Origin of the sequence: Actinomyces sp. oral taxon 175 str. F0384 (assembly GCF_000223355.1) — a bacterium.
Classification (GTDB): domain Bacteria; phylum Actinomycetota; class Actinomycetes; order Actinomycetales; family Actinomycetaceae; genus Actinomyces; species Actinomyces oris.
Window position 1 is genome coordinate 115343 of sequence record NZ_AFUR01000005.1, and the last position, 114923, is coordinate 230265.

Below are 114923 nucleotides of genomic sequence, written 5' to 3' on the forward strand. Positions count from 1 at the left end.
ACGGCCTCTCCCGAAGTGAGGACCTTGGTGACCGCCTCCTGGGCGACCTTGGTCAGCTCGGTCCGTCGATCGGCGCGGTAGCCGTTGATGTCGAGCATGAGCCGGGAGCGATTGCCGGTACGCGCCTGCACCGCGAGGCGAGTCAGCTCCTGAACGGCCTCGAGAACCTCGCCGTCGCGTCCAACGAGGTCGGCGAGCTCGCGCTCGTCACCCTCCTCGGAGGCGACCACGGCAATCGAGGCGCGCCCGTGATCGATGTCGATGTCGATATCACCGCCCAGGTCGGCGATGTCAAGGAGCTCCTCGAGGTAGTCGGCACCGATCTCGCCCTCCTCCTCGAGGCGCGAGACGGTGTTGCTCACGGGACTGCTCACGGCCTCATCCGCCGCCTGGTGGGAGGAGTCGTTACTGTGCTGCTCACTCATCATGTCATCCGTATCTGTGATGGGAACCGGGTTATCTGGCCGCTGAACACGTGTCAGCGGTTACGCTTCTTCTTGGCCTGGGCCTTCTTGCGTCGGGCCGCCGCCTCGCGCCGCTGACGGGCACGGCGCTCATAACGACGTCGAGCGATCTCCTCATCGCTGAGGCCACCACTCCTGGACGAGGTCGAGTCCTTGTCCTCATCGGCGTCCTCGAGCTGCTCGACATCGGAGTCGTCGGCGAAGGCCTCGCTGCGGGACTCGCCCTGACCGCCGGACTTCTTCTGCCGGTTCTTGCGCACCGGCTGCACCCGCTGGCCTCCGGTACGCCCCTCGGCCTCGGCCTTGGCGATCGCCTCGGCTCGCTCCTCCTCCTCCAGGGAGGGCAGTCCCTTCCGGGCCCGCTTGGCGTTGATGCGGGCGCGGTACTTCTTCTCGGCCTCGCTGCCGGGGGCGGGCATGTTGCGGATGGTGAAGAACTGCTGACCCATGGTCCACAGGTTGGAGACCACCCAGTAGACGAGCACACCGATCTGGAAGCTGACGCCGGAGACGGCGAAGATCACCGGCATCACGTACAGCATCATCCGCTGGGAACGGATCATGGGGTTGTCGGAGTTGAGGGAGTCCGTCGACATGTTCTTCATCGACAGCTGCGCCATGGTGTACCACTGCGTCACCGACATGATGACGATCATGACGATCGTGACGACCTTGACCCGCGTGTCGGAGCTGCCCAGGAAGTTGGAGGACAGGCTAGCGCCGAAGACGCTGGAGGCCTGGACCTGCTTGGCCAGCTCCATCGTGAGCGGACCGATCGAGGGACGCCCATAGTCGCCGGTAGCAACGGCACCCAGGGAGGCCAGAACCCGGAACAGGGCGAAGAAGATGGGCATCTGCACCAGGATCGGCAGGCAGGAGGCCAAGGGATTGGTCCCGTGCTTGCGATAGAGCGCCATCATCTCTTCGTTCATGCGCTGGCGCGACTCGGGATCCTTCTTGCCCTTGTACTTGGCCTGAAGGGCCTGCATCTCGGGCTGGAGGAGCTGCATCCCGCGGGAGGCTCGGATCTGCTTGACGAACAGCGGCATGATGAGCAGCCGCACCACGATCGTCAGACCGATGATGGACAGCACCCAGGCAACACCCGGTCCTTCGGGGAAGCCGATGAGGACCAGGGCCTTGTGGATCGTGACCATGACCCAGGCCACGGCCACCTTGAGCGGCCACAGCAACGTGTCCATCCGTACTCCTTGTATGAGGGTTCTCGTGCGAGAGGTATCAGTGTCAGCTCAGGGCTTGAGCCGGCGTCGTGTCCGCCGGTTCAGCGGCGTCGGTCAGGGGTCCTCGATCATGAACCGCGGAACGTCACGGGGATGGTGGTACCGCCACTGCCCCTTGTCCGGAACATGGTCGACTCCACCGCGGGTCAACGGGTTGCATCGCAGCAGACGCCACAGGGCCAGCAGCAGGCCCTTGATCGGACCATGCACCTTGAGCGCCGTGACGGCGTAGGCCGAGCACGTGGGGTAGTAGCGACAGGAGGCCGGCAGGGCGGGCGAGATGAAGCGCTGGTAGAAACGCACCGGAGCCACGAGGACTCGCGTCAGCCATCCGCTCATCGCTACGCCCGCAACCGGCCGGCTCACCGCCGGCGCCCTTCAGCTTGACGCTCCCGGCACCGGCTCAGAAGCCGATCCAGGTCCCGTCCCAGGGTGCTGCTGTCGGCGCCGTCGGCACCCGCCAGTCCGCGCACGACGACGCGAGCTCCCGGTTCCAGGGAACCGACCCGCTGCGCCATGAGGGCTCTGACCCGGCGCTTGACGCGGTTGCGGCGAGTGGCCAGCGGGACCTGCTTCTTGGGCACGACGACGCCGACGAGAGCCGGGGAGTCATCCCCTCTCCCGCCGGCGTGGTAGTGCACGACCAGCCTGCGGTTCCCGCAGCGCGTACCCCGACGAATCGCGGTAGTGAAGTCCTCACCCCGCGCTAGTCGGTGCGCCGCGCCGAGCACCTCAGGCGGCGAGGCGAACGCGGCCCTTGCGGCGCCGCGAAGCGAGGACGGCGCGGCCTGCGCGGGTGGACATGCGCTTACGGAAGCCGTGCACCTTGGCACGACGACGGTTGTTCGGCTGGTAGGTCCGCTTGCTCACGGGCTTAACTCCTGCTTGAGGTGATCGGAACAGTGCATCGCGAGGTTCGCGGCACTGTCGCTCGTGCGGCTGCCCCATGGATCGGGACCTGACTCCGCGCGAACGTCTGCAACAGCCTACGTTTGGCCCTCTTGCCGGTCAAACGAATGTGGCCGACTGTGACCACTGTGACCGGTGGCGTCATCCACACCCTCTCCACACTCCGTCCACAAGCGGGGTCGTCCGTGTCCACGGCTGTGGGAAGCAAGCCGTCCACACCCTTGCGGATATGTGGATAACTCCGTGACCTGTGCGTACCGTCTCGAAAGCCCCGTCAATGACAACACTTCTGTCATTCCGCGGGCTCGCAGCAGATCATACGGGCCATCGATACCTACTGTTTTCAGAGTTTATTCTGAACGTTATCTGTGAGCCATCGCTCGGTGTGTCCCCAGGTGTGGACAAGGCTGTGGAGAACCAGCATGATGGGACGCCTGGTCAAGACCTTCCGGTTCGCCAGTTCCACACAACCCTGTCATCATCGACACAGGGCCCCGGCCGGCGTCGGTCGGGCTGCAGTCACCGGGTTCACCAACCATGCCGATCAGGAGTCCGTCGTGCCCGACGCCGCCAATACCAAATGGCTCTCAGCCCTTGAGGTGCTCTCCAGCTCCGGAGAACTGGGCCAGGGCAAGATGTCCATGATCCGCATGACCCACCTCATCGACGTCGACGGCACGCTCGTCCTCGTCGTCGGCTCGGCCTTCGCCAAGGACATCGTCGAGCAGGCACGTGCCCCCATCAGCGCCGCCATCACCCAGGTCTGGGGCCGCCCCATGCCCATGGAGGTCACGGTCGACACCTCCTCGGAGGCCTCGCGCGCACCGATGACTCCCATGGCTCCCGAACCCGTCAACCTGGCGACCGTCGCCCCCGCACCGGCATCCTCCCCGTCCCCCTCGGTCCCGCCCCAACCCTCGGGGCCCTCCACCGTGCCGGCTGCGCCCGCTCCACCCACGGTGCCCGCCTACAGCGAGCAGCTCGCCGAGCCCTCGCCCTACTCGGCGACCGCCCCCTCACCGATGCCCTACTCCCAGGCCTCCGCCGCCTCGGCGCCGTCGACGATGTCGGGTTCCCTTCCCACGAGGTCAGCACATCCCGGCACCTACAGCCCCGGGGGCACCGGCCCCCAGAATCCCACCGGGCTGCTGACGCCCACCGCGGCCCACGACGTCTCCCAGCTCAATCCGAGATACACCTTCGACACCTACGTCACCGGCTCCTCCAACCGGTTCGCCCACGCCACCGCGCTGGCCGTGGCCGAGGCCCCGGCCCGTGCCTACAACCCCCTATTCATCTACGGCGGCTCCGGCCTGGGCAAGACGCACCTCCTGCACGCCATCGGCCACTACGCCCAGACCCTCAACCCGGGGATCCGCGTCAAGTACGTCAACTCCGAGGTCTTCGTCTCCGACTTCATCGCCTGCGTGCGCGACGGCAACCAGGACGACGGCCGCATGGAGGGCTTCAAGCGCCGCTACCGCGAGGTCGACATCCTCCTGGTCGACGACATCCAGTTCCTCCAGGGCAAGGAGTCGACCCTCGAGGAGTTCTTCCACACCTTCAACTCCCTGCACTCCTCGGGCAAGCAGGTGGTCCTCACCTCCGACCAGCCCCCCAAGGCCCTCGGTGGGCTCGACGAGCGCCTGCGCTCCCGCTTCGAGTGGGGCCTGCTGGCCGACGTCCAGCCCCCGGACCTGGAGACCCGCATCGCGATCCTCTCCCGCAAGGGCACCGCCGAGGGCCTCGACCTGCCCTTCGACGTCCTGGAGTACATCGCCTCACGCATCACCACCAACATCCGCGAGCTCGAGGGCGCCCTCATCCGGGTCACGGCCTTCGCCTCCCTCAACAAGCAGCCCGTCGACCAGACCCTGGCCGAGATGGTCCTCAAGGACATCATCTCCGACCCCGAGGGCCAGGAGATCACGACCTCCCTCATCATGGCGCAGACCGCCGACTACTTCGGCATCACCATCGACGACCTGTGCTCGGCCAACCGCTCACGCACCATGGTCTCGGCCCGCCACATCGCCATGTACCTGTGCCGCGAGCTCACCGACCTCTCCCTTCCCAAGATCGGGCGGGAGTTCGGCGGGCGCGACCACACCACCGTCATGAGCGCCGACAAGAAGATCCGCACCCTCATGGCCGAGCGGCGCTCGACCTTCAACCAGGTCACCGAGCTGACCAGCCGCATCAAGCAGGCCGCCCAGTCACCCGCCTGAGCCGACGACGCACCGTCGCCCGCAACGTCGTCGCACAAGCGGTCGGGGGCACGCGCTCTTGGCAACCATCCGCGCCGCTCGTCCCTCGCGGCGCTCCCGCCAGGCCCGTCCACGCCTTCGAGCGCCCGTCCCCGACCGCATCGACGACATCCAATGCAGCTGTGGACGGTGCTGAGGAGGGCACGTGGAGGAGCGAGCGTGTCGCTGTGGAGGTAGCGCACCCCCGCTGTGGAATGACATGGATGTCATTCGCTCTCTCCACCGGGACGTTGCCCGACCCACCAGAACCACCCACGTGTCATTCCCCAGCGTCACTGGCGTCATGACGGCGAAAAATCCTGTTATCCCCAGCATCCACATGTGCTACTACCCCTACAGATCTAGATGACAAGAAATCGCGAAGCACGATCGGCCAACGGGACCGGACCAGGCCCCGGGCGCTTGTCATTCGGAGAGGCTCATGGGATGAGCATGGGTGATCGCTGGTGACAGGGTGGCTCCCACGGACTACCGTCTACACTCTCGACCCAGGACTGCGTTCCCAGCGACGCCGTTCCCATGACGACTGTCCGCCGGCGACCTGCCGGCACCACGTATTTTTCTCGGCTCAGTAGTGCCACGACGCCTACCGGCCGACCGACCACGATTGACGGAGGCACCTACCGTGAAGCTCAGGGTTGACCGAGACATCCTCGCTGAAGCCGTCACCTGGACTGCACGATCCGTGCCCGCCCGCCCGCCGGTACCCGTGCTCGCCGGAGTCAGGCTGGAGGCCAAGGGCTCCAGCCTCGTCCTGGCCTCCTTCGACTATGAGGTCTCCGCCCACTGCGAGGTGGCCGCCGATGTCGAGGAGGACGGCGTCGTCCTCGTCTCTGGACGCCTCCTGGCCGATATCGCCAAGGCGCTGCCGAACAAGCCCGTCGACCTGGAGGTCGAGGGCAACAAGGTCGCCGTCTCCTGCGGATCGGCCCGCTTCTCCCTGGCGGCCATGGCCGCCGACGACTACCCGGCGCTGCCGGTCATGCCCGCCGTCGCCGGCACGATCGACGCCCACGACCTGGCCCGCGCCGTCGGCCAGGTCTCCATCGCCGCCTCCCGCGACGACACCCTGCCGCTGCTCACCAGTGTCCAGATCGAGGTCGAGGGCAGCTCGTTGGTCCTCATGGCCACCGACCGCTACCGCCTGGCCATGCGGGAGCTGACCTGGTCGCCGTCCAACACCGAGCTGTCCACCACGGCCCTGCTCAAGGCCCGCACTCTCTCCGACGTCGCCAAGTCCCTGACCTCTTCCGGAGACGTGACCGTGGCCCTCAGCAGCGAGTCGGCCGCCTCCAGCCTCATCGGCTTCGAGGCCGGCGGCCGGCGCACCACCTCCCTGCTCACCGACGGCGACTACCCGCCGGTGCGCCGCCTCTTCCCGGAGTCCACCTCGATCCACGCCACCGTGGGCACCGACGAGCTCATGGCCGCCGTGCGCCGCGTCAGTCTCGTCGCGGACCGCTCCACCCCCATCCACATGTCCTTCACCCAGGGCAACCTGGAGCTCGACGCCGGACAGGGCGACGACGCCCAGGCCACCGAGCAGCTCGTCGCCCACCTCGAGGGCGATGACATCTCCACCGCCTTCAACCCCGGCTACCTCCTCGACGGCCTGGGCGCCCTCAACCAGCCCTACGTCCGCCTCGACTTCACCCACGCCTCGAAGCCCGCGGTGCTCACCGGCATGGACTCCATCGGGGGCACCGAGGACTCCTCCTTCCGCTACCTGCTCATGCCGATCCGCTTCGGGGCCTGAGACCCGACGGGGCATGTACGTCTCTGACCTCTCCCTGGACGACTTCCGCTCCTACCGCAGCCTGGTGCTGTCCCTGGAGCCGGGCCCCAGCGCCTTCGTCGGCTCCAACGGGCAGGGCAAGACCAACCTGGTCGAGGCCATCGTCTACCTGGCGACCCTCTCCTCCCACCGGATCGGCGCGGACACCGCCCTCGTCCGACGGGCGGCACCGGGGCAGGCCCAGCCGGCCGGCGCCGTCGTGCGCGCCCGCGCCGTCCACGGGGAAAGACCCAGCGTCCTGGAGATCGAGATCATCGCCGGCAAGGCGAACCGGGCCCGCCTCAACCGGGGCGGCTGCCGGCCCCGCGACCTGCTCGGGGTGCTGCGCGCGGTCGTCTTCGCCCCCGAGGATCTCTCCCTGGTGCGCGCCGAGCCCGGGGTCCGCCGGGGCTTCCTCGACGACCTGGCGGTCACGCTGCGCCCGGGCCTGGCCGGGGTGCGCGCCGAGCACGACAAGATCCTCGCCCAGCGCGCCAGCCTCCTGAAGTCCGCGCGCGCGGCCCGCTCCTCGACCTCCTCCATGCTCTCCACCCTGGAGGTCTGGGATGCCCAGCTCGCCGCGGCGGCCGCCCGGCTCATCGCCGCCCGGGTCGACGTCGTGCGGCGCCTGCGCCCCTGGGTGGCCTCCGCCTACGAGACCGTCTCGGGGACCTCCGGGCAGCGTTCCCGCGCCCAGATCGCCTATCGCTCCAGCCTGCTGACTCACGAGGGAGTCCCGGAGCCCGACCCCCACGACGAGACGGCCTGGCTCGCCGGCGAGGAGATGCTCCTTGATGAGACCGCCCTGGCCGCGCGCCTGGAGAGCGCCATGGGTGAGCTCCACGCCCGCGAGATCGACCGCGGCGCCAACCTCGTCGGGGCGCACCGCGACGACCTGAGTCTGTTCCTCACCGGTCTGCCCGCCCGTGGATTCGCCTCCCACGGGGAGCAGTGGTCCTTGGCCCTGGCGCTGCGCCTGGCCTCCTATGACATGCTGCGCACCGACGTCGACGCCTATGGTGGGGACGGCGAGCCGGTCCTCATCCTCGACGACGTCTTCGCCTCCCTGGACGAGCAGCGCCGCCGCGCCCTGGCCCAGATGGTCGCCGGCGCCCAGCAGGTCCTGCTGACCGCCGCCGTCGACGACGACGTCCCCGCCGAGCTCGCCGGCGCCAGGTATCGCGTGGCCGACGGTGAGGTCACCCGTGGCTGAGCCCTCCGTGCCCACCGGCGACGGCCCGCTGCCCGACGTCCTGGCCCAGCGGGCCCTGACCCGCCAGCGCGCCCAGGCCTGGGAGAAGGGTGACAGCCGCGTGCCGGCCCGCCGGCTGCGCGAGCCGGCCGGCGGTTCCGGGGTCAAGGACGCACAGCCGGCGGCGCCCTGGGACCAGCGCCGCGAGCTGGCCCGGGCCCTGGGACAGAATCCCGACGACCCAGCCGACCGCGGCCCCGGACTGGCGCGGGGACGCGACCGGCCCGGCCCCACCCCCTTCGACCCCCGCACCGGACAGCGCGAGCTGCGCCGCATGGTGGCCGACAACGGCTGGGCGGGAAAGCTCGCGGTGGCCGGGGTCGTCGCCCGGTGGCGGGCCATCGTGGGCGATCAGGTCGCCGAGCACTGCACCATCGAGTCCTTCGACGCCGGTCGCATCACCCTGCGCGCCTCGTCCTCGAGCTGGGCCCAGCAGCTGCGGCTCCTCCAGCCCACCATCGAGGCCAGGATCGTCGAGGCCCTGCGCTCGGGTCCCGGCGGCCGCCAGGCCGGAGGGATCAGCACTGGCGACGGGGTGGAGCTGCGGATCCTGGGGCCGGCCGGCCCGACCTGGAAGCGCCGCGGAGTCGGCCTGCGCGGCACCCGTGGTCCGCGCGATACCTACGGATAGTGGCAGCGCAGGTATCATTGGCAACGTGCCGGCCGCAGCCGTCGTCGTCGCAAAGACACGGAGCGGGCGCCAGGCATCGGGCGATGCGGTGATCCAGGCGAGACAGAGGTGACCACGGGCACGCCCCCAGCTGCTCACGGTGCCGCGGTTCACGGGCCCATCTACGCTAGAATGCGGTGAAACCGCCCAAGGTGCGCCCAGGACCGTCCTGATGTACCCACCTACGTGTGCGCACGATCCTCCTCAGGATCGTCGTGTGAAGGGGCCGGACGGAGACATCGGACCACTGAGGTCCCGATGCGCACAGATTGAGGAGCAACTGACACGTGTCTGACCAGGACGCCACTGTGAATCACGATTACGGAGCCTCGGACATCACCGTCCTCGAAGGGCTCGAAGCGGTCCGGAAGCGCCCCGGCATGTACATCGGTTCCACCGGTGAGCGGGGCCTGCACCACCTCGTCTACGAGGTCGTCGACAACTCCGTCGACGAGGCCCTGGCCGGCTACTGCGACCACATCGAGGTCACCATCCTGGCCGACGGCGGCGTGCGCGTCAGCGACAACGGCCGCGGCATCCCGGTCGACGAGCACCCCACCGAGCACAAGCCCACCGTCGAGGTCGTCATGACGATCCTGCACGCCGGCGGCAAGTTCGGGGGCGGCGGCTACGCCGTCTCCGGCGGTCTGCACGGCGTGGGCATCTCCGTGGTCAACGCCCTGTCCACCCGGGTGGACACCGAGGTCCGCCGGCAGGGCTTCGTGTGGCGCATGTCCTTCGCCGACGGCGGCCGCCCCATCACCGAGCTCGTCAAGGGCGAGGCCACCGACTCCACCGGCACCACCCAGACCTTCTACCCGGACCCGACCATCTTCGAGACGGTCGACTTCGACTACGAGACGCTGCGCCGTCGCTTCCAGCAGATGGCTTTCCTCAACAAGGGCCTGCGCATCACCCTGACCGACGAGCGTCTCGGCGTCCAGGACGCCGGCGACGAGATCGCCGGGGACGACTCCGCCCCCGACGCCCCCGAGGTCGGCTTCCGCACCGACTCCTACTGCTATGAGCACGGCCTGCGCGACTACGTCGCCTTCCTCAACAAGTCCAAGAAGGCCGAGCTCATCCACCCCGAGATCATCGACTTCGAGGCCGAGCAGTCCCTGGGCGAGAACCACTCCATCAGCCTGGAGATCGCCATGCAGTGGACCAGCGCCTACTCGGAGTCGGTCCACACCTACGCCAATACGATCAACACCACCGAGGGCGGCACCCACGAGGAGGGCTTCCGCACGGCCCTGACCACCCTGGTCAACAAGTACGCCCGGGACAAGGGCCTGCTCAAGGAGCGCGACGACAACCTCACCGGTGACGACATCCGTGAGGGGCTGACCGCCGTCATCTCCGTCAAGCTCTCCGAGCCGCAGTTCGAGGGCCAGACCAAGACCAAGCTCGGCAACACCGAGGCGCGCACCTTTGTCCAGCAGACGGTTTACGCCCAGCTCGGCGACTGGCTGGACTCCCACCCCGGTGACGCCCGCGCCATCATCACCAAGGCCTCCCAGGCCGCCGCCGCGCGCCTGGCCGCCCGCAAGGCCCGCGAGGCCACCCGCCGCAAGGGCGTCCTGGAGTCGGCCTCCATGCCCGGCAAGCTGCGCGACTGCTCCTCGAAGAACGCCGCGGACTCCGAGATCTTCATCGTTGAGGGAGACTCCGCCGGTGGCTCCGCCGTCGGCGGCCGCGACCCCGAGCACCAGGCGATCATGCCGATCCGCGGCAAGATCCTCAACGTGGAGAAGGCGCGCCTGGACCGGGCCCTGTCCTCCGACACGATCCGCAGCCTCATCACCGCCTTCGGCACCGGAATCGGCGAGGACTTCGACATCGCCAAGCTGCGCTACGGCAAGATCGTCATCATGGCCGACGCCGACGTCGACGGCCAGCACATCGCCACCCTCCTGCTGACCCTCCTGTTCCGCTACATGCGGCCCCTCATCGAGCACGGCCACACCTACATCGCCATGCCGCCGCTCTACCGGCTCAAGTGGTCCAACGCCGAGCACGAGTTCGCCTACTCCGACGCCGAGCGCGACAAGCTCCTGGCCGCCGGACAGGAGAAGGGCCGCCGCCTCCCCAAGGACGGCGGAATCCAGCGCTACAAGGGTCTGGGCGAGATGAACGACCACGAGCTGTGGGAGACGACCATGGACCCCACCACCCGGATCCTCAAGCAGGTCACGCTCGATGAGGCGGCCGACGCCGACGAGACCTTCGCGATCCTCATGGGCGACGACGTCGAGCAGCGGCGCTCCTTCATCCAGCGCAACGCCTCCGACGTCCGCTTCCTGGACATCTGAGCGGTACCGAGCCACACGTGAAGCGCCGGCCCGCTGCCGGCGACCTCCTCTGAACACGAAGGAATCCTGTGAGCGACGAAGTTGAAGAGATCATCGGCGACGAGGGAGCGACGAACGCACCCGTCCCCGAGCGCATCCAGCCGGTCGACCTCCAGATGGAGATGCAGCGCTCCTACCTCGACTACGCGATGAGCGTCATCGTGGGCCGGGCCCTGCCCGACGTGCGCGACGGGCTCAAGCCGGTCCACCGCCGCGTCCTGTACGCCATGTACGACGGCGGCTACCGCCCCACCGCCTCCTTCTCCAAGTCCTCGCGCATCGTCGGCGACGTCATGGGGACCTACCACCCCCACGGCGACAGCGCCATCTACGACGCCCTGGCCCGCCTGGTCCAGTGGTGGTCGCTGCGCTACCCGCTGGTGGCCGGCCAGGGGAACTTCGGCACCCCCGGTAACCTGGGGCCCGCCGCTCCCCGGTACACCGAGTGCAAGATGGCGCCCCTGGCCATGGAGATGCTCCGGGACATCGATGAGGACAGCGTCGACTTCCAGGACAACTACGACGGACGCAACCAGGAGCCGGTCATCCTGCCGTCGAGGTTCCCCAACCTCCTGGTCAACGGCTCCGAGGGCATCGCCGTCGGCATGGCCACCCGCATCCCGCCGCACAACCTGCGCGAGGTCGCCCGCGGAGCCCAGTGGTACCTCGAGCACCCCGACGCCTCGCGCGAGGAGCTGCTCGACGCCCTCATCGAGCGGATCCCCGGACCCGACTTCCCCACCGGCGCCACGATCCTGGGCCGGCGGGGCATCGAGGACGCCTACCGTACCGGCCGCGGATCCATCACCCAGCGGGCCGTGGTCAACGTCGAGGAGATCCAGGGCCGCCAGTGCCTGGTGGTCACTGAGCTGCCCTACCAGGTCAACCCCGACAACCTGGCCGACAAGATCGCCCAGCTCGTGCGCGACGGCCAGGTCACCGGCATCGCCGACATCCGTGACGAGACCTCCGGGCGCACCGGTCAGCGACTGGTCATCGTCCTCAAGCGCGACGCCGTCGCCAAGGTGGTTCTCAACAACCTCTACAAGCGCACTCAGCTCCAAGACAACTTCCCGGCCAACATGCTCGCCCTGGTCGACGGGGTGCCGCGCACCCTGAGCCTGGACGGCTTCGTGCGCCACTGGGTCGCCCACCAGATCGATGTCATCGTGCGCCGCTCCCGCTTCCGCCTGCGCAAGGCCGAGGAGCGCCTCCACATCCTCGAGGGCCTGCTCAAGGCCATCGACGCCCTCGACGCCGTCATCGCCCTCATCCGGCGCTCGCCCACCACCGAGGAGGCCCGCACTGGCCTCATGGGCCTGCTGGACGTCGACGAGGCCCAGGCCGAGGCCATCCTCTCCCTCCAGCTGCGCCGTCTGGCCGCCCTGGAACGCCTCAAGATCCAGGAGGAGTCCGAGGAGCTGCGCGCCCGGGTCAAGGACCTGCGCGAGATCATCGCCTCCCCGGAGCGCCAGCGGGGCATCGTCTCCGACGAGCTGGCCGAGATCGTCGAGAAGTACGGCGACGAGCGCCGCACCCGGATCGTGCCCTTCGACGGCGAGATGAGCATGGAGGACCTCATCCCCGAGGAGGACGTGGTTGTCACCATCACCCGCTCCGGCTACGCCAAGCGCACCCGCACCGACTCCTACCGCTCCCAGCACCGCGGCGGCAAGGGCATCCGTGGGGCCACGCTGCGCGAGGACGACGTCGTCGACCACTTCTTCGTCACCACGACGCACCGCTGGCTGCTGTTCTTCACCAACTACGGCCGCGTCTACCGCGCCAAGGGCTACGAGCTGCCCGAGGGCGGGCGCGACTCCAAGGGCCAGCACGTGGCCAACCTCCTGGCCTTCCAGCCCGGCGAGGAGATCGCCCAGGTCATGGAGCTCCAGGACTACGACCAGGCCGACTACCTGGTCCTGGCCACCCGCCGCGGCCTGGTGAAGAAGACCCGCCTGAGCGAGTACAACTCCAACCGCTCCGGCGGCGTCATCGCCATCAACCTGCGCCAGGACGAGGAGGGCAACTACGACGAGCTCGTCTCCGCCCGCCTCCTGAGCAGCGGGCAGGACCTCCTGCTGGTCTCCCGCGCCGGCCAGTCGCTGCGCTTCCACGCCGATGACGACACCCTGCGGCCCACGGGCCGGGCCACCAGCGGCGTCACCGGTATGCGCTTCCGTGAGGATGACTACCTGCTGGCCATGGACGTCGTCGACCCCTCCTGGCAGGACGCGGATCTGTTCGTCGTCACCGAGGGCGGCTACGCCAAGCGCACCAACGTCGTCGACTACCCCGTCAAGGGCCGTGGCGGCCTGGGCGTCAAGGTCGCCAACCTCGTCGAGGCCCGAGGCAACCTCGTGGGCGCCCTGGTGACCGACTCCGGGGACGAGGTCCTGTGCATCATGGCCTCGGGCAAGGTAGTCCGCTCCGCCGTCGTCGAGGTCTCGCGCACTGGCCGGACCACGCAGGGCGTGACTTTCGCCAAGCCCGACGCCGGAGACCGCATCATCGCGGTGGCCCGCAACACTGAACGGGACATGGAGGAGGCGGTCGATGCCGCCGATAGCGCCCCGAGTGCCGACTCTGCGGACTCCACCGACCAGGCCCAGGCTCTCCAGGCCCCGGAAGGTGACACTGGCGACTCTCCTGCGGACTCAGCGGCGGACACGGTAGCGTTGGAAGACAACGAGAGTGAGGTCGAAGCATGAGCCAGCCGGTTTCCATGTCCCCTGACGGTAGGCAGTCCGCAGGTGCCGCATCCATTGTGGGTGGCGCGGATGCCTCCGGCAGCGCGTCGGGCGGCAAGAGCAAGAAGAGCAAGAAGACCATCGCCGGGCCGCGCCGCGTGCGTCTGGCCCTGACCCGAGTCGACCCCTGGTCAGTGATGAAGGCGAGCTTCCTGCTCAGCTTCGCCGCGGGCATCATGCTCATCGTCGCCACGGCGGTCGTGTGGTTCATGCTCGACGCCATGCATGTGTTCTCCACCATCGAGGAGCTCGTCAAGACGGTCGCCGGTGAGCGCTCCAACACGTTCTCCGCGATCGTGGCCTACCTCGAGCTGCCGCGGGCCCTGGCCGTCTCCACGATTGTCGCCGTGGTGGATATCGTGCTGATGACCGCCCTGACCACGCTGGGCGCCTTTCTCTACAACATCACCGCTACCCTCGTCGGTGGGATCCATCTCACGCTTGCGGACGAGTGATCGGATTTGGTCTGCGATAGCCGGACAGGTTAATCTTCTCCGGTCGCAAGGGCCTATAGCTCAGTTGGTTAGAGCGCATCCCTGATAAGGATGAGGTCGCTGGTTCGAGTCCAGCTAGGCCCACCGTCCGCGGTGAGACGATGAGGAGGTTTCATGAGGAACCGTGCAGTCGTATCAGCCGCGGTCTTTTCGTTCCTGGCCGCTGCGGGTTATGCCGCATGGCTCAGGTTCGAGGCGGCCCGTATGGAGCGGGCCGCGTGGGCCGAGGTCACCGACCCCGTTGACTAGCAGCTGACGGAACCGGTGAGCATCCTCCCCGAGGGGCCATGGCGCAATTGGTAGCGCACCTGCTTTGCAAGCAGGGGGTTACGGGTTCGAGTCCCGTTGGCTCCACCACTGATTTCTCATACTCCCCGCTCCCCGAGATGGGCCATGATGGTGGTCCGCCTCGGGGATTCTCTCGTCGGTACAATGTGTGCCGGAGGTGACCGTGATGGATCCGGTGTCACTGGCGACCGGAGGACTGTTCTTCTCATGGCTGGCGCATGACCTCGAGGAGCTGGCCACGATGCCCGGCTGGACACACCCGCTTTTCGACAAGGTTCCCTTCCTGCCCGAGGACATCCGACGTCACGGCTGCTCGCGTGAGCACGTCTACCTGGGGATCGGTCTCATGGGTGTCCTCATGGCTGTTGCCTCCATTGACGGCTACCGCACCCGTGGACGCTCGCCCGTCTACCAGGCCGCGCTCTACGGCTACGGCATGCACACCTTCAGCCACCTGGGCTCAGCGGCCATGGCCCGGCGCTACACCCCGGGGGTGGCGACGGCGCTGCCGGTCGTCCTGCCCTTCTGGATCTTCGCGAAGCGGACGCTGCGAGCTCATGGGGTCGAGGTGCGTTCCCACCGATGGCTGATCCCCGCCTTCCCGGTCATCGCCGGCACGGCCCTGGGCAGTGCCTACCTGATGACGACGGGGCGGTCGAGGGAACGTCGTCGAGATGGAAAGTAACCTTGACTCGAGGGTGAAGGTCTTTTTATCATGTGTGTTGTGGTCAGGATTGATCTGGTCGATCACCAGTAACTGAGCCGATTCTTTGTCTCCATTGACGGAAGGCAGCCATGACTATCGAGCGCAAGGTAGGTATCGCCTACTCCATCCGATTCACTGTCGGCGCCGTTCTTTACTCCGTCGGAGTTCTGGTCGGCCTGAGATGGGCGCGATCCATGGAAGGTGACCCATGGCGATTCGCCTTGGCACTGCTTCCCATGGTTGGTGTCCTCATCTGTGCGTGGGCGATGATGCGCTTAGTGCGCGAGGCGGATGAGATGCAGGCGCGCAAGGTGATGGAAGCGCTTGTTGTTTCCACAGCGGGGACAGTCATCACATCGATCGCCTACAGCTTGTTGGAAGAGGTAGGGGCTCCTCGCGTCAGTCTCATCTGGGTCGGCGGTGCGTGGGCTCTGTTCTTCGGTGTCGGGATGCTGTGGTCCACCTGGCGGTACCGGTGAGGAACGCACTTAAGGTCCTGCGCGCCCAGCGCAGCTGGACTCAGGCCAGGCTCGCCGAGGAGCTGGGGGTCTCCCGCCAGACGGTCAACGCTTTGGAAGCCGGGCGCTATGACCCCTCCCTACCCCTGGCCTTCACCATTGCTCGCGTCTTCGGCCTGACCATCGAGGAGATCTTCTTCCCCGATGATGAGGCCTCTTAGGATGAACGCCGTGAGCCGCTCCGTTGACATTCCGCCCCCGAGGCGAGGACGTCGCGAGCTCGTCGAGGACACCGGGGTGCGGCTCGGCCTGCACATCAAGTCGGCCGAGCAGGCCATGATGGCCGCCAAGACCGAGGCCCTCAGAGGCTTTGGCCTCACCGTGGCTCAGTACGCGGCCATGCTCTCCCTGTACTACGTGCCCGAGCAGTCCTCGGCCCAGCTGGCCAGGGCTGCCGCAGTCACTCCGCAGACGATGGCTACCGTCATCGCCAAGCTGGAGCAGAAACGACTCGTCATCCGTCACCCCTCCTCCGACCACGCCAAGGTCCTCATCGCCTCGCTCACGACCGAGGGTGAGGCCCTGCTACTGCGCGCCGACAAGGTTGCACGCCGCATCGAGCAGCGTATGGCCGAGTCCTTCACCGCCAAGGAGCGTCAGCAGCTCACCGATATGCTCAGGCGCGTCACCTCCCTCCTGCGCGACGACTTCATTGCCGAGTAGCGGCCGAGACATCGACGATCACTGCTGTCTCGGGCCCACGATCACCACTGGCTCAGCGAATCGCAACGGGGCTGCTCGGTGTCGTGTATCAGATATCTGATACTGTGTTGATGACTGATACAGGAAGGTGTTGCTCATGAAGGCCATGCAGATCGTCAGCTTCGCTGGCCCGGCGTCCGGGCTGCGGTACCAGGAGGCCCCCACTCCTGAGCCCGGACCGGGTCAGATCGCCGTGGATGTGGACCATGCCGGCGTCGGCTACGTCGAGGCGCTCTTCACAGAAGGACTCGTGCCTATCGACCTGCCCTGGACCCCCGGGCTGGAGGTGAGTGGCCGAGTCCGTGCTCTTGGAGATGGTGTGGATGGCTACCGGGTCGGGGATGCCGTCGTCGCGCTGACCATCACCGGGGGTGGTGGCTACGGGCAGGTCGCCGTAGCCCCCGCGGAGCTCGTCGTGCCACTCCCCGCGGGACTCGATCCGGTCCTGGCCGCCGCAGTTCCGGCCAACTCGACGACGGCGCTCGTCGCCCTGGAGGAGATCGCCCACCTGCGCCGCGGCGAGAGCGTGCTGGTCCATGCCGCCGCCGGTGGCCTCGGCTCGCAGATGGGCCAGGTGGCTCGACTGCTTGGCGCGGGCCGCGTCGTCGGCGTCACCCGCAGCGAGGCCAAGCGCCAGGAGATCCTGGACCTGGGCTATGACGAGGCCTGGTTGACTGAGGACCTCTCCGAGGCTGAACCCGCCCAGTTCGACGTCGTCGCCGACCCGGTGGCCGGCCCGGCCAGGCTGCGCAGCCTGGACCTGCTGCGTACGGGCGGACGGCTCCTGGCTCTGGGGGACGCTTCCCAGGCGGAGGACCAGCAGGTGAGTACCACGTCGCTGTGGCTGCGGGGCATTGGCGTCATCGGCTTCAACCTCGGGGCCTTCAGCCAGGCGAACCCGGCGCTCGTCGGAGGCCACCTGAGGCGCGCGGTGGAGCTCGTGGCCTCCGGAGAGCTCCGTGTCCACGTTACCGACCGGCTTCCGATTCAAGAGGCCGCGCAGGCCGTTGCCGCGGTGCGCGCGGGAACCACCACCGGCAAGATCGTCCTGACCCACTCGAAGGACTGACGACCCGTCCAGGTCCGCAAGATTCGTCAGTGAGCTCTGGGCGCCATACGGGCATTATGGAGCGCATGAGAGAAACGATCGGCTCCTTCGACGTTGTTGGCCTGCCTCTTCGGACGTCGAACCGAGAGGCGGCCCGAACCATTCCTCCTCACTGGCGGGCCGCTGCCGACGTCGGGCTCCTCGCACCCGAGAAGCCCGGGGTCGGCCCCGGTATCTATGCGGTCTACACCGACTACGAGACTCCCGGCGACGATGTCGACGGTGTCTACACCCTCGTCATCGGTAGGCGCATCGAGGCTGGAGGTTCGGTTCCCTCTGGCCAGGTGACTGTGACGGTCCCGGCCTCTACTCACGAGATCGTCACGCTGCCTGATGCTCGGCCGGAGAGTGTCTATGACGCGTGGGTGGATGTCTGGGCCCGCGAGGACCTGGCCCGTGACTATCGTGCCGACTACGAGTACTACGCTCCGGACGGCTCGATTCATCTGTCCATCGGGGTCCTTTCGGACACATGAGGGCTGAGCAGTACCAACGCCAGCTCGACGTTGTCACCGACTACATCTATACGCATCTTGACGACGACCTCAGCTTGGAGATCCTCGCTCACGTCTCCGGGTTCTCCCGCTATCACTGGCACCGCATCTACCGGGCGGTGCGCGGGGAGACGGCCGCTCAGACCGTACGCCGTCTCCGTCTGGAGCGGGCTGCCGCCATGCTCACTGAGACCTCGTGGCCGGTGGAACGGATCGCCTGGAAAGCCGGGTTCACCGGCACCGAAGTGTTCAGTCGAGCCTTTCTCCGCGCCTATAGGACGACTCCCAGCCGATTCCGCATCGGTGGACGCTCGGCATCGATCGACTCACCAGTGACGAGTTGTGGTTCGGGATCGACGTCGTCGGTGAGTCAGGACCCGGCGTGGGCGGTGCGCGTGGAGACTCGCCGCGGCTATCGACTTGCCGTATCCGAGCACCGTGGTTCCTATATGGATATCGGCCGGGCCTTCAGCCGAGTCAGAGACCGTGTGGGCTCCGGGAGTCTGATGGTTGCCATCTATGAGGACGATCCCGACGCCGTTCCCGCAGCTGATCTGCGCTCGGCGGCTGGAACCGTCGTCGACCCCGGTATGAAGATTCCCCACGGCCTTGCTGAGAGGATGGTGCCGGACGGACGGTACGCGATCATGCGTTACATCGGCCCGTACTCGTCGATGCATGCCGCCTACCGGTGGCTCTACGGTCAGTGGCTGCCGAGCTCGGGCGAGGAGCCGCGAGACCATCCGATCATCGAGGAGTACCTCACTGACCCGGCGACCACTCCACCTGTCGACGCCGTCACCGACATTCTCCTGCCACTCCTGTGAGGTATCTGAACTGATGGTTCACGCAGATGGGCGGCAGACACCGAGGTGTCTACCGCCCATCACGTGCGTCCCGATGGTTCGCTCAGGTCATGAGTCGGGTCAGGATTCCAGGGCCCGCCGGCGTCGGTAGGCCTGGACCATCATGGTCGGCGCCGTGATCCCCAGCACCGCCCCTCCGGCGATGAGGAAGGTGTCGGCCGCGCTCCCTCCGGTGAAGGGGATGGCGGGCACCGACGACTTGCGGTTGGAGATCTTGCCCAGCGCCACGACCTGTCCCTGGGAGGAGATGGTGATGGTGCGGGGGGTGGCGTCCAGGACGTAGCCGACCGGCGGTTTGGTCTCGACGAGCCGGTAGGAGCCGTAGCCCAGCTCCGCCAGCTTGAAGGCGCCGGGGTTCGCATCGGTGTCCAGGCCGCCCTGGGCGCAGGTGCCCACGCAGTCGGTGATGGTGCGGGCCTGGTCCGGCTGAGGCCGACCGTTGGAGTCAAGGGGAATCAGCGACCACTGGGCGCCCTTGATGGGGTTGCCCCGCTCATCGGTCTTGGTCCAGGTGGCCGACCCCTTGATCCGGGTGTTGGTGACCTGACCCAGGTCGAGGGTGGGGGTGTCGTCGTCGGTGCCCGCGGCCGGTGCCGATCCGTCCAGGGTCTTGGTCAGGGTGGTGGAGGACAGGTGGTAGCCGACCGGCGCCTGGGTCTCGGTGATGGAGTACTCGCCCCAGGTGAGCCCGGTGACCTTGAAGAACCCGGCACGAGGGTCTTGGTCCACCGAGCCGTTGGGGCACGTGGCCTTGCCGCCGGTGACGGCGCAGTCGGTCACCTCCTTCTGACCGCCGTTGAGCGCCGGGGAGGCCAGCGTGAACACGGTCCCCGCCAGCGGGTTGCCGGCGTCGTCGACCTTGCTCCAGATGACCTGACCGGGCTGAGCCGTGTTGACCATCGTGCACTGCATCCACTCACCGGTGGCCAGATCCAGGGTCTTGGAGGCGGAGTTGACCGTCGACGACGGAGTCCTGATATCCGAGTTCGGGTGCGGCACGCAGGAGACGGTGGCCTTGTACCCGGCCGCCTTGGGCGACGACGAGGACTCCGACAGCACCGTCTGGCCCTGGGGCAGGTAAGCGGAGTCGAAGCCGCCGGCGCCTGAGGCGGTCTTACCGCGCTTGGGGGTTGCCGTGAGCGTCCAGTCCTTGGCGGACAGACCCAGGGAGCCGGCCGCGGTGTTGTCCACCTGCTTGGCCAGGGACAGGTTGGGCAGCTGGACCTGCACCTGGTGGTCCTCGACCTCACCGTTGACAGCGATGCCAGTGGGCTGAGGGTCCTCGGCCGCCCGCCCGTTGGGCGGGGCACCGGTGATGCGCAGACGCATGAAGGTGGCCGCACCGTTGCCATTGATGGTGCTCCGCTTGGCGTCCTGGGGGACGGTCCAGGTCACAGTGGCCTTACCGGCGCTGGAGCAGGAGGTCACCGCGGAGCGCTCACCGGCGGAGAACACGCCGTCCCGGTTCCAGTCCACCCAGCCGGCAATCTTGGTGTTGCTGCCCGAGCAGGTGATCTCCTGGCTCCACTTCTTGCCGATATCGGTCCAGATGACGCGGTCCCAGTCGGCGGGCAGGGCGTCCTCATCATTGATATCCGTGATGTTGTCCCTCGAGGCGTCAGCGCTGTGGGCGATGTTGTCATCGTTGTCCGTCAGGGCACCCAGGCGTACGACGGCGGAGTTCGTGGTGGCCACGTTGCCCTGGTCCGTTGCCGCACTCAGGTTGTACCAGTCTCCGGCGTCGCCCTCATACGGTGCCTTGCCGCGGGCGATGTTGCGCTCTCCGCTGTCGGACAGCTCCCCACCGCTCCAGGCCGGCTGGAACGCGCTGCCGGCGACACCGTAGCTCTCAGGTGCGTCGCCGTAGTCCATGTAGGAGACGACACCGAAGGCGACGGCGCCTCGACCGCCCCCGTGGATCTCGACGTAGCCGGTGCGCATGTTGCTCAGCAGCATGACCGAGGAGGGGCCGTAGCCGTTGGGAACCTTGGCGCTGCACTCGGCGTCGTCCGGGCGCAGCTTGACGCCGGGGCGGTTGCCAACAGGGGTGGAGACGGAGACCTTGCCGATGACGGAGTTCGTGATGCATCCCGGTGTCCGGGCGCTCTCCAACAGGCGGTAGGTGACGTCTTTGGAGGCGACGTAGGGGATCGGGGAAACGGAGATGTACTCCTTCTGGCCGTTCGGTATGTGCCAGCTCGAGGCCTCAGCATCGGCGAAGACGATGCCCTCCATCGGAACCTCCACCTTGTTGGGGAAGCGCTCCAGCTGGCTCTTCGCGGGCTGGGAGGTGGAGGTCACCAGGTAGGCGCTGCACTCGATCTGGAACTGCTGCGTGGAGGAGTCCCTCAGGTTGGCAATGCCCAGAGGCAGGTTCGATGAGGTCGTATAGGGCTTCTTGGCGACCCCGGCGGTGTAGTTGGTGCCGTCATTGTAAAGGCGAGCCAGGCCGTCTCCCCTCCAGTTACCAGGATAGTATCCGACACTTAAGCCCCGGTCCGTGGGCAGCCCCGTCTCGTTCTTTCCCACGGCGGTGGTGCGCACATTGGACAGGGTGCATCGACTGGTGCGCCACATATCGCCGGAGATCCGTGAGGGAGTCGACCAGACCACGCCGGTGCTTCCGTCGGGAAGGATTCTCGTGCCTTTTCCGGGCAAGGTATTGGTCATCTCGGTCCAGTCGATCCAGTCGATCACCTGGGTGTATTTTCCCGATCCTCCGGCAGGATTACCATAAATGGCCTTGGCCGGGGGAGCCGGGAGCGTCGCTGTGCCCAGTGCGCCGGCAATCAGGGCAAATGTCGAGATGGCGGCACCGCTCCTCAGTCTCCGACGAGACTGGCGTGATGGTTGACGTGATGACGTCAGTTCCCGCCGGTGTGAGCGGACGAAAAGTCGGCGAAGCATGAAGCGCTACCTCGGTTTCAGGGGTACGGGCCTTGACACGGTAGCATTAAGGAATTCCACAGAGGATCACGGTGAGATTCCTGCAACTCAACAGCAATCAGTATCACGGTTGAGTGTCGGCAATGAATTGCGTCATCGGTCGGAAAGTGACGCATTAGTATTCTTCTGGTGCGCTCATTGTGCCGCGCTCATTGTGCGGGCAGCGGTGCTCGGGCAGTGGTGGCCGGTTCTGTCTGCGCTGACATGATGTCGTGAGGAGCCGCTGAGGCACTGGGACGAAGGGCTGCGCCGTCGGACAGGACTGCTTAGGATAGGTAAGGCTCAGTCACCGCCCGGTTGCAGAAGGATGAGGTCATGTCACAGCCCTGGGAGATCTACGACGCGCTTCTTGACGGACTGCCCGACGACGTCGTCGTGCGCACAGCGGGACAGGGGCCACGCTGGAGCCGCGTCCTCAACTCCGCCGGCGGCGTCGGCACGGCCTGGACCATGGATGTGCGCAGCCGGCCGGCCCTCAACGACGGGCCGCTCGAGGGACGGCCACTGCGCGACGTCGGCGCCCTGGCGAAGTCCTGGAACCTGGCTGAGGCCAGCATCGGCCAGGCCGCCATCAACTCCTGGTACTCGCGCGAGCAGACGGCTGCGGACAACGGTTTCGAACCCACCGGGGAGGGACTGACCTGGCGCCAGGTCTTCGACCCCTACCGGGAGATGATCGTCGGCAAGAGAGTCGCAGTCATCGGGCACTTCCCCTTCGCCGAGGCCGCCCTGGCCGGCGCCGGCGAGTACATCTGCCTCGAGCGCAACCTTCAGCCCGGCGACTGGCCGGACAGCGCCTGCGAGTACGTCCTGCCCGAGTGCGACCTCGTCTTCATCTCCTCATCGAGCTTCGTCAACAAGACCGCGCCGCGCCTCATCGAGCTCTCCCGCCAGGCGCACACCGTCCTGGTGGGGCCATCGACGCCACTCAACCCGGTGCTCCTCGAATACGGCGTGGACACCATCACCGGTTTCATCGCGGCGAGTTCACTGAGCGACCCCGCCTCTCTGGCCGAGATGGTCCCGGCCGGCGACATCGGCCCCGGATTCCGCGTCCACCGTCACCGGGCCTGATCGGCCGGCCCTCGCCACGGCGGCCGGCAGGAGTCGGTCGCTGCGGCAGTGCCATGGAAACTGCCATGGGATGAGAACTGGAACAACGACGGCGCCGCGCTGGGTCATGTCCAGCGCGGCGCCGTCGTGAATTCAGAGGGGGCGGTCAGGCCTGAGCGTCCTCGGGGCTGATGCCGTAGCCGGCCTCATCCTCGGTGGAGTCGGCCCAGTACTCCTCGGCCCACGGGTCCTCAACGGGCTGGCTACGACGCCACACGACATAGGCGCCGGCAGCGGCCGCGCCGGCGACGGCGAGCCAACCCAGGGTCTTGAGCACGCGGTGCTTCTTCTGCTTCTTCACGGGAACCTCCAATGCGGCGGACTTTGCGGCAACAGCCACGCGCTGGGCGCGCTCTGTCAGGGTACCGTCCGTACCTGCAGCAGCCTGGGCAGCCACGGCGGCGCGCTGCGCACGAGGGATGTAGTCCTCGACAACCCGGTAGCGGGCCTCGTGGACCACCGGCTCCAGACGCTCCTGTGCGTCCTTGGCGGCGCGGGCCACGCCCCCGGCGGCCTTGCTGACGTGCGGAGCAGCCCACAGGGCGGCCTTCTCAGCCTGGCCGACGACGGATCCGGCAAGGGATGCTGCCTCCTTGCGCAGATGAGTGGTGTCGAGCTTCTTATCGCAGCATGTCTTCGTCAGGCAGGACATGGTTGCCTCCCAGGTTGGAAACGGATACAGACGGTCGTTGTGCAACGTGCACCAATGGTCGCACCCCGGCGCGGCCTGGCCCACACGATGTCCAGCCGTTTTGCCTGGGGTGAACAGCACCGCACACCACTGAGGGGTTCATGCCGATGGGCCCGCGACCGTGCCACCATGTCACTCATGGAAGCGACTCTTCACACCAACCTCGGCGATATCCGCCTGGAGCTCTACCCCGAGCAGGCTCCTGAGACCGTCTCCAACTTCGTGGGGCTGGCCACCGGCCAGAAGGCGTGGACGGATCCACGCACCGGCGCGGAGTCCCACGCTCCGCTGTACGACAACGTCATCTTCCACCGTGTCATCCCTGGTTTCATGATCCAGGGCGGTGACCCGCTGGGTGACGGTACCGGAGGACCCGGCTACGTCTTCGACGACGAGATCGACGCCTCCCTGACCTTCGCCGCCCCCTACGTCCTGGCCATGGCCAACGCCGGCCGCCGCCTGGGCAAGGGCACCAACGGCTCGCAGTTCTTCATCACCACCGCCCCCACCGAGTGGCTCCAGGGCAAGCACACGATCTTCGGTGCCGTCACCGACGAGGCCTCCCGCGCCGTCGTCGACGCGATCTCGGCTGTGGAGACCGACCCGCGTGACCGCCCGGTGCAGGACGTCATCATCACCTCGGTGGACATCACCGAGTAGTTTCCACGAGGGCATGGGGTGGCCGCTCAGCAACGAGGGGTCACCCACCGCACCGCTACCGAAGCACCGGAATCAGGTGTGATTCGCCTCTGTGACGCCGCCGGGACCCGCGTCCCGGCGGCGTCGTCGTATCCGGTTCACCCGTCCCAACCCGCTCAAGCCCCGATCATCCGCATAGGAGCATCCGATGACCTCGACGAAGTCGTTTCCGCAGCAGGCACCGCCGGTGTGCCCGCGGCACCCGGGCACGGTGGCCTACGTGCGCTGCCAGCGCTGCGACCGACCCACCTGTCCCGCCTGCCAGGTGCCCAGCTCGGTGGGGGTCCACTGTGTGGACTGTGCTCGTCAGTCTCAGGCCGGCCGACGTCAGGCGCGCACGCTGCTGGGCGGGAACGTCACCTCCGGGGCCCTGGTCACCAAGATCCTCGTCGGCCTGTGCGTCGTCGTCTACGCGCTTCAAGTCCTCATCCCCGAGGTGACGATGCAGTCGCTGGAGCTCCGCCTGGGCTTCGTGCCGGCGCTGGCCGTCTACGAGCCCTGGCGGTTCCTGACCACCGCCTTCCTGCATGCGAACTACATGCATCTCGGCTTCAACATGTGGGCTCTGTGGGTGCTGGGCGGTGCTCTTGAACCGTTGCTCGGGCGGTGGCGCTTCACCTGCGTCTACCTGCTCAGCGCCCTGGGTGGCTCGACGATGATCTACTGGCTCTCCTGGCCGGACACGGAGTCCTGGCTCACGCTGACGGTGGGCGCCTCGGGAGCGGTCTTCGGCCTGTTCTCGGCCATGTTCATCGTGCAACGGCGCTTCGGGCGAGACACCTCGGGGATCGTGGCGCTGGTGGCGATCAATGCCGTCATCTCCTTCCTGGGGGCCAACATCTCCTGGCAGGGGCACCTCGGTGGGCTTGTCGTCGGAGGGATCGTCTCGGCGATTTACGCCTGGGCGCCACGGGGGAAGCGGCAGGCTGTGGGGATCGCTGGAACCGTTGCGGTCGCGGTGGCCCTGGTAGGGCTCGATCTGCTTCGGGCCCTCCTGCCATGAGACGCGCCGCCCCTGAGAAGCCCCGCGCCGCTCGTGCGGCCATGAATGACAAGCCTGAAAGAACACCTCTGTGGTTCATCCACATCTGTGGACACAGGTGTGGAAACACAAGCGTGTAGTTATCCACAGACCTGTCCACACATGGGGAAAGTCGACGTGGGTTGTGGGGAGTCAGTTGTCCACGGATCCACAGATGGCCTGGGGAGGAATCAGGAGCGGGCCGAGGCCATGTGTGCCGGGCTCCGGGGATGCAGCCCGGGCCCCGTCGTGGGGCTGCCCTCGGTGATGCGATCAACAAGCAGTCCTGTCGGCTCGCTCAACCGCTGTGTCAATCCGCTGTGCCGGGCGCCTGGAAAGCAGGACCGCACCGCTGACGACAAGGCCCCCGAGCCGATGCTCGGGGGCCTGTGCGGATGCCTGATCGTGTGAGTGTCTGAAACCTGCTACTTCCAGCGAAGCAGACCGAGGAAGCCCGACATCATGATGAGGAAGCCGATGTAGAGGTTGCCGTTGTACAGCCAGTCTCCGGCGTGGTGCTCGGCGAAGTAGGGCAGCGGGTACCTGCCCTGGAAGAGGTAAGTGGCGACAACCCACAGCAGCCCGATGACCAGGAGCGTCACCATGGTGGGGGCGTACCAGCGCGGAGAGGCGGTGTCCTTGATCTTCTTGGGCGTGCGCGAGACCCGGTTCGCCGCAGCGCGCGACTCCTCCTCGAGAGCCTTGGCCGCCTTGGCCGGGTTGCCGGAGCGCTCAGGGTGCTTCTTCTTCGACGACGAGCTCTTCTTCGAGCCCTTGGTCGTCTTGTCCTTCGTCTCCGTCTTCTCAGAGGCGGCAGAGCCCTTCTTCGAGCCCGTGCCCTTCTCAGCGCTCTTCGCGCTGTTCTTCTCTGAGCTCTTCTTCGAGACCTTCTCCGAGCTCTTGTCGGCGTCGTCCGCTGTGGACTTCTTCTCCAAGGCCACCCTGGGTCTCCTCACTGTCTGGGGATGGTGGCATGAGACCACCGCAATACATCCGGGCCTAGCCTAGGACATGCTGCGAAGCTTCCTCGCGGCGCATCCTGTGATGAGTCCACCACTCCTGGCTGGTCATGTGGGGGGTGTACCCCCTTAGACTGGCCGCTAGCCTGATGATGCCCTAGTTCTGAGGAGAGGCAATGACTGGAGGAGGTCTTGTGCGACACCGAGCACCCGGCCAGAGTCGTGCTGTCCGAATCTTCAACGGCACCTTGACCGGAATCGGTGAGCTGCTCATCACCGCCGGTCTGGTCGTCGCCCTCTTCCTGTGCTGGCAGCTGTGGTGGACCGGCATCGACGCCAACGCCAGTGCGAAGGCGGTGGCCACGCAGTTCCACGAGAAGCAGGTCGAGTCCCCCAGGAAGACAGGCCAGAAGCACTACGATGCTCCTCCCGTCATGGAGCAGGTCGGCTACGGCGAGACCATCGGGATGCTCGTCGTCCCCAAGTGGTACGGCGTCACCAACAACAACATGCCCATCATGGAGGGCACCGGATCCGACGTCCTGGACCAGGCCGCGGCGGGCCACTACACCAACACTCAGCAGCTCGGAGAGCTCGGGAACTTCGCGATCGCCGGGCACCGCCGCACCTACGGCAACTCCTTCCGTCGTATCGACCTGCTCCATGAGGGTGACGAGATCATCGTCTCCACGGCCAAGACCTGGTATGTGTTCAAGGTGCAGAGCCACGAGCTCGTCCAGCCCGAGCAGGTCGAGGTCATCGCTCCGGTCCCCGACCAGCCGGACGCCCAGCCCAAGGATCGCTACATCACGCTGACCACCTGCCACGGATCGACCGCCGGCGAGTTCGGCAATGACCAGCGCTGGATCGTCCACGCGAAGTTCGAGTACTGGATGGATCGCTCCGAGGGCCGTCCGGAGTCCGTGCTCAACGATCCGGGGGTCAACTGATGTACGGCTTCATCTGGCGACACCTACCGGGGCCCGCGTGGCTCAAGGCCATTGAGTCGCTCATCCTCATCGCTGGAGTCGTCTACGTGCTCATGCAGTACGTCTTCCCTTGGGCCAACGCCACCTGGCACCTGTCCGGCAACGCCGACGTCGGCTGACCGGCGCCCCGCCAAGCCTCGTCCATCGGAACGAAGAGGCAGTGTGAGGAACGGAGCGCGTGTGGGGAACAGGAATCCTGTTCCCCACACGCGCTCCGTCGTCGTCAGCGAGAGGGCGGGTGCGCGACCGGGCCCGCGGGAGTGCGGTGCAGGCCCGGCGCGACGTCTGCTCAGGCCAGTGAGGGCTGGAGGCCGAGCGTGCCCACGAGGTGCTCGCGGTAGGCCGGAGAGCTGACCTTGTCCAGCCAGGCACGGGCCTCGGCCAGGCGGCCCTCGATGCCCAGGCGCTCGACGACCTCCTCGTTGTTCTCCGCCGTGTAGAAGCGGGTGAGGTCCTCGATGGCCTGGTGGGCCAGGCGGGTGTCGCGGTCGACCTTGGCGTCCAGGCGCTCCGCGTACCACGACGAGCTCAGGATGTTCTCCCGCTCGAACAGGGCGCGGAACTCCGGGCTCGTCAGGTCCCAGCCCTCGCGGGAGGTGCCGTCGATCATGATCTCCAGCAGGGCCCGCAGCGGCGGCACGGCCCACTCGATGGAGCCGTCAGCCCGGTAGTGCTCGGCCACCACCTTGTGGGTGGTGACGATGATGTCCACCGAGTCGGCGAAGACCGCCTCATCCTGCAGCTCGGGACGCAGCATCTCCTCGGTGAAGACGACGTCGGGGTGCAGGAAGATCCGGCCGAAGAAGGTCGAGGTGAAGGCCTGGTTCATGCGGTAGCCCAGGCGCGAGGCCTGGACGGTGCGACCCTCGTACTCGAAGTCCTCGATGCGCTCGAGGTAGCCGCCCTCGACGAGGCGGTGGGCGTCGCGCTCCTCAGCGCTCATGCGCGAGAAGATCTCCGGGATGAGCAGCGAGATGTCGTGGGCCACTTGCACCTTCGGGCCGATGTAGCCGGCCGAGGACAGCCAGCCGTCGTAGCCGCTGAGGGCGTAGGACAGCAGGGCCGCGTTGAGGTCGTAGATGGCCGGCAGGGCGTTGAACGGGGCCTTGGTGAGGGCTCCCTCGCTGCCGGCGCCCGTCGTCGAGGGGGACTTGCCGGTCATGGAGGAGATGAACTCCATGAACAGCTCGGGCAGCTCCATGTAGTGCAGCGGGTTGTAGGCGCACAGGGGCGGAACCCCGTCCTCGGGCGGGTTGTTGCGGCGCCCGGCGGCGACGACGTCGACGCTGTGGCGCAGCGCCTCGTCCAGGGGAACGTCCCGGAAGAGGTGGTTGGTCAGGTCCGCCAGCGCCACGTCCTTCGGGTTGGCGATGTCGGGACGCACCTGGAGGTAGCGGGGGTTCTTGGTGGGGGCGCCGTTGACCAGGCGCGGGTCGGCCGTGGAGACCCAGTAGGTCTCCTCGGCGGGGTCCTCGGCCTCGGGCAGGGCGGCGGCGCGGGCCACCAGGTCCTGCATGGGCTGGGTGAAGCGGGACAGGCCGGGGGCGTCGGCGGCCATCGCCCGGGCGTCAGCGGGCGTCAGCGGCTGGAAGTTGGAGATGAACAGGTCCGCCTGCGGATCGGACATGTCCGACTCGGTCTGCTTGTCATAGCCGCGCACGATCGCGTCGTCGGGCCGCTGGAAGAGCAGGGACTCGCAGTTGGTGACGAACTTGCGCGACAGCTGCGAGTCCGGGGTGGAGACCAGGCCGCCGGGGGCCACGATCGAGGCGGTGATGTCGTCCTCGGTCTGGACCTTGGCCGCCGGCGAGAAGTCCGGGCGCAGAGACAGCAGGCGCCAGGCGCCGTCGTCCTCGAAGCCCACGCGCAGCATGTTGACCTTGATGACCTCGCCGTCCAGGCGCAGGGAGTTGCCCTTGCGGCCGTTGATGATGCCCACGGAGAAGTGGCTGCGCCAGTCCTGGCCCCAGCTGGGCTGGTAGAAGCGCTTGACGGTGAAGACGAGCTCCTTGATGTGGGCCGGGATCGACTCCAGGAAGGCGTTGTACTCATCGGTGTACATCGACGACGGCGTCAGCAGCTTGATGACGCTTCCCAGCGAGCGGCGCTCGGAGAGGATCGAGCGGTGGTTGCTGCTCTTGTTGGCCGGGTCCACGAAGCGGTCGGCGTAGTTGCCGTCGAGGATCGCCTGGACGGCGTCGAAGTCCTCGTCGACGTCGCCGACGTAGGCCTCACCGAAGACGAAGGCGTCCAGGAGGGACTTGGAGATCTCCGACTTGCCGCCGCCGGAGACGGTGGCCGGCTTGTGGGCCTGCGTGGACCAGGGGGCGGTGCCCACCAGGTGCCACTGGGTGGCGTCGCCCTCGCGGTGCTTGGCGTGGACCCGGTAGCCGTTGGGGGCCACGTAGGTGTTGCCCACGAGCAGCGGGATCGAGGCCTCCTGGCCGTCGGGTCCGGTCCAGGTGATCGTCTGGCTGCGCATCGAGTAGTGGGCGCCGGCGGGCACCAGCACCACGGTCGGGTCGTCCATGACGGCGGCGGACCCGTCCTGGCGCGCCTCGAAGCGGCCGGGGTTGCGCTCGATGACGTGCTCGAGGGTCAGGCCCTCGGGGGTGTGGATGTCGGTGTACTCCTGGCCCAGGTTGTAGCGCGGGTAGGCGACGGCGCCGCCGGCGTGCTCCTCCTCCACGCAGCCGAAGAGGTTGGCCGAGTACCCGATCTGGGTCTTGACCTCCTTCTTGCAGTAGCCGAAGTAGTTGTCCGCGATGACGGTGACGATGACGCCGCGCTCGTCGCGGGCCACGCACTTGAAGGCCTTGCCGCCGTTGTAGAGCTCGGCCTCGTCCTTCCAGCACTGGCCGTCGCGGCGCTGACGCTCGGTGGCCTCCTCCCAGGAGGGCAGGCCCAGCTCCTTCTTGGTCAGGGTGGTCAGGTGCGGGGCGAGAATGACGCAGCCGGTGTGGCCGGTCCAGGACTCCGGGGCCAGGGAGGAGTCGTTCTCCGGCAGGTAGGGATCGCCGCCGTTGCCGAAGATGCCCTCGACGAAGTCCAGGTTGGAGACCAGGCCACCGGGGGCGATGAAACGGATCTCCATGGAGCGCTCGGCGGAGAAGCCGGGGACCTCGGGCACGACGACGGGGCGCAGCAGCAGGGACACGAAGCAGCGGGCCGGGTCCTCCTGCCGGGAGGCCCACGGCAGGGTCAGCAGGTCCTCGGGGGCATCGACGGCGTGGGCCAGCAGACGGGCGAAGACATCGCGCGGAACGGCGATCTTGTCATCGGGAATCGGCAGGCCGCCCTCGGCGACGTGGAAGACGCCGGCAGTGGTGCGGCGGTCGTTGCGGGGGTTGTGCAGGACGCCGCCGAGCACTCGGTAGCTCTCGACGTAGTCGGAGGTGAAGCTGGTGGCGTCCTCAGGCAGGGACAGGGCCCGCGCCAGGCCCGGCTGGTCCAGGACGAAGGTGGAGCGGGGCAGCCTCGGGGTGACGGCCGCGCCCTCCAGGTAGGAGTCGAGGAAAGTCTGAATGCGATGGTCGGCGGCACAGGGGCGGTGAGCCAGCCGGCGGGAGAGCTCGCGCTGGCGAGCCAGAATCGGGGACATGAGACGGTCCGCCTCACTCTGCTTGACCGGTGCCGGAACGGGGAGTCCCAGCAGCTCCAAACGCAGGGCGATGGCGGAAGTGGTGGCCGCGTCTGTAGTTGTCATGGCACGAGCCTAGACGGACCAAACGACACGCTCCTGTTACGTTCTGCCCAGAAGGAGCGCTTCTCCAGCGTGTTCGACGTCACACTCGCCGGTCGGTCACCGTTCTCGGCGACCGACCGGTGCGACGTCGAGCGCTCAGGACAGGAGCATCTGGGACAGTGCCGTGCCCACGATGCAGGAGGTGAGCACTCCGATGAGCCCGGGCACCAGGAAGGAGTGGTTGATGACGTACTTGCCGATGTGGGTGGTGCCGGTGGGGTCGAAGCCGATCGCCGCCAGGTCCGAGGGGTAGGTGGGCAGGATGAAGTACCCGTAGGAGGCGCCGATGAACCCGACGACGACGACCGGGCTCACCCCGAGTGACAGGGCCATGGGGGCCACGATGAGCAGGCCGGCGGCCTGGGAGTTCACCAGCTTGCCGATGATGAACAGGACGATGGCGTACATCCACACGTGGTGGGACAGGACGCCCGAGAGGCTGTGCTCCAGGCTCTCCAGGTGGGCGTGGACGACCGTCTCGGTCATCCAGGCGACCCCGAAGATGGAGAACATGGCGGTGGCCCCCGCCTTGAACACGGCGGTGGAGGCGATCTTGCCGGCCTGCACCTTGCAGGTCAGCAGGATAAGCGCCCCGGCGGCGAGCATGACCATCTGGATGACCAGGTTCATGCTCAGGCGCTCCATGGCGCCGTCGTCGCCCGTGGGGAACTGGGGACGCAGTACCTCCAGGGCGCCCAGGACGACGACGACGGCGATGGCGCCCAGGAAGATCCAGGTGGCGCGGTAGGCCTGGGGTGGGAACACCTTGCCGATGAGGGTCTCGGAGCTGGAGTGGACGGTGGCGCGGAACTCCGGGTTCTCCAGGCGCTTCTGGTACTCCTCGTCCTCATCCAGGTCCTTGCCCCGGCGCATCGACCACAGGGCGGCCAGAAGGACCCCGCACAGCGACGCCGGGATGGAGATCGCCAGGATCTGGAGGACTGACCAGTGCCGATCGGTGTTCTTGGCGATGATTGAGACGATGGAGACCGTGGCCACCGACACCGGTGAGGCGGTGATGCCCATCTGGGCGGCGACAGACGAGGCGGCCATGGGGCGTTCGGGTCGGATGTTCTTCTTGATGGCGATGTCCGCGATGATGGGCAGCATCGTGTAGACGACGTGGCCGGTCCCGCACAGGACGGTGAGGAACCAGGTGACGCAGGGACCCAGGATGGTGATCTGCTCGGGATGTCGACGCAGGACCCGTTCGGCCACCTGCATCATGACATCCAGGCCGCCGGACTGCTGGAGGGTGGCGGCGCAACCGATGACGGCCAGGATGGTGAGGATGACGTCGACCGGGGCCTCCCCCGGCTCCAGGCGGAAACCGAAGACGAGGACCAGCAGGCCGATCCCGGCGATGAGACCGAGGGCGATCCCACCCTTCTTCGCCCCGACGATGAGGCAGGTGAGGATGATGGCGACTTGAAGGATGATGCTGAGGGTCTGAAGGGCTGTGCTGGCGTCCATGGAGGATCTCCCCGGTTGGGCGAACGGGTGAGGGAGCGCTCCTCGAGCAGGCAGCGAGGAGCCGATGCGCGAAACTGACCTGGTGGGAGGAATTGAGGTCAGTGTCTCACCAGCAGCCGGGGACCATTGTCCTGGTCGATACCGGCCGTTTTCGGACTGCTTCGTTGCTGTCTGGGCGCGAACTCACATTCTGGCTCCCGGTGCGCCGTCGTCGACCCTCAAAGCGCATGAGTGCGCTGTTCGGGGCGATTTAGGTGACAACCCGATAACGTGAGTCGGTCACGTCATGGCTGGTTCCCAGGTCCGTATCGCTACCATCACGGCCCGGTGTTCCTTCATACTGGACGCATGTCGGCGCCCGATGCGGCTTGTCCGCAGCGATCACTCCCGATCGCCGTCGGCGGTCCTGCTGGACGGTGACCGGCCTCCGAGTCGGCGCCAGCAGCCAACATCGGTCATGATGAGACCCTATGTCGCAACCGGAGCGTTATCCCCCGCGCCGTCGCGGCACCCAGTCACCTCCATGACATCAACCGAAACGAGGAGCGCGTGGCAGAAGGCACGAGTGGGAGCGGACCCAGCCGCCCCGTCGGCAACAAGCTGACCCAGGTGGCCGGCGCCGGTCGGCATACCCTGGGCAGGGTCTCGGGGGGCGGTAAGAAGCCCGGAAAGGGGCGCAAGCCGTCGAAGGCCGAGCGTTCCAAGGACGCCGCCTCGGGGCGCAAGCGCCGTTTCTTCAACTACCCCCGCGCCGGTAAGGGCAAGATCCACCGCTGGATCCCCAGCTGGCGGTTCGTCCTGGGCGTCTTCCTGCTGGGGGTGCTCAGCACTGTCGGCGCCTTCATGTGGGCCTACAACACCATCAAGGTGCCCAAGCCCAGCGAGTTTGCGCTGGCTCAGAGCAGCACGGTCTACTACGCCGACGGAACCACGGAGATGGGGAAGTTCGCGGAGATCAACCGGCAGTCCGTGGATGCCTCCACCCTGCCGGACTATGTGGGCAACGCGGTGGTGGCCTCTGAGGACCGCTCCTTCTACTCCAACAAGGGCGTCGACCCCAAGGGCATCGCGCGCGCGCTCGTCAACAACCTTCGCGGAGGCGACACCCAGGGTGCCTCGACCCTGACGCAGCAGTACGTGAAGAACTACTACGTCGACACCACCAGCTCCTACTCCGGCAAGTTCAAGCAGGCCATCATGGCCATCAAGATCGACCGGGAGAAGCCCAAGAAGGAGATCCTGGGCGACTACCTCAACACGGTCTACTACGGTCGTGGCGCCTACGGCATTGAGGCGGCCTCGCAGGCCTTCTTCGGCCATCCTGCCAAGGAAATGAAGCCCTCAGAGGCGGCGCTGCTGGCGGGGATCCTGCCGTCCCCCAGCGCCTGGGACCCGGCCGAGAACCCGGACAAGGCCAAGGAGCGGTGGGGACGAGTCCTGCAGTTCATGCTCGACGACGGCTACATCACCCAGGCCCAGTACAACGAGGCCAAGCAGAAGGGGATGCCGGACCTCAAGGAGTCCCAGACCAAGCAGGTCTACGCCGGCACCAACGGCTACCTGCTGCAGATGGTGCGCGCCGAGCTCGAGAACAAGGCCAAGATCTCCCCGGAGCAGATCGACACCGGTGGTTTCAAGATCGTCACCACGATCAACCAGAAGGACCAGGAGGCCGCCGTCAACGCGGTCAACTCCCTGCCCCCCGGCGCCTCGCCGAACCTGCGCAAGGCGCTGGTGTCCATCGACCCCAAGACGGGCGGTCTGCTGGCGCTCTACGGGGGTGACGACTACCTGACCAGTCAGGTCAACACCTCCACCGATGCCATCGCCCAGGCCGGCTCCACCTTCAAGCCCTTCGCGCTGGTGGCCGCCCTGGAGAACGGGTGGTCCTTGAACAGCGGTTATCCGGCCACCTCGCCGATGACCATCGAGGGCCATCAGTTCCAGAACTTCAAGAACGTCTCCCTGAAGTGGGCCAGCCTCACCCAGGCCACGGAGCAGTCGCTCAACACCCCCTACCTCCAGCTCAATCAGGAGCTCATGAATGCTGAGGACTTGGAGGAGGGGATCACGGCCAAGGTGGCGAACCGCGCCGGCTACCCGGAGAACACCCAGGGTCTGAAGACCCCGGAGCAGCGGACTCTTGTCCAGAACGTGCTCGGCTCGGCCTCCCCGCACACGATCGACATCGCGACGGCCTACTCCACCTTCGCCTCGCAGGGCATCCGGCACGACACCCACATCGTGGCCTCCCTCAAGAACCCCGATGGCACTGACCGCTACACGGCGGACACCAAGGGGCATCGTGAGTTCGATGAGGACGTCATGGCCGACACGACCTATGCCCTCCAGCAGGTCGTCTCCGGACCGAACGGCAGTGCGGACAAGGTGGCCGCCCAGATGGATCGCCCGGTCGCCGCGAAGACCGGATCGTCGTCGGACAACAAGTCCGCCCAGTTCGTGGGCTTCACTCCTCAGGTGGTCACCGCGGTGACCCTCTACCAGACGGGAACGGACGGCTCGGAGGAGTCGATCGAGCCCTGGGGCGAGTACGACGAGATCACCGGCTCGACCTACCCGGCGGACATCTTCATCAACTACATGAATGTCGCGCACGAGGGGCTGGAGATTGAGGACTTCCCGCCGCCGGCCGAGCTGCTGGCCACCCGTGGTGGAACGGTTCCGCAGACCGCCAAGCCCACCGGCGAGCCGGAGGAGGAGGCGACTACGACCCCCACCGCTCCGCCTGAGGCGACTGCGACCCCCACCCAGCAGCCCACCGCCGAGCCGACCCCGCAGGGCACCCCGCAGCCTGACGGGAAGCAGACCGAGCAACCGGACTCCAAGGACAAACCTGGAGACAGCCAGGGCGGTAATGGTGGAGACCAGAACGGCGGCAACAATGTTGGCGACCAGGGTGGCGACCAGGGCGGCGGCGGCAACCGCGGCAACCCCGGCGACCAAGGCGGCGGCAACCACGGCAACCCCGGCGACCAAGGCGGCGGCAACAATGGCGGCAACGGTGGAAACAACGGCGGCGGTAATAACGGCGGCAACCAGGGCGGCGTCCTCTAGCGCCTCGCTGTCCGCCGACTGATCCCGTCCGCCCGCGGAGGCCTGACGGTGGGCCGATGACGTGTTGCATGGCACGTCGTCGGCCCACCGTCTCGGCTTTCAGGGCCACCCGGTTGTCCGGTAATGTGGCGAACTGGCTGCGCCGTCGGGCGGATGGACCTCTGTTCACCGGATGGTGCGCCGCACGCATCACCCTCCTGTCACGGAAGGACCGTGACCGCCACAGACCAGAGGAGGTGGGTACCAAGCATGCGTCACTACGAGATCATGATCATCCTCGACCCCGAGACGGACGAGCGCACCGCCAACGCGACGCTCGAGAAGCTGCTGCAGGTCGTCCCCAGCAACGGGGGCACCGTGGACAAGGTCGACATCTGGGGCAAGCGCCGGCTGGCCTACGACATCAAGAAGAAGTCCGAGGGCTTCTACGCCGTCGTGGACATGACCACCACGCCCGAGATCGCCCAGGAGCTCGACCGCCAGCTCGGCCTCAACGAGACCGTTCTGCGCACCAAGCTGCTGCGTCCCGAGGCCTGAGCCTCTACCGGGAACGGAGACAACGCCATGGCCGGAGACACCATCATCACCATCATCGGGAACCTCACCGCGGACCCCGAGATGCGCTTCACGCCCTCCGGGGCAGCGGTGGCCTCCTTCACGGTCGCCTCCACGCCACGCACCTTCGACCGCCAGGCCGGCGAGTGGAAGGACGGGGAGACCCTGTTCATGCGCTGCTCGATCTGGCGCGACGCCGCGGAGAACGTGGCCGAGTCGCTGACCAAGGGCACGCGCGTCATCGTCCAGGGACGGCTGGTCCAGCGCTCCTACACCACCCGTGAGGGCGAGAACCGCACGGTGGTGGAGATGCAGGTCGATGAGATCGGCCCCTCCCTGCGCTACGCCAAGGCCCAGGTCACCCGCCAGCCGCGCGGCGGCGGCCAGGGTGGCTTCGGCGGCGGCCAGGGCGGCCCCCAGGGCGGCGGCTTCGGCGGCAACCAGGGCGGTCAGGGCGGATACAACCAGGGCGGCCCCCAGCAGGGCGGCTACAACGGCGGTGGCGGCTTCGGCGGCCAGGGCCAGTCCGGGTACAACGCCCCCGCCGGCGGCGCCGCGGACGACCCGTGGGCCACAGGCGGCTCCACCTCCTTCGGTGACGAGCCCCCGTTCTGAAGCCGCGACGTCGTCCTCCCGTTCCCTTACACACAACACTTTTCATCTCGTAGAGCGCTCAGGCGCTCAGACCAAGGAGTACCACCATGGCGAAGCCCCAACTTCGCAAGCCGAAGAAGAAGGTCAGCCCCGTCAAGGCCATCAAGGTCGGCACCATCGACTACAAGGACACCGCCACGCTGCGGAAGTTCATCTCCGACCGCGGCAAGATCCGCGCCCGTCGCGTCACCGGCGTCTCCGTCCAGGAGCAGCGCAAGATCGCCAAGGCCGTGAAGAACGCCCGCGAGATGGCTCTGCTGCCCTACTCGAGCTCGGCTCGCTGATCGGAGGCACGCGCAATGACCACCAAGCTCATCCTCACGCATGACGTCTCCCACCTCGGCTCCGCCGGCGAGGTCGTGGAGGTCAAGGACGGCTACGCCCGTAACTACCTCCTGCCCCGCAAGCTGGCCACCCCGTGGACCAAGGGCGCCCAGCGCCAGATCGACCAGATGGCCGAGGCGCGCCGCAAGCGCTCCATCGAGTCTCTCGAGCACGCCCAGACCGCTCGCGCCTGGCTGCAGGAGAACGTCGTGACCGTCTCCGCCACCGCCGGTGACAACGGCCGCCTCTTCGGCGCCATCACCACCGCGACCCTGGCTGACGCCGTCAAGGCCGCCGGCGGCCCCGCCGTCGACCGCCGCAAGATCCAGGTCGTGCCGCCGATCAAGTCGACCGGCCGTCACAGCGCCTCCGTGCGCCTGCACGCCGACGTCGTGGCCCCCCTCGAGGTCAACGTCGTCCCCGCGCGCTGAGCGCCGGGCATCCTTCCGCCGTCGGGCCGGGTCCTCCCCGTGGGGACTCCGGCCCGACGGCGTTGTCGTGGGTCGTGCTGGGTCGTACAGGGCCGTGCTGGCTGGCCGGATCGTAGGGTAGGTCGCGACGTCGTACCCTTAACCCTCGACTTCGAGGCATAAGGCACGACAGCGCGGTCGGGAGCCGGCGATCATCTCCACAGGTCTGCTACGGGACGCGCGCTTCGGGCGACGGTGGCGGGGAAGAGAGTCAGGAGCCGGGCGCGCAGCACGTCGAGGTGCGTGAAGTCCGCCCAGATGAAGCGCTCGATGCGCCAGCCCATGCGAGTCAGGGCGTCCTGGCGCTGCTTCTCCTGCCACAGGTCCTCCGGGTCCCTGTACTTGATCCGCCCGTCGAACTCCGCCACTACCCGGTACTCCGGCCAGGCCTCATCGGGGAAGTAGAGGCGGGAGTGGTGGACGTCCGTGATCGCCATCTGAATGCGCGGAGCCGGCAGGCCCAGAGCGCGCACCAACCAGTGCAGCAGCGACTCGCCCGGTGATTCGGTGAAGGCCGAGGCCATGGCGATGACGGCACGTGCGCGCCGCGCCCCGGCACGCGGGCCCTGCGCCGCAATGGTGGCTTGGAGCTGATGCCGGGCAGCCTCGACTCGGCGGCTCGACTGGGAGTACTGGTATCGCGATGGACGGGCGATAGCGCGGAGCGCCGACTCGACCACGCACACCGAGTCGTGGGCGGGAAGGTCGAAGACGCAGTCAACCGCGGTCCGTCCCAAGGTGCTCACAGGCAGGCCCGAGACGGTGGTGATGTCCTTCTGCGGCAGCGTCAGGTGTCGTCGTCGCAGGTAGGCGAGGCGTTGTGCTCCCGGCGGGAGGGGGAGCTTCTGGTGGGGATGGTGCGGACTTGAGGGGACGACGACGCTGACGTCCGGCTCACGTTCCCGCAACCACAGACCATGAACGAGTGCGGCCGACTCGTGGCTCAGGCAGCGCGCGGACGTGACCTGAAGGCAGGCGGCCGCGCAACGAGCCAGACTGAGACGCGCGCCGGCCTCCCAACGGGGCAGGTCCTGAGCGCCGATATCCCCATAGACACCACGAAGGAGCCTGACGGGGTTGCGCATGGCGGCCGGTGGGCCGGCGGACGCGACAACGGGAGGCAGTTGAGGTGGTTCGGGATAGGGCTCCATACGGCAAGCGTGATGGGCGGGTGGATGAGGTGGCTACTGCAGTGTCGGAGCCCTGTGGATGCAGCAGGGAACGGACAGCACTGTGGCCACGGGGTGACGGCCTCGTGCTGGCTGCCCGGATCGTAGGGTAGGTCGCGAGGTCGTACCCTTAACCCTCTGTGCTGTCTCCTCACTTCTGAGACATTTGGGTGTCATGACATCTGAGACACTCACTCAGGCGGGAACCCGGGGCAGGCTGGTAGCCCTGGAGGCGAGGGTGGCTTAGGGGCGAGGCATGACGGGGTGTGGGTGTCCATGGTGCTGACATCAACCCCGCTTCGGCGCCGCACGCCGAAAAAGAACCGCAGGATTTCAACGATCCCCGCTGGGAACATTGATGCCGGGCCCGTTAATGTCAGCACTGTGGACACCAGGCCGCGCAGGAGTGAGTCAGGGGTTCTTGTGGCAGAGCCCAGCGCTTCCGTCACGGGTCCTCCTGCACCGCTCCCTTGCCCGCCGTCTACGCAGGGTCCCAGTGGTCATGGTTGGACGCAGGTTCCGCTTTGAGTCTCGCCCCGAGTCGGCGCAAGTCGGTCTACTCCACGAGGGTCGGGATCCACTGGCCAGGGGTTGTGCGTACTGCACGAAGGCCCCACCCACCCGCAGTACCCCCAACCCTCCTCCAGTAGCACCCCACCCTCGTGCAGTGCATCCAGACAAGGCCGGCAGCCGCCACAGTGACCGGGTCAGCCCCTCCAGCAGACTGAAGCAGCAGCTCTCCCCATCCGGCAGACGCACCCAACCGGTGTCTCAGATGTCATGACATCCGAAACTCTCAGAAGTCATGAGACAACACAGTAGCCTTAACCCTCGACCTCGGGGCATAAGGCACGACCGCGCGGGGCGAGGGGCCGGAGGGGCCGGGCGGCGAGGGGGAGGTCAGTGGCGCCAGGCGGTGCCGCGCGAGCGCAGATAGGTAGTGGCGCCGCGGGCGGCCATGAAGACCCACGCGAAGGCGATCCACAGCAGCACCAGGCCCGACGTCGCCCCGCCAGCCCCTGGCAGCACGCCGCCCCCGATGAGCAGCGCGAGCGGCACATAGGGCACCAGCGTCACCAGACCCGCCCGGGCCAGGTAGCGGCCGTCGCCGGCGCCCATGAGCACGCCGTCGAGCAGGAAGACGACCCCGGCGAGTGGCTGCGCGCTCGCCGCGACCAGGAGCGTTGGAGTCGCGGCCGCGATGACGCCTGCGTCGGCGGTGAAGGCGCGGGGCAGCCAGGCGGCGCCCGCCGCCATGAGTACGCCGATAAGGGCCCCCGTCCCGGCGCCCCAGGCCAGCATCCGCTTCAGGAGCTCGTCAATGGACCAGCCGTCGGTCGCCGCAGCAGCCCCCGCCTCCTCCTCGGTGAGGGCCTCAGCCTCCGGTGCGGCCGAGTCCGCGTCCGCCCTCTGGGCCTGGCCCAGGGCGGTGCCGATGAGGGCCTGCGCCGCCACGGCCAGCGCATCCAGCGCGAAGGCCGCGAAGGTCCACAGGGCGTTGACCACCTGGTGGGCGGCCAGCGACACCTCCCCGAGCGCGGTCGCCGCCCACACGGTCACCAGGATCGCCGCTCGCAGGCTCAGTGAACGGATGAGCAGGGGCGTCCCACTGCCCAGGGAGGCCCGCAGGCCCTGGCGGTGGGGGAGCAGACCCACGCCGGCCACCCGGGCAGCCCGGGCGATCGGACCGGCCAGCGCCAGCGCCATGGCCGTCTGCGCGATCGCGGTGCCGGCACCCGAGCCCGCGATCCCCATCCCGACGCCGTAGAGCAGGATCGCGTTGACGACGACGTTGAAGACCGCCCCGGCCGTGGCCACGACGAAGGGCGTGCGCGTGTCCAGCAGGCCGCGCAGCACGCCGGTGGCAGCCAGGACAACGAACATCCCGGGCAGTCCCGGGCACGAGGCGCGCAGGTAGGACACGGCCGCCTGAGCCACCGCGCCGTCGGCGCCCATCGCAGCGGTCAGCCAGGGGGCGGTCAGGCCCAGGAAGGCGCCCGCACCCAGCCCCAGCAGGAGCGCCAGCCACATGCCGTCGACGCCGGCCCGCAGGCCCTCGGTGCGCCGGCCGGCCCCGAACAGCCGCGCCGTCGTCGCTGTGGTGGCGTAGGCCAGGAAGACGAACAGGCCCACCGTCGTCGTCAGGATCGTCGAGGCCAGGGATAGGCCCGCCAGGCTCACCGCGCCGAGGTGGCCGACCATGGCCGAGTCCGCCAGAACGAAGAGCGGCTCAGCGATGAGAGCTCCCAGAGCGGGGACGGCCAGGGACAGGACCTGACGGTTGAGGCCGGAGGAGTCGGGGTGACTGGTGTTGGGCACGGCCCCATTGTGGACCAGGGGTCCACGCCGGAGGATCAGCGCCTCGGCGGTCCCCGGGCGGTACCGCGCAGTGAGGAGCGCGTGGCCGCCACCGCGGAGCGCTCGAGGGTAGGGCCGGGTGCCGGCTCCGAGCACGGAGGGAGACTGGCCGGGGAGGTCCTCACGGCCAGGTTGAGGATGAGGTTGAGGTGAGGTCGTGGCGGTGGAGCCTGGGCGTGACCGAGGCTACGGATCGCCGGGATTGTCCTGGGGGATCACACAACTATTCGAGCTCCAGGAAAGTACTAGAAGGCTGAATATTTGCTGAGGATATGCCTGATGAAGCCGATGTTCGGCCGAGATGGCGGGGGTTGGGGATAACTGGAACGGACCACCCTGTAGGGGAGTCACAAACGGTGCGGACCTCAAGTCGAAGATGATGTTTGTCCACAGGTTTACCCACTTGTCCACAGATCACATTGTGATGTCGTGGGAAGAACCTATAGGAAGCCTGAACTCTAGGATTCCTGGTATACCAAGGAAAAGTCGCCTTCCTGCGGGGGAGTTGCCGCCAGTGCGCACATCTGTGTCCACAGCCTGCCCACCTCTGTCCCCAGGCTCTGGGGGTCTTCCCACAGCGGTCGTGCCGATATCCCCAAGGCCGGTGAACTTGAGAGTTTGCGGGGCCTGCCCGATGGCGTTATCGTCACGCGCGCGCTCCACGCGGGCGAGCGTCTTCCTGACGCCGCGGGCCGTCGTCGGGAGCAGTAGGACGAGCCGGGACCAACCGGCGTGACAGTGCGGGAGGTGGCCGATGGACAACGGCATGGGCGCTCAGGCCGGCTCGGGCGGCGCCGACGGCGGAAGCGTCCGCACCGACAGCTCCGCCTTCGACCGCCTCCCGCCCCAGGACCTCGAGGCCGAGATGGCCACGCTCGGCGGCATGCTCCTGAGCAAGGAGGCCATCACCGACGTCATCGATGTCCTGCGCGGCCCGGAGTTCTACCGCTCGGCTCACGAGTCGATCTTCGACGCGATCGTCGAGGTCTACAACCGCTCCGAGCCCGCCGACCCGCTCATCGTCGCCGACGAGCTCTCCAAGCGCGGCGAGCTCGAGCGCATCGGCGGCGCCCCCTACCTGGCCACCCTCATGGCCACTGTCCCCACCGCCGCCAACGCCGGTTATTACGCCCGCATCGTCAAGGACAAGGCGCTCATGCGCGGCCTGGTCCAGGCCGGCACCCGCATCACCCAGCTCGGATACTCCACCGACGCCGGCGACATCGCCGAGCTCGTCACGCTGGCCGAGGCCGAGGTCTACTCGGTGGCTCACCACGAGGGGGAGAAGGAGGACTACGTCGCCGTCTCCGAGCTGCTGGGCGAGGCCAACCTGGAGATCGAGGCCGCCCAGAACCGCGACAACGGGGCGCTGACCGGGGTGCCGACCGGCTTCATCGAGCTCGATGAGCTCACCGGCGGGCTCCACCCCGGCCAGATGATTATCGTGGCGGCGCGCCCCGCCATGGGGAAGTCCACACTCGCCGTGGACTTCTGCCGCTCGGCGTCGATCCACCACGGGATCACCAGCTGCTACTTCTCCCTGGAGATGGGGCGCATGGAGCTCATGATGCGCATCCTGGCCGCCGAGTCCAGCGTGGACATGAACAAGCTGCGCGGCTCGCGCCAGATGGAGGACCGCGACTGGACCGACGTCGCCGTGGCCTACAACCCCGTTTCCAACGCGCCGCTGTTCATCGACGACTCGCCCAACCTCACCATGCCGGAGATCCGCTCCAAGGCGCTGCGCATGAAGCAGCAGCACAACCTGGGGCTCATGGTCATCGACTACCTCCAGCTCATGAGCTCGGGCAAGCGTGTCGAGTCGCGTCAGCAGGAGGTCTCCGAGTTCTCCCGCTCCCTCAAGCTGCTTGCCAAGGAGCTGGAGATCCCGGTGATCGCCGTCGCCCAGCTCAACCGCGGTCCCGAGCAGCGCACCGGCAACAAGCCCCAGATGAGCGACCTGCGCGAGTCCGGGTCACTGGAGCAGGATGCGGACATCATCGTGCTGCTGCACCGTCCGGAGTACTACAACAACGAGGAGCGCCCCGGCGAGGCCGACATCATCGTGGCCAAGCACCGTAACGGGCAGACCCGCACCATCCCCGTGGCCTTCCAGGGGCACGTCTCGCGCTTCGCCAACATGGCGCGCGACGTCACCCCCGAGCCCGCCTACGAGTAGGCCGGCCCGGCAGGGGACGGGGCCGGGAGGCGGACCGTGCGCAGCCGCAGGACGCCCACGGCCCAGCTCGCCGTGGTCAGCAGGACGGTCATGGCGACGCCGTGCGCCAGCCCGCGGTGAAGGTAGTCGGCGGTCTCGGGCCCCAGGTTCTCTACGACGACGCTCGCGAGCTCCCGGGTCGACCACAGCGGCAGCACTCGGGTCCAGCCCTCGGAAGGATCCACCAGTACCTGCACCGCCATGACTGACAGCAGCAGGAGCGCGCCTTCGAGGTCCCGTGGAACCAGGGCGGCGGCCAGGGAACCCAGGGGAGTGGCGACAGTCGCGGTCAGCAGCAGCATGACCGGTACTGCGCCGGGGTGGGTGAGCTCGTCGCCGATTGTGGCCAGGACGAGGCCGCTGTAGAGGAGGCCGAGGATCCAGCCGAGCCCGAGCACCGCGAGGTACCGGCCCAGCAGCAGGCTTGCGGGCCGAGCCCCGCTCACGGCGAGGCGGCGGTCCACTGAGCGGGACGAGACCTGTGTGAACAGCGCCAGAGTCGCCGTCGCCCAGCCCAGACCGATCGACAGGAGCCGGATCGCGGTCCAGTGCGTCTCCAGGCGCACCAGGTAGAAGGTCAGCGGCAGGAGGGTCGCCAGCGCGAGGGCGCCGCGCCGTCGGGCGAGCTCCCGCAGGGTGACGAGCGCGACCAGGCCCGTGGTCGCAGCCATCGGCCGGAACCGGGTGCCCTCGGTGCGGCCCCACTCGGACTCCGGTTTGGACTGGTCAGGCGAGGTGCTCATGCCGACTCCTTTCGCTGTACCCGCCGGGGCATTCGGAGGACAGTCCGGCTTGCGTCCTCCTGCGGGGCCGGCAGCTCGACGACCCGGTCGACCAGGTCGACGTCGCGCAGCAGGTGGGTGACCAGCAGGACGCCCGCGCCCGAGGTGCGCCAGGCCGAGATGAGGGCCCACAGATCCTCGTAGGCCAGAGCGTCAAGGCCTTGGTAGGGCTCATCCAGGAGGAGCAGGTCGGGCGCGTCGAGCTGGGCGAGAGCGACGTTGAGCTTCTGCTGGGTCCCGCCCGAGAGCGTCCCGGCGGGCTGGTCTCCGCGGGCGGTCCAGCCCAGGCGGGTGAGGAGACGGCGGCCGGTCGAGATGGAGCGGCCTTGCCGGATCCCGCGTGCCGCCCCGAAGAGCCGGAGGTGCTCGTCGACCGTCAGCAGCGGCGCCAGGGAGTCGAGCTGAGGCGCGTAGCCGAAGTTCGGCGTCCTCTCGATGCTCCCACCGCTTGCGCGCAGCAGGCCCGCGCAGAGCTGAAGCAGGGTCGACTTGCCGGCGCCGTTGGCCCCGACGACGGCGACGACCTCGCCCCGGTGGATGGTGAGGTTGACCCCGGACAGGACTGTGCGCCTGCCGCGGCGTGCGGAGACGTCCGTCAGGCGCAGGACCACGGGGGTTGCGGGCAGAGTCTTGGCAGATGCGGTGGTGAGGTCGGTGGTGCTGAGGTCAGCAGTGGCGTGGGGTAACGAGCTGTGCGGGGCTGGGGTGGGTGCGTCGGCCTGGTAGTCCCGCAGTGCAGAGGCGACCTCCCGGGCGTAGAGGACTGCAGGTCCGTACAGGTCGCCGGGCGGAACCCCGGCCGCCTCGGCCTCCGCCCGGGTTGAGGCGGCCGTGCGCTCGACCTCGGAGGACGGCAGACCGCGGGAGGCGAGCTCCACGGCGAAGCTTCGGTACCACTCGGCCGTCGTGTCCACCGCCGGGTCCTTGGTCTCCTCGGGCCGGCTCATGAGGGGGCCTCCGTGTGCACCTTCCGGCCTTCGATGAGAGCGCCGACCGCCGTGGAGAAGGTTCGCCACTCGGCCCGTCGTGCGACGAGCTCGGTGTGTCCGGCGTCCGTCAGCTCGTAGTACTTGCGGGCGGGCCCGGAGGTGGAGGGGCGCCAAGAGACCGCGACGAGACCGCGCTTCTCCAGGCGCATGAGAGCCGGGTAGAGCGTGCCGCCGGGTACCTCGTCCAGGCCGCCGGCGGCGAGCCGCTGTGCCAGGGACAGCCCGTAGTCGGCGTGCTCGGCCAGCAGCGAGAGCAGGCAGGGTTCCAGGAATCCGCGCAGGAGGCGCGACGCTGAAGAGTCCATGGTTTATAGACTACCTAGTTACTAGGTTGTCTATCTACTGGATTGGTGTGCCGGTTATCAGGGGTCGATGTGTCACGGATGGCGACTTTTAGGTGGGTCGGTGTTGTGTCGCGCTGGTGGGCCAGGGGCATCTGTACAGGTCAGGCCGGTGCGGATGGGTTGGCGGCCGTAGCTGGCCGCTTGAAAAGTCGCCAGGAGTGACAGAAATGGGCGTAGAAGACGCACATCCGCCGCCGACGGGCTGACAACCGTCGGCGGCGGATGGTGAAGCGGGAAGATCGATGAGGAACCGAGGGGCGCCTCAGTGGTGCGGCTCAGTCCTGCCGGTACTCACCCTGGTAGACGTAGAGGAAGGGCATGTTGCCGCGCAGGCCGTGCCGGATGGAGGAGGAGACGACCTCCTTGGCGGTGACGGCGGCCTCAAGCGGGGAGGCGCCCTTGGCGAGCTCGGCGGTCACCGCGGCGGCCAGGGTGCAGCCGGCGCCGTGGACGCGCTCGGTGCCCACGGCCTCAACCTCGAGGACCTCCAGGGTGGTGCCGTCGTAGAAGACGTCCAGCGCGGTGCCGGTGCCCAGCGACGGGCCGGCCTTGGCCAGGACATTGGGGACGCCCTGGTCGTGGATGCGCTTGGCGGCGTCCTTGAGCTGCTCGACGGAGGTGATCTCCTCCATGCCCGCCAGCGTGGCGGCCTCGAAGAGGTTCGGGGTGGTCATCGTGGCGCGCGGCAGGATCTTGGTGCGCAGGGAGTTATCTACCTCGAGGGCGCCCCCGAACTCCTGGCCCTTGCAGATGAGGACCGGGTCGAGCACCACGGTGGGGAAGTCGTAGGTCTCCAGGGCCTGCTCAACGACGTCGATGGTGGGCGCCGTCCCCAACATGCCGATCTTGACGGCGTCGACGCGCGAGTGGACGGCGGCGCAGGTCTCGATCTGGTCGGCGATGACGCCGGGGTCCACGGGGACGAAGCGGTGGTTCCAACCGTCCTTGGGGTCCATGGAGACGATGCAGGTCAGAGCCGTGCAGCCGAAGACGCCGAGGGTGTGGAAGGTCTTGAGGTCGGTCTGGGCGCCGGCGCCGCCCGAGGCCTCGGAGCCGGCGATGGTCAGGGCGATGGCAGTCATGGGTCAAGCCTGCACCGGCCGGGGCGCACGAGCCAAGCCGGGCCGGTCGCATGGAACCGGCCCGGCTCGGCGGGCGTGCTGTCAGCGGCTGTGGGCTCAGGCGTTGGCGATGGTCCAGCGGTGGCCGCGGTGCGCGTCCTTCTCGGCTTCGTCCACCAGGGCGACGGCGAAGTCGGCCACGGAGATCTCACTGCCCGCGGGCTGGTCGCCGCCCTCGGTGTAGGTGCCGGTGCGCGGCTTGTCGGTGAACTCCGGGGCGGGGGAGAGCAGGGTCCAGGTCAGGGCGCTGCCGGCCTCGCGGTAGAGGTCGAGGACCTCGGTGAAGGCGAGGGCCTCGGGCTTGTACTCCTCGGGGAACCCGGGGGTGTCCACCAGGCGGGTGCCGTCGGGGGTGAGCAGGGAGCCGGCGCCGCCGACGACGATGAGCCGGCCGGTGGGGGCAGCCGCGATGAGGGCGCGGTGGGCGTCAATGACGGGCTGGGCGGGCTCTCCGCGGCCGGCGGAGACGGTGATGACGGTGGCGTCGGAGCCGTTGACGAGGTCGACGACGGCCTGCGTGTCTGCCAGGGTGAGGGTGACGTCCTGCGCGGCTCCCTCCGCGTGACGGCCCGAGCGCGAGGCGGAGACGACCTCGTGGCCGCGGCCGGCGGCCTCGGTGACGGTGGCCGAGCCGACCATGCCGGTTCCTCCGATGACGGCGAGCTTCATGACTTCCTCCAGGTAGGGGTGCTGGTTTGAGGCGAGTGCGTCGGGTGACGGCGGCCTCGCGATGACTCGATGGTATGCTTTAGATACTGAGTACCTCAAAGTAACTAAGGGAGTGTGTTGTGTCACGAGCTGAGGGGCTGATGGCTGAGAGGCGGAAGGCGGCACAAGGTGGCGTTAGCAGTGCGAGGAGTGCCGTCACCGCTCGCGGCATCGACACCTCGAGTGTGGAGGGCGCGATGGAACTGCCGTCAGGCGAGTCAGGAGACACTGTTCCTCGGGAGAGCGCCCCATGCTGCGAGGTTCCAGCCGCGGAGGGAACTCAGGCGCCGGTCTTCGACTTCGACATCCTCTCGCCCGCCTGCCCGTCGCGCACGGTGCTGCGCCACGTCGTCGACCGCTGGACCCCGCTGGTGGTCACGGTCCTGGCCGACGGGCCGAGCCGCTTCGGGGAGCTGCGTGCTCGCGTCGGCGGGGTGACGCCCAAAGTCCTCACCCAGACGCTGCGATCCATGGAGCGCGACGGCCTGGTGACGCGCACCCAGCTGCCGGGTGTGCCACCACGGGTCGACTACGAGCTGACCGACCTGGGCCGCAGCCTCCAGGCCCCCATCGACGCGCTGCGCACCTGGATCCACACCCACTCCGCCCAGATCCTGGCCCACCGCGAGTCCTACGACGCCGTCGAATCCTGACACTCCGGCGCACTCGGGACGTGAGCGCGCTTGTTTCCGCGGCTGTTTCTGCGGCCGGGGACATCCTGCGCGGTCGGGTGCCTTCCCGGTCAGCCGGGGACGTGTCGCGCGTCCGGGGACAGGAATCCGGTCCCCGACGGCGTCGAATGCCCCCGCACGGAATGACGCGCCCCCGGCCGCGTGCGATGTCCCCGTCGGTGGTGGGCCCGCGAGTTCAGGTGGCCGACGCCGTGGGGACAGAAGGTGGGGCGGAGCCTGCTGTTGGTTGTTGGTGCCCGTCGGGGTCGAATGTGCGGCCGACTGCGTGACTGACCGCGCTGTGGGCTCAGGATGTGGGGCCGCACCCGACCGCGCCCGGCGGCGCCTGTTGGTGCCCGGCGGGGGGCCGACTGTGCGGCCGATCGCGCACCCGACCGTGCCGTCGCCTCGCCGATGGTCTCCCCGGCCGACGGGACGATGAGGAAATCAGTACCGCGTCGCCGCCGAATCGGGGACCATAGATCTATGAGCGCCGCCACGTCCCTCCCGCCATCCCTCGACGACATCGTCTTCCACGTCCTGGACCCGCTTGAGGCCGTGGAGCGGGACATCTTCCTCACGCGCGCCGAGGCCTGGTACCCCGACCTCCTCGACGGGCTCACCACCCTCTACGGCGACGCCGCCGAGGAGGAGGCACTCAACCTACTGGCCCTGGCCGCCCGGGCCTACGCGGAGCGCGACTACGAGCTGCGCCGCCTGGACCTGGCCCGCACCCTCGACCCCGCCTGGGCCCAGCACCCGGGCCGCGTCGGCTACGCCGCCTACACCGAGCGCTTCGCCGGCACCCTGCGCGGCGTGGAGGACCGCATCGACTACCTGCGCGAGCTGGGCGTCACCTACCTCCACCTCATGCCCCTGCTCACCCCGCGCCCCGGTGACTCCGACGGCGGCTACGCGGTCGCCGACTACCGCACCGTGCGCCCGGACCTGGGCACCATGGAGGACCTCGAGCACCTGGCCGGCGAGCTGCGCGCCGAGGGCATCTCCCTCGTGGTGGACCTCGTCCTCAACCACGTGGCCGCCGAGCACGAGTGGGCGGTGCGGGCCCGCGCCGGCGAGCAGCGCTACCGCGACTACTTCCTCATCTTCCCCGACCGCACGGAGCCCGACGCCTACGAGCGCAGCCTGCCAGAGGTCTTCCCCGACTTCGCCCCCGGCAACTTCACCTGGGACGACGGCGTGGGCGGCTGGGTGTGGACCACCTTCAACTCCTTCCAGTGGGACCTCAACTGGCGCAACCCCCACGTCATGGCCGAGTTCGCCGGCATCGTCCTGAACCTGGCCAACCGCGGCGTCGAGGTGCTGCGCCTGGACGCCATCGCCTTCACCATCAAGCGCAAGGGCACCGACTGCCAGGGCCAGCCCGAGGTCCACGCCATCGCCGAGGTCCTGCGCGCCCTGACCCGCATCGCCTGCCCCGCCGTCGACCTCAAGGCCGAGGCGATCGTCGCCCCCACCGAGCTCCTCCAGTACCTGGGCCAGGGCAAGTACACCGGCAAGGTCTCCGACCTGGCCTACCACAACTCCCTCATGGTCCAGATCTGGTCCATGCTCGCCGCGCGCGACACGACGCTGGCCGTCGAGGCCCTCCAGAATCTGCCGGTCGAGCCCTCCACCGCCACCTGGATCACCTACCTGCGCTGCCACGACGACATCGGCTGGGCCATCGACGACGACGACGCGGCCGCCGTGGGCCTGAGCGGCTACGACCACCGGTCCTTCCTGTCCGACTGGTACAGCGGCGAGTACCCCACCTCCGACGCCGCGGGCCTGGTCTTCCAGCACAACCCGGCCACCGGGGACCGGCGCATCGCCGGGACGGCCGCCTCACTCATCGGGATCGAGGCCGCCACCGAGGCCTGGGAGGGCGTCACCGACGAGACCCCCGAGCACAAGGCCGAGGCGCTGTGGACCTGGCGCGAGGAGCGGATCCACGCCCTGCGCATGGCCCACGCCATCGTCTACGGCTGGGGCGGCATCCCCGTCCTGTGGAGCGGGGACGAGCTCGCCCAGCCCAACGACCCCAACTGGGACACCGAGCCGGGCCACGAGGCCGACTCGCGCTGGGCCGGTCGCCCCCGACTCGACGAGGGCCGGCTGGCCAACCGCCGCGACCGCTCCACCGTCGAGGGGCGCGTCTTCACCGACCTGGCGCACATGGCGCAGGTGCGCGCCGGCCTGCCCCAGCTCGACGCCGTTGTGCGCACCCAGGTCCAGGACGTCGACGATCCCGGGGTGCTGGTGACCTACCGCGACCACCCTCGGGGCAGCTTCGTGGGCGTGTACAACGTGACGCCGCAGTGGCGCTCGGTGGCCGCCGACCAGCTCGCCCGGCTCGGGGTCATGGGAGCCACCGACGTCCTGACCGACACGGTCCCCTTCGGCTCCACCACGCTGGACGGGGCGGGGGAGGGGCGCGTGCCCGTGCCGCCCTACGCCGCCTGGTGGCTGGTGCGCCCCACGGACTGAGACGGACCAAGGTCCCGGCACGGAGTTGGGCCCCGGGCGGCGGGCATGCATCATTAAGGACGTGACCCGCCGCAGCCTCTCCACCTCGTCAAACGCCCCCGATTCCGCAGCCGCTTCTGCGACGACGGCGGTCACTGAGCCATCCGACGTCGCCCGGGAGACCGCGCTCGTCTCCGCAGCACTGGACTCGGCCACGCCCGCCGCCCTGCTGGCCGGGGCGATCGACGTCGAGCAGGCGCCCCGCCCGCTGAGCGTCTTCGACCTCATGCGCATCGGCATCGGCCCCTCCTCCTCCCACACCGTGGGCCCCATGCGGGCCGGCCGCGCCTTCAGCCGGGAGCTGGCCGAGGCGGTCCGCCCAGGCGGCGCGGGGGCGTCCGACGGCGAGTGCGCCTCATCGGTCCCCGGCGCCGGCCTGCCGCAGCCCAGCCGCGTCACCGTCGAGCTCTACGGCTCGCTGGGTGCCACCGGCCGCGGGCACGCCACCGACCGCGCCGCCGTCATGGGCCTGGCCGGCTACGAGCCCGAGACCGTCCCCGCCGTCGTGTGCGAGTCCCTCATGGAGGAGGTCGAGGCCGCCGGCGAGCTGGTGGTCGACGGCGTCGGCCCCATTCCCTTCAGCCCGAGCGCCGACATCCACTTCCTGCCCGGGCGGGTCCTGCCCTACCACGTTAACGGCATGACCCTGACCGCCTACTGCGCCAGTGGCGCCGAAATCCTGCGCCGCACCTACTACTCCGTGGGCGGCGGCTTCGTCATGGAGGACGTCGGTACCCCCGGGTCGCCGTCGATTCAGGCCCTGGCGACCGCCTCCGCGACCCAGGCCCACGCCACCCCGGCGCCCTTCCCCTTCACTACCTCGGCCGCGATGCTGGCGATCTGCGAGCGCGAGGGCCTGAGCGTGTCCGACGTCGTCTTGGCCAACGAGCTCTCCGCCCGCAGCCGGGAGGAGGTCATCGCCTACCTGGACCGGCTGCGCGCCACGATGCGCGCCTGCATCGAGGCCGGCATGAACGCTGAGGGCATCCTGCCGGGCGGGCTCGGCGTGCGCCGACGTGCCAAGGCCCTCCATGAGCGGCTGTGCGCCCAGTCGACCGGTCCGGGTGCCGCCTTCACCATGGCTGATCCCCTGCGCGGCATGGACTGGGTGGACCTGTTCGCGCTCGCGGTCAACGAGGAGAACGCCGCCGGGCGCCGCGTCGTCACCGCCCCCACCAACGGTGCGGCTGGCATCGTCCCGGCGGTCCTGGCCTACTACGAGCGCTTCATTCCCGGGGCCGACGACGACGGCGCCCGCCGCTTCCTGCTGGCGGCGACGGCCGTGGGCGGGCTCATCAAGACCAACGCCTCCATCGCGGGAGCCGAGGTCGGCTGCCAGGGGGAGGTCGGCTCGGCCTCCTCGATGGCGGCCGCCGGCCTGGCCGAGGCCCTGGGCGGGACGCCCGCCCAGGTCGAGAACGCCGCCGAGATCGCCATGGAGCACAACCTGGGGCTCACCTGCGACCCGGTGGGCGGGCTGGTCCAGATCCCCTGCATCGAGCGCAACGCGGTGGCCGCCGTCAAGGCCATCAACGCCGCCCGCATGGCCCTGTGGGGCGAGGGCCGGCACGCCGTCAGCCTCGACACCGTCATCGAGACGATGCGCCAGACCGGCGAGGACATGCTCGCCAAGTACAAGGAGACCTCCCGCGGCGGCCTGGCCGTCAACGTCGTGGAGTGTTGAACCACCTCGACACTGGTCACTGAAAATGCGCACTCCAGGATGTGGACTTGAGTACTCTATACGAGTCCCGCGCGTTGGTGAGGTCACCTGCTTGATCTCAATCTTCCGTCGAGTCGCTTGACGATCAACGGCGATGCGAGGAAGATAACGGAGTGCTTACGGTGACGTAGGCTAACCCTGGACTATCCCCTACGGACGAGACTCACAACATGAACAGGTCCCAATCCTCTGACGCCGTATCCACGGTAGGTTCTGAGAACGTCACAGACTTCATGCTTGCCCCGGGGGAAACCTCGGTTTACGGCCAGCGATTCATTGTGTCGCTCCTCTTCCCCTTCCTTAAAGCGGAAATGATGTGCTCGAGCTCGAGGTTCGTGTACAAGGTGCCGAACACTCTTTTTGGCATCATTCCTATCGGGTCTGAAGAGAACACTTTCCCCATCAGTGCGATTTCAGCGGTGACGGCGTCCGGCCGATTCAAGTTCGGGCGCGCGTTCTTGGCTCTGGTATTCCTGATCTTCGGTTTTGCCTTCATGGATGGCTACCCTGTTCGCGGAGCTATTCTCCTTCTGCTTTCTGTTGTCTTTGCGTTGACGTCCTATTCGACGGCGCTTGTGGTGACCAACCATGCCGGGGGTTCCTTCGGCCTGGAGATCTCGTTCATCGAGTCCCGCAAGCTCCGGGCGTTCACGGTTGAGCTGCAGAATCGCGTGTTCGCGGACTGGGAGGCCACGCGTCACGGCGAGGCTCAGGAGATTCGTATGCAGACTCTCGCCATGCAGCAGATGCAGCTCGCTCAGATGCAGCAGGCTCAGATGCAGCAGCAGCTGCAGCCGCAACAGGGCGGGCAGCTGCCTCAGGGGCAGCCCCAGATGCTGCCGCAGCCCCAGCCCCAGCAGAGTGGGCAGCTGCCTCAGGGGCAGCCCCAGACGCAGTTCCTGCAGAGCCAGCCCGGCTACACGGAGCAGGTCCCGCAACAAGGGCAGATGCCTCCCGTTCCGCCGCCCAGTCCTGATCAGGGCCAGTGAGGATCCCTTCTTGCTGACACGAGGTGGGGGCCGCAGCGTTGCGCTGCGGCTCCCACCTCAGTGTCCAGTCCGGGTCAGCTGCTCTGGGCGGTACTGGACGTGCTGTTCGACTGACTGTTCTGGTTGCCGGACTGCTGCCCGCCACCGGACTGCTGGCCCTGGCCCCCGCCGCCCTGACCGCCCTGACCGCCCTGGCCTCCCTGACCACCGGCGCCACCACCCATGGGGCCGCCCATGCCGGCCGACAGCGCCGAGGCCGTCCCCGTGGCCGAGCCGCCCGATGACGTCGCCACCGTGTACTGCTGGCCCTCAGTGAGGCCCAGCACCGTGATCGCCTCAGCCGTGAAGTCCACCTTGAGCGAGGCCACCTGAGACCCGGAAGCATCCGTGACAGTCAGCGTGTCCCCCGCGCTCACCGACGGCGAGCCCGTGACCCCCACGAACTGGCTTTCACCGTTGGCGTCCACCGCGCCGTCCATCGCGCCGGCCTGTCCCGAGACCACTACGATCCCGCCCTTGACGTAGGCCGAGCCATTGGAGTCGATACCGTCGGAGGAGGCGTAGGAGACCTCCACCTCGCCGCCGCTGATCGTCAGCACCGAGCCGTCGTCGGACTCGGAATCGGCGTTCTCGTGCCCCTCGATGACGTGGTCGCCGTTGGAGGCGTTGATGCCGTCGTCGCCCGCCGCGATGGACAGCTCCCCTCCGGCCACGTTGATGAACGCCGCCTGCAGCCCCTCATCGGCCGCATTGACAGTGACCTTCCCGGAGTCCTGCGTGTAGCTCACCCCGGCGTTGATGCCCTTGGGTGAAGGCGTCGAGGAGTCCGCCGTCGACTCCTGCCCGGGCGGGGCCTGCTCCTCAACGGTGGCGTTCGCCTGGCCGCCGCCGGCCGTGATCGTCAGGGTCGTGTCCTTGACGGTGACGTCCGTGGTCGCCGAGATCGCGTCGTCGGTGGAGGTCAGCGTGATGCTCGCCTTGCCCAGGGAGATGAAGCCCTTCGTCTCATCGTCGCCCTCACTGGACTTCAGGGCGTCGCCCCCGGCCTCGACCGTCAGCGTCCCGGACTCCACCACCAGGTAGTCCTTGCCGCGCAGCCCGTCGTCGGCGGCCTTGACCTTGATGGTGGCGTTACCGGTGATGATGAGGCCGTTCTTGGAGGAGATGCCGTCCTTGTAGGAGCCGGTCACGTCCAGCTGGCCGGCCCCGGTGACGGTGAGCGTGTCGGAGGAGAACAGGGCGGCGGTGGCCTCCTGCCCCGAGGCGTAGCTCGCGCCGTCGGTCAGCGTGTTCTTGGAGTCCTTGGCCAGGACCACGATCGCGTTGCCGGCGTCCTGGATGTCGATGGCCGGCCCGTCCGAGCTCGTGATGCTCGCGCCCTTGAGGACTAGGCGCACGTCCGCCTTGGGGGCGTTGACGACGATCCGCCCGTTGCTGAGCTCGCCGCTGATGACGTAGGTGCCGCCGCCGCTGATGGTGACGGTGCCCCCATCGACCTTCACGTTGCTCGACGCCGACCCACTGGCCGAGGCCGACGATCCCGACAGCGTGATCGTGGTGGCCGACGACGTGTCCGGGGTCCCGGCGTCGTCCGCGGAGCTCGAGGCGTCCTCCACCGAGGCGTTCGCCCCCAGGATGTCGGAGACGCTTGCGCCGGTCGACGCCGTGGCCACCGACGAGGAGATCGTCGTCCACGTCGTATCCGACTCACTCGAGCTCGAGGCACTGGCATTGCCGGAGGCCGAGGAGGTCGAGCAGCCGGCCGCCAGGGCGATCGCGGCCAGGAACGCGACGGCTCCGGTCGCACGACGGCGGAGTCGGTGGAGGGGCGTGGTCGTCGTCTTGGTGGTCTTCATGGTGTCTGGGCCTCTTCTTCTCGGGTTCTTCTCGGGTCCGGTATCGGATCGTGGGTGGTCTAGGGGTGGTGCTCAGGCGGCGCTCAGGCGGCGCGGGTGGCGCCGATGCTCTCCAGGTTGGAGCGGTCGGTGCCGAACAGGTCGGCGAGCTCGTGGGTCAGGGTCCGGTACCACCGGTTGGCGGGCAGCTCGGGGTGGAGCAGCGCCATGCCGGTGGCGTACTTCGAGATGCGGGCGGGGCGGTGTCCGGCGTCCCACAGGGCCCGGTCCGCAGGTGAGGGCGTGGCCGGGTTCTTCGTCTCGACGACGGCGACGCCCGCTACCGCCACCGGCTCGCCGTCGACGATGGCCGCGGTCAGGTGGGCCGGGCGCAGGGCCTGCGGCGCCCCGGCGACTCCGGCGGTCCTCGTGCGGACCCCCGGTGTCAGGCGCCGCCAGGTCAGGGACGTGTCGATGGTGGCCCGGGCCTCGGCGCGCGGCAGGTGCAAGGTGGTGCGCTCATAGGTGGTGGCCAGCACCGGCCGCAGCACGGCGGCGACATCCCGGGCCGCAGCCGGCCCGGTGACCCCCGTGCTCGCCAGGCAGGCGGCCACAAAGGCACGACCCGAGCCGGTCAGGCGGGAGGCATCGTCGGGGTGGTATCCCATGCGCCGCTTGACGGTGGTGCCGCGCGCGCCGCGGGTCTTGACCTCCAGGAAGCACAGGCCGGAATCCAGGTAGGTGCGGGTGCGCACCTTGAAGCGTCGACGCCGCTTGCGGGCCGTGAGCATGAAGGCCTCCAGCCCCGGGGTGTCGAAGTAGGTCGAGGCGTAGGAGAAGCGGCGCCGCCCGTCGATATTCAGGACCCGGGCCTCCGAGCTGAGGCCACCCACGAGCTCCTGCGCACGCTCCAGCGGCACCAGGTACTTGCGGTCCACCCGGGTGAGCAGGCCCGCGGCGTCGTTGAGCTCGGCGAGACTGATCGGGGCCAGGTGGTCGGCGTTCAGGGAGCCCGACGTCGGAGCCAGAGGCCCCGCGAAGGAAGCTGCCGGGGAGGTGCTCACGGTTGCCGTTGAGATCGTCGTTGAGGTTGTCGTCGTGGTCATCATCGGGGTCCTTGTCTGTCCTTGTCTGGCCTGTCGGCTTCGTCCGGGTCAGCGGTCAGCGCGAGGCCACGGCGGCGGGCGAGGCCACCTGACTGCTGGAGCGGGTGACGTACTGGGCGGCCGGCGCCACGGTGAGGGACTGGGCCTCGACGGGCTCGGGGCGGGAGCCGGCCTGCGCGGCGTTCAGGCGCGTGCCGCTCCAGGGCTGGGCGGTCTGCGCCTCGCGGGCGACGAGGCCGGTCGGCTCGGCGGCCGGCTGCGTGGCGGGGGCGATGTCGTCGAAGGCCGTGGCGGTCTCGAGCTCAGCGGGGGTGTGACGCGGCACCCGGAAGCGGACGTCAACGGTGGTGGTGTCGTCGACCAGGTCGAGGCGCTGGACCTCCACCGAGCGGACCTGCCCGCCCAGGGTGCGCTCCAGGTGCGCGATGAGAGCGGTCTCGTTGGTGATGGCGTGGTCGAGGACGATCACCTGGTGACGGTTGCGGCGCATGAGCGCGGGGTGGTCGCCGATCCACAGGGCGGCGACGACGGTGCCCATGAGGGCCGCCACCATCCCGATCGGTGCGGTCTGGATCCCGCCGAGCAGGCCCAGGGCCAGGGCCGCGAAGAAGTAGGCGACCTCGTGCTGGGCCAGCTCGGTGGAGCGCAGGCGGATGATGGACAGGACGCCGAAGAGCCCCAGGCCCAGGCCGGCCGCGACGCTCGCTGTCGACAGCAGCAGGGTGACGGCCAGAACGCCCACGTTGACGCCGATGTAGGCGGCCATGAGGTCCTTGCGTGCGTGGCGGGGGGCGTAGAGGGCCCCGACCAGGACGGCGAGGGCGATCAGGTCGGCGGCGATGTAGGTCAGGGTGGTCAGGCTCATCGGGAGGCTCCTGTCGGGTCAATCGGACCGGTGACGGGGCCTGACCGCGGGGTGGGCAGCAGGGGAGCGCCCTCAGCGCGCCGCGGCGTTGTGCGGCTCCGTCCGGTGACAAACAGTCAACGGGCGCATTCCATGAGCGCGCTGTGAACAGGGCATGGGGGAGGCATGACTTGCCGCGCCGCGGCGTAAGGCGGCCAACAGCGCCCCCACAGACGGGCGGTGCCCGGGACCTGTGGAGGCGCTGGTTGGGGTGGGTTGGAAGCGTGAGGGCTGCTGCTCAGGCCGCGAGCTGGCGCGACTGGGCCTGACGCCAGTAGCGCCCCAGATCCCGCTTGATGGTGCGGTTCCACCGGTTGGTGGGCAGGTTCGCGTACAGCAGCGCCATACCGGTGGCGTACTTCGAGATGCGGGCCGGCCGGTGCCCCTGATGCCACAGGAGGCGGTCCGTGGGGGAGGCCGTGGAGGGGTTCTTCGTCTCGACGACGTTGAGGTGATCGACCATGACGCCCTGCCCCAGGCGCTTCCCGTCGGGGCCGAACAGGTCCCAAGTGAGCTGGGTGTCGAAGGTGGCGCGGGCCTCGTCGTGGGGCAGGTGCAGGGTGGTGCGGCTGTAGGTGGAGTCCATGACCGGGACGAGGGCATCGGCGATCGTGCGCGCCTCGTCCGAGGAGCAGGTGCCGGACTCCACGAGGCGCTCGATGACGAACAGGCGACCGTCGGGTGTGACGCGGTCGGCGTCGTCGGGATCGTACTTGAAGCGGTCCTTGACCGTGGCCTCGCGCGACCCGTTGGTCTTGACCTCCAGGAAGCACAGGCCGGAGTCCAGATAGGTGCGGGTGCGGATCTTGTAACGCCGACGGCGCTTGCGGGCCGCCAGGAAGTAGGCGTCCAGGCCGGGGGTGTCGAAGTAGGTCGAGGCGTAACGGAAGTGTCGCAGGCCGTCGATCTGGAGGACCTGCGCTCGCGGGGCCAGGTGGCTGATGACGTGCTGGGTGTCGCCCGGGGGAACCAGGTACTTGCGGTCCATGCGGGTCAGGAGACTCGCCTCGGAGTTGAGCTCGGCGAGGGAGATCGTGTTGATGTCGTCGGTGTTCAGCACGGTGCAGTCCTTTCCGGGATCGGGAGTCGCGAGGTGGGGGAACCGATGCTGCTGGGTGGCAGCGGTGGAGGAGGGGCGGCGGCAGTGGCTGCGTGGTGGGTGCGGTGGACGCTATGGGTGCGCGATGTCCTCGAGGCGACGATGCAGTCCCGATGCGGGGCACCGCCGGTGGGGGCGGGCCGGCGCGGTCAGTTGTAGCGGGGCTGGACCATGGACGGAGGGTTGTTCACCTGAGCGTGCTGCGGGGAGGCGGAGGCGTGTTGCTGGCGGTGACCGGTGATCCAGTCGTACCGAGGCGGGGCAGTGGCTGCTCTCGCGGCGCTGTCGGCCACGGGGGTCTCGGGCCAGAGCTGCTGACCGGCGGGCTGAACCTGAGCGGCGGCCTGAACGGGGGCCTGAGGCTGAGCCTCCCGGACCAGATGGGGCCCCTGCGGCGTCTCCTCCTGCTGCAGCTGGGCGGCCGGCGGCTGAGCCGGTGTGGCCGTACGGGACCGGGGACGCAGCCGGTAGTGGACCTCCACGATGGTGGTGTCGTTGACCAGGTCCAGGCTCTTGAGGTCCACGCTGCGCACCTGGGCGCCGAGCAGGTCCTCGAGTTCGGTGATGAGCTCGTTCTCGTTGCTGATGGCCCGGTCAAGGGTGACGACCTGGTTGCGGTTGCGGCGCAAGAGCGCCGGGTGGTCGCCCACCCACAGGGAGGCGAGGATGAGGAGCATGAGGATGGCGACGATGGTGAGGTGGCTGATGTGCTTGCCCTTGATGCCACCGAGCAGGCCCAGGGCCAGGGCCGCGAAGAAATAGGCCACCTCCCCCTGGGCCAGGGAGGAGGAGCGCAGGCGGATGATGGACAGGACGCCGAAGAGTCCCAGGCCCAGGCCGGCTCCGACGCTGTCGCTCGTTGACAGCAGCAGGGTGACGGCCAGGACGCCGACGTTGACGCCGATGTAGGCGGCTACGAGGTCGCGGCGGCCGTGACGTGGAATGTAGAGGGCTCCGACCAGGAGCGCGATGGCCACCAGATCGGAGCCGATGTAGGCCAGTGTCAATGGTAGATCTTGCAACACCTGCTGCATGAGGATGTCCTTGGGGGAGATGGGTTGGGAACCGTATTATTACGTTAACATAACGATAGGTTGGTTTGTATAAATCGCGCTAGTGCGCGAGCCCCTTGTGTGGTGTGAGGCTGCATACTCTCGGAGCAGCCTTCCTCGTTGTCACGGTTATCACCGGCCTGCTGAGTGCTGGCGGCGGGAAGTGTCGATCGAGGTGGTCGCTTTCGACGCCGTCGGATCCCGGTCATTTGCTGGATGTTCGCTGGGTGCGGCGACACGCCGAAGGGGTGTGTCCGAGAGGGCGAATTCTGCGTCTTCATCCCCAGGGCTGGGGGTAGAGAAGTGCCGACGACCGGCTGCGCCTGTGGTTAAGGGGGGCGAATAGATGTCGTACCCATGCAGGACCATCGTTGTGCGGATTGCGGGGACGGGCTCGAGGGCCTCCAACGAGGTGGCCACGGACTGTCTCCACCAGCCGTCCACAGTGAGACGAAGGTTTTCCACAGAGGGGAGGGGTGGTGTGCACAGGGCCACGTTAGACACAGCATCTTGGGGTGATGGACCCGGATCACCCCAAGGGGTAGTGTCTTGCTCCGCGGGGCCGTTCTGGCCTCCCGTGAATGACAAGCGTGTGGTGCCGCCGGCGCAGTCCCTGTTCGGGGACGGGCCGCAGTCACCGCCACCCGACCCTGAGGAAGAGACGGACATGGCGATCACCATCTACAGCAAGCCCAACTGCGTCCAGTGCACGGCCACCTACCGCGCCATGGACAAGGCCGGCCTGTCCTACGAGACGGTGGACATCTCCTTGGACGCTCAGGCCCTCGAGCAGGTCAAGTCCCTGGGGTACGCCCAGGCCCCCGTCGTCGTCGCCGGAGAGGACCACTGGTCCGGCTTCCGCCCGGACAAGATCAAGACCCTCGCCCTGGCCGTCGAGTCCGTCGCGGTCTGAGGCCGCGGGGGCGCGCCGTGAGTAGCGGGCCTCTGCTGGTCTACTTCTCCTCCACCTCGGAGAACACGCACCGATTCGTGGGCAAGCTCGGCTTCCCGACGGCGCGCATCCCCCTGAGGCGCACGGAGTCGCCGCTGACCGTGGACGAGGAGTACGTCCTGGTCGTGCCCACCTACGGTGGCGGCTCCGTCAAGGGGGCGGTGCCCAAGCAGGTCATCGCCTTCCTCAACAACCCGGACAACCGGGCCCTGTGCCGGGGCGTCATCGCCTCGGGCAACACCAACTTCGGCCAGGCCTACTGCCTGGCGGGTGACATCATCGCCAGCAAGTTGGGAGTGCCGTTCCTGTACCGCTACGAGCTGCTCGGCACCCCCACGGACGTCGCACGCGTCAAAGAAGGATTGGAAGACTTTTGGCAGACACGCTGACGGACACCGGCTCAGAGACCGTGTCCTCCCCGGAGCTGGACTACCACGCGCTCAACGCGAAGCTGAACCTCTACGACGCGGACGGCAGGATCCAGTTCGATGCCGACCACGAGGCGGCCCGGCAGTACTTCCTCCAGCACGTCAACCAGAACACGGTCTTCTTCCACGACCTGGAGGAGAAGCTCGAGTACCTGGTCGAGGAGGGCTACTACGAGGGCCACATCCTGGACAAGTACTCCCCGGAGTTCGTCAAGTCCGCCTTCAAGGCCGCCTACGCCCACAAGTTCCGCTTCGAGACCTTCCTGGGTGCCTTCAAGTACTACACGTCCTACACGCTCAAGACCTTCGACGGGAAGCGCTACCTGGAGCGCTTCGAGGACCGCGTCACCATGGTGGCCCTCACACTGGCCGACGGCGACGAGCAGCTGGCCCTCGACCTCGTCGACGAGATGATGTCCGGCCGCTTCCAGCCGGCCACACCCACCTTCCTCAACGAGGGCAAGGCTCAGCGCGGGGAGCCCGTCTCCTGCTTCCTCGTGCGCATCGAGGACAACATGGAGTCGATCGCCCGCGGCATCAACTCCGCCCTCCAGCTGTCCAAGCGCGGCGGGGGAGTGGCCCTCCTGCTGAGCAACCTGCGGGAGATGGGCGCCCCCATCAAGCGCATCGAGAACCAGTCCAGCGGCGTCATCCCCGTCATGAAGTTGCTGGAGGACTCCTTCTCCTACGCCAACCAGCTCGGGGCCCGCCAGGGTGCAGGGGCCGTGTACCTGCACGCCCACCACCCCGACATCATGCGGTTCCTGGACACCAAGCGTGAGAACGCCGACGAGAAGATCCGCATCAAGACCCTCTCACTGGGCGTCGTCATCCCCGACATTACCTTCGAGCTGGCCCGCAACAACGAGGACATGTACCTCTTCAGCCCCTACGACGTCGAGCGCGTCTACGGCATGCCCTTCGCGGACATCAACGTCACTGAGAAGTACCGCGAGATGGTGGACGACGGGCGCATCAAGAAGAAAAAGATCAACGCCCGCACCTTCTTCCAGACTCTGGCCGAGATCCAGTTCGAGTCCGGCTACCCGTACGTCATGTTCGAGGACACGGTCAACAAGGCCAACCCCATCAAGGGCAAGGTCGTCATGTCCAACCTGTGCTCCGAGATCCTTCAGGTCTCCGAGCCCAGCGAGCTCAACGAGGACCTCACCTACGCCCACGTGGGCAAGGACATCTCCTGCAACCTGGGCAGCCTCAACATCGCCAAGACGATGGACTCCCCGGACTTCGCCCGCACGATCCGCACCGCTGTGCGCGGCCTGACCGCCGTCAGCGACCAGACCCACCTGCCCAGCGTGCCCTCCATCGACCGGGGCAACCACGAGTCGCATGCCATTGGCCTGGGGCAGATGAACCTCCATGGCTTCCTGGCGCGTGAGCGCATCCACTACGGCTCCGAGGAGGGCCTGGACTTCACCAACGTCTACTTCGCCAGCGTCCTGTTCGCCGCCCTGACGGCGTCGAACGAGATGGCCGTGGAGCGCGGGGAGAGCTTCGTGGGCTTCGAGGACTCGACCTACGCCAGCGGCGAGTTCTTCGAGAAGTACGTGACCCAGGACTTCGTACCGGTCACCGAGCGCGTCAAGGAGATCTTCGCGGCCTCCAGCGTGCACGTTCCCACGCGTGAGGACTGGGCCGAGCTGGCGGAGAAGATCAAGAAGGGCGGCCTGTACAACCGCAACCTGCAGGCCGTGCCGCCCACCGGCTCGATCTCCTACATCAACAACTCCACCTCCTCGATCCACCCGATCGTGGCCAAGGTGGAGATCCGCAAGGAGGGCAAGATCGGCCGCGTCTACTACCCGGCGCCCTTCATGACGAATGACAACCTCGAGTACTACCGGGACGCCTACGAGATCGGCCCGGAGAAGATCATCGACACCTACGCCGTGGCCACCCAGCACGTCGACCAGGGGCTGAGCCTCACGCTGTTCTTCCCGGACACGGCCACCACCCGCGACGTCAACCGAGCCCAGATCTACGCCTGGCGCAAGGGCATCAAGACCCTCTACTACATCCGCCTGCGCCAGGCCGCCCTGACCGGGACCGAGGTCGAGGGCTGCGTCTCCTGCATGCTGTGAGCTGGCTGCCGTCGGCTGCCTGCCCATGACTGCCGTCGGGGCCGAGAGGACATGATTCCTCCCGGCCCCGACTCTCGTGCTGTATGGGCGAGTGTCTGTCGATGACCGCTCTTGCCATCATCTCCTGTGTGGTGTGTAGTGGCTGTACACATGAGTTGTTTAGCGGATAAACTGCTGTCGTGAAGGTGCGCGAGCTCAACCGACGGATCGAGGCGCTGGGTGGTGTCGTGACTCGTCAACGTGGTTCGCATCGACGGTACGAGGTGGTGTCGGCCGAGGGGGTTCGGGCCTTCACTGTTGTTCCTCAACATGCTGGAGAGGTGCCGGTGGGAACGCTGGCCGCGATCGATCGCGACCTTGCGCCGGTCCTCGGGAAAGGGTGGACAAGACGATGACGACGTATGACGTGACGGTGAGTCGCGAGGCGGACAACTGGTTGGCGCAGTGCGTTCAGGAACCCACGGCGCATACCTGGGCCCCTACTCTCGCAGCGGTGCGCGCTGAGATTGTCGATGCCATCATCCTTGCAGCGGATCTGCCGGAGGGGGCTGTCATCGACGTCCGTCTTCTTCCAGATGATGGTCTGCCGGAGTACATCGTGCGGGCACTCAAGGTCGGTAACGACCGAATGGCTCTTCGCTACGCCGAGGCGGCCTTGCGAAGCGCGACGGAGGAGTCAGTGCACGCCATGCTGGCTCAAGGGCATAGTGTGCGCGACGTCGCCGGCGCCGTGGCGCTCACTCCGGGGCGGATCGCGCAGCTCTCCGCCTAACGGCAGTGGCTCACCTCGCAGCCGAGGACTCCTTGGCACGACGGCGCAGCTCGCGCACGGTGGCGTGCGGATCCTCGCCGGCCGGGAACCCGCGCAGGCGCCAGTACATGGCCAGCAGGGAACCGGTGATCGTGTGCCAGAAGGTCGCCACCGCGCAGGGTGCGGCCACTGCCGCGCTCAGGTACTGCAGGGCGAGCGTTGAACCGAGCCCGGCGTTCTGCAGGCCCACCTCGATACCGATCGTGCGGCGGTCGGCCCGCGAGACGCCGAAGGCTCGCGCCACGGCGTAGCCCAGGGCGTAGCCGGTTGCATTCTCCAAGGCGATTGCGGCGAACATGAGTGGCCCCGCGGTGGCGATGAGCGGCTGACTCTTGGAGGCCACGGCCGCCACCACCGCGGCGATCGCCACAACCGAGACCCATGGCATCGCCGGCTGGATCCGCGCCACCTGCCGGTGGAAGAAGACATTGCAGGCCAGGCCCGCACCCACCGGCAGCAGCACGATCTGCACAATCGACAGTGCCATCGACCCGGCTGGCACCTGCATGTAGGTGCCGGCCAGCCACAGAGTCAGCAGCGGGGTGACGATAGGGGCAAGCATCGTGGAGAAGGCGGTCATCGACACCGAAAGCGCCGTGTTGCCCTTGGCCAGGTAGCTCACCACGTTCGACGTCGTCCCTCCGGGCACGCAGCCGATGAGGATGATGCCCACCTTGAGTTCGGGGGACAGCGGCAGCAGGTTCGCCACGCTCCAACCCACCAGCGGCATGACCGCGTACTGGCTGAGCACACCCAGAATGACCGGCTTCGGGTGGCGGGCGATCATCGTGAAGTCCGGGATGGACAAGGTCATCCCCATCCCCAGCATCGTGACGGCCAGCAACGGCGTCATGTAACCGGCCAGCGGCACGAAGGTGGAGGGCGAGAAGAAGGCGGCGAGGAAGGCGCCGAACATGATGAGTGGGAAGACCGTCACCGCGATGCGGGCGCTGCGGTCCTGTCTCTTCTCGGCGGCTGCATCGGTGACTGCGTCAGTGTCTGTCGGGGGTGTCATGGGATGCCTCGGATCAACGGTGGAGCGTCAGCGGGGATACGCGCGGTGACGATAGTCCGAGGAGTGAAACGATGCCGTCTCAGTCCACCGTGCGGACGCACCTGAGCCTCGAGTACTGAGGGCTCGGAACGGGCCGCCGGCCGTGACCCGCGTCGGTGGCCCCGCGGGCTTGGTGAGGCCAGTGCAGGCCGGGGCTCTACTCGAGGTCGTCGTCGGCGTCGTCAGCGCCGTCGTCGACGACGTTGGAGTCGTCTTCGTCCTCGGGCTCGCGCCACACCTCGTCGCAGCGGTGGACGCTTGTGGCGATGAGGCGAGCATTGGGCAGATCCACGGTGCGCACCCAGTGACCGGCCGCCAGCGGGTTCTTACCGAAGTCCTCGTGCCGGTTGATGAGCCGCGGCACGAGCACCTCCTCGGGCACGTCAATGTGGATGAGCAGGTCGATCCGCTCACGCGCCGCACCCCAACCCCGCGTCTCCAGCGCGAGGTAGTTGCCCTCAGTGACGACGACGCCGGTGCCGCTGACGATGCTCCCGGCCGCCACGGACTCGTGCATGTCGCGTCGGTAGACCGGGGCGAGGACCTGTGGGGCGCCGTCGGCCCGCACCCGGTCCAGGGTCGTCAGGTAGCCCTCGACGTCGAAGGTGTCCGGCGCACCCTTGCGGTTGTGGCGCCCCAGCTCGTCCAGGACGGCGTTGGACAGGTGGAAGCCGTCCATGGCGACCAGCCCGGCGAAGATGCCAGCCGCTTTCAGCTCGGTCACCAGCTGCTCGGCAATCGTTGATTTTCCCGAACCGGGAGCGCCTGCCAGCCCGACGACGAGGCGTTCAGGCGCGTTGTCGGCCGCCAACCGCTGTACGAGCTGGTTGACGAGGTTGCTGACAAGGGCGGAGGTCTCGCCCACCCGAACCGTGGGACTCATGAATCTATTATCTCAGTCAACTACGTGCCTGAGGGGCCGGTGCAGTGTCTGTGTCCGTGGTGATGTCCGGAGCTGAGTGGATGCCGGATGGATGGTGGAATTGCGGCCGATACTGCTGATGATCGGTTGTTGGCTGCAACTCTGGGGTCGGCTGAGGGATGAGCCGAGGTGGGCGCCGTCGAAAATCGATTTCTCCCACCTGAGCGGTTAGCGATGAAGTCGTCATCATCGTCATCATTCCGAGGCAAAACGGCAGCCGATTCGTGACCGTCGCGTGAGATTTTCGCCATTGATACCAGTAAATATAGAACTTAAGTTCGGCACCGCATCAATTGAGTGCCGGACTTCTCCCGAAAGGTTTGCCGTGTCAAAGATCCATGCCCCCAGAGCGCTCAGAGCGCCTGTGCGTGCCACAGGTGCTCTCCTCCTGCTCGTGGTGATGGTTGCCGCGATGCTGACGGTCCTGCCCATGCAGGCCCGAGCCGCCATCAACCCGAAGATCACTGTCTCCGACCTGTCACTGACCCCCTCAAACGCCGTCGGCGAGGAGGACCCGAGCAAGACCGCGATCCAGAGCGGTGACTACCTCAAGCTGAAGTTCAGCTGGGATGCCAGCAAGGCCCAGGCCAAGGGCGGGGACTCCTTCGAGATCGCACTGCCCGAGCAGGTCCGCAGCAAGGACAAGATCACTGAGCCGATGATGCTCAACCACGATGGCGTCAACACGCAGGTGGGTGAGTGCTCGGTGGCCGAGCGTAAGATCACCTGCACCTTCAACAGTGAGCTCGACAAGATCGTCGCCCAGGGTTTCAAGGACCTGCGGGGTAACGGGACGTCACTGGTGGTGGCCAACGGGGCCTCGGATCTGCCCAACCTGTCGATCAAGGCCAACGGTGTCGACACTCCCGTGGCCGTTCCTGGCGGCAAGATCGGCGCGTACGTCGAAGGCCCCTACAAGCCGGAGAAGGTCACCAAGTGGGCCAGCGACCTGACCGCTGACTCCGACAAAATTGCCTGGCAGCTGATCTTCGGTCCTGACCAGATCAAGGCGGCTCTCGAGGAGAACGGTCAGTCGCTGACCGTGGACGGCAAGACCCGCTCGACCATCATGTTCACCGATGAGCTCGGCCCCGGACAGAAGTACGTCGCCGACAAGAGCAGGTGGAGGCTGGAGACCGGCACCTCCGAGGGTAAGGGTGCCAGCTCCGGGCAGCTCACGGACGCTTCCGGCGCCGACCAGAACACCGGCGCGGGCGACTTCGACCTCGACGTCACCTTCAACGGCGACGTCGCCTTCATCAAGGTGACCGGTCCCTTCGCGCCGCGCAGCAACTACATCGTCCGCTACGAGTCGACCCCCAACACCGACAACGGCAAGGTGCAGCCCGGTGTGCGGTACAAGAACGACGCCACCGCGCTGGGAACCAGTCTGCGGGGCTCCTACGCTGTGCACTACGCCTCATCCTTCTCCATTAACGTCGAGATGAAGCCTGGCTTCGGTGGATTCGAGATCACCAAGCTCCTCACCGGAACCCAGACCGGCAAGGTGCCGGCGGACACCACCTTCAAGGTCAGTGTCAACTACGACCTGCCCGGTGACGCGAAGGCAAGCGCCTACCCGGGCTGGAAGGCCCCGGGCACCCTCAACCAGGAGGGTACTGGTGGTGACCTCGAGATGAACCTGAACATCGGTGCGAAGACCGTGTTCAAGGAAATCTTCCCCACCGGAACGGTCCTCACGTTCAACGAGGACCCGACGAACGCCTCGGTCACTCCTGAAGGTGTCGTCTGGGGTAAGCCGGCCTTCATGGTGAACGGCCAGAGCACCAACACTGCGACCGTTGAGGAGCAGATGCTCGAGACCGTGACGCTGAGCAACTCTGCTGACGCCGTGCCCGTGGATCACGGTGACTTCACGATCACGAAGGCCCTGGCCGGCGACGGCGACTTCAGCAACTCCACCTTCTTGTTCACCTACAGCTGCACCGACCAGACCACGGGCTTCCTGATGGTGAAGGGTGGGAAGACCTCGGAGCACTCCGAGGAGGTCGCGGCAGGCTCGACCTGCACCGTCACCGAGATCACCGACTCCGCCTTCCGGTCGGGGTACACGCTGACCGCCCCGGAGCCGCAGACCGTCGCTATCGTCAAGGATCAGACGGCCGAGGTGACGATGACCAACACCTACACGAAGGCCAAGGGCTCCTTCTCGGTGACCAACACTGCCTCGGGTGCTCCCGTGGCTGACAAGGAGTTCACCTTCACCTACACCTGCGACAACGGGCAGGAAGGCACCCTCAAGGCCAAGGCCAATGGCCCGGCGGTCAATGGTCCGGAGCTGCCCGTGGGCACTGAGTGCACCATTGAACAGGACGTGGACAAGGCTCAGGTCGACGGGTACACCCTCAAGGCTCCCGCGTCTCAGAAGGTGACTATTGGCGAGAAGGTGCTGGACCTGAAGTTCGCTGGTATGTACACCTCTCTCGCCGTGCCGTCGCCGACGCCGAGCGCTGAGGCGACTGCGAAGCCTTCCGCCGAGCCGAGTGCTGCGCCGAGTGCCGCTCCGACCGAGAAGCCGGCCGCTGACGCCAGCGCGGACCCGAACGTGAAGCCCAGTGCTGAGGCGAGCGCCAAGCCGAGTGCTGAGGCGAGTGCGGACCCGGCTGACAAGCCGGCCGCTGACGCCAGCGCGGACCCGAACGCCAAGCCCAGTGCTGAGGCGAGTGCGGACCCGGCTGACAAGCCCGCTGCTGACGCCAGCGCGGACCCGAACGCCAAGCCCAGTGCTGAGGCGAGCGCCAAGCCGAGTGCTGAGGCGAGTGCGGACCCGGCTGACAAGCCGGCCGCTGACGCCAGTGTGGACCCAAACGCCAAGCCCAGTGCTGAGGCGAGTGCGGACCCGAACGCCAAGCCCAGTGCTGAGGCGAGTGCGGACCCGGCTGACAAGCCCGCTGCTGACGCCAGCGCGGACCCGAACGCCAAGCCCAGCGCTGACGCGAGCAGCTCCACCGCTGCGGGTGACTCGTCGTCGGACGGCGCGCCTGCACCGGTGACGTCCACTAGCTCGGCGGCGCCGGCCCCGGCCGATGGGGCACCTGGCGGTCCTGCGGGGGGCCCGCTGGCCAGCACCGGTGTCAGGATCGGCCTGCCTCTGGGCATCGCCGTGGTCGCCGTGATGGGAGGGGCTCTGCTGGTGAGCCGCCGCCGCGCCTGACGCCGGCCGCTAGTTCCCACCTCTCACAGGGATAGGTCCCCGGGCCCACCTGAGTTCTGCACTCAGGTGGGCCCGGGGCGTCTTGCGCTCCAGCAGCCGACTGCACCGGAGAGGGGAACGATCCCCATCCCGTGTGCCGGAGTGAGAGCCTAAGGTGGCGCCATGGCTCATCGTCGACGCAGCATCATCCGGTTCCTGTTCATTGCGCTCTTCCTGTCGCGTTCGAGTGAATCGGTACCGCTGTGATGGGGCTGGCGGGCGGACGGAGCCTCCCGAGACGCACGATTCTGACGGGTGTCGGCTCGTTGACGCTGCTGGCGATGTCGGGCTGCGGGTCGCTGGCTCCGGGAAATATTCGGGCTCGCCGTCGGATTACGCAGTCCTTGAAGAGCTTCGATGCCGTCAAGTCAGTGAACGCGCAGGTAAAATCCAATTTCGAGATAGGTGATTCTTGGACGGTGCTGATCAGTCTCAACGATGATCCCGGAAGAGAAGAGACTCTCGCCGTCCTCAAAGACGCCTATCGTCGGGTCGAGGGGGCCGTGGGGAAGACATACTTCTCGCTGTCGGTGTCGTGGAAGCAGAATGGCGTCTCGGTGTCGTGGTCTCTCTCAGAGAAGGGGGAGAGTGAGGCGACGCTCGATTATCTTCGGGATCTCGCGAAGCCCAGTTTGAAGTCTATGAATGTTGGAGGTCATCACATCTCGGTGAGTCGAGGTGACGTCAAGGAGTTCCCGGCTGATGTCATCATGGTGCCACGATCTGGGGTGGGTGTAGATGACAGTTTTGATCTCGATGGTATGACCATTAAGGTGCATACGGACACTGTTGACTTCACCTCCGTTCCTCTCCGTGAGGTTGTGGATGTTGTCGATTCTAAATATCGGGATGAGGCCACCGTTGAGTTAACGGACGATCATCACGTGTATGAGAAGCCAACGCTCGATGTCTCTGCTTTTGGGACGGTGTCGGATGGTCTTGATGTCACTGCTGCCGCTAAGGTCCTTAATATCGTCTCAGGGAATCAGGCACTTCAGTCGCTTTACGTCTCAACCGTGTCGGACCGGAGTTCTGGTGGAACAGAAGGGGTGCGCTTCGAGATGGAATCGGGTGACTTCGATGCCGGATATCCACCTGAAAAGGGTAGGGAGGTTCTGGCGGCAGCACGGGAGTCTGGCTCTTAGTTGTGAGGGGAGCATGAATCTGATGGTTCCCTGTGACAGGAGACTGCGCCAGGTGTTATCGACGCGACGGAGTGACGTCTGATGAGCGTGCGACGTCGTCAGGTCCTGGCCGTAACGGCCGCGTCTCTTGCTCTCGCAGTGGCCGGGTGCTCGCCCATGGCCATGGCGCGCAGGAGACGGAAGCGGAAGGTGCAGCAGTACCTCTCCGGGCTCGACGCCGTGGCATCCGCACGGGTGGAGGTGCACCCGGAGTTCTCAGAGCCGGATCGTTGGATTGTGGACGTGCGACTCAAGGATGATCCATCCGCGGAGTCGGTGGCGACAGTTGTGCGGGACGCCTACGCCGAGGTGCTGCGCCTGACCGGGGCCAGTGAGGTGAGGATGGTCGTCACCTGGGCCCAGGCTAAGGCCTCCGTCTTCTGCTACCTGCCGATGAAGGATGCTGACAAGGCAGCCTCCGCCACGGTGGAGGCGGTGTCGCCCGGCATGGAGCGAGTCCAGATCGAGGAGGAGAGAATATCCTTCGAGTACCGGACCACTGAAACCCTCCCGGATCACTTCATCCTGCCGCCCACCTCCCCAGTGCTGCGCCTCGGCTCCCTGAGGGTCGAGCAGAGTATCCTGATTGGACGGTCTCACTGCTTCATCTCCCACGCCAAGGGTAAGGATCTCACCTCCGTGCCGATCAAGCGTGCACTGGATTCCATTCCCTCCGATAAGCGGTACGGAGCGGTCCTGAGCCTGGAGGCAGAAGACGTGGGCAGTCACCAGGTCCGTCTCATATTCAAGAAATGGGCGAAGGACTGGCAGGATGAGGATGTTCAGCCAGATGCCGCGGTCCTCGCCACAGTCCTCGGCAATCAGGCGCTTCAGCGGGTGGAGCTGAGTACCTCGGTGGAAAGCAAGGTCCAGCCCAAGGTGGTTGGCTTCGACATGAAGTCCGGCGCTGTGGTCGGCCAGGGTGACCCACCCGAGAAGGGAGCGCCCATCCTCGCCGCCGCCCAACAAGTGCTCACCTCGGCATCCTGAGGGGGTACGGACCCGAAGGCGTCTTTGCCTGACGTGCACATGCAAGCATGATGAAGGGAAGGGGAGTGAGGTTGATGAGTATTCGACGTCGTGAGGTGCTGGCACTGGGTGCAGTGTCTCTTACTTTCGGAGTGGGCGGGTGCTCACCTTTCGCTCTGGCCCTCAGTAAGAAGAAGAGGAAGGTGCGCAAGTATCTATCCGGTCTTGATGGTGTCACGTCCGTTGAGGTTGATGTGGATCCGGGACTCGTGACCGATGATCGCTGGGATGTGATCGTCAACCTCAAGGGTGATCCTGGACAGGATTCAGTCCTCGCCATCATTCGCAATGCTCGAAACGAAGTAGTAAATCTGGCTGACTCCGACAAGGTGGAACTTGACGTCAAATGGACCCAGGGTGCGACATCGATGTCCTGTCATCTGCCGATGGATGACTCCGAGAGGGCCGTGCCGGCTGCCATGAACGTGGTCTCCTCGGAGGTGGAGAGCGTGGAGATCTCCTGGAATGAAATCCGGCTACGCTACCAAGGCGTGAAAACCCTTCCGGATAACTTCATTCTTCCGCTAACATCTCCGGTTGTCGGTGTGGGTTCACTCAAGACCGAGCAGAGTATTCATGTGGGCTCATCCTATTGTCACGTCACTCACTCCAAAGGCGTTGACCTCACCTCCGTGCCGCTCAAGAGCGTCCTTGATGCCATCCCGGCAGATAAGCGAGTCGATGCGACGGTGGACCTGGATGCGCATGATGATATCAACCAGGTGACCCAGCTGAGAGTGTGGGGACTCGGTGAGTACGGAAAGGGTGTGGAGGTTGACGCCGCAGCGCCGGTTCTGGCGGCCGTCCTGGGAAATCGGACTCTTCAGCGGGTCGAGCTGGCGACCGCGCCGAACGACGACTACGACTCTGAGGTCGTCGCCTTTGACATGAACGCCGGTGCCGTGGTCGGCCAGGGGGACCCACCCGAGAAGGGCGCGCCCATCCTCACTGCCGCCCAGCAGCCGGCCGCCTCCTCGTCATAACAGTTGTTCCATGGGAATTGCGGTCAGTCTGTGCCCAGCTGGAGCCGGTCCCAGGATCGGAGGGTGACCCAGGCGCCAATCGCGGCGGTCATCACCGGAACTACCAGCAGCAATGTGCTGACATCATCATGGGTCATGGTCCAGGCAACCGGGATCGACCACGGGGTGTAGGTGCCGAGGCCGAATCCGGCGGCCAGGTTGGTGACGACCAGGATCGCCAGTGTCAGCCCGATGCCGGCCAGGTAGCCGCGCCACCGCGTCGCCGCCCACATGACCGGCAGGACACCTGCGCTGAGCACCACTGAGACAAGCAACAGCGTCGCGAAGCAACCGGTGGCTCCTGCCGCCCCCAGGCCGAGCAGTAACCCCGCCGTCATCAGTAGTACCGCTTCGCCGGCTCCCAGCAGAACCGCCCAGGATAGGGTTACTAGCATCTTCGCCGTCGCAATGGTTCGCAGGGCCGGCGGGATGGCGAACAGGCCCACAATGGTTCCGTCGGTGAACTCCCGCCCCGTACTCCATGACATCACCACGCCCACGGCCAGGAGCATCGTTACGCTCACACTTGTCGCCCCCAGGGCCGTGTAGCCGTCCCAACCAGGCGAGGTCACCATTGAGGCGGCCTTTCGACCCAGATCAGTATCTCCGGCGTGCATTGCGGCGGCGTACCCGCCGGCCGTGGTTGCCATGACCAGAACGAGGGCGGCCGCCGTCGCTACGCGTACGACCGTGGCCCGAGCCAACTTGCGGGCCTCCAGGCCGATGACGATCTCGAGAGCGCTGCGATCCATGCCCATCATGAGGCCTCCGTCCGTTCACGGCTCGTTTCCGCGCGGGTGTCCCGTCCCGCCTCTGACTCCAGGACAGTGCTGTCTGCGGCCAGGTCCGCCGCCAGGACGGCGTCGAAGAAGACTCTCTCAAGGTCGGTGCCTCCGGGGCGGCCGGGGTCCTCAGGCGCGATTGTGTCGATGATCCGCCCCCGGTGCAGCACCTCAACCCGGTCGGCGATGCGCGTCAGCTCATCGAAGTGGTGCCCGGTCACCAGCACCGCTCCGCCGCGCCCGGTCACCTCCCGCAGAAGATCCCTGAATCCGACGACGGCCAGCGGATCGAGCCCGTTGGTCGGCTCATCGAGGACGACGACGTCCGGTTCATGCGCCAGGGCGCCGACGAGCCCTACCTTCTGGCGCGTGCCCAGCGACAGGCGACGCACAGGTGTGTCGAGCCAGCCGGTCAGCGCCAGCGCCTCACTCAACCGTTCCACTGCCCGCTTGGTGCGTTCAGGGTCGGCGCCGTGCAGGCGTGCGGCCGCCATGATGTTCTGCCGGGCCGTGAGCTCGGGGTAGGACAACGGAGTCTCCACCAGGTGGCCCACTCGCCGCCAGGCATCCCTGGGGGAGGAGGCGATGTCGCGGCCGTGCAGAAGAACCCTGCCGGCGTCGGGACGCAGCATGCCCAGGATGACGCGCAGGGCCGTGGTCTTCCCGGCGCCGTTGAGACCCACGACGGCGCGGCACTCGCCGTCGGCGAGTGAAAGGCTGAGGTCGCGCAGAACAGGCTTCCCCCGCAGGGCGACGTGGACGCCCGCAACCTCCAGGGCCGCCGGTGCTGTACCGCTCATGTGTCCCCCAGCAGGCTGAGAAGACCCCGGCTGAGGGTCGCTGCCGCATCGGCCGCCCCGGTGTTGGCTGCATTGCTCTCGCCGGCCCAGGCGAGCAGGAGGCTGCTCGCCGCTCCCATGACGGCTCCGGCCGCGGCCTGTGCCGCCGCGTCGTCCACCCCGGGAGCGGCAAGCGCTGTGGCGATGGCGCGCTCGGTCTCCTGACCTGCGGTTCGCACGGCGGCCGCCAGTGACGGGGTGAGGGCTGCCAGCCGAATGCGTTCATGGAACTCTCGGGAGGACATCTCCTCGCGCGCCGATTCTTGACTCATCGCCGCAACGAGTCCCCGCACGGCTCGGGTCAGTGGTCGCCACCGCTGTGGCTGAGCGCGCACCGCCTCGGCGATGAGCGGATCGAACAGGTCACTCACCACCACGGCCTCCTTGGTGGGGAAGTGGCGGAAGAAGGTCATGTGAGAGACCCCGGCGGCCTTGGCGATCACGGCGACCGGGACGGCGTCGAACCCCTGCTCGGTGAACATCCGCAGTGCGGTGCGCCGAAGCAGGTCGGCGGTGGAGGCGCGTGGACTCATGCAGGAAATGTTAGTCACTCACACTATGTGAGTCAATAACATCTCTGGTCGTTCTCCCGTCCGGAAGCCCCCGACGGCAGGAGCGCGGCGGGCACCACAGTCCCGATCGGTCGGGCGACACTGCCGGTCGTCGTCGTCGTCGGTAGCATGAGGCCGGATCACCCAAACCTCGGGAGGAACTGATGCACGAGCCCATCAAGCTGGTCGACCGCGTCCAGGCCATCAACTGGAACCGCCTGACCGACGACAAGGACCTCGAGGTCTGGGACCGCCTCACCGGCAACTTCTGGCTGCCAGAGAAGGTGCCGCTGTCCAACGACGTGCAGTCCTGGGCCACCCTGAACGAGGCCGAGAAGAACATGACCACCCGGGTCTTCACCGGCCTGACCCTCCTGGACACCATCCAGGGCACGGTCGGCGCGGTCTCCCTCATCCCGGACGCCCGCACCCCCCACGAGGAGGCGGTGCTCACCAACATCGCCTTCATGGAGTCGGTCCACGCCCGCTCCTACTCCTCGATCTTCTCCACCCTCATCTCGACGGCGGAGATCGACGAGGCCTTCCGCTGGAGCGAGGAGAACGCGAACCTCCAGCGCAAGGCCCGCATCATCCTGGACTACTACCGCGGCGACGACCCCGAGAAGCGCAAGGTCGCCTCCACCATGCTGGAGTCCTTCCTCTTCTACTCCGGCTTCTACGCCCCCATGTACTGGTCCAGCCACGCCAAGCTGACCAACACCGCCGACCTCATCCGCCTCATCATTCGTGACGAGGCCGTCCACGGCTACTACATCGGCTACAAGTACCAGCTCGCCGTGCGCGAGTCCTCGCCCGAGCGTCAGCAAGAGCTCAAGGACTACACCTTCGACCTGCTCATGGAGCTCTACGACAACGAGGAGCAGTACACCGAGGACCTCTACGATGAGCTCGGCCTGACCGAGGACGTCAAGAAGTTCCTGCGCTACAACGCCAACAAGGCCCTCATGAACCTGGGCTACGAGGCGCTGTTCCCGGCCGATGCCGTCGACGTCAACCCGGCGATCCTCGCCTCCCTGTCCCCCAACGCCGACGAGAACCACGACTTCTTCTCCGGCTCGGGCTCCTCCTACGTCATGGGCACGGCCGAGGCCACCCAGGACGAGGACTGGGACTTCTGAGCGCAGGGAGAGGGCGGAGACGGGGAGCGCTCCCCTGGGTGGGCTCCCCATGGAAGAGGGCTCGCGCCGGGTGCACACTTTCGCTATTCCCAGCGCGCCAGAAAGGAATCCCCATGCGCTCCTCCGTCAAAGTTCTCTCCGTCGCCGCCGCCCTTGCCATGGCTGTCGGACTGTCCGCTTGCGATGAGGATGAGGTCTCTCAGCCCTCACCCGGAGCCTCCTCGACGGCCTCCGCCAAGGCGGACTCGGACGACTCGGATGCATCCCCCTCCGAGGACTCCAAGGACGACAAGGACGGCAAGGATGCCAAGGACACCAAGAGCAAGAGTGGTGAGACCACCAAGTCCGGCTCCGAGATTCAGGAGATCAAGCCGGTGACCTTCAAGGACCAGGAGATCGGTCTGACCCAGACCTGCGACAAGGTGGTCGAGGACTACGCCGCACCGAAGTACAAGGAGAAAGCTAAGACAGATACCGTCTACCTGCTTCACTGCACGCTCGATTTCAATGGAGACGTCGGATACAGCAGCACGCTCTCAAACTCCACCTCACTCCAGGACAAAACGTCATCCAAGCCCAAGACGGTTCCGTACGGAGCAAAGGTGGCCGACGACCTGAGGGCGGACGGTCTTGATGTGATCGACACCGAGGACGCGGGCTCCGGGCACGTTGAGGGCTGGTTCGCCTTCGTTGCCGTGACGGAGTCGACCAAGTTGAAGCCCTTCTCCGAGGGCACCACCAGCATCGCCTACAACCGCGAGGAGGCAGAGCACAGGGAGACCGGCAAGCAGTACGCGGCCTACTCCGACACCCAGGACCTCGTGCTGAAGTAGATCAGACGGCACTCTCCCCTCGGCAGCCTTGAGACTCCCGCCGATGCTGTTCTCCGACTGCCGCGTCCCCCGTGCCCACAGGTCCGAGGGGCGCGGCAGCGTGTGAGGGGGTGGCTTGCGGCGGTACGGCCTGCCTCCAACGTCAGAGGTATTCGGTAGCGTGCTGTCATGACGCCATCCGAGGTGACTCGCCCCCGTCCGACGGCGCCGCCCGTCTACCGGGACGGCCCGTCCAAGATGTCGGAGGTCGATGCCCGCTCCTGGAGCATCGACGACGTCCTCGATGCCGTCTTCTTCGCCATCGCCGCCGTCGCCACGCTCTGGCTGGCCTGGCTGCTCATCGGCTCGGGCTGGCACCTCGATCCGGTGCTCGTGGTCAACTCCCTGCTGTTCTGGGCGGTCCTGGCCTACCTCGCCCTGCCGCGCCTCCACCAGGTCCTCACCTGGCTCTACGTCCCCGACTACTTCATCGGCCGCACCCGCACCCCCGACGGGCTCCTGGGCGACCCCGTCAACCTCGCCGTCAAGGGCGACGAGGAGGACATTCACGAGGCGATGATCGCGGCCGGCTGGGTGCGCGCCGACCCCATCACCCTGCGCACCTCCTGGAGGATCATCGTCTCCTCGCTGCTGCGCCGCTCCTACCCGGCCGCCCCCGTCTCCAACCTCATGCTCTTCGGACGCAAGCAGAGCTTCGCCTACCAGAAGGAGGTCGAGGGCAACCCCGCACAGCGCCACCACATCCGCTTCTGGTACTGCCCGCCGGGCTGGTCGCTGCCCGGCGGCGGGCACGTGGACTGGCTGGCCGCCGCCACCTACGACCGCGCCGTCGGCCTGAGCGCCCTCACCCTCCAGGTCACCCACAAGATCGACGCCGACATCGACATCGAGCGCAACTACGTCGTCGACGACGTCCGCTGGGCCAACGAGGCCGCCGAGCTCGAGATCTGGCCGGACGTCTTCACCTCCTACCACGACAAGAACGGGGGAGGGGACCGGGTGGTCACCGACGGCGCCCTCCATGTGCTCGACCTCAACGAGGTGGTCCCCGGATCCGATGCCGGGCTCTCCCTGCAGCAGGCCCGCCTGGCCGACCTCCAGGCCCGACGCCGCCGCCCCAGCCAGCTCGTCATCGCCCTGGTGCTCATCGGGCTCATGGTGGTGGTCGAGATTCTGCGCGTGGCCCGCATCGACATCACCCAGGTGCTGGAGGCCGCCCCATTCCCGGAGGAGGACCCGGGGGCGGTCACCGCCGTCGTCGCCCTCATCGCCACGGTGTCTGGCGGCCTGACGCTCATCACCGCCGCCCTGGGGGTGGCGGCCTGGCACGGGCACCCGCGTGGCCGCATCGCCCTCATGGCGACCCTGGTCCTGGGTATCGCCACTGACATGGTTCAGGTCTCGAGCCTCGGGGTCCGCCAGGCCACGCTCGGCCTGGTCGTCACCAGTGCGCTCCAGGTCCTGGCGCTGCTGGCGCTCTCGGCCCGGCAGGTCCACCAGTGGGAGCACGCCCGCAAGGAGGAGCGGCTTGCCGGCCGTGCGAGCGCACGGGGCGACCGAGCGGCAGTTAGGCTGGGCTCATGAGCGAGTACCTGGCAGGACCGCAGGACAATGGTGCCGGCGGCGCAGGGCCGGCGAGTCGGTCCGGCCGGCACACCAGCCACGTCAGTCATGTCGATAACTCCCGGCCCGTCGACGGCGAGCGCGAGCACGTGCGCTTCGGCATCCCCTTCAACGGCGTCGTTCCCATCTGGCACGACGACGCCACCATCACCTGGCACCGGCCCGCCGACGGCACCGACCTGTCCACCGTCCTGGGCATGGGGCTGGTGGAGTCCGAGCCCGGCCCTGCCCAGGCCCCGGCCGGGTGGCAGGAGCGTGTCGAGACCGGCGTCCTGACCGACGCCGGCCGCCTCCTGCTGCTCAAGGCGGCCACGCCGTCGGGCCGCCGCGCCATCAACGACCCCGGTGAGGGAGCCCCCATTCCCCTGGAGGCGCCGCTGACCTATGCGGAGGCCATGGAGGGGGTCTTTGACATCGTCGGCTTCGGCATCCACATCGGCCGCATCATGCTGCGCGCCGCCCGCGACGGCGGCATTATCGTGTTCACCCTGCGTGCGCCGCGCGACCCCGAGCCGCATCACATCCTGTCCGTGCCCGCGCAGGTCGACGACCACGGCGTCATGAGCTTCCACCTGGGGACTCTGCAGGAGATGGAGGGCGGCGCCTGGGACTCCGCCACCCATCGCGACGGCATGGCCCTGCTCGACCTCACCATCCCCTACTCCGACCTCGTGGCCGAGGCCGGCCCCAACGGCGAGGAGGGCCTCGACGCCGACAGCGTCCTGGAGATGGCGCAGCCGGTCGTCCAGTGCATTCTCAAACCCGGCTACCCCTTCGCCCTGGGGGCCTCCATCCTCCTGCCGCAGGCCGACTGAGCCGAGGGCGGGCCCGCGGGCCGGGACTGGGCCGGAGTGGCGGCTGCGGTTCGCGCCGAGGACTTACTTTCCGATCGAGGACTGCGTTGTCCTCCAAGCTACTGGGCTCTCCCCGCAGTCATCTGGGGGACAGCGCAGTCCTGGTACCGAAAGTAAGTCCTCGATGGGGCGGTGGCTCCCGCAGCGAGGCTGGCCGGGCCGACGTCGCGCCGCGCTCAGGCGGCCGGCGGGGCGGTCGAGCCGCGCACGAGGAACTCGGTGGGGATGATGACGCTGCGGCCGTCCCGGGTCCCGGAGCCCGCCTGCTCCAGCACCAGGCTCACCATCTCGCGGCCGTGCCTCCTGAAGTCCTGGCGCACAGTGGTCAACGGCGGGAAGGTGTATTCGCCCACGGCCAGGCCGTCGAAGCCGACGACTGAGACGTCGGCGGGAACCCGCCTGCCCTGTTCGTGCATGGCCCGGATGAGCCCGAGGGCCAGCTCGTCGTTGGCGCAGAAGACGGCCGTCACCTCCGGGTCCGCGGCCAGGCGCAGGCCGGCCTCATAGCCCGCTGCGGCCTCCCAGTCGCCGGGTACTGGCTCGGGAACCTCCCGTCCCGCCTCCCGTAGGGTCCTGGCCCAGGTGGCTCTGCGGATGAGGCTGGACTGGGAGTCCTTGGGCCCGCACACGTGGTGGACGGTGCGGTGCCCCAGCTCCAGAAGGTGCGTGACGGCCTCGCGCACCCCGCCGACCTGGTCGGCGCTGGCCGAGGGGTAGTAGTCCACGAGCGTGGAGTCCGAGACCGCCACCGGCATCGAGGGCGGCAGGGCCAGCTGCTCGCGCCCCGCCCGCCCGGCCTGCACGACGACGAGCCCGTCAATGGCCTGGTGGGAGAGCCGGTAGACGGCCTCGCGCAGCTCCTCGGAGGCGGGGTGCTCCACCTGGACGAGGTTGACGGCGTAGCCGACGGCGGTGGCGGCCTCCAGCACGCCCGCGGTGGTCAGGGCCTCCCCGGTGCGCTGGATCTGCTGGGTCAGCACGCCGATCGTCTTGAAGGAGCCGCGACGCAGGGCCTGAGCGGCGCGGTTGGGGGAGTAGCCGAGCTGGTTCATTGCGCGCAGGACCCGTTCGCGGGTGTCGGGACGGACGTGCTCCGAGCCCGCCGCCACGCGGGAGACCGTCTGAGCGGAGACTCCCGCCAGGCGGGCCACGTCGCTCATCGACGGCGCTCCCTGCGCCCCTCGGCTCTGCCCTGGCATGGCGAGAGGTTATCAGGAGTGTCAGGGACATCCACGTCCCGGCGGAATGGTGACGTTGCCATGGAAATCCGTCATGGGGGTGGTGAACCGAGAATTTGTCGGTAGATACACCTAGCGAAGCAGGCTACCATCTAGTATGTTAACGTCATCACGCAGGCGTCGCACCGCTGCTCGTCCTCTGTTCCCGTCAACCCCCTGGGGAGCTGAACAATGATCGTTCCGAAACACTTCGAGGACCTCGACGTCCTCCATGAACACACGCTGCCGCCCCGCTCCTACTACGTGCCCGCATCCCGCCCCATCGCCACCAGCCCCTGGAGGCGGGAGGACTCCGATCGCTTCCACCTGCTCAGCGGCCAGTGGGCCTTCCGCTACCTGCCCAGCATCCACGAGCTGACCGAGCCCTTCTGGGAGCAGGACGCCCCCGTCGGCACGTCCGACGGCGACGAGCCCGGCCAGGCGGACCCCGCCCACCTCCCGGAGGGCTTCACCATGATTCAGGTGCCCAGCACCTGGCAGCACCTGGGCTACGACCACCACCAGTACACCAACGTCCGCTACCCCATCCCCTTCGATCCGCCCTACGTCCCCCAGGACAACCCCTGCGGCGCCTACATCCGCGACTTCGACTACACCCCGGACCCCGCCGCCCCCAGCACCTACCTGACCTTCGAGGGCGTGGACTCCTGCTTCTACGTGTGGCTCAACGGCACCTACGTCGGCTACAGCCAGGTCTCCCACGCCTCCGCGGAGTTCGACGTCACCGAGCTCCTGCGCCCCGGCGCCAACCGCCTGGCCGTCCTGGTGCTCAAGTGGTGCGACGGCACCTACCTGGAGGACCAGGACAAGTTCCGCACCAGCGGCATCTTCCGCGACGTCTACCTCCTGAGCCGCCCGGCCGCCGTCCTGTTCGACTACGTCACCACCACCTCGCTCGGCCCGGTGTCCGGCACCGGCCTCGACGCCGCCCCGGCCACCGCCCTGGTCAGGATCCAGGGCGCCTACCGGGGCGGGGCCGTCCCCACCCATGTCGAGCTCATCGACCACGACGGCGCAGTGGTGGCCGCCGGAGAGCTGGAGCCCTTCGCTGGCGACGACGGCTACACCCACCGCGCCCGGCTCACCGTGGAGGCCCCTCACCTGTGGAGCGCCGAGGACCCTTACCTCTACACCCTGGTCATCACCACGCCGGGTGAGGTCATCACCGACCGGGTGGGCATCCGTGAGGTCGCGGTGAGCGACGCCGTCGTGCACCTCAACGGCCGGCCCATCACCCTGCGCGGCGTCAACCGGCACGACTCCGACCCGGTTACCGGACCCGTCGTCGACCTGGAGCACATGCTGTGGGACCTGCGCCTGATGAAGGAGCACAACATCAACGCGGTGCGCAGCTCCCACTACCCCAACGACCCGCGCTTCTACCAGCTGTGCGACGAGCACGGCTTCTACGTCATGTCCGAGGCCGACAACGAGAGCCACGGCACCCAGAGCCGCTTCCTGGCCGACCCATCCTGGGACAACCAGGTCGAGCACTGGAACGAGCCCATCGCCGACAACCCTGAGTGGACCGAGGCCACCGTCGACCGCATGAGGCTGTGCGTCCACCGCGAGAAGAACCGCCCCAGCATCATCTCCTGGTCCGCCGGCAACGAGTGCTCCTACGGCTGCACCCTCGAGGCGGCGCTCTTCTGGGCCAAGGACTTCGACCCCACGCGGCTGACTCACTACGAGAGCTCCTACTACCGGGACTCCAAGCGCCGCTACGACTACTCCTGCATCGACCTGTACAGCCGCATGTACCCGGCCATCGAGGAGATCCGCGACTACCTCGACTCCGACCCCGACAAGCCCTTCATCCTCGTGGAGTACTGCCACGCCATGGGCAACAGCCCCGGCGACCTCGAGGACTACTGGGAGATCATCCGGGCCGACGAGCGCATGTGCGGAGGCTTCGTGTGGGAGTGGTGCGACCACGCGGTCACCGCCGGGACCAGCGACGACGGCCGGCCGATCCACCTCTTCGGCGGCGACCACGACGAGGCCGTCCACGACGGCAACTTCTGCGTCGACGGGCTCGTCTCGCCCGACCGCGTCCCCCACCCGGGACTCGCCGAGCTCAAGAACGTCCAGCGCCCCGCCCGCGTCATCGAGTACGACCAGGAGGAGGGCCTGCTCACCATCCACAACGACCTCGACCACACCGACCTGTCCCAGTACCTGCGCATCTCCTACGAGGTGCGCTGCGACGGCGTCGTCGTGGACCGCGAGGACCTCGACCTGGTGGAACCCGTCCCGCCGCGCACGAGCGTCATGCTGCGCTGCGAACCGAAGGTTCCGCCCACCGGACGCTGCCACCTGCTGGTCACCTACCGGCTCGCCCGACCCGACTCGCTGCGGGCCGCCGGCCACGTCCTGGGCTTCGACGAGATCGCCCTGCGCAACGCCGACAGGCGCCACCGGTGGGTCGCCTCACTCGCCGACCGCCCCATCGGCGAGACCCGCCTGCCGGTCAGGCGGGAGGGCACCCGGATCGAGGTCGACAGTGACCGTCTCAGCTGCACCATCGACACGCGCACCGGCCTGCCCGTGTCCCTGTCATCGGAGGGCCGCGAGCTCCTTCAGCGCCCGGTGGAGCTCAACATCTGGCGGGCGCCCACCGACAACGACCGCCACGCGCGCCTGGAGTGGGAGCGCGCCCACTACCACCAGGCCGTGGCCCGCGCCTACGGCGTCGACGTCAACGAGGAGCCCGGGCGCGTCACCATCAGCGCCGACGTCGGCCTCGTGGCGCCCTCGGTCCAGCCCGCCCTGCACGGACGGCTCGTCTGGACCCTCACTGACGACGGCGTCCTGAGCCTGAACATGCGACTGCGCCGGACGCTGGGCTTCCCCAGCCTGCCGCGCCTGGGGCTGCGCCTCTTCCTGCCCGAGTCCATGAGCCAGGTCGACTACTACGGCCTGGGCCCGCAGGAGAGCTACGTCGACAAGCACCGCGCCAGCTACCACGGGGCCTTCAGCGCCGACGTCGTCGACCTCCACGAGGACTACATCCGGCCCCAGGAGAACGGCAGCCACGCCGACTGCAACAAGGTCCTCCTCTCCGGAGGTGGGCTGATTCTGGCCGCTGTCGGGCCGACCCCCTTCTCCTTCAACGCCTCCCGCTACACGCAGGAGGAGCTGGCCGCGCGGCGACGCAACACCGAGCTGACGCCGTCGGGCTGCACGGTCCTGTGCCTCGACGCCGCCATGGCCGGCATCGGATCCAACAGCTGCGGGCCCGCCCTGCGGCCCCGCTACCAGGTCGACAGCCAGGAGCTGGGGATGGAGCTCCATCTCCTGCTCAACCCCCACATCACCCACACCAGCACTCACAACGAGGTGACGCTATGAGCAGCGACTCCGCCGGCAAGAAGACCGGCGCCCCCGCAGCAGGAATCGGACTGGAGGCGGCCAGCGAGAGAAGGTACCTGAAGTGGTACAACAAGGTGGGCTACGGATCGGGCGACGTCGCCGGCAACGTCGTCTACGTGCTCCTGTCCGCCTTCGTCATGATCTACCTGACGGACACCGCCGGGCTGAATGCGGGCGTCGTCGGTACGCTCATGATGGTCTCCCGGCTCTTCGACGGCTTCTCCGACATCATCTTCGGGGCGCTGCTGGACCGCACCAACACGCGGATGGGGAAGGCCCGCCCGTGGATGCTGTGGGGGTTCGTGGGCTGTGCCGTCCTGCTCATCGCGATCTTCGCGATCCCCACGAGTTTGGGGAACACTGCTAAGTACGCCTGGTTCTTCATCGCCTATACGCTGCTCAACGCCGTCTTCTTCACGGCCAACAACATCGCCTACTCCTCGCTGACCGCGCTCATCACCCGCAACGGGGCCGAGCGCGTGCAGATGGGCTCCATCCGTTTCATGTTCGCCTTCGGGACGAACCTGCTCATCCAGAGTGCCACCGTGGGCGGCGTGGCCATGTTCGGCGGCGGCGCGAGCGGCTGGCGGACGATGGCGATCATCTACGCGCTGCTCGGCCTGGCGGTCAACACGCTCTCAGTCTTCTCGGTCAAGGAGCTGCCACCCGAGGAGCTCGTGGGTGAGGAGGAGCCCGAGGAGGACAAGCTCTCGGTGGCGGAGTCGGCCAAGATGCTGGTGTCCAACAAGTACTACCTCATCATCCTCATCGTCTTCCTCCTCACTCAGATCTTCACGGCGATGCTCAACATGGGTATCTACTTCATGAAGTACGTCCTGGGGGACGAGGACCTGCTGAAGACCTTCGCCTGGTCCATCAACATCCCGCTCATGATCGGGCTCCTCATCACGCCGGTGGTGGTGAGTCGCTTCGGGAGCATGTACCGGATTAACATCGTCGGCTATGTCATCGCGACCCTGGGGCGGCTCGGGGTGCTCGTGGCCGCTTACATGAACAGCCTCCCGCTCATGCTGATCCTCTCCGGCGTCGCGGCCCTGGGTATGAGCTCGCTGCAGGGCACGCTCAACGCCCTCATCGCCGAGGCCTCGGAGCACACCTGGCTGCGCACCGGTAAGCGCATCGACGGGCTCATGTTCTCCTGCACGTCGCTCGGCGTGAAGGTGGGCGGCGGGCTCGGCACGGCCCTGTCCGGGTGGCTGCTGGCAGCCTCCGGGTACGACGGGGACCTCAAGGTTCAGCCGGAGTCCGCCATCCAGATGATCTACGTCATGTACGTGTGGTTGCCGCTGGCGGCCAACGCGATCATCCTCTTCCTGCTCATGCGGCTCGACGTCGAGAAGGTCAACACCCGACTCAAGGAAGAGGCCGACGCGCGGGCCGAGGTGGAGGTCGGTGCCGCGATGTCCGGCGGGGGCTCTGTGGCCACGGGGCGGACCGATGACACCGTCGGTGGTGGCGCCGCCGGTGGCGATGCCGGGAGTTCGGGCGCCGCGCAGAGCGGAGGCTCGACGAGCTGAGGCTGCGCGAGCGGCTTGACTCACGGGTGGGGGGCGAGACTGAGGTGCGCGGATGGCGCGCCCTCGCCCCCACCTTCCTTCCCGGGGCGGTGCGCTGGCGGAGCTCTTCTCCGCTGGCGCGCCGCCCGTCGTGTTGTCGTCGCCTGTGACGCCACCGAGGACGTACTTTCCGATCGAGGACTACGTTGTCCTCCAGGCTACTGGGATCTCCGCGCAGTCGTATGGGGGACAGCGCAGTCCTGGTACCGAAAGTAAGTCCTCGATGAGGGAGTGGCTCATGCAGTGAGGGCGGCGGTGGACTCGCGCGCGGCCTGAACGACCTGACCCACCCCCACCGTCCCCCCGGCGCCATCCAGGGACGCATGCTCGCCAGACCGAGGCGCGCCGCGGCGTCGTCGGCCGGCACCGGATCTGCCCGACGATGCCGGAGCCCCCGCTGCCCTGCGCACATGTCACCTTGCCGCTGGGATTTAGTCACCAGACCCCTTGATAGACTTCCGAGGGCCGCCGACGGGCCTTCCACGCCGCTGGGATTCAGTCACCAGACCCCTTGATAGACTTCGCCACACACAGGTGGACAGCGGGACCCCGCTGGGATTCAGTCACCAGACCCCTTGATAGACTTCATCCGGCTGGACGCGGAGAACGCCTGACGCTGGGATTCAGTCACCAGACCCCTTGATAGACTTCAGGGGTCAGCGTCACTGCGCCTACCCACGCTGGGATTCAGTTACCAGACCCCTTGATAGACTTCACCGGCTGCAACACCAGCAGAACCATCAGCTGGGATTCAGTCACCAGACCCCTTGATAGACTTCCCGACGTAGGCGTGGAGCTTGCCGCCGGGCTGGGATTCAGTCACCAGACCCCTTGATAGACTTCCCTGAGTTCGACGAGGCCCTGAAAACCAGCTGGGATTCAGTCACCAGACCCCTTGATAGACTTCTGAAACGTCTGTCAAGGGGGTCTGACCAGTGTAAACACCTCGTCAGAGGTCAGAAGATCATGAGTTGTTGGGGCTCTGACTCAGCCTCAACGGGCTCTTCGTTGCGGAAACAGAGCGTGCGCGACCACTCGCGGTCGGTGACGTACAGCATCCTCACCTCACCGCCGCGTGGCAGGTTACGCTTGATCGAGCCCACCCTGCGAGGCTCGCCGGCGACGGTCGGGGAGTAACGGACGTAGACGCTGTACTGGAGCATCCAGAAACCCTCATCCAGGAGAAGGTGCCGGAAACGAGTCGCCTCCTTGCGCTGCTTCTTCGTCGCCACCGGCAGATCGAACATGACCACGCACCACACTGGATCATCCGCCATCAGGACTCATGCCTAGGACCGGTCCACGACGGGACATCCAAGCGGGCTCGGTCCCCTTCACAGTACTGACCCAAGTGCTGAGCCAGCTCCTCCAAGACGGTTGGGAGCGTAGCGCCGTCGTCACGGAATGGCTGTTGCACCGCAGCAACCAGAACCTGCTTCACCTGCCGCTCCGCGGGACTCGCATCAGGATCCAGATGCAGTACAGCGTCATCCACCGCGGGGCGGAAGGGTTCAATGATGTCATCCACCAGGTTGAACATATTGCCTCGCCCATGGTGGAACAGGCCGAGCGTTGGGCTGAGCCCAGCGCTCACCACCGCACGGATCCCGTGCGCGCGCAGGACCGCATAACCGTAGTTCAAGCAGCTGTTGCGGTGATCCTCCGCCTCCGGGCGCCGGAGAAAATGACCCTCGGAGGCGAACAGCCGGGACCAGTACAGGCGAGCGGCATGAGCCTCGACGTTCTCCGGGTCACCCGAGCGCACCGAACGCGCCATCTCCTTGAGTCGGGCTGCCGCAGGACGATCCTTCTGACGCAGAACAGTCGCCTGCCCCAGCACCTTCGCCCTCACCAGGCGACCCCACGCATTCTTCCTCCGCGGTTCAGAGAGCTGCGACTGCGCCAGCTGCCTGGCCCCAACGCGACCGTGCTCATGCCATGGATAGGCGGCGCCCTCGGGGACGCCCCGCCAGTCGCAGAACAGCACGATGACATCCGCGCCCAGCAGGCGATGCACGACGGCCGTCGAGAAGCTCACGCGAGGACCCATGAGGACGACCGCCACATCGGCTGTTGGGATCCGATGCTCACCGCCGTCATCCTGGTGGATGCAGATTGCTCCTCGATCCGAGGTGATGCGCCCCTCCAGTGACGAGCAGTCAATGATGCGCCAGGCGGTGTCCATCGGCGATCCTCACTCAATAGACCAGGTGACGGGCAGATTAGATCTGCTGGAATGTCGAGGGCGGCCTAGGGCATCGCGCCGAACAACAGTAGGATGCACTTTGGCTAATTTGTTAATAGCTACACGCCACCCTTTATTTTTAATTACATACTCTGCGATGTCACTTGAATTGTTTAATCCTTCTGCTGAAAGAATTCTTGGTTTTAGAATTAGCATAGTTTCAGAGTCGTATCCACAGATGCGCCAGCGTGTGGTGTTGGGGTAGTCTTTAAGGAAACTTCCGATCTTGTGTGTCGTGAATGTTTCGACGGGAATATGTAGTTCGTCGCCTGAAACGATCCATCCTAGATAAGTGGCCCTGCCTTCAGAGATAGCCTGGCGGAGTTCTGTGGCAGCGCATCTCATGCTGATCGACTGGGGTGGGATGACCGCAGAGAAGAGATCCCCGTGCCGCTGACTGAGCAGGTCATGAGTGAAGACGCGGAGCATCGCGTAGGCGGGCTTCTCGCCCTCGATGCGGTAGATGCGGGCGTGATGAATTGATGACCCAATTTCGACGAATCCGCCGCGCACTGCGATAGCCCCGAAAGGAGCTTCGTCTCGATCGCTTTTGGTTTTCTTTCTTTTGGAGAAAACTTGAATGCAATCGGCGGAGCTGATTTCCTGACCATGAACTCTGATCACGCGGTCCTCCCGTGCGGGAAGGCCGTTCTTCTCATCGAAGTCTATCTCCCGAGTGAGTGCGCACCACAGTGCGGGAGTGCAGGCCCGGTCGATCTGTTGTACTGTCAGTCCGTCGCCGAGGCGGTGGGAGACTAGTTTTGATGCTTTGACGGTGTGCGCGCTGCCGTCAGATAGTCGAAGGCGAATATTTTGGGTGACGTACACTTCATCTGCTGCCAAACTCTCGTTGAACAACTCCGTGAGCCGATGCATGTGGCCACGCCACGCCTCGAAGCGCTCTCGCGCGCCCACGGTCAATCCTGTGTACTGCTTCCAGGTCTGTTCTTGGCCAGTGAGGCGCTGTTCCCCGCGAAGACTTGACCGTTCTGCCAAGGTCTTGGCAACACTTGGTTCCATGAGTGCCACAACGCTTGCATCCACGGCATGGTGTCGGCGGTCAAGGCGATCCTTGCGTCCTTTCTCTCCGATCAGGTTGATGCGGGACTCGATGCTGGCCGCCTTGCGAGCTGCTGCGGTGATAGAGCCTCGGTAGACCATGACAGTGGTCTCGGGGTAGGCGGCCGCAATGCGATGGTGTAGCTCGTTGGCCATCCAGGCCACGGACTCCATGCTGCGCTCATCGATCTCTGGATCCTTTTGGGTGCGCCGAAGACGAGCGATGACCTCCTTCTTTAGGCGCGTCAAGTCTCCGGATGATGTGCTATGGTTATGTTCAACCCACCCGTTTACTCGACTAATGGCTTCCTTCACTCCGACGTGAGGGATCCCGCACTTCTGGGCCCACACTGCGAACGGAGTGTTCGACTTCGAATGGTTGCAGCGCTCGCAGACGGCCACAAGATTCCCACGGCGATTGTTCGAACCTGGGCCGGCCTGTGGAACGATGTGGTCCAGTTGGCATGTGTGGTAACCGATTGTTGTCCCACAGTACAAGCAGGCGCTTCCTTGTAACTTTAAGGCATGGAAGCGCACGATGTCACCACGGCTTATGTATCCCTCCTTGCCGTAGTCGTGTTGAATCTTCTCTATCGCTTTCTGGTTGTCGTTGTGGCGACTCCTATTCGCCTTATCTCGCTCCTCTGCTGTGCGCTCGCTGGTGAAGCCATCGCGAACATGCTCCACATGAATGACCTCAGGCGTGCCCCATATACTCTCAACCGCAGAGAGGTACCGTGCGACGATCTTGAGAGTCCGGTCGACTGACGGGTTGCCCACTGGGGCGCCCACAGGCTCGGCCGGAGGGGCCCATGAGTCATCGACGCCGAAGAGCCGCTTGCGCGCCTCATGAAGATCGTTGGTCGTCTCCAGCATGTGGTCACTGAGGGCCGTCAATGACTCCCGAGAATATGCCGCACGTCCGGCTGGGAGGTGGAGAGAATCGAGCTTGGCGTGGTCCTTCTCCGGCAGCTTGGCAATGACCTCGGCGCACTCCGAGTCCTCAAGCCCCTCATAGAGGTAACGGACCATGGCGCCCCGTCGTTCGGCGTCGGCCTTGTCCCACCAGGTCTTTAGCGCGCTGATCTTGGTCTTGCGCATGATCTGGTCGGTGACATCGATCGGAGGTTGAGCGGCCGACCGCTCACCATCGGCGGTGAGCATCGCGGTACCCCGCAGAGCCTGACGGGAGACTCTTAGCTTCTCAGCCACGTCAACCCAGGTCAGGTCGGCTTGCGAGTCCTCCATGAGGAAGGCAACCACCTGGCGGCGCTCGTCCACTGTCAGTGGCCGATTCTCTCCCTTGGTTTCGCTGATGCGGAGGTTAGCCACAATGGAGATGATCCGGAACCGCTGAAACTCCGGATCGCACTTCGGCGCGCGCCGGAAGGAGCCCTGACCGGGAAGCGGGTCGGGAGCCACGCGAGAGACGGCTGAACCGCGTGGAGACTCCGCCTTGAAGACGGCTCGCAGCAGTTGCTTGCAGACATCGGAAGAGATGCCCTGGCGGGCGCAGATCTTCCGGATCTCATTGGCGTTGTCGCTCTGGTGCAGCTTGCCGAGAATGCCCTCCGGGCCGCGCATGTAGATCTTGTGGGTCAGTGCCACCTGGGCCATCGCCTGCCCGGGGGTGATGTCGTCGTCGAGGACCTCGCCCGTTTTCGTCATGATGCGCTTGCGCAGCGCCTTCATGAAAGACGATTCCTCTGCGGGTGACAACAGCGACTCGACCTTCGAGTACGGGTTGCGCCACCCCCGATGCCGCGCAATGTGGCGCACCGCCATGGAGATGGCCGGGCCGCGCAGCTCCTCGGGCAGCGTCTCTTCGACCAGCCGAGCGCGCACCCGCCATACCCGGTATGGGTCGGTTCGCTCGCTGAGGTCGGGGTACTCTTCTGGCTTCGGGATTGGGAATCCGAGGTCGACCAGCACCTTGTCGAGCTGCTGGAGCCGCTCGCGTCGATTACGCAGCAGGTGTCGGGTGCGTCGGGCAACACCGGAGAGCTTCTTACGGGTGTCGTGATCCTTTTGTCCTTCCTTGCCGATCCCGGAGTCATGGATGTGTGACAGCGCTGAGAGGAGCTCGATGGGGGTCCCCTGGTCGTCGACCCGCAGCGTTGCGAGCCCGACGGAATGGGTGCCGACGTCGATCCCCACGCGAAGGTGGTGAGCAGGCATGGGAGATGCATACCACGCTCGGGCACAGTGTGAGGGTGGCGTAAGAAAACTGCCCGGTCTCAATATGAGATCGGGCAGTCAGACCGGCTTGCCGTTGGGTGCGCCGGTGGAGCAGTCCACTCCGCAAACATGGCGAAGGTTACTAGGAATTCAGTCGCCGCCAGTGTAGCACCATCTGGGCTGGAGTCTCGGCCTCAAGCGAGTCTCGGTGAGAGTGCGCCAGAAGTGGCGGAAGGGAGCGGGCGCCTGGGTCTCGTGTCGGCCGCGCCAGGCGTCCCCGACCGGGCGAGGGCCCGGGGAGACTGTGGGGTGCTTTGGGGCGCGCGGACCGGTGTGACCGGAGAAACTGGGCTTCACCCCACACGAACGAGAGAAACGCGAGTCTTTGGTGGTGAGATCGTCTAAGGCTAGGCTTACCTCGACCGTCGTGACTTGAGATTGATTCGTGACTTGGAGGTCGAGTGTTCCTCGCCAACCTGCTCATCGCCCTGAGGGAAGGACTGGAGGCGGCGCTCGTTGTCAGCATCATCGTCGCCTACCTCGTCAAGGCCGACCGCCGCGATGCCCTGCCCAAGCTGTGGCTCGGGGTCGGGCTGGCGGCGCTGATCCCGCTGGTCGCCGGCGCCATCATGACCTGGGGTCCCAAGACCCTCACCTTCCAGGCCCAGGAGATCCTCGGCGGCACCCTGTCCTTCGTCGCCGTCGGCATGGTGACCTGGATGATCTTCTGGATGGGGAAGAACGCCCGTGAGCTCAAGGGCGAGCTGGAGGGATCACTGTCCAAGTCCCTGTCCGCAGGCAGCTCCGGCTGGGGCGTCGTCTGGATCGCCGTCGTCGCCGTCGGGCGCGAGGGAGTGGAGACCGCCCTGTTCGTGTGGGCCACCGTGCGCTCCAGTATTGAGAGCTCCACCATGCAGACGACGGCGGGCGTCATCACCGGCCTCGTTCTGGCCATCGTGCTGGGCGTGCTCATCTACCAGGGTGCGGTGCGCATCAACCTGCGCGTCTTCTTCGCCGTGACCGGCTACTTCCTCGTCGTCGTTGCCGCCGGCATCGTCGCCTACGGCGTCGGTGACCTGCAGGAGGCGAGTGTTCTTCCCGGCTTCACGAACCACGCCTGGGACCTGTCCCGCTACCTGCCCGACGGCGCCTCGCCCTTCCACTGGCTCTACGTGCTGCTCCAGGCCATGTTCCAGTTCAACCTCCAGCCCACTGTCCTGCAGGTCGTGGGCTGGTGGGTCTACATCGTCCCGACCCTGGTGCTCCTCACCCTCCAGATCGCGGGCCGATGGCCCTCGCCCGCGCGCGCAGTCGAGTCCGCTCCGGCCGCCGTGAGCGCTGACGAGTCCGACGCCGAGGAGCCCGACGCCGTCGTGACCTCCTGACCACCCCGACCTCTCTCCCCACCCCCTGTCCACGCCACTCCTCACAAAGGAAAGACCATGCCCACCATCAAGCGACGCAACGTCCTCACCCTGCTTCCCCTGACCGCCATGGGCCTGGGCCTGGCCGCCTGCGCCGACAACCCCAAGAACGCCAAGGGCGGCGCCTCCGGCTCGGGGGCGTCCCAGGAGATCACGGTGACGCTCACCGACGACGCCTGCAAGCTCTCCTCGACCTCCTTCCCCTCGGGCGTGGTCACCTTCACCATCACCAACTCCGGCTCGGCCCCCAACGAGCTGGAGATCCTCACCGAGGACAAGCTCCAGATCGTCTCCGAGCAGGAGAACATCGGCCCCGGCACCACCACGAAGCTCACCACGTCCCTCAAGGAGGGCACCTACTACGCCGCCTGCAAGCCCAATATGGTCGGCGAGCTCAAGGGCGTCACCGAGCTGAAGATCACCAAGGGCGCCGCCGTCGACATCAGTGCCGACGAGACCAAGGCGCGCGAGGCCGCCGTCACCAACTACACCGCCTACGTGCGCGACCAGACCGGCCAGCTCCTCACCGCCACCCAGGGCTTCGTCACCGCCTACACCTCCGGCGACACCGCCACCGCCAAGAGCCTCTACCCGCTGGCGCGCCAGTTCTACGAGCGCATCGAGCCCACCGCTGAGTCCTTCGGCCTCAAGGAGGCCGGCGACCTCGACGCCGCCCTGGACACCCGCGTCCAGGACCTCGCCTCCGGCGCCGGCAAGGCCGTCACGGATAAGGACGTCCTCGCCGGATGGACCGGATGGCACCGCATCGAGGCCGACCTGTGGGCCCAGGACTCCTCCAGTCCCTTCAAGTTCGCCGACGACGCCGCCCGCAAGAAGGTCGCCGACCAGCTCAACGCCGACACCAAGTCGCTCTACGACCTCGTCTACGGGAACATCACCGGCGCCGGTGGGAAGAAGTTCGAGCTCGAGCTCGAGGACGTCGCCAACGGCGCCTCCGGCCTCCTCGAGGAGGTCGCCAGCTCCAAGATCGTCGGCGAGGAGGAGACCTTCTCCCACACCGACCTCTACGACTTCCAGGCCAATGTCGAGGGCGCCAAGGTCGCCTATGGCAACGTCGAGGAGCTCGTGAAGAAGAAGGACGCCAAGCTCGCGGAGAAGATCACCACCCAGTTCGCGGCGGTTGAGAAGCTCGTCGCGGCCGAGGTCTCCGGAAAGGCCTCCAACGGCCAGCCCACCTACGTGGACTACTCCACCATCGCCGCGGTCCAGAAGGACGCCGGCGAGACCCCCGACAAGAACGCCTACACCGACAAGCAGCGCAAGTTCTCCGACGCCGTCAACGCCCTGAGCGAGTCGCTGTCCAAGGTTGCCGGAACCATCCTCTGAGGCGGCGGCACCCCGACAACCCGGACACCCCGGAAGGAGACAGCAGTGAGTGGCAAGCCGGCCCACGAGTCGGACACCTCCCCGGTCGCCGACGACGCGGCCCAGGACGAGACCCTGGATGAGCCCCAGGACGAGACCGCGCAGGCGCAGCAGGAGTCGCAGGCCCCGACGTCGGAGGGCCCGGGTAACAGCGACTCGGCCCCCGACGCGGCGGAGCAGCCCGATGAGGTGAGCGCATCCGACGCGGCTGACCAGCCGGAGAAGCCGGATGCGACGGGGAAGCCCGGAGCCAAGGGCACTAGCCGCCGTGCCATGTTCACCGGTGCGGGCCTGGGCGCCGCGCTCGCGGGCCTGGCCGGTGTGGCCGGCGGCCGTGCCTGGGAGGCCTCCCGCCGGCCCGAGGAGGCCATCCTCACGACCTACCCCTTCCGGGGTGACCACCAGGCGGGGATCACCACCCCCGCCCAGGACAACATGTTCACCGCGGCCTTCGACGTCTCCGCCACCGACGTCGAGGACCTGAAAACCCTCTTGTCCGAATGGGCCGTGGCCGCCGAGCAGATGACCGCCGGTGAGCTCATCGGCGGCCAGCCCAGCTCCAACAAGCAGCTGCCGCCCAAGGACACCGGTGAGGCCTGGGGCTACAAGCCCAACGGACTGACCATCACCTTCGGCGTGGGTAAGAGCCTGTTCGTCGACGCCGACGGCAAGGACCGCTTCGGCCTGGCCGCCAAGATGCCCGCCGTCCTCAAGGAGGGCATGCCCTCCTTCGCCGGCGACCAGCTCCACGCCGCCCAGTCCGACGGCGACCTGCTCATCCAGGCCTGCTCCAACGACGCCCAGGTGTGCGTCCACGCGATCCGCAACCTCACCCGCATCGCCTTCGGGACCGCCACACTGCGGTGGAGCCAGGTCGGCTACGGGCGCACGTCGTCGACCTCCGTGGACCAGGAGACGCCGCGCAACCTCTTCGGCTTCAAGGACGGCACCAACAACATCAAGGCCGAGGACTCCTCCGACCAGCTCAACAAGCACCTATGGGTCCAGAAGGGCGATGACGCCGCAGCCGAGTGGATGACGGGCGGCACCTACTACGTGGCCCGGCGCATCCGCATGCTCGCCGAGATCTGGGACCGGCTGCGGCTCATCGAGCAGGAACAGACCATGGGGCGCGACAAGCGCTACGGGGCGCCGCTGAGCATCGCCAACCCCACGAAGGCCTCCGAGGAGTTCACGGCCGTGGACTACAAGGCCAAGGACGACAAGGGCGAGACGCTCGTGCCGGCCGACGCGCATATCGCCGTCGTCTCACCGGAGCAGAACCAGGGGCGCCGGATGCTGCGCCGCGGCTACAACTACACCGACGGCTCCGACTCCCTGGGGCAGCTGCAGACCGGCCTGTTCTTCATCGCCTTCGTGCGTGACCCGCGCACGAACTTCTACCCGATCCTGGACCGCATGACTAAGAGCGACGCCCTCCAGGAGTACCTCAAGCACGAGGCCTCGGCGCTGTTCGCGATCCCCCCGGGCATCAAGGAGGGCGACACCATGGTGGCCGCCTCGCTCTTCAGCTGAGGACGGGGTGAGGCGGGCCGGGCGGGCCGCAGTGGTGACTGCGGTTCGCGCCCGGAACGTACTTTCCGATCGAGGACTGCGTTTTCCTCCAGGCCACTGGGATCTCCCCGTCGCCATCTGGGGGAGAACGCAGTCCTCGTTGCAAAAGTACGTCCTCGATGGGGCGGTGGCTCTCGCCGTGCGGGTGGCAGTCAGCGGTCGGCGTCGGCCAGTGCCTTGAAACCGGTGATCGCGACCAGTGCCACGGCCAGGATGCCGGCCAGGATGAGAGCCAGCGTCCGGAAGGTGGGCGACGACGTCGCCGGGAGCGGGCCGGCGCTCGTGCCGACGAACAGGATGAACCCGTTGAGCGCCATGCCACTACCGCGGTTGGGTGCGGAAACCAGTCCATAGAGGCTGATCATTGCCGGTGCAGCCAGCGCTACCCCGGCGACGTACACGATGCTGCCGGCCACCAGGCCCACCAGGCTCTGCGCCAGCAGTGCCTCACCGAGCATGCCCAATGTCGACACCCCGAAGCCCAGCCGGGCTAGCTGCGCCCAGGACCACCTGGCCGCGAGCCGGCCCGCCACGAGGCTGAGGAACATGGCCGGCAGGGCCGCCAGGCGAATGAGGATGATCGTCGACGGCCGCATGCCCAGCGACTCCAGATGGCCGCCGATCCCCGTGTACATGGCGACGAACACCATGAGCAGCGTGACGTGCGCCAGGCTGAGCGCCAGAACCGCCGGCCTGACTGCGAGCCGGCCCAGCGATGCGAACTGCCCCCGAAGCGAGGAGCCCGAAGGGCTGGAGGCGGCGTCGTGCACGACGGCGAGGACGACCGCCAGGGCCACGGCCAGCAGTCCGCCGCACAGAGGGAAGAACCACCGCCACCCCAGGTGCAGCGCGACCAGCGAGGCCAGCACCTGGCCAAAGATGCCCGCCACGAGGAACGACGTCGACATCGCCCCGATCGCCCCGGCCCGCCTCGGTGGCGCCAGCGCCTCGGACAGGTAGGCCAGGGCCACGGGTGCGAAACCGGAAGCGCTCAGGCCCTGGATCGCGCGCAGGGCCGCGAGGACTGGGAGCGACGGCGCCAGGGCGCAGCAGACGGTGGAGACGGTGAGGGTCCCCAGCGCGAGCGCCATGGTCCTCCTCCTGCCGTAGTGGTCGGAGACCGGCCCCCAGATGAGGAAGCCTGCGGCGTAAGTGAGGCTGAAGGCCGTCGACAGGGCTGCCGTGGCGTTGCCATGGAGGTCGGTCGAGATCGGGGTGAGCAGGGGAATGGCGGCGTACAGCTGGGTGAGGACGAGTAGCGCGGTGACCACGAGGGCGGCGGTCGCGCCGCTGCCGGCGGGGTAGGCGGGAGAGGCCGACCGAGTCGTCGACTGGGTCGAGGACTCGGGGGAGTGGGGGACGTCGGGATGTTGATCGGGTCGGTGCACGGGAGACATGAGAACCCCTTTCCAACGTAGGCGTTGGAAATGACCCTAGTAGACTGGAGGAGTAGTTGCAACGGTAGCGTTGGAGTTTGCCGCCGGCGCTCGCGGACACGGGAGACGGAGTGTCATGGCCTGGGACACCGAGGGGACCAAGCGCAAGATCAAGGACGCCGCCACCGCCGAGTTCACTCTCCGTGGGCCTGCAGGGACCACCGTCGAGCGGATCGCCAAGCGGGCCGGGGTCAACAAGGAGCGCGTCTACAACTACTTCGGCTCCAAGGACCGCTTGTTCTCCGCAGTCCTGCGCGACGAGCTGACCAGGGCTGCCGAGGCCGTTCCGCCCGCCTTCGATGACGGCGAGGATGCGGGGGACTACGCCGGGCGCCTCTACGACTACCACCGGCAACGCCCCGAGCTCATCCGGCTGCTGTGCTGGGAGGCCCTCACCTTCGACGACGAGGTGCCCGAGGAGGAGCTGCGGCGCGAGCACTATCAGCGCAAGATCGCCGGGGTGCGCAGTGGCCAGGACTCCGGCGTCCTGACCCGGGACGTCGACCCCGGGGCACTCATGCTCATGCTCATGTCGCTGACCGGCTGGTGGTCCACCGTGCCCCAGGTGGCCCGGATGCTGTGCGGGCCCCTCGAGGATGAGGAGGCGCACGAACGTCAGCGCGCCGTCGTCGTCGACGCGGCCCGTCGGCTCGCCGCACCTCGCGACTGAGCGTGGGGAGGCCGGCTGGGCCAAGATAGGGCCATGCGCGACCTGAACGACCTGACCCGCCCAACCGTCCCCTCCGGCGCCATCCAGGAGCGCATGCTCGCCGAGACCGAGGAGCGCCGCGGCGTCGTCGGCCCGGCGCCGGCCCTGCCCGACGACGCCGGAGCCCCCACCGCTCTGCGCGCCGCCCTGGGGCAGGCCGTCGCCGAGCTGGCCCCGCAGATCGTCGAGCTCTCCCACGACATCCACGACCACCCCGAGACCGGCTACGAGGAGCACCACGCCGTGGCCACGGTCGCCGAGTTCCTGCGCCGCCACGGCATTGAGCCCGAGGTCGGCGTCTACGGCATGGACACCGCCCTGCGCGCCGAGATCCCCGGGGCCGCAGGCGCGGACGCGGCGGCCGGAGGGTCCGGTGAGTCGGCCGGCACCATCGCCATCCTCGCCGAGTACGACGCCCTGCCCGGCATCGGCCACGGCTGCGGACACAACGTCATGTGCGCCAACTCCGTGGGCGCCTTCCTCGCCCTGGCCGCCCTGGCCCGCACCCGCCCGGGCTCCCTGCCCGGCCGCGTCGTCCTGCAGACCACGCCCGCCGAGGAGAACTCGACCGCCAAGGAGATCCTGGCCGTGCGCGGCATGCTCGACGGCGTCGACGCCGCCATCCAGACCCACTCCTACGCCCACGACGTCACCCACCAGACCTGGCTGGGCGTGCGCCGCCTGCGCGTCATCTTCCACGGCGTGCCGGCCCACGCCGCCTCCCAGCCCTTCATGGGCCGCAACGCCCTGGACGCCGCCACTCTGGCCCTGACCGGCATCGGCCTGCTGCGCCAGCAGATGCTCCCCATGGACCGCCTCCACGCCATCATCACCGACGGTGGCCAGGTCCCCAACATCATCCCCGAGCGCACCGAGCTGTCCATCATGGTGCGCTCGAAGTACCTCGAGACCCTCAAGGAGATCGCCGAGCGGGTCGAGGAGGTCCTCCACGGCGCCGCCCTCATGACCGGCACGGGCGTTGAGATCCTCACCTCCGAGTACTGCAATGAGGTCCCCGTCCGCGACAACGGCCCCCTGCTGACCTCCTGGGTGCGCTCCCAGCGCGAGCGCGGCCGCGACCCCCTGGCCGCCGGGGTCCTGCCCGAGACCATCGCCGCCGGCACCGACTTCGGCAACGTGTCCCAGCGCATCCCCGGCATCCACCCGCTCATCAAGGTCACCGACCGGCCCGACGTCGCCCTCCACACCCCCGCCATGACCGAGGCCGCCGGCGCCCCCACCGGGGACGCGGCAGCGCTCGACGGCGCCTACGGGCTGGCCGCCGTCGCCCTGGACTGGCTGCACGACGCCGAGCTGCGCCGGGCCGTGCGCGCCGACTTCGAGGCCACTGGCGGGGCGATCGACGTCGCCGACTTCTGGGAGGAGTGAGGCGGGCGCGCCCCGGCCTCCCAGGCCGTCCTGGCCCGCACCTGCCCCGGCCTCCCCAGTCGCGTCGGCTCTCAGGCCGCCGGGCGGCGGATGAGCAGCGCCCCGGGGTCGATACGCACCCGCATGCTCTGCGTAGGCGCCAGCAGGTCGCCGTCGACCTCCACCAGGGCCGGCGCCGAGAGCTGGACGGCCACCTCCCCGCTGCGCCGCAGCATCACCCGACCCAGTGAGCGGCCGGACTCGGAGTAGTGCGCCGCGTAGGGCGGCAGCACCTGGCGCGCCAGCGAGCTCCAGCCCGCCAAACCCGCCACCGTGTCGATGGCGGCGACGTCGAGCAGGCCGTCATCGGTGCGGGCCTGCGGCAGCAGGGTGATTCCGGCCGGGAGCCGGCCGCCGTTGGCCACCAGCAGGTTGCGGGCCCGCAGGCGCTCCACGCGCCGCGCGCCGGCCTCGTCCCGGAGGCTGAGCACTAGGTCCATGCGCGGAGAGCCCAGGTTCTCCATGGCCGCCAGCGCGTAGGCGCCCCAACCGACCCTCGCCTTGAGGGCCGGGCGCGTGGAGGCCACCAGTCCGGCGTCGAATCCGATCCCGGCCACCACCATGCAGGCGTGCTCGTCGCCGAGTGTGGGCCGGGTCCACTGATGCGGCCGGCGGGTCGCCCTCTGGATGGTGTGCACGGCCCGGGCCGCCTCGGCCGACAGCTGCCGGGAGTCGGCCGGGTCGGCCGGAGTGGGCGGGGAGTCCGGCGAGGCTGCTGCGGCTCGGCCCGTCAGGGGTGCGGAGCCCGCCCGCCCGTGGGGGTCTCCCGCCGGTGCTGGGTCGGGGGCGACGTCGGGATCGGACCAGGGCTCGGTGCGTACCCAGGCCAGGTCGGCGGGAAGGTCGATGCCGTGGGCCACCACCCGGGCCGCGGCCCGAGCGTCCCCGACCGGCACCCCGAGGTTGCGGGCCGCCAGGTTCGCCGTGCCCAGTGGGACGATGCCCATCTGGGCGCCGGTGCCGGCCAGGCCGGCCGCCACCGAGCGCACCGTTCCGTCACCGCCGGCGGCCACCACCAGGCTCGCCCCGGCCGCCAGGGCCAGGCGCGCCTGCATCGTGCCGGGCTCGGAGACGCTCGTCTCCAACCACACGGGCCCGGCATAGCCGGCCTCGCGCAGCTCGCCCTCCAGCAGGGAGCGCACCGCGGCGGTGGCGCGCGGCTTGGAGGGGTTGACGACGACGCAGGCCAGTGGCCGCCCGGTGCGCGTCGTCGCCCGGGTGCCGCCGTCGGTGCCGCCCGTCATAGGGGCAGGCTAGTCGCCTGGGCGGCCCGGGTCACGGCTTGCGGGGCGCTGTCGAGCGGAAAGGAATCGAGCGTGCGCCGCCGGCAAGGGGAGCCCCCAAGGACAGCTCAGGCCGCAGCAGGGTCCGTGACGGGGGTGACAGGCAGGTTGGCCTGTTTGACCAGGCGCGAGATGAGCTCGGCCAGCTGGGCGAAGTCGGCGCCGCGGGAGGAGGAGACCCGGTGTACCAGGCCCATGCGGCGCATCGGCGACTCGTCGCCGAAACGGGCGATGCCGTACTCCGAGGAGGGGGTCAGCAGCTGGAGCGCCCCCTCGGGGATGATCGTCACGCCCGAGCCGTGGGCGACCATGCGGGTCACCGTCGACAGGGTGGTGGCCACCGCGACCGGGGGCTGGGAGCCGTAGCGTTGGCACAGGGCCAGGGTCTGGTCGCGCAGGCAGTTGCCCTCGTCGAGCAGGAGGAGGGGCTGGTCGTCGAGCTCGGTGGGGCTCACGTCCGTGCGGCCGGCCCAGGGGTGGCCGGCGGCGGTGAGGACGACGAGCGGCTCGTCGAACATCGGGATTGCGGTGGTGCGCTGGAGGTCGTCCTCCAGGGCGATGATGGCGGCGTCGAGGCGCCCCTGGGCGAGCTGGTCGAGGTTGTCCCCGGTGACCATCTCACGCAGGTCCAGGTCCATCTGGGGCAGGGCCTCGCGCAGGCCGTCGATGAGAACGGGGGCCAGGTAGGGCGCGATGGTGGGGATGATGCCCAGGCGCATCGTGCCGCTCAGGGCGGCGCCCTGGCTGGAGGCGGCCTCGCTGAAGGCCTCGGCGGCCAGGACGGCGTCCCGGGCGTAGGGCAGCAGGGCCTCGCCCAGGGAGGTGACCAGGACGCGGCGGGTGGTGCGCTCCACCAGCTCGCCGCCGACGCGCTTCTCCAGGGCGGTGATGGCCTGGGACAGGCTGGGCTGGCTGACGCCGAGCGCCGTGGCGGCCTCGCCGAAGTGCTGGTGGTCGCACAGCGCTACGAAGGCCCTCAGCTGGGAGAAGGACGGAGATGATGTGGTCGGCATGAGTTGTGGTCCTGTGGTTGGGGCCCGCATTCATGGCGGTCGGCGAGCCTGATATGACGGAGTGACAGAAAATCGGGGACAGACGACTAGCCGGGAGGTGGTGGGGAGAGTGGTGCGTGGGTGGTGTGGGCGAGCCTCCGACGTGGCGGCTCGGAAACACCGTCGGGAACGATAGGGTGCACCGATTGAAATGGATTCTATTCACAGGTGGATTGCGTTGGTAAGAGGGAAGTGGGTCACGTTCGCCATCGGGCGGTAGTGCGGGTGGGGGCGAGCGTGTTTGGGGCGCGGCCTCACCGGACGCGCGCCGCGGCCATCCAATCTCCCGGATGATTCCAGGGTTTCCAGGCCCTCGGGTCGCCCCGACGGCGGGGTGGGTGCCGGGCTGACGACGTCGATTCCGGTCCGCTGCGCCCCCGAGTGTTGGCTCGGCCACTCACCCGTGACTTTGGTCGTCCCCGGCTCTCCCGGTCTGCGCCGTCCGCCGCGCTCGCGGCCCAGATCGGCTCAGGTGCTGCTGGAATGCGGTGTGGGCCGCGGTCCTGACTACACTCGGGACCATGATCGACCTGCGTGCGCTTCGTGAGAACCCCGAGCCCTTCCGCGCCAGCCAGCGAGCCCGTGGTGCCGACGTCGATCTCGTCGACCGCGTCATCGCCGCCGACGAGACCCGCCGTCAGGCGCTGGCCGCCTTCGAGAACCTCCGCGCCGAGCAGAAGCAGGTCTCCCGGTCCGTGGGGAAGGCCTCCCCGGAGGAGCGCCCCGCGATCCTGGCCAACGCCAAGGAGCTGGCCGAGCAGGTCAAGGCCGCCGAGGCCTCCTCCTCGGCCGCCGCCGCCGCGCTCGACGACCTGGCCCGCCAGTTCGCCAACCTCATCGAGGGGGCGCCCTCGGGCGGCGAGGAGGACTACGTCGTCCTGCGCCACGAGGGCGGCCGGCCCCGCGACTTCGCCGCCGAGGGCTTCGAGCCCGCCGACCACCTGGCGATCGGCGAGGGCCTGGACATCATCGACACCCGCCGTGGTGCCAAGGTCTCCGGGGCCCGCTTCTACTACCTCAAGGGCTGGGGCATGCGCCTGGAGCTGGCCCTCATGACGGCCGCCCTGGACGCCGCCGTCGCCCACGGCTTCACCCCGATGACCACCCCCACCCTCGTCACCCCGCAGGTCATGGGCGGCACCGGCTTCCTGGGCGCCCACAGCGACGAGATCTACTACCTGCCCGCCGACGACCTCTACCTCACCGGCACCTCCGAGGTGGCCCTGGCCGGCTACCACGCCGACGAGATCCTCGACCTGTCCGCCGGGCCCAAGCGCTACATGGGCTGGTCCACCTGCTACCGGCGCGAGGCCGGGGCCGCCGGCAAGGACACCCGCGGCATCATCCGCGTCCACCAGTTCAACAAGGCGGAGATGTTCTCCTACTGCCGCCCCGAGGACGCCGAGGCCGAGCACGCCCGACTCCTGGCCATGGAGGAGGAGATGCTGGCCCTGGTCGAGTTACCCTACCGGGTCATCGACACCGCCGCCGGGGACCTGGGCTCCTCCGCAGCCCGCAAGTTCGACTGCGAGGCCTGGCTGCCCACCCAGCAGCGCTGGATGGAGGTCACCTCCACCTCCAACTGCACCACCTACCAGGCCCGCCGTCTGGCCGTGCGCGAGCGCCGCGAAGGCGGTACGAGCCCCGTGGCCACCCTCAACGGCACCCTGGCCACCACCCGCTGGATGGTCGCCATCCTGGAGAACCACCAGCAGGCCGACGGCTCGGTGCGCGTGCCCACGGGACTGCGCCCCTACCTGGGCGGCCTGGAGGTCATCGAGCCCGTCGGCGCCACCGCCTGAGGACCGGCCCCGTGAACCCCACGCCCGCCTCCAGCCCCGGGGCCGCCCGCGAGACCGACGCCGTCGGCGAGCCCGCCGGCTCTGAGCCCACCGGCAACGGCCCGGCCGTCAACCCCGCCACCGGCATCGCCCCGGCCGGCCAGCCCCTGACCCAGCTGGGCGGCTCCACGGAGTACCTCGAGCACCTCGAGGACGGCGCCGACCGCACCACGGCAGGCGGCGAACGCGCCCTGCGCCGTCGGCCCCTGGACCACGAGGAGTACCACGCCCTCGTCCAGGACCGGATGCGGGACCTCGACGCCCTGGAGGCCGACGGCGGTGCCCGGCTCGCACCCGGCCACGGGCTCGTCGTCGCCCTCGACGTCGACGGCACCATCCTGGACATGGACGGGCACGTCTCGGAGCGGGTCATGGCCTCCGTCGCCCGCCTGCGCGCCCACGAGGTCCCCGTGGTCATCTCCACCGGCCGCGGGATCGCCGCCACCATGCCGGTGGTGCGCCACCTGGGGCTGTCCACCGGCTGGATGGTGTGCGCCAACGGCGCCATGACCCTGCGGCTCGACCCGGATGCCCCCGGCGGCTACGAGGTGGTCGACTCGCGCACTTTCGACCCTCGCGCCGCCATCGAGACCCTCCACGCCGCCGTGCCCGACGGGATCCTCGCCGTGGAGGACCCCGGCGTCGGCTTCAAGGTCTCCCGGCTCTTCCCCGACGGCGAGCTCATCGAGGACCAGCGGGTCGTCACCTTCGACGAGCTCGTCTCCCGGCCGGTCACCCGCGTCGTCCTGCGGGCCCCGGGTATGCCCGTGGATCGCTTCTCCCAGATCGTGGCCGACTCCGGGCTGCACTCGGTGGAGTACGCCATCGGTTGGACGGCCTGGCTCGACGTCGCCCCCGAGGGCGTCACCAAGGCCTCCGCCCTCGAGGCGCTCGTCGCCCGCCTGGGCACCGACTCTGCCCACGTCCTGGCTGTCGGGGACGGCTCCAACGACGTCGAGATGATCGAGTGGGCCGGGGCCGGCGTCGTCATGGGCAGCGCACCGCAGTGGGTGCGCGACCGCGGCGATATCCTGACCGAGCCCGTGTGGCGGGACGGCTGCGCCGCCGTCCTGGACGCCCTCATCGAACGAGTAAGGCACCCTTGATGCGACAGTCCCCCCTCCCTGTCTCCCAGCACAACTCCATCCCCGAGGAGCACGCCGCTCGCGCCGCCGGCCCGTCCGGTGGGGCGAGCGCTCCCGGCCGGGGCCGCGTGCGCCGTCGGCTGCGCCGAGGTGGCCGCCTCCTGGCCGCCGCCAGCACCCTGACCCTGGCGGCCGCCGCCACCGCCGCCTGCTCAGCCGGTGGGACGGGCTCGGCGTCGGCCACCGGCTGCGCCGCCTACCAGGCCTATCAGGGCCACAAGGGCGCCACCGTCACCATCTCCAGCAGCCTGACCGGCACCGAGGCCGAGCGCTTCGAGGCCTCCGTGGCCGAGTTCGAGAGCTGCACGGGCATCAACGTGGAGCACACCGGCACCACCGAGCTGCGCTCCCAGCTGCTCAACGGCTCGGGAGCCAACCTGTCCACCAGCTCGGGGGCCTCGCCGTCGAGCCAGGACAACCCGGAGAACCTGCCCGACCTGGCCATCGTGCCCCAGCCCGCCATGGTGGCCGAGCTCGTCGACACCGGCGTCGTCCACCCGCTGCCCAACCAGGTCAACAGCAACGTCGAGGCCGGCTGGGACCGGCACTGGATCCAGGTCGGCATCCACGCCTCCGTGCCCTACGGCGCCCCGCTCATGGTCTCGCTGAAGTCCCTCGTGTGGTACTCGCCGGACGCCTTCGCCAAGGCCGGCTACGAGGTACCCGACACCTGGGCCGAGCTGGAGGCCCTCACCAGCAAGATCCGCTCCGACCACCCCGACGGCTTCGTGACGCCCTGGTGCGTGGGCGCCGCCGACGGGGAGTCCACCGGCTGGGTCCTCACCGACTGGCTCGAGGACGCCCTGCTGGCCACTCAGGGACCCGGCGTCTACGAGACCTGGGCCTCGCACCGGGTTCCCGTCGACTCCTCGAACGCCGTCGAGGCCCTCGGCGCCGTCAACTCCCTGGTCCTGGACAACGGGCGCGTCGTCGGTGGGCGCGGCTCGGTCATCTCCCGCACCCCCGCGCAGGCCGGGGCCGACCTGGCCAAGGGCAGCTGCCTCATGCTGCACGCCTCCTCCTCCTTCGAGAGCCGCTTCCCGGAGGGCACCGTCATCACCGACGCCGACGGCGCCAACCCGGTGACGGTCCAGGCCCCCCGCCCGACCGCGAGCCCCACCGCCGGCAGCGGCGGGACGGCCGGGGCAACCGGGGCGACGGCGTCGGCCAAGGGCACGGCCACCGCAGCGGGCACGACGAGTACGGCCGGAACGACGGGAACGAAGGTCTCGGCCTTCGTCACCCCGGCGGCGGACCGCGGCTCGGACTCGGTACTGGTGGGGACCGACTACCTCGTGGCCTTCACCCGCTCGGACGCGGTCAGCGCGGTCATGGAGTACCTGACCTCCCAGGAGTGGGCCCGCACGCGGATGGCGATGGGCGGGGTGGCGACCGCCAACCAGGGTGTTGACCCGGACCTGGCGCCCAGCGACGTCGGCCGGCGCGCCACCAGGCTGCTCCAGTCGCGCCAGACGACCGTGGAGATGGATGCCTCGGACTCGATGCCGGTGGGTGTGGGCAGCAGCGCCCTGTGGGTCGGGCTGAGCCGGTGGTCGACCGGGACGGTGACCCCCAAGGAGGCGCTCAAGCAGGCCGAGGCGGCCTGGCCGAAGAAGTAGCCGCCCGGGTGGGGTGGCCTGACGGTGCAGCCGGTCTCGGGCGGGGCGCCGTCGGGTGGGGGTGAGCCACTCACGAGCGCTGCGGAGCATTGATCCGCGTCAGGTGGGTCGATAGCCTTGGATCCCCAGCGATTCAAGGAGGACTCATGGGACTGGGATGGTTCGGCGCCCCCGAGCACAAGCGTTGGCTGGCCTACGAGACGCACGCGCTGCTGCACTACGCGCGCGCCGCGCAGGTGCCCACCGGATTCGGGTGGATCGGTCAGGACGGCGAGGTGGACCCCGCCCATCCCGTTGAGCTGTGGGTCACCGGTCGCATGACCTTCGCCTTCTCCCTGGGAGCACTCATGGGGATTCCCGGCTGCCGCCGCTACGCCGACCACGGCGTGCGCGCCCTCAACGGACCCCTGCGCGACTCGGTCAACGGCGGCTGGTACTCGGCGATCGGCCCCGAGCCCGACGCCGAGGGACAGGGCGTCCCGGTGGATGGCGACGCCCGTAAGGAGTGCTACCAGCACGCCTTCGTGCTCCTGGCCGCCGCCACCGCGACGGCCGCCGACCGGCCCGGTGGCCACGAGCTGCTGCGCGACGCCATCGAGATCCAGGACCGCTACTGGTGGGACGAGGGCCAGCAGATGCCGGTGGAGTCCTACGCCGCCGACTTCACCGACCCCGAGGACTACCGGGGCATCAACGCCGCCATGCACACGGTGGAGGCCTACCTGGCCACCGCCGACGTCACCGGTGAGGTGCGCTGGCTGGAGCGGGCCCTGAAGATCACCGACTTCGCCGTCAACGTCCAGGCCCGCGAGCACGACTGGCGCCTGCCCGAGCACTACTCCACCTCCTGGGAGCCGCTCCTGGACTACAACCGCGAAGAGCCCGCCCACCCCTTCCGGCCCTACGGCGTCACACCGGGCCACGGGCTGGAGTGGGCGCGCCTGACCGTGCAGCTGCGCGGGGCGCTCATCAACCGCTCCATGAGCGCGCCGGACTGGATGCTGGAGGCCGCCGAGCACATCTTCGAGCAGGCCCGCACCGACGGCTGGCGCATCGACGGAGCCCCGGGCTTCGTCTACACCACGGACTTCGACGGTAAGCCCGTGGTGCACGAGCGCATGCACTGGGTGGTCTGCGAGGGCATCTCGGCGTCGGCCGCCATCCGTCAGGCCCTGCTCGACGACGGGCACGGGGAGATCGACGTCGAGCACTACGAGCACTGCTACCGGGCCTGGATCGACTACGCCGAGGAGTTCCTCATCGAGGCGCCCGGCGTGTGGACCCATGAGCTCGACCGCGACAACCGGCCCTCGACCCGCACCTGGGCCGGGCACCCGGACATCTACCACGCCCTGCAGGCCACCCTCATGGCGCGCCTGCCGGTGTGGCCGGCGATCGGGCAGGCCCTGGCCGAGGGGCGGCTCGACGAGCCGAACTCGCTGCTGCCGGCGCGCGCCAGCAAACCGCACCGGCGCGGGTTCTTCGGGCGGGCCTAGGGGCCGGTGCGGAGGTGGGGCCGGGCCGCGGGGCCGCGCGGTCGTAGGTTAGTGATCGCGATCGCCCGGTAGGTCGCGGGTCGTACCCTTACCCCTCGAACGCGAGACCTAAGGTACGACCGCGACGTCGGCGACCGGTGGGCTCGGGCCGGTGGGCTCGCAGTGACCGCGGGCCCGCCGGGATGGTAGGGTCTATGCCTGTCGCGCCCGGTGGGTGCGGCCTGGAGAGGTGACAGAGCGGCCGAATGTGGCGGTCTTGAAAACCGCTGTGCGCCTGGCGCACCGGGGGTTCGAATCCCTCCCTCTCCGCTCAAGTACCGCAATACCAACTAAAACTCACCGAGGTGTTATGAGTTGGGTGAGTGTGGCGGCGTTTTCGTTGCCAGTGAGCTCGGCGGCCATCGAGTGCAACCTGATGATTCTCCAGCTCGAGAGCCAGTCCCGCATCGGTCTGACGCAGCGGTCAGCCATCTCAGCAATGGCATCTACGTCAATAGTGGGAGAGCTGGGGAGAGGCCTCGACCTTAATGTGGTGACGACACTGTGATGACCAAGAGAGACACCTTCCGCGATACCGAACTGACGAACGGGGGGGGGACATGACGGAAGATTCTCTAGACATAACAGTCAGCGCTCGGCAGTGGATCGGGTTGTGCGCGTTGGCTGGTGGGTACTTCATCGCTCTCCTCGATCTGACAATTATTAACCTCGCAGTTCCCTCGCTGACACGGGACCTGGGCGCGTCCACAGCACAGGTTTTCTGGTCGGTCAACAGCTACGGTCTCGTCCTCGCACTGGCGATCATCCCGTCAGGTCGTTTAGGTGACCGATTCGGGCACCGACGCCTCTTCCTCCTGGGAACGATCGTCTTGGCAGTTGCCAGCCTCGCCTGCGGTGCCGCGACCTCTCCGTTCGTCTTGATCGCCAGCCGGTTCCTTCAGGGGCTCGGTGCCGGCATGCTGGTACCGCAGACTCTCACGCTCATCGGCGTCACCTTCCCTGAAAATATCCGTGGGCGCGCAGTCGGCATCTGGGGGTCAATTGCAGGAACTGCGTCCGTCGTCGGCCCCCTTGCTGGCGGAGTATTGATTGATGGGCTCAGCTGGCGCTGGGTCTTCCTCGTCAACCTTCCGATTGCTGTTCTTGTCGTGATTCTGGGCATGAGAAGTCTTCCGATCGAGGTGGTCCGGTCCGTGAGGGTTGATTTCGTGGGAACCTTTCTTGCGGGCATCGGCCTTGTGGCACTTCTCTATGGAAGCCTGCAAGGCCCCCATGCGGGCTGGGACCCGCTGACCATTGCTTGCCTGCCGTTCGCTGTGCTCTGCCTGTTTGCTTTCTTCCGGTATGAACGCCGCGCGGATCCGGCGTACGCAGTTTTTCCGCAGTCTCTTCGCAAGAATCCGCGGTTCCTCACTGCTGCCGTATTCGGTCTAATTGTGGCCCTTGGTGTATTCGCCTTGACATTTCTCGTATCGAACTACATTCAGTCCGTGATGGGGCAAACGGCAGTCTGGGCGGGGGCTGCTCTTGCGCCGGCGTCGATTGCTTCTGTGGTCACAGCACCTATCGCGGGTCACTGGGTTGATGAAGGAAAGGCCCGCCTCGTGCTACAGATCGGCTTCGGGGCGTCCGCGATGGGAACCGCCCTGAGCATGCTGATTGCCGCTACTGGGGTTTCTTGGATGTGGTTCCTGGGGGCGACTATCGTTTTCGGTGTCGGAAATGGCTTCTTGATGGCGCCACTGACAACAGTAGGTATGGCCGCACTGAGGAGTGACGAGTTCGGTGCTGCATCCTCCCTTCTCAACGTCCTTCGCCAAGCCGGTCCCGTGCTAGGTGGAGCTGTTGTCGGGCTCTTGATACAGGTGCTCGCTGCCGCGCCTACTGATGTCGACCCGCTGGGGCTATCGAGGTCGACCGTTGCCTGGGTGTTGAGTGTTCCATTGCTGCTGTTTTTTATCGGTCTCTTTGTGTATTCGTTCGTTCCGAGGTCGCTGGTGTCGGCAATGGACTGAGGCGGTTTCACGTCAGAGTGCTGCCGAAGGTTTACTTGTACTCGGGATCGGTCACCCACGTGGCTCTCGGTGTCCTCTGGGCGCAATGCACGAGAGTTGGTCGCTGCTGGGAGGGGTGGGTGCACTCCACGAGGTACGGGGGTTCTTGCATTATGCACAACTCCTGGCCAGTAGCCCCCGAGGCTCGTGGAGTAGCCGGCCGGGACATGGTCGACTGCGCCTGTGGGGAGGTGACGGGCAGGGTGCCGAGGGTCTCGAGTCAGACGAAGCTCGAGGTATCAGTGGCGCACACACGCAGGCGGTGCCCATCGGGGTCTGTTGCCACAAAGGTGTAGCCGAATTCGAGGACGGTTGGCTCCAGAACCATCGGAATGCCCAGCTTCTTCCATTGCGCGTGAAGACGATCGACGTCGGCACGCTCGACGTTGCTGAGACTCAGTTCGGTCCCGCCTACGTATGGCTCGGCAGTGGGTTCAATCTCGTCGGCTGCCTGCAGGCCGAGAGTGACGTCGTCGGACAATGCGAAGACGCTGAATCCTGGATAGGTCTTGATCGGTTCATGACCGAGAATCCGGCTGTAGAAGGTGGTACTCGCCTCGACGTCGGAGACGTAGAGGATGACGCTGTTGGGAACGAAGGTCGTCATGGTGATGCTCCTGGGACTCTCACGGGTATACGAGGTGGGCGGACGGCGTCGAGGTTAGAGACCATTGGTGCCACCTTGTGTCACGTACGTGCGAGGATGAGCCGGTGCGTGCTGACCGCTTGCTGTCCATGATCTGGCTGCTGCGTACCCATGGTCGTCTGTCCGCCTCGGATCTGGCTCAGCGGCTGGAGGTCTCACGGCGCACCGTGCTGCGGGACGTTGAGGCGCTGTCGGCTGCGGGCGTGCCCGTATGGTGCGAGCGAGGACCTCATGGGGGAGTGAGAATCGACCCCGGCTTTCGCATTGATGTGACGGGACTGAACCGTGAGGAGAGCCGGGCTCTCTTCGCAGGTCTCACCAGCTGGGGTGCTGCGCCACTGGGCCTTGGCGACGCCCTCGCCTCCGCGTCTCGCAAACTGCTCGCCGCCGTGCCCGACAGCCATCGAAGCTGGTCCATTGGCATTGCCTCGCGCGTCGTGGTCGATCCTCAAGGGTGGCTTCCCCTTCCCGAGAGCGAGCGGGCCGACGCCGTCTTCCACGCTGTTCAGGAAGCGGTCTTGACGCGCCATCGACTGCGTATGGTCTTCCGTCACAAGTCGAGGACGACGACGCAGGACGTCGTCGATCCGCACGGAATAGTTGCCGCTGGTCGCAGTTGGTACCTGTGCGCCTCACACGGCACCGAGGTTCGCTTCACCAGGCTCTCTCGGATCGAAGAGGCTGATGTACTCGCTGAGGAGTGTGCTGACGACTCCGGCTTCGATATGGCCGCGGCATGGCGGAAACAGCGTGAGGAGTTTCTTGAAAGGTTCGAGGCGATCACAGCCACTGTCTGGGTGCGGGACGAGCGTTGGAGTGATGTGCAGGAGTGGACGTTGCGCGCAACGACGACCGAGGCAGAGGGTGAACCTCCCGGAGATGACGGATGGACCTGTCTCCAGCTGGAGTTCATGGACCACCTGCATGCCATGACGATTCTGCTTCGGCTCGGTCCGGATGCCTGCGTCGTCACCCCCAAGCGCCTGCGTCAGGACCTCCTCGACTACGTGGACCTTATGCGTGAGCGGTACCGTGCCGATGGGAACTGATGGCGTGCGGCTGAGGCAGCACGCTCGCACGTGCCCCGACGGCGAGGAGCGGCAGAGCACTGCGCGGCCCGCCGCATGCCCCGCCGGAGGTCGCCCCAATCTCACAGGCGCTTGAGGGCCTCGCGTCGGCTGAGTGGGGACAGGCCCGGATGCGCCTGGACGAAGGCGCGCACCCAGTCGCCGTCCGTGCGCGCGTAGTCGCGCAGTGCCCAGCCGATGGCCTTGCGGATGAAGAACTCCGGGTCCTCCTGGTTGACCTCGATGACGGTGGTGAGCAGGTCGAGGTCCGTGTCGGCCTTGTGCTGGAGCTGACAGAGGATGGCGCTGCGCCGCACCCACATATCCGGGTCGGTGGCCCAGGCGCGCATGCGGGCCGCCGCAGCCGGATGCCCGCGCACCACCAGCCCGACGGCGTGGGAGGTCTCATCGACCAGATCCCACCACTGCCCCGTGCGCAGAAAGTGCTCGTAGAGCGCCAGAGACTCCATGCGTCCGGCATGCGTCGCGGAGAGCTTGGCGCGGATGACGGCCAGCGCCGCATAGCGCTCCTCGCGGCGAGCCGCCCCATCCCACAGGCGCCGCAGCGCCGCCTCCCAGGTGGCGGCCTCAGCCCACACATCGCTGTGGGCGGCGGCGATCCGTTGCGCAAGGCGCCGCGTGTCCGGGACCCCGACGCCGTACATCGCCATCTCGGATTTCAGGTACGCCCGCTGCTGCTCGGCTCGGGCGGGGTCGCCCGCCTCCGCCAGGGCCTGACGCAGATCGGTGATGAACTCCGCGACCCGCGCATCCGTCTGCCCGCTCTCCGCCATCCTCGCTCCTCCTCGCCTCACGACGTACTTTCACAGATATTCTTCAACATGATGGCCCTGGGTGGCGCCCGCCTCCGGGGCTTGACTCCGCAGACCCCGGGTCGTGAACGAGGGCCCCAGGACACCTACGCAGCCGGCGGCCGCGTTGCCTCGCCTTGAGGCGCCCGCACCGTGTCTTCGGCGGTTTGCTCACGCGGCATCCTCCCGGTAGGCTGCCCGTGCGTCCTGCGGCGGAGCCGTGGGAAGGCGATGGAGATGTCGCATAGTGGCCTAGTGCGCCTCCCTGCTAAGGAGGTTGGGGTGGAAGCCCCTCGGGAGTTCGAATCTCCCCATCTCCGCCACAGCGAGAGCCTCGGTGCGCAGCAGCGCGCCGGGGCTTCGTCGTTGCCGGAGCGCTCGTTGCGGTGGCCCCCGCGACTCCCCAACGGATTGCCGGGCTCTCGAGTCGGCCCGGCGGTCAGGGCGTTCGCCTCTGGCCGATTGGGGTGCCTGTGTGTCTTCCGGCGCGGATCCGGGATAGCGTGATGCTGTACTCGACTGAGAGGGACCTCATGTCTGACCACGACGCAACCCAGCCGCCGACCTCCGGCTCACCCCGCCCCGAACAGGGCGACGAGTTCAACGCCCGGACCGTCCTCATCAACCAGGACATGCTCGACGCCGCACGCGCCGAGCAGCAGGTTCCGGGGCAGGCACCCGGTGCCGTCCCTGGTGCGGCTCCCGGCGCCCAGGCCGGATCGTGGCGCCCGGCGCAGCCCGACCTGCCCACCGGGCCGCCCCCAGAGGAGCAGACGCGCGCCTTCTCCACAGGTGCCGCGCAGGCGGCCGCTCAGCCCGGTGCAGCGCCCGCTGACCCCTACATCCAGGCCAACCCCTACGCCCAGCAGGGCGGGGTCGGCCAGCCGGGTCAGCCCGGCCGACCCGATCCGGCCGCCGCCGGCGGATTCGGGGGCGCCCAGCCCGGTGCAGCGCCCGCTGACCCCTACATTCAGGCCAACCCCTACGTCCAGCAGGGCGGGCTCGGCCAGCCGGGTCAGCCGGCGCAGCCCGCCTGGGGTGGGTCCACCGCTGCCGACGGCGCCGCACCCGCGTCGTCGCCCTTCGCCCAGTCGGCCCCCGGCATCCCCTCGGCTCCGGGCACGTCCTCGGCCCCCGTCGCCGGTGCGGCTCCAGGCGCAGAGGCGAGTCGGGAGACCCCGCACTGGCCGGGGCAGCAGCCGCAGGCCCAGCCGGCGGGCATGTCGGACCAGCAGCCCTTCGCCCAGCAGCCCGCCCCTCACTCGCACCCCTTCAGCGGTGGGCGTCAGGAGGGCGAGGTCGGCATGTCCTCGGTCTTCCCCACGGCGACCGCGCGCGCCGAGGCCGAGCAGGCCACAGAGGCCTTCGTCCCCGGTGCGACTCAGGCCGTTGCCCAGTCCGCGCCGTCGTCCTCCTCAGCCTTCCCGTCGCAGAGCTCGGCGCCCCAGTGGGGCTCGGCCCCCTCCTCCGACGCCGCGGCCGGGCAGGCCTCATCCTTCTCCGACATGGTCCCTCCCGCAGCGGGCTCGCCATTCGAGCGGCCGGCGGAAGGCGGAGCGCTGGCAGTGGCGCGCTCCGAGGAGGCTGAGACCGCGGACTCGGTGGGCAGTTGGATGCTGACGATGCTGCTGGCCGGCATCCCACTGTTCGGGGTGGTCTACATCCTCGTCCTCGCTTTCGGCAACGGCCGCTCGGTCAGCAAGAAGAACTGGGCCAGGGCCACTCTCGTCTGGGGGATCATTGCCTCCGTTCTGGTCCTCGTGCTCTACGCGGTGCTGGGTGCCTCGGTGCTGGCGGTGGTCTCCTCCAACGCAGGATGAGCGGCCCGCTGCGCGCGGTGTGAGCACCGCTGCCGCAACGGCTCTCAGGGCCGGAGCCCCGTCGTCGGCGGGACTCCGGCCCTGTGCCCATCCTCACGGGAACAGGATTTGTCCCCTGGGTGGACGCTGAGTAATGTTCTTCCCGTCGGCAACGACATGCGCCTGTAGCTCAACGGATAGAGCATCTGACTACGGATCAGAAGGTTGGGGGTTCGAATCCCTTCGGGCGCACCAACACCCCGTCATCGGCTGAACAGTCGGAGCCGGGGTGTTTTCCATGTCTGCACTCCCCGGCCCCGACGGTGTGGCTCACTCAGCCGCTACTGACGCACCCCGTCAGCCGGCCTTCGATCCGACCGGACGAGCCACTCCGGCCAGTGTTGCCACTCCTGCTGGCGTCCCAACTCCAGCCGGAGCCCGCTCTTCGGCCCGGGGCTCCGGGTTCGCCGCGCAGACCTCGCCGTCGGAGGGAAGCGCTCCCTTGATGAAGTAGTCATTCACCTTCGCGGTCGCGCAGGCATTGAAGCCGGTAGCGCCGTGGCCGTACATGTCGACGCTCAGCAGGTGACTGTTGCGGAGCCTCGACACCAGCGCCTTGGACCACGGGTAGGGGGTGGCCGGGTCGTGCAGGATGCCGACGACGAGCACCGGGTTCGTGGCGTCGACGTCGACGTCGACGGGCTCGGTCTTACCGGTGTGCCCCCAGCCGTGACAGTAGGCGTTGTGCTGGGGCACCAGGCTGTGGAAGACCGGGTAGTCGCGGCGGTAGGAGGCCAGTGCCGCATCCCAGCTCGCCTGGTTCCCGGTGTCGGGGAAGTCGAGGCACCGGTTGGCCGCGAAGCCGTACACGGTCTGAAGATGCTCGACAATCTGTGTCTCGGTCGCCGTCGGCCCTCCCTCGCCCGGGAGGAACCCGGCATTCTTCATCAGAGCGGTGCCGTCGTGCGCGTTCATGGCCTGGGCCAGTCCCTCGTTGAGCAGCGGCCACTTGTCGGGTGAGGCGACGACGAGCTCCTTGATCGCATTGGTGGCCTCGGCCCGGTTCAGGGAGTCTGCGCCGTCGGAGACGGTCAGCGGATTGGCGTCCAGGCCGTCGAGGAAGGTGGCGAGCCGGGTGACGGCCTCATCGGTCGGGCCGTTCAGGGGGAATCCGGCCTGACCCTGCTGAGACTCGATGTAGGTGCGCAGCGTCTGCTCCTCGGCTGCCGCATCGCCCTCGAAGGACCCCTGCCGGGACAGGGTGGGGTCCATGGCGCTGTCCAGGACGACGCGCCCGACGTTGTCCGGGAAGAGCTCGGTGTACACGGCTCCCAGGTAGGTGCCGTAGGAGTACCCGAGGTAGTTGAGGTCCTGGTCTCCGACCAGGGCACGCATGACATCCATGTCGCGGGCCACCGAACGGGTGTCCATATGGTCCAGGATCTCGGGGACCTCCGTGTACTTCTGGCAGGTCGCGGCATCGCGTGAGCCCTTCGCGACGATGTCGCCGGCGCTGCCCGTTGTCAGCTGGGAGGGTGCCTCGGCCCGCCCGTCCACAATCGCCTGAACGTCCTCGGGGGACCAGCAGGTGATGGGGGTGGACTGGCCAATGCCGCGCGGGTCGAAGCCGATGACGTCATAGTTCGCCAGGACCCCCGACAGGTCGCCGGTCTTGTAGAGCCCGGCCTGGGCATTGATGAGGGAGATGCCGCTTCCCCCGGGGCCTCCGGGGTTGAGGAACACCGATCCCCGAGGGGAGGGGCTGGTCGAGGGCAGCTTCTTGAGGGCCACCGTGATGGTCTTCCCCTGTGGGTGGTCGTAGTCCAGGGGGACGGTCACGGTGGCGCACTGGAAGGCGGTTCCGGTGGTGCCGTCGGGGCAGTCGGTCCAGGTGAGTTTCTGATGGTAGAAGGACTCCAGCCCCTTGGGGATCTTCGCCCCGGTGGACCCGGTGGAGCCCCCGGAGCCCTTCGAG

Annotated in this window: 94 protein-coding genes, 5 tRNA genes and 1 CRISPR repeat array (2 of these 100 running past the window's edge); of the genes, 62 read left to right on the top strand and 37 right to left on the bottom strand. The window is 67.7% G+C overall.

What is annotated here, in order from left to right:
* The 5 genes from HMPREF9058_RS08185 to rpmH form a co-directional block, all read right to left on the bottom strand.
* Window positions 1–428, bottom strand: the 5' portion of a protein-coding gene (locus tag HMPREF9058_RS08185; RefSeq protein WP_009406769.1) for a R3H domain-containing nucleic acid-binding protein. It extends 187 nt beyond the left edge of the window; the window shows 428 of its 615 coding nt (coding positions 1–428); its start codon is at window positions 426–428; its stop codon lies beyond the left edge, outside the window.
* Between the two features lie 50 nt (window positions 429–478).
* Window positions 479–1666: a membrane protein insertase YidC gene (gene yidC / locus HMPREF9058_RS08190; RefSeq protein ID WP_009406770.1), complete on the bottom strand. Its 1188-nt coding sequence runs from the start codon at window positions 1664–1666 to the stop codon at window positions 479–481.
* A 93-nt stretch (window positions 1667–1759) separates the two neighbouring features.
* Window positions 1760–2044 carry a membrane protein insertion efficiency factor YidD gene (gene yidD, locus HMPREF9058_RS08195; RefSeq protein WP_009406854.1) on the bottom strand — a complete coding sequence of 95 codons (285 nt, stop codon included), beginning with the start codon at window positions 2042–2044 and terminating at the stop codon, window positions 1760–1762.
* Window positions 2045–2067: 23 nt separating this feature from the next.
* Window positions 2068–2436 carry a ribonuclease P protein component gene (rnpA, locus tag HMPREF9058_RS08200; RefSeq protein ID WP_083816381.1) on the bottom strand — a complete coding sequence of 123 codons (369 nt, stop codon included), beginning with the start codon at window positions 2434–2436 and terminating at the stop codon, window positions 2068–2070.
* Between the two features lies 1 nt (window position 2437).
* The gene (gene rpmH, locus HMPREF9058_RS08205; RefSeq protein ID WP_003788507.1) at window positions 2438–2575 is read right to left on the bottom strand and encodes a 50S ribosomal protein L34; all 138 of its coding nucleotides are present in this window, start codon (window positions 2573–2575) and stop codon (window positions 2438–2440) included.
* A gap of 596 nt (window positions 2576–3171) precedes the next feature.
* Here rpmH and dnaA point away from each other — a divergent pair.
* The 17 genes from dnaA to HMPREF9058_RS08285 all read left to right on the top strand — a co-directional run bounded on the left by dnaA (window position 3172) and on the right by HMPREF9058_RS08285 (window position 18818).
* Window positions 3172–4842: a chromosomal replication initiator protein DnaA gene (gene dnaA / locus HMPREF9058_RS08210; protein ID WP_009406847.1), complete on the top strand. Its 1671-nt coding sequence runs from the start codon at window positions 3172–3174 to the stop codon at window positions 4840–4842.
* Between the two features lie 664 nt (window positions 4843–5506).
* Entirely contained in the window at window positions 5507–6637 is a 1131-nt protein-coding gene (dnaN, locus tag HMPREF9058_RS08215; protein ID WP_003788502.1) for a DNA polymerase III subunit beta, read from the top strand.
* Between the two features lie 13 nt (window positions 6638–6650).
* Entirely contained in the window at window positions 6651–7868 is a 1218-nt protein-coding gene (gene recF, locus HMPREF9058_RS08220; protein WP_009406875.1) for a DNA replication/repair protein RecF, read from the top strand.
* Complete coding sequence (locus HMPREF9058_RS08225) at window positions 7861–8538, top strand: DciA family protein (RefSeq protein WP_009406885.1); 678 nt, start codon at window positions 7861–7863, stop codon at window positions 8536–8538. Before recF ends, HMPREF9058_RS08225 begins: the two co-directional genes overlap by 8 nt.
* Window positions 8539–8864: 326 nt before the next feature.
* Window positions 8865–10892: a DNA topoisomerase (ATP-hydrolyzing) subunit B gene (gene gyrB, locus HMPREF9058_RS08230; protein WP_009406855.1), complete on the top strand. Its 2028-nt coding sequence runs from the start codon at window positions 8865–8867 to the stop codon at window positions 10890–10892.
* 68 nt (window positions 10893–10960) lie between these two features.
* Window positions 10961–13642 carry a DNA gyrase subunit A gene (gyrA, locus tag HMPREF9058_RS08235; protein ID WP_009406726.1) on the top strand — a complete coding sequence of 894 codons (2682 nt, stop codon included), beginning with the start codon at window positions 10961–10963 and terminating at the stop codon, window positions 13640–13642.
* A complete protein-coding gene (locus HMPREF9058_RS08240; RefSeq protein ID WP_009406776.1) occupies window positions 13639–14136 on the top strand; it encodes a DUF3566 domain-containing protein in 498 nt (165 codons plus the stop codon). The genes gyrA and HMPREF9058_RS08240 overlap by 4 nt, the downstream gene beginning before the upstream one ends.
* A gap of 49 nt (window positions 14137–14185) precedes the next feature.
* Window positions 14186–14259 (top strand) — tRNA-Ile (locus HMPREF9058_RS08245).
* A gap of 30 nt (window positions 14260–14289) precedes the next feature.
* Entirely contained in the window at window positions 14290–14424 is a 135-nt protein-coding gene (locus HMPREF9058_RS13670) for a DLW-39 family protein (protein WP_009396342.1), read from the top strand.
* Window positions 14425–14456: 32 nt separating this feature from the next.
* Window positions 14457–14532: transfer RNA gene (locus HMPREF9058_RS08250), tRNA-Ala, on the top strand.
* Between the two features lie 97 nt (window positions 14533–14629).
* Window positions 14630–15148: an HXXEE domain-containing protein gene (locus tag HMPREF9058_RS08255; RefSeq protein ID WP_043538048.1), complete on the top strand. Its 519-nt coding sequence runs from the start codon at window positions 14630–14632 to the stop codon at window positions 15146–15148.
* Window positions 15149–15258: 110 nt separating this feature from the next.
* A complete protein-coding gene (locus tag HMPREF9058_RS08260; RefSeq protein ID WP_009406918.1) occupies window positions 15259–15648 on the top strand; it encodes a hypothetical protein in 390 nt (129 codons plus the stop codon).
* Entirely contained in the window at window positions 15645–15848 is a 204-nt protein-coding gene (locus tag HMPREF9058_RS08265) for a helix-turn-helix transcriptional regulator (RefSeq protein WP_043538049.1), read from the top strand. Before HMPREF9058_RS08260 ends, HMPREF9058_RS08265 begins: the two co-directional genes overlap by 4 nt.
* 1 nt (window position 15849) lies before the next feature.
* Complete coding sequence (locus HMPREF9058_RS08270; protein ID WP_009406751.1) at window positions 15850–16350, top strand: MarR family winged helix-turn-helix transcriptional regulator; 501 nt, start codon at window positions 15850–15852, stop codon at window positions 16348–16350.
* Between the two features lie 136 nt (window positions 16351–16486).
* A complete protein-coding gene (locus HMPREF9058_RS08275) occupies window positions 16487–17458 on the top strand; it encodes a zinc-binding dehydrogenase (protein WP_043538010.1) in 972 nt (323 codons plus the stop codon).
* 56 nt (window positions 17459–17514) lie between these two features.
* Window positions 17515–17973 (top strand): GyrI-like domain-containing protein, encoded by a 459-nt coding sequence (locus HMPREF9058_RS08280; RefSeq protein ID WP_175284712.1) that lies wholly within the window; start codon window positions 17515–17517, stop codon window positions 17971–17973.
* Entirely contained in the window at window positions 17970–18818 is an 849-nt protein-coding gene (locus tag HMPREF9058_RS08285; RefSeq protein ID WP_009406916.1) for a GyrI-like domain-containing protein, read from the top strand. Before HMPREF9058_RS08280 ends, HMPREF9058_RS08285 begins: the two co-directional genes overlap by 4 nt.
* Window positions 18819–18917: 99 nt before the next feature.
* On the opposite strand, the gene HMPREF9058_RS08290 is transcribed toward HMPREF9058_RS08285, so the two are convergent.
* Window positions 18918–21764: a CshA/CshB family fibrillar adhesin-related protein gene (locus HMPREF9058_RS08290; protein ID WP_302621225.1), complete on the bottom strand. Its 2847-nt coding sequence runs from the start codon at window positions 21762–21764 to the stop codon at window positions 18918–18920.
* Between the two features lie 354 nt (window positions 21765–22118).
* Between HMPREF9058_RS08290 and HMPREF9058_RS08295 the strand changes: the two genes are divergently transcribed.
* The gene (locus tag HMPREF9058_RS08295) at window positions 22119–22877 is read left to right on the top strand and encodes a DUF364 domain-containing protein (protein ID WP_009406796.1); all 759 of its coding nucleotides are present in this window, start codon (window positions 22119–22121) and stop codon (window positions 22875–22877) included.
* A 145-nt stretch (window positions 22878–23022) separates the two neighbouring features.
* On the opposite strand, the gene HMPREF9058_RS08300 is transcribed toward HMPREF9058_RS08295, so the two are convergent.
* Complete coding sequence (locus tag HMPREF9058_RS08300) at window positions 23023–23568, bottom strand: hypothetical protein (protein ID WP_009406927.1); 546 nt, start codon at window positions 23566–23568, stop codon at window positions 23023–23025.
* A gap of 177 nt (window positions 23569–23745) precedes the next feature.
* On the opposite strand from HMPREF9058_RS08300, the gene HMPREF9058_RS08305 reads away from it, so the two are divergent.
* Window positions 23746–24267, top strand: a complete 522-nt coding sequence (locus HMPREF9058_RS08305) for a peptidylprolyl isomerase (protein WP_029316092.1) — start codon at window positions 23746–23748, stop codon at window positions 24265–24267.
* Between the two features lie 187 nt (window positions 24268–24454).
* Complete coding sequence (locus tag HMPREF9058_RS08310) at window positions 24455–25309, top strand: rhomboid family intramembrane serine protease (protein WP_009406936.1); 855 nt, start codon at window positions 24455–24457, stop codon at window positions 25307–25309.
* Window positions 25310–25752: 443 nt separating this feature from the next.
* Here HMPREF9058_RS08310 and HMPREF9058_RS08315 read toward each other — a convergent pair whose 3' ends face one another.
* On the bottom strand, window positions 25753–26268 hold the full coding sequence (locus tag HMPREF9058_RS08315) for a cell division protein CrgA (RefSeq protein ID WP_009406722.1): 516 nt from the start codon (window positions 26266–26268) through the stop codon (window positions 25753–25755).
* Between the two features lie 194 nt (window positions 26269–26462).
* Between HMPREF9058_RS08315 and HMPREF9058_RS08320 the strand changes: the two genes are divergently transcribed.
* A complete protein-coding gene (locus tag HMPREF9058_RS08320) occupies window positions 26463–27236 on the top strand; it encodes a class E sortase (RefSeq protein ID WP_009406900.1) in 774 nt (257 codons plus the stop codon).
* Entirely contained in the window at window positions 27236–27394 is a 159-nt protein-coding gene (locus tag HMPREF9058_RS13625; RefSeq protein WP_009406747.1) for a hypothetical protein, read from the top strand. The genes HMPREF9058_RS08320 and HMPREF9058_RS13625 overlap by 1 nt, the downstream gene beginning before the upstream one ends.
* A gap of 170 nt (window positions 27395–27564) precedes the next feature.
* Here HMPREF9058_RS13625 and HMPREF9058_RS08330 read toward each other — a convergent pair whose 3' ends face one another.
* Both HMPREF9058_RS08330 and HMPREF9058_RS08335 read right to left on the bottom strand, forming a co-directional pair.
* Complete coding sequence (locus tag HMPREF9058_RS08330) at window positions 27565–30981, bottom strand: hypothetical protein (protein WP_009406830.1); 3417 nt, start codon at window positions 30979–30981, stop codon at window positions 27565–27567.
* Between the two features lie 135 nt (window positions 30982–31116).
* Window positions 31117–32493, bottom strand: coding sequence for an anaerobic C4-dicarboxylate transporter (locus tag HMPREF9058_RS08335; RefSeq protein WP_009406772.1), 1377 nt, complete (start codon window positions 32491–32493; stop codon window positions 31117–31119).
* Between the two features lie 549 nt (window positions 32494–33042).
* Here HMPREF9058_RS08335 and HMPREF9058_RS08340 point away from each other — a divergent pair.
* From HMPREF9058_RS08340 to rplI, 5 genes are all read left to right on the top strand, one after another.
* Window positions 33043–35568, top strand: coding sequence for a transglycosylase domain-containing protein (locus tag HMPREF9058_RS08340; protein WP_009406899.1), 2526 nt, complete (start codon window positions 33043–33045; stop codon window positions 35566–35568).
* Window positions 35569–35817: 249 nt separating this feature from the next.
* Window positions 35818–36105 carry a 30S ribosomal protein S6 gene (rpsF, locus tag HMPREF9058_RS08345; RefSeq protein ID WP_003788455.1) on the top strand — a complete coding sequence of 96 codons (288 nt, stop codon included), beginning with the start codon at window positions 35818–35820 and terminating at the stop codon, window positions 36103–36105.
* 27 nt (window positions 36106–36132) lie between these two features.
* Window positions 36133–36738 (top strand): single-stranded DNA-binding protein, encoded by a 606-nt coding sequence (locus HMPREF9058_RS08350; RefSeq protein WP_003788452.1) that lies wholly within the window; start codon window positions 36133–36135, stop codon window positions 36736–36738.
* An 86-nt stretch (window positions 36739–36824) separates the two neighbouring features.
* The gene (gene rpsR / locus HMPREF9058_RS08355) at window positions 36825–37061 is read left to right on the top strand and encodes a 30S ribosomal protein S18 (protein WP_003783656.1); all 237 of its coding nucleotides are present in this window, start codon (window positions 36825–36827) and stop codon (window positions 37059–37061) included.
* Window positions 37062–37076: 15 nt separating this feature from the next.
* Entirely contained in the window at window positions 37077–37532 is a 456-nt protein-coding gene (gene rplI, locus HMPREF9058_RS08360; RefSeq protein WP_003788450.1) for a 50S ribosomal protein L9, read from the top strand.
* A gap of 191 nt (window positions 37533–37723) precedes the next feature.
* Here rplI and HMPREF9058_RS08365 read toward each other — a convergent pair whose 3' ends face one another.
* Window positions 37724–38656, bottom strand: coding sequence for a hypothetical protein (locus HMPREF9058_RS08365; RefSeq protein ID WP_009406713.1), 933 nt, complete (start codon window positions 38654–38656; stop codon window positions 37724–37726).
* A 984-nt stretch (window positions 38657–39640) separates the two neighbouring features.
* A complete protein-coding gene (locus tag HMPREF9058_RS08370; protein WP_009406739.1) occupies window positions 39641–41059 on the bottom strand; it encodes an MATE family efflux transporter in 1419 nt (472 codons plus the stop codon).
* 793 nt (window positions 41060–41852) lie between these two features.
* Between HMPREF9058_RS08370 and dnaB the strand changes: the two genes are divergently transcribed.
* Window positions 41853–43277 (top strand): replicative DNA helicase, encoded by a 1425-nt coding sequence (gene dnaB, locus HMPREF9058_RS08375; RefSeq protein WP_009406849.1) that lies wholly within the window; start codon window positions 41853–41855, stop codon window positions 43275–43277.
* Here the strand turns inward: dnaB and HMPREF9058_RS08380 are convergent.
* The 5 genes from HMPREF9058_RS08380 to HMPREF9058_RS08400 form a co-directional block, all read right to left on the bottom strand.
* A complete protein-coding gene (locus HMPREF9058_RS08380) occupies window positions 43268–44059 on the bottom strand; it encodes a hypothetical protein (protein ID WP_009406860.1) in 792 nt (263 codons plus the stop codon). The two genes, dnaB and HMPREF9058_RS08380, sit on opposite strands and share 10 nt — an antisense overlap.
* Complete coding sequence (locus HMPREF9058_RS08385) at window positions 44056–45045, bottom strand: ATP-binding cassette domain-containing protein (protein WP_009406906.1); 990 nt, start codon at window positions 45043–45045, stop codon at window positions 44056–44058. Before HMPREF9058_RS08385 ends, HMPREF9058_RS08380 begins: the two co-directional genes overlap by 4 nt.
* Window positions 45042–45392: a PadR family transcriptional regulator gene (locus HMPREF9058_RS08390; RefSeq protein WP_009406840.1), complete on the bottom strand. Its 351-nt coding sequence runs from the start codon at window positions 45390–45392 to the stop codon at window positions 45042–45044. Before HMPREF9058_RS08390 ends, HMPREF9058_RS08385 begins: the two co-directional genes overlap by 4 nt.
* Window positions 45393–45706: 314 nt before the next feature.
* Window positions 45707–46513: a bifunctional hydroxymethylpyrimidine kinase/phosphomethylpyrimidine kinase gene (gene thiD, locus HMPREF9058_RS08395; protein ID WP_009406925.1), complete on the bottom strand. Its 807-nt coding sequence runs from the start codon at window positions 46511–46513 to the stop codon at window positions 45707–45709.
* Between the two features lie 96 nt (window positions 46514–46609).
* Window positions 46610–47221 carry an NAD(P)-dependent oxidoreductase gene (locus tag HMPREF9058_RS08400; RefSeq protein WP_009406833.1) on the bottom strand — a complete coding sequence of 204 codons (612 nt, stop codon included), beginning with the start codon at window positions 47219–47221 and terminating at the stop codon, window positions 46610–46612.
* A gap of 236 nt (window positions 47222–47457) precedes the next feature.
* Here HMPREF9058_RS08400 and HMPREF9058_RS08405 point away from each other — a divergent pair, with 236 nt between their 5' ends.
* The 4 genes from HMPREF9058_RS08405 to HMPREF9058_RS08420 all read left to right on the top strand — a co-directional run bounded on the left by HMPREF9058_RS08405 (window position 47458) and on the right by HMPREF9058_RS08420 (window position 53172).
* Window positions 47458–47913, top strand: coding sequence for a helix-turn-helix domain-containing protein (locus HMPREF9058_RS08405; RefSeq protein ID WP_009406922.1), 456 nt, complete (start codon window positions 47458–47460; stop codon window positions 47911–47913).
* A gap of 504 nt (window positions 47914–48417) precedes the next feature.
* Window positions 48418–50421 carry an alpha-amylase family protein gene (locus HMPREF9058_RS08410; RefSeq protein WP_009406929.1) on the top strand — a complete coding sequence of 668 codons (2004 nt, stop codon included), beginning with the start codon at window positions 48418–48420 and terminating at the stop codon, window positions 50419–50421.
* A 61-nt stretch (window positions 50422–50482) separates the two neighbouring features.
* A complete protein-coding gene (locus tag HMPREF9058_RS08415) occupies window positions 50483–52144 on the top strand; it encodes an L-serine ammonia-lyase (RefSeq protein ID WP_009406737.1) in 1662 nt (553 codons plus the stop codon).
* 209 nt (window positions 52145–52353) lie between these two features.
* Complete coding sequence (locus tag HMPREF9058_RS08420) at window positions 52354–53172, top strand: hypothetical protein (protein ID WP_009406857.1); 819 nt, start codon at window positions 52354–52356, stop codon at window positions 53170–53172.
* A 74-nt stretch (window positions 53173–53246) separates the two neighbouring features.
* Here the strand turns inward: HMPREF9058_RS08420 and HMPREF9058_RS08425 are convergent, their stop codons facing one another.
* The 5 genes from HMPREF9058_RS08425 to HMPREF9058_RS08445 all read right to left on the bottom strand — a co-directional run bounded on the left by HMPREF9058_RS08425 (window position 53247) and on the right by HMPREF9058_RS08445 (window position 59150).
* Window positions 53247–55028, bottom strand: a complete 1782-nt coding sequence (locus HMPREF9058_RS08425) for a carbohydrate-binding domain-containing protein (protein WP_009406746.1) — start codon at window positions 55026–55028, stop codon at window positions 53247–53249.
* 83 nt (window positions 55029–55111) lie between these two features.
* Window positions 55112–56116 carry a polyphosphate polymerase domain-containing protein gene (locus tag HMPREF9058_RS08430; protein WP_009406910.1) on the bottom strand — a complete coding sequence of 335 codons (1005 nt, stop codon included), beginning with the start codon at window positions 56114–56116 and terminating at the stop codon, window positions 55112–55114.
* Between the two features lie 52 nt (window positions 56117–56168).
* On the bottom strand, window positions 56169–56978 hold the full coding sequence (locus tag HMPREF9058_RS08435; RefSeq protein ID WP_009406792.1) for a DUF4956 domain-containing protein: 810 nt from the start codon (window positions 56976–56978) through the stop codon (window positions 56169–56171).
* A gap of 277 nt (window positions 56979–57255) precedes the next feature.
* The gene (locus HMPREF9058_RS08440; RefSeq protein WP_009406932.1) at window positions 57256–58077 is read right to left on the bottom strand and encodes a polyphosphate polymerase domain-containing protein; all 822 of its coding nucleotides are present in this window, start codon (window positions 58075–58077) and stop codon (window positions 57256–57258) included.
* A gap of 188 nt (window positions 58078–58265) precedes the next feature.
* Window positions 58266–59150, bottom strand: coding sequence for a DUF4956 domain-containing protein (locus HMPREF9058_RS08445; protein ID WP_009406858.1), 885 nt, complete (start codon window positions 59148–59150; stop codon window positions 58266–58268).
* A gap of 685 nt (window positions 59151–59835) precedes the next feature.
* On the opposite strand from HMPREF9058_RS08445, the gene nrdH reads away from it, so the two are divergent.
* The 5 genes from nrdH to HMPREF9058_RS08465 all read left to right on the top strand — a co-directional run bounded on the left by nrdH (window position 59836) and on the right by HMPREF9058_RS08465 (window position 63422).
* Complete coding sequence (gene nrdH, locus HMPREF9058_RS08450) at window positions 59836–60081, top strand: glutaredoxin-like protein NrdH (protein WP_003788409.1); 246 nt, start codon at window positions 59836–59838, stop codon at window positions 60079–60081.
* A gap of 17 nt (window positions 60082–60098) precedes the next feature.
* Window positions 60099–60509 carry a class Ib ribonucleoside-diphosphate reductase assembly flavoprotein NrdI gene (nrdI, locus tag HMPREF9058_RS08455; RefSeq protein ID WP_003788408.1) on the top strand — a complete coding sequence of 137 codons (411 nt, stop codon included), beginning with the start codon at window positions 60099–60101 and terminating at the stop codon, window positions 60507–60509.
* The gene (nrdE, locus tag HMPREF9058_RS08460; RefSeq protein WP_003788405.1) at window positions 60494–62650 is read left to right on the top strand and encodes a class 1b ribonucleoside-diphosphate reductase subunit alpha; all 2157 of its coding nucleotides are present in this window, start codon (window positions 60494–60496) and stop codon (window positions 62648–62650) included. Before nrdI ends, nrdE begins: the two co-directional genes overlap by 16 nt.
* A gap of 179 nt (window positions 62651–62829) precedes the next feature.
* Window positions 62830–63045, top strand: coding sequence for a type II toxin-antitoxin system HicA family toxin (locus HMPREF9058_RS13145; RefSeq protein WP_009406887.1), 216 nt, complete (start codon window positions 62830–62832; stop codon window positions 63043–63045).
* A 98-nt stretch (window positions 63046–63143) separates the two neighbouring features.
* Window positions 63144–63422 (top strand): hypothetical protein, encoded by a 279-nt coding sequence (locus HMPREF9058_RS08465; RefSeq protein WP_254654110.1) that lies wholly within the window; start codon window positions 63144–63146, stop codon window positions 63420–63422.
* Window positions 63423–63432: 10 nt separating this feature from the next.
* Here HMPREF9058_RS08465 and HMPREF9058_RS08470 read toward each other — a convergent pair whose 3' ends face one another.
* On the bottom strand, window positions 63433–64476 hold the full coding sequence (locus HMPREF9058_RS08470; RefSeq protein WP_009406901.1) for a bile acid:sodium symporter family protein: 1044 nt from the start codon (window positions 64474–64476) through the stop codon (window positions 63433–63435).
* Between the two features lie 196 nt (window positions 64477–64672).
* The gene (locus tag HMPREF9058_RS08475) at window positions 64673–65398 is read right to left on the bottom strand and encodes an NB-ARC domain-containing protein (protein ID WP_009406763.1); all 726 of its coding nucleotides are present in this window, start codon (window positions 65396–65398) and stop codon (window positions 64673–64675) included.
* 439 nt (window positions 65399–65837) lie between these two features.
* On the opposite strand from HMPREF9058_RS08475, the gene HMPREF9058_RS08480 reads away from it, so the two are divergent.
* The 4 genes from HMPREF9058_RS08480 (at window position 65838) to HMPREF9058_RS08495 (ending at window position 71847) form a co-directional block, all read left to right on the top strand.
* Window positions 65838–68612: a DUF5979 domain-containing protein gene (locus HMPREF9058_RS08480; protein ID WP_254654117.1), complete on the top strand. Its 2775-nt coding sequence runs from the start codon at window positions 65838–65840 to the stop codon at window positions 68610–68612.
* A gap of 383 nt (window positions 68613–68995) precedes the next feature.
* Window positions 68996–69796 (top strand): hypothetical protein, encoded by an 801-nt coding sequence (locus tag HMPREF9058_RS13150; RefSeq protein ID WP_254654111.1) that lies wholly within the window; start codon window positions 68996–68998, stop codon window positions 69794–69796.
* A gap of 81 nt (window positions 69797–69877) precedes the next feature.
* Window positions 69878–70825 (top strand): hypothetical protein, encoded by a 948-nt coding sequence (locus HMPREF9058_RS08490; RefSeq protein WP_009406908.1) that lies wholly within the window; start codon window positions 69878–69880, stop codon window positions 70823–70825.
* 74 nt (window positions 70826–70899) lie between these two features.
* Entirely contained in the window at window positions 70900–71847 is a 948-nt protein-coding gene (locus HMPREF9058_RS08495; RefSeq protein ID WP_043538019.1) for a hypothetical protein, read from the top strand.
* 23 nt (window positions 71848–71870) lie between these two features.
* Here HMPREF9058_RS08495 and HMPREF9058_RS08500 read toward each other — a convergent pair whose 3' ends face one another.
* The 3 genes from HMPREF9058_RS08500 to HMPREF9058_RS08510 are packed head-to-tail and all read right to left on the bottom strand — an operon-like array spanning window position 71871 to window position 74040.
* A complete protein-coding gene (locus HMPREF9058_RS08500; RefSeq protein ID WP_009406731.1) occupies window positions 71871–72647 on the bottom strand; it encodes an ABC transporter permease in 777 nt (258 codons plus the stop codon).
* A complete protein-coding gene (locus HMPREF9058_RS08505; RefSeq protein WP_009406835.1) occupies window positions 72644–73468 on the bottom strand; it encodes an ABC transporter ATP-binding protein in 825 nt (274 codons plus the stop codon). The genes HMPREF9058_RS08500 and HMPREF9058_RS08505 overlap by 4 nt, the downstream gene beginning before the upstream one ends.
* Window positions 73465–74040 (bottom strand): TetR family transcriptional regulator, encoded by a 576-nt coding sequence (locus HMPREF9058_RS08510; protein WP_009406786.1) that lies wholly within the window; start codon window positions 74038–74040, stop codon window positions 73465–73467. Before HMPREF9058_RS08510 ends, HMPREF9058_RS08505 begins: the two co-directional genes overlap by 4 nt.
* A 182-nt stretch (window positions 74041–74222) precedes the next feature.
* Between HMPREF9058_RS08510 and nrdF the strand changes: the two genes are divergently transcribed.
* From nrdF to HMPREF9058_RS08530, 4 genes are all read left to right on the top strand, one after another.
* Complete coding sequence (gene nrdF, locus HMPREF9058_RS08515) at window positions 74223–75197, top strand: class 1b ribonucleoside-diphosphate reductase subunit beta (RefSeq protein ID WP_009406793.1); 975 nt, start codon at window positions 74223–74225, stop codon at window positions 75195–75197.
* 113 nt (window positions 75198–75310) lie between these two features.
* On the top strand, window positions 75311–76030 hold the full coding sequence (locus HMPREF9058_RS08520; RefSeq protein ID WP_009406948.1) for a hypothetical protein: 720 nt from the start codon (window positions 75311–75313) through the stop codon (window positions 76028–76030).
* Window positions 76031–76198: 168 nt separating this feature from the next.
* A complete protein-coding gene (locus HMPREF9058_RS08525) occupies window positions 76199–77614 on the top strand; it encodes an LssY C-terminal domain-containing protein (protein WP_254654112.1) in 1416 nt (471 codons plus the stop codon).
* Window positions 77611–78468, top strand: coding sequence for a hypothetical protein (locus HMPREF9058_RS08530; protein WP_009406933.1), 858 nt, complete (start codon window positions 77611–77613; stop codon window positions 78466–78468). Before HMPREF9058_RS08525 ends, HMPREF9058_RS08530 begins: the two co-directional genes overlap by 4 nt.
* A 215-nt stretch (window positions 78469–78683) precedes the next feature.
* Here the strand turns inward: HMPREF9058_RS08530 and HMPREF9058_RS08535 are convergent, their stop codons facing one another.
* Window positions 78684–79667 (bottom strand): LacI family DNA-binding transcriptional regulator, encoded by a 984-nt coding sequence (locus tag HMPREF9058_RS08535; RefSeq protein WP_009406806.1) that lies wholly within the window; start codon window positions 79665–79667, stop codon window positions 78684–78686.
* Window positions 79668–79916: 249 nt separating this feature from the next.
* On the opposite strand from HMPREF9058_RS08535, the gene HMPREF9058_RS08540 reads away from it, so the two are divergent.
* Together HMPREF9058_RS08540 and HMPREF9058_RS08545 are read left to right on the top strand one after the other, a co-directional pair.
* Window positions 79917–83096, top strand: a complete 3180-nt coding sequence (locus tag HMPREF9058_RS08540) for a glycoside hydrolase family 2 TIM barrel-domain containing protein (RefSeq protein ID WP_009406797.1) — start codon at window positions 79917–79919, stop codon at window positions 83094–83096.
* The gene (locus HMPREF9058_RS08545; protein ID WP_009406950.1) at window positions 83093–84655 is read left to right on the top strand and encodes an MFS transporter; all 1563 of its coding nucleotides are present in this window, start codon (window positions 83093–83095) and stop codon (window positions 84653–84655) included. Before HMPREF9058_RS08540 ends, HMPREF9058_RS08545 begins: the two co-directional genes overlap by 4 nt.
* A 462-nt stretch (window positions 84656–85117) precedes the next feature.
* A CRISPR array of direct repeats spans window positions 85118–85601; the repeat unit is 36 nt; unit sequence GCTGGGATTCAGTCACCAGACCCCTTGATAGACTTC.
* A 49-nt stretch (window positions 85602–85650) separates the two neighbouring features.
* On the opposite strand, the gene cas2 is transcribed toward HMPREF9058_RS08545, so the two are convergent.
* The 3 genes from cas2 to cas9 are packed head-to-tail and all read right to left on the bottom strand — an operon-like array spanning window position 85651 to window position 90155.
* Window positions 85651–85971 (bottom strand): CRISPR-associated endonuclease Cas2, encoded by a 321-nt coding sequence (gene cas2 / locus HMPREF9058_RS08555; RefSeq protein WP_009406928.1) that lies wholly within the window; start codon window positions 85969–85971, stop codon window positions 85651–85653.
* Entirely contained in the window at window positions 85971–86879 is a 909-nt protein-coding gene (gene cas1, locus HMPREF9058_RS08560) for a type II CRISPR-associated endonuclease Cas1 (RefSeq protein WP_009406914.1), read from the bottom strand. Before cas1 ends, cas2 begins: the two co-directional genes overlap by 1 nt.
* Window positions 86880–86888: 9 nt before the next feature.
* Window positions 86889–90155, bottom strand: a complete 3267-nt coding sequence (cas9, locus tag HMPREF9058_RS08565; protein ID WP_254654113.1) for a type II CRISPR RNA-guided endonuclease Cas9 — start codon at window positions 90153–90155, stop codon at window positions 86889–86891.
* Between the two features lie 482 nt (window positions 90156–90637).
* Here cas9 and efeU point away from each other — a divergent pair, with 482 nt between their 5' ends.
* From efeU to efeB, 3 genes are read left to right on the top strand one after another with little or no spacing between them, the layout of a single operon-like run.
* Window positions 90638–91561, top strand: a complete 924-nt coding sequence (gene efeU / locus HMPREF9058_RS08570) for an iron uptake transporter permease EfeU (RefSeq protein ID WP_009406946.1) — start codon at window positions 90638–90640, stop codon at window positions 91559–91561.
* A 57-nt stretch (window positions 91562–91618) separates the two neighbouring features.
* Window positions 91619–92947 (top strand): iron uptake system protein EfeO, encoded by a 1329-nt coding sequence (efeO, locus tag HMPREF9058_RS08575; protein ID WP_009406758.1) that lies wholly within the window; start codon window positions 91619–91621, stop codon window positions 92945–92947.
* Between the two features lie 45 nt (window positions 92948–92992).
* Complete coding sequence (gene efeB / locus HMPREF9058_RS08580; protein WP_009406782.1) at window positions 92993–94522, top strand: iron uptake transporter deferrochelatase/peroxidase subunit; 1530 nt, start codon at window positions 92993–92995, stop codon at window positions 94520–94522.
* Window positions 94523–94713: 191 nt separating this feature from the next.
* On the opposite strand, the gene HMPREF9058_RS08585 is transcribed toward efeB, so the two are convergent.
* On the bottom strand, window positions 94714–95958 hold the full coding sequence (locus HMPREF9058_RS08585) for an MFS transporter (RefSeq protein ID WP_009406734.1): 1245 nt from the start codon (window positions 95956–95958) through the stop codon (window positions 94714–94716).
* A 115-nt stretch (window positions 95959–96073) separates the two neighbouring features.
* On the opposite strand from HMPREF9058_RS08585, the gene HMPREF9058_RS08590 reads away from it, so the two are divergent.
* Window positions 96074–96667, top strand: coding sequence for a TetR family transcriptional regulator (locus HMPREF9058_RS08590; RefSeq protein WP_009406775.1), 594 nt, complete (start codon window positions 96074–96076; stop codon window positions 96665–96667).
* Window positions 96668–96700: 33 nt separating this feature from the next.
* On the top strand, window positions 96701–98095 hold the full coding sequence (locus tag HMPREF9058_RS08595) for an amidohydrolase (RefSeq protein WP_009406744.1): 1395 nt from the start codon (window positions 96701–96703) through the stop codon (window positions 98093–98095).
* A gap of 71 nt (window positions 98096–98166) precedes the next feature.
* Here HMPREF9058_RS08595 and HMPREF9058_RS08600 read toward each other — a convergent pair whose 3' ends face one another.
* Together HMPREF9058_RS08600 and HMPREF9058_RS08605 are read right to left on the bottom strand one after the other, a co-directional pair.
* Window positions 98167–99378, bottom strand: coding sequence for a diacylglycerol kinase family protein (locus HMPREF9058_RS08600; RefSeq protein WP_009406856.1), 1212 nt, complete (start codon window positions 99376–99378; stop codon window positions 98167–98169).
* Window positions 99379–99485: 107 nt separating this feature from the next.
* Window positions 99486–100430, bottom strand: coding sequence for a hydrogen peroxide-inducible genes activator (locus tag HMPREF9058_RS08605; RefSeq protein WP_009406716.1), 945 nt, complete (start codon window positions 100428–100430; stop codon window positions 99486–99488).
* Window positions 100431–100990: 560 nt separating this feature from the next.
* Here HMPREF9058_RS08605 and serS point away from each other — a divergent pair.
* The 6 genes from serS (at window position 100991) to HMPREF9058_RS08640 (ending at window position 108585) form a co-directional block, all read left to right on the top strand.
* Window positions 100991–102271, top strand: a complete 1281-nt coding sequence (gene serS / locus HMPREF9058_RS08610) for a serine--tRNA ligase (protein WP_043538066.1) — start codon at window positions 100991–100993, stop codon at window positions 102269–102271.
* Window positions 102272–102282: 11 nt separating this feature from the next.
* A complete protein-coding gene (locus tag HMPREF9058_RS08615) occupies window positions 102283–103416 on the top strand; it encodes an HAD family hydrolase (RefSeq protein WP_009406911.1) in 1134 nt (377 codons plus the stop codon).
* Entirely contained in the window at window positions 103416–105074 is a 1659-nt protein-coding gene (locus tag HMPREF9058_RS08620; RefSeq protein ID WP_009406760.1) for an ABC transporter substrate-binding protein, read from the top strand. The genes HMPREF9058_RS08615 and HMPREF9058_RS08620 overlap by 1 nt, the downstream gene beginning before the upstream one ends.
* Window positions 105075–105220: 146 nt before the next feature.
* A complete protein-coding gene (locus HMPREF9058_RS08625; RefSeq protein ID WP_009406905.1) occupies window positions 105221–106570 on the top strand; it encodes an AGE family epimerase/isomerase in 1350 nt (449 codons plus the stop codon).
* A gap of 223 nt (window positions 106571–106793) precedes the next feature.
* A tRNA-Ser gene (locus HMPREF9058_RS08630) sits at window positions 106794–106879 on the top strand.
* 290 nt (window positions 106880–107169) lie between these two features.
* Complete coding sequence (locus HMPREF9058_RS08640) at window positions 107170–108585, top strand: DHA2 family efflux MFS transporter permease subunit (RefSeq protein WP_009406851.1); 1416 nt, start codon at window positions 107170–107172, stop codon at window positions 108583–108585.
* A 259-nt stretch (window positions 108586–108844) separates the two neighbouring features.
* Here HMPREF9058_RS08640 and HMPREF9058_RS08645 read toward each other — a convergent pair whose 3' ends face one another.
* Window positions 108845–109231 carry a VOC family protein gene (locus HMPREF9058_RS08645; RefSeq protein WP_009406771.1) on the bottom strand — a complete coding sequence of 129 codons (387 nt, stop codon included), beginning with the start codon at window positions 109229–109231 and terminating at the stop codon, window positions 108845–108847.
* Between the two features lie 104 nt (window positions 109232–109335).
* On the opposite strand from HMPREF9058_RS08645, the gene HMPREF9058_RS08650 reads away from it, so the two are divergent.
* The gene (locus tag HMPREF9058_RS08650) at window positions 109336–110319 is read left to right on the top strand and encodes a YafY family protein (protein ID WP_009406877.1); all 984 of its coding nucleotides are present in this window, start codon (window positions 109336–109338) and stop codon (window positions 110317–110319) included.
* Window positions 110320–110420: 101 nt separating this feature from the next.
* On the opposite strand, the gene HMPREF9058_RS08655 is transcribed toward HMPREF9058_RS08650, so the two are convergent.
* The gene (locus HMPREF9058_RS08655) at window positions 110421–111131 is read right to left on the bottom strand and encodes a DNA alkylation repair protein (RefSeq protein ID WP_009406753.1); all 711 of its coding nucleotides are present in this window, start codon (window positions 111129–111131) and stop codon (window positions 110421–110423) included.
* Between the two features lie 251 nt (window positions 111132–111382).
* Here HMPREF9058_RS08655 and HMPREF9058_RS08660 point away from each other — a divergent pair.
* From HMPREF9058_RS08660 to HMPREF9058_RS08670, 3 genes are all read left to right on the top strand, one after another.
* Window positions 111383–111472 (top strand) — tRNA-Ser (locus tag HMPREF9058_RS08660).
* Between the two features lie 210 nt (window positions 111473–111682).
* The gene (locus HMPREF9058_RS08665) at window positions 111683–112969 is read left to right on the top strand and encodes a hypothetical protein (RefSeq protein ID WP_254654115.1); all 1287 of its coding nucleotides are present in this window, start codon (window positions 111683–111685) and stop codon (window positions 112967–112969) included.
* Window positions 112970–113127: 158 nt separating this feature from the next.
* Window positions 113128–113203: transfer RNA gene (locus HMPREF9058_RS08670), tRNA-Arg, on the top strand.
* 102 nt (window positions 113204–113305) lie between these two features.
* Here HMPREF9058_RS08670 and HMPREF9058_RS08675 read toward each other — a convergent pair.
* Window positions 113306–114923, bottom strand: the 3' portion of a protein-coding gene (locus tag HMPREF9058_RS08675) for an alpha/beta hydrolase (RefSeq protein ID WP_043538029.1). The gene runs 227 nt beyond the window's last position; only the last 1618 of its 1845 coding nucleotides appear in the window; its start codon lies beyond the right edge, outside the window; its stop codon occupies window positions 113306–113308.

What these genes read in the sequence shown, in the direction of transcription:
- HMPREF9058_RS08255 (WP_043538048.1), top strand. Translation starts at nt 14,630, where the DNA reads ATGGATCCGGTGTCACTGGCGACCGGAGGACTGTTCTTCTCATGGCTG.
- HMPREF9058_RS08385 (WP_009406906.1), bottom strand. Translation starts at nt 45,045, where the DNA reads ATGAGCCGGCCCGAGGAGACCAAGGACCCGGCGGTGGACACGACGGCC.
- HMPREF9058_RS08305 (WP_029316092.1), top strand. Translation starts at nt 23,746, where the DNA reads ATGGAAGCGACTCTTCACACCAACCTCGGCGATATCCGCCTGGAGCTC.
- HMPREF9058_RS08335 (WP_009406772.1), bottom strand. Translation starts at nt 32,493, where the DNA reads ATGGACGCCAGCACAGCCCTTCAGACCCTCAGCATCATCCTTCAAGTC.
- HMPREF9058_RS08525 (WP_254654112.1), top strand. Translation starts at nt 76,199, where the DNA reads ATGACGCCATCCGAGGTGACTCGCCCCCGTCCGACGGCGCCGCCCGTC.
- HMPREF9058_RS08540 (WP_009406797.1), top strand. Translation starts at nt 79,917, where the DNA reads ATGATCGTTCCGAAACACTTCGAGGACCTCGACGTCCTCCATGAACAC.
- HMPREF9058_RS08665 (WP_254654115.1), top strand. Translation starts at nt 111,683, where the DNA reads ATGTCTGACCACGACGCAACCCAGCCGCCGACCTCCGGCTCACCCCGC.
- HMPREF9058_RS08530 (WP_009406933.1), top strand. Translation starts at nt 77,611, where the DNA reads ATGAGCGAGTACCTGGCAGGACCGCAGGACAATGGTGCCGGCGGCGCA.
- HMPREF9058_RS08435 (WP_009406792.1), bottom strand. Translation starts at nt 56,978, where the DNA reads ATGAGCCTGACCACCCTGACCTACATCGCCGCCGACCTGATCGCCCTC.
- HMPREF9058_RS08405 (WP_009406922.1), top strand. Translation starts at nt 47,458, where the DNA reads ATGGAACTGCCGTCAGGCGAGTCAGGAGACACTGTTCCTCGGGAGAGC.
- nrdH (WP_003788409.1), top strand. Translation starts at nt 59,836, where the DNA reads ATGGCGATCACCATCTACAGCAAGCCCAACTGCGTCCAGTGCACGGCC.
- HMPREF9058_RS08365 (WP_009406713.1), bottom strand. Translation starts at nt 38,656, where the DNA reads ATGCGCAACCCCGTCAGGCTCCTTCGTGGTGTCTATGGGGATATCGGC.
- HMPREF9058_RS08595 (WP_009406744.1), top strand. Translation starts at nt 96,701, where the DNA reads ATGCGCGACCTGAACGACCTGACCCGCCCAACCGTCCCCTCCGGCGCC.
- HMPREF9058_RS08620 (WP_009406760.1), top strand. Translation starts at nt 103,416, where the DNA reads ATGCGACAGTCCCCCCTCCCTGTCTCCCAGCACAACTCCATCCCCGAG.
- HMPREF9058_RS08520 (WP_009406948.1), top strand. Translation starts at nt 75,311, where the DNA reads ATGCGCTCCTCCGTCAAAGTTCTCTCCGTCGCCGCCGCCCTTGCCATG.
- HMPREF9058_RS08590 (WP_009406775.1), top strand. Translation starts at nt 96,074, where the DNA reads ATGGCCTGGGACACCGAGGGGACCAAGCGCAAGATCAAGGACGCCGCC.
- HMPREF9058_RS08280 (WP_175284712.1), top strand. Translation starts at nt 17,515, where the DNA reads ATGGAGCGCATGAGAGAAACGATCGGCTCCTTCGACGTTGTTGGCCTG.
- recF (WP_009406875.1), top strand. Translation starts at nt 6,651, where the DNA reads ATGTACGTCTCTGACCTCTCCCTGGACGACTTCCGCTCCTACCGCAGC.
- HMPREF9058_RS08600 (WP_009406856.1), bottom strand. Translation starts at nt 99,378, where the DNA reads ATGACGGGCGGCACCGACGGCGGCACCCGGGCGACGACGCGCACCGGG.
- HMPREF9058_RS08400 (WP_009406833.1), bottom strand. Translation starts at nt 47,221, where the DNA reads ATGAAGCTCGCCGTCATCGGAGGAACCGGCATGGTCGGCTCGGCCACC.
- HMPREF9058_RS13625 (WP_009406747.1), top strand. Translation starts at nt 27,236, where the DNA reads ATGTACGGCTTCATCTGGCGACACCTACCGGGGCCCGCGTGGCTCAAG.
- HMPREF9058_RS08240 (WP_009406776.1), top strand. Translation starts at nt 13,639, where the DNA reads ATGAGCCAGCCGGTTTCCATGTCCCCTGACGGTAGGCAGTCCGCAGGT.
- HMPREF9058_RS08640 (WP_009406851.1), top strand. Translation starts at nt 107,170, where the DNA reads ATGACGGAAGATTCTCTAGACATAACAGTCAGCGCTCGGCAGTGGATC.
- HMPREF9058_RS08585 (WP_009406734.1), bottom strand. Translation starts at nt 95,958, where the DNA reads ATGTCTCCCGTGCACCGACCCGATCAACATCCCGACGTCCCCCACTCC.
- HMPREF9058_RS08510 (WP_009406786.1), bottom strand. Translation starts at nt 74,040, where the DNA reads ATGAGTCCACGCGCCTCCACCGCCGACCTGCTTCGGCGCACCGCACTG.
- HMPREF9058_RS08545 (WP_009406950.1), top strand. Translation starts at nt 83,093, where the DNA reads ATGAGCAGCGACTCCGCCGGCAAGAAGACCGGCGCCCCCGCAGCAGGA.
- HMPREF9058_RS08350 (WP_003788452.1), top strand. Translation starts at nt 36,133, where the DNA reads ATGGCCGGAGACACCATCATCACCATCATCGGGAACCTCACCGCGGAC.
- HMPREF9058_RS08605 (WP_009406716.1), bottom strand. Translation starts at nt 100,430, where the DNA reads ATGCCGACCACATCATCTCCGTCCTTCTCCCAGCTGAGGGCCTTCGTA.
- HMPREF9058_RS08470 (WP_009406901.1), bottom strand. Translation starts at nt 64,476, where the DNA reads ATGACACCCCCGACAGACACTGACGCAGTCACCGATGCAGCCGCCGAG.
- HMPREF9058_RS08390 (WP_009406840.1), bottom strand. Translation starts at nt 45,392, where the DNA reads ATGGACTCTTCAGCGTCGCGCCTCCTGCGCGGATTCCTGGAACCCTGC.
- cas2 (WP_009406928.1), bottom strand. Translation starts at nt 85,971, where the DNA reads ATGGCGGATGATCCAGTGTGGTGCGTGGTCATGTTCGATCTGCCGGTG.
- HMPREF9058_RS08505 (WP_009406835.1), bottom strand. Translation starts at nt 73,468, where the DNA reads ATGAGCGGTACAGCACCGGCGGCCCTGGAGGTTGCGGGCGTCCACGTC.
- HMPREF9058_RS08410 (WP_009406929.1), top strand. Translation starts at nt 48,418, where the DNA reads ATGAGCGCCGCCACGTCCCTCCCGCCATCCCTCGACGACATCGTCTTC.
- HMPREF9058_RS08330 (WP_009406830.1), bottom strand. Translation starts at nt 30,981, where the DNA reads ATGACAACTACAGACGCGGCCACCACTTCCGCCATCGCCCTGCGTTTG.
- yidD (WP_009406854.1), bottom strand. Translation starts at nt 2,044, where the DNA reads ATGAGCGGATGGCTGACGCGAGTCCTCGTGGCTCCGGTGCGTTTCTAC.
- HMPREF9058_RS08535 (WP_009406806.1), bottom strand. Translation starts at nt 79,667, where the DNA reads ATGAGCGACGTGGCCCGCCTGGCGGGAGTCTCCGCTCAGACGGTCTCC.
- HMPREF9058_RS08275 (WP_043538010.1), top strand. Translation starts at nt 16,487, where the DNA reads ATGAAGGCCATGCAGATCGTCAGCTTCGCTGGCCCGGCGTCCGGGCTG.
- HMPREF9058_RS08310 (WP_009406936.1), top strand. Translation starts at nt 24,455, where the DNA reads ATGACCTCGACGAAGTCGTTTCCGCAGCAGGCACCGCCGGTGTGCCCG.
- serS (WP_043538066.1), top strand. Translation starts at nt 100,991, where the DNA reads ATGATCGACCTGCGTGCGCTTCGTGAGAACCCCGAGCCCTTCCGCGCC.
- rpsR (WP_003783656.1), top strand. Translation starts at nt 36,825, where the DNA reads ATGGCGAAGCCCCAACTTCGCAAGCCGAAGAAGAAGGTCAGCCCCGTC.
- HMPREF9058_RS08645 (WP_009406771.1), bottom strand. Translation starts at nt 109,231, where the DNA reads ATGACGACCTTCGTTCCCAACAGCGTCATCCTCTACGTCTCCGACGTC.
- HMPREF9058_RS08295 (WP_009406796.1), top strand. Translation starts at nt 22,119, where the DNA reads ATGTCACAGCCCTGGGAGATCTACGACGCGCTTCTTGACGGACTGCCC.
- nrdF (WP_009406793.1), top strand. Translation starts at nt 74,223, where the DNA reads ATGCACGAGCCCATCAAGCTGGTCGACCGCGTCCAGGCCATCAACTGG.
- HMPREF9058_RS08270 (WP_009406751.1), top strand. Translation starts at nt 15,850, where the DNA reads ATGAACGCCGTGAGCCGCTCCGTTGACATTCCGCCCCCGAGGCGAGGA.
- rplI (WP_003788450.1), top strand. Translation starts at nt 37,077, where the DNA reads ATGACCACCAAGCTCATCCTCACGCATGACGTCTCCCACCTCGGCTCC.
- HMPREF9058_RS08445 (WP_009406858.1), bottom strand. Translation starts at nt 59,150, where the DNA reads ATGCAGCAGGTGTTGCAAGATCTACCATTGACACTGGCCTACATCGGC.
- HMPREF9058_RS08260 (WP_009406918.1), top strand. Translation starts at nt 15,259, where the DNA reads ATGACTATCGAGCGCAAGGTAGGTATCGCCTACTCCATCCGATTCACT.
- HMPREF9058_RS08625 (WP_009406905.1), top strand. Translation starts at nt 105,221, where the DNA reads ATGGGACTGGGATGGTTCGGCGCCCCCGAGCACAAGCGTTGGCTGGCC.
- HMPREF9058_RS08490 (WP_009406908.1), top strand. Translation starts at nt 69,878, where the DNA reads ATGAGCGTGCGACGTCGTCAGGTCCTGGCCGTAACGGCCGCGTCTCTT.
- HMPREF9058_RS08320 (WP_009406900.1), top strand. Translation starts at nt 26,463, where the DNA reads ATGACTGGAGGAGGTCTTGTGCGACACCGAGCACCCGGCCAGAGTCGT.
- HMPREF9058_RS08290 (WP_302621225.1), bottom strand. Translation starts at nt 21,764, where the DNA reads ATGCTTCGCCGACTTTTCGTCCGCTCACACCGGCGGGAACTGACGTCA.
- HMPREF9058_RS08475 (WP_009406763.1), bottom strand. Translation starts at nt 65,398, where the DNA reads ATGAGTCCCACGGTTCGGGTGGGCGAGACCTCCGCCCTTGTCAGCAAC.
- HMPREF9058_RS08500 (WP_009406731.1), bottom strand. Translation starts at nt 72,647, where the DNA reads ATGATGGGCATGGATCGCAGCGCTCTCGAGATCGTCATCGGCCTGGAG.
- yidC (WP_009406770.1), bottom strand. Translation starts at nt 1,666, where the DNA reads ATGGACACGTTGCTGTGGCCGCTCAAGGTGGCCGTGGCCTGGGTCATG.
- rpsF (WP_003788455.1), top strand. Translation starts at nt 35,818, where the DNA reads ATGCGTCACTACGAGATCATGATCATCCTCGACCCCGAGACGGACGAG.
- dnaB (WP_009406849.1), top strand. Translation starts at nt 41,853, where the DNA reads ATGGACAACGGCATGGGCGCTCAGGCCGGCTCGGGCGGCGCCGACGGC.
- efeO (WP_009406758.1), top strand. Translation starts at nt 91,619, where the DNA reads ATGCCCACCATCAAGCGACGCAACGTCCTCACCCTGCTTCCCCTGACC.
- HMPREF9058_RS08285 (WP_009406916.1), top strand. Translation starts at nt 17,970, where the DNA reads ATGAGGGCTGAGCAGTACCAACGCCAGCTCGACGTTGTCACCGACTAC.
- HMPREF9058_RS08380 (WP_009406860.1), bottom strand. Translation starts at nt 44,059, where the DNA reads ATGAGCACCTCGCCTGACCAGTCCAAACCGGAGTCCGAGTGGGGCCGC.
- HMPREF9058_RS08300 (WP_009406927.1), bottom strand. Translation starts at nt 23,568, where the DNA reads ATGTCCTGCCTGACGAAGACATGCTGCGATAAGAAGCTCGACACCACT.
- HMPREF9058_RS08480 (WP_254654117.1), top strand. Translation starts at nt 65,838, where the DNA reads ATGGTTGCCGCGATGCTGACGGTCCTGCCCATGCAGGCCCGAGCCGCC.
- HMPREF9058_RS08495 (WP_043538019.1), top strand. Translation starts at nt 70,900, where the DNA reads ATGAGTATTCGACGTCGTGAGGTGCTGGCACTGGGTGCAGTGTCTCTT.
- HMPREF9058_RS08420 (WP_009406857.1), top strand. Translation starts at nt 52,354, where the DNA reads ATGAACAGGTCCCAATCCTCTGACGCCGTATCCACGGTAGGTTCTGAG.
- HMPREF9058_RS08655 (WP_009406753.1), bottom strand. Translation starts at nt 111,131, where the DNA reads ATGGCGGAGAGCGGGCAGACGGATGCGCGGGTCGCGGAGTTCATCACC.
- cas1 (WP_009406914.1), bottom strand. Translation starts at nt 86,879, where the DNA reads ATGGACACCGCCTGGCGCATCATTGACTGCTCGTCACTGGAGGGGCGC.
- HMPREF9058_RS08430 (WP_009406910.1), bottom strand. Translation starts at nt 56,116, where the DNA reads ATGATGACCACGACGACAACCTCAACGACGATCTCAACGGCAACCGTG.
- thiD (WP_009406925.1), bottom strand. Translation starts at nt 46,513, where the DNA reads ATGACTGCCATCGCCCTGACCATCGCCGGCTCCGAGGCCTCGGGCGGC.
- HMPREF9058_RS13670 (WP_009396342.1), top strand. Translation starts at nt 14,290, where the DNA reads ATGAGGAACCGTGCAGTCGTATCAGCCGCGGTCTTTTCGTTCCTGGCC.
- HMPREF9058_RS08425 (WP_009406746.1), bottom strand. Translation starts at nt 55,028, where the DNA reads ATGAAGACCACCAAGACGACGACCACGCCCCTCCACCGACTCCGCCGT.